101 protein-coding genes (1 of these 101 running past the window's edge) are annotated in these 105,214 nt (G+C 49.6%); 54 read left to right on the top strand and 47 right to left on the bottom strand.

All coding sequences use genetic code 11. The annotated features are described in order from the left end of the window. The 3 genes from ACG2F4_RS08735 to ACG2F4_RS08725 form a co-directional block, all read left to right on the top strand. On the top strand, positions 1 to 304 hold a 304-nt coding region (locus ACG2F4_RS08735; RefSeq protein ID WP_395259845.1), incomplete at its 5' end, for a hypothetical protein. Positions 305 to 437: 133 nt separating this feature from the next. Continuing rightward, entirely contained in the window at positions 438 to 935 is a 498-nt protein-coding gene (locus ACG2F4_RS08730; RefSeq protein ID WP_395259843.1) for a hypothetical protein, read from the top strand. 1 nt (position 936) lies between these two features. Then, on the top strand, positions 937 to 2,199 hold the full coding sequence (locus ACG2F4_RS08725; protein ID WP_395259842.1) for a hypothetical protein: 1,263 nt from the start codon (positions 937 to 939) through the stop codon (positions 2,197 to 2,199). A 67-nt stretch (positions 2,200 to 2,266) separates the two neighbouring features. On the opposite strand, the gene ACG2F4_RS08720 is transcribed toward ACG2F4_RS08725, so the two are convergent. Next, positions 2,267 to 2,674 (bottom strand): DUF5362 family protein, encoded by a 408-nt coding sequence (locus ACG2F4_RS08720; RefSeq protein WP_395259841.1) that lies wholly within the window; start codon positions 2,672 to 2,674, stop codon positions 2,267 to 2,269. Between the two features lie 240 nt (positions 2,675 to 2,914). Between ACG2F4_RS08720 and ACG2F4_RS08715 the strand changes: the two genes are divergently transcribed. From ACG2F4_RS08715 to ACG2F4_RS08700, 4 genes are read left to right on the top strand one after another with little or no spacing between them, the layout of a single operon-like run. Beyond that, positions 2,915 to 3,370 (top strand): ATP-dependent zinc protease, encoded by a 456-nt coding sequence (locus ACG2F4_RS08715; protein ID WP_395259840.1) that lies wholly within the window; start codon positions 2,915 to 2,917, stop codon positions 3,368 to 3,370. Between the two features lie 4 nt (positions 3,371 to 3,374). Continuing rightward, entirely contained in the window at positions 3,375 to 4,298 is a 924-nt protein-coding gene (gene rimK / locus ACG2F4_RS08710) for a 30S ribosomal protein S6--L-glutamate ligase (RefSeq protein ID WP_395259839.1), read from the top strand. Continuing rightward, entirely contained in the window at positions 4,291 to 5,250 is a 960-nt protein-coding gene (locus ACG2F4_RS08705; protein ID WP_395259838.1) for a succinylglutamate desuccinylase/aspartoacylase family protein, read from the top strand. The genes rimK and ACG2F4_RS08705 overlap by 8 nt, the downstream gene beginning before the upstream one ends. A 1-nt stretch (position 5,251) precedes the next feature. Beyond that, a complete protein-coding gene (locus ACG2F4_RS08700; RefSeq protein ID WP_395259837.1) occupies positions 5,252 to 5,605 on the top strand; it encodes a DUF952 domain-containing protein in 354 nt (117 codons plus the stop codon). Positions 5,606 to 5,655: 50 nt separating this feature from the next. Here the strand turns inward: ACG2F4_RS08700 and ACG2F4_RS08695 are convergent, their stop codons facing one another. The 4 genes from ACG2F4_RS08695 to ACG2F4_RS08680 form a co-directional block, all read right to left on the bottom strand. Further along, on the bottom strand, positions 5,656 to 6,144 hold the full coding sequence (locus ACG2F4_RS08695) for a fasciclin domain-containing protein (RefSeq protein WP_395259836.1): 489 nt from the start codon (positions 6,142 to 6,144) through the stop codon (positions 5,656 to 5,658). 186 nt (positions 6,145 to 6,330) lie between these two features. Continuing rightward, positions 6,331 to 6,693: a response regulator gene (locus ACG2F4_RS08690; RefSeq protein ID WP_395259835.1), complete on the bottom strand. Its 363-nt coding sequence runs from the start codon at positions 6,691 to 6,693 to the stop codon at positions 6,331 to 6,333. Positions 6,694 to 6,932: 239 nt separating this feature from the next. Further along, entirely contained in the window at positions 6,933 to 7,571 is a 639-nt protein-coding gene (locus tag ACG2F4_RS08685; RefSeq protein WP_395259834.1) for a class I SAM-dependent methyltransferase, read from the bottom strand. Between the two features lie 12 nt (positions 7,572 to 7,583). Then, entirely contained in the window at positions 7,584 to 8,753 is a 1,170-nt protein-coding gene (locus ACG2F4_RS08680; RefSeq protein ID WP_395259833.1) for a DUF3419 family protein, read from the bottom strand. Positions 8,754 to 8,909: 156 nt separating this feature from the next. On the opposite strand from ACG2F4_RS08680, the gene ACG2F4_RS08675 reads away from it, so the two are divergent. The 7 genes from ACG2F4_RS08675 to eno all read left to right on the top strand — a co-directional run bounded on the left by ACG2F4_RS08675 (position 8,910) and on the right by eno (position 15,563). After that, complete coding sequence (locus ACG2F4_RS08675) at positions 8,910 to 9,158, top strand: hypothetical protein (RefSeq protein WP_395259832.1); 249 nt, start codon at positions 8,910 to 8,912, stop codon at positions 9,156 to 9,158. A 101-nt stretch (positions 9,159 to 9,259) separates the two neighbouring features. Then, positions 9,260 to 10,385, top strand: a protein-coding gene (gene prfB, locus ACG2F4_RS08670; RefSeq protein WP_395259831.1) for a peptide chain release factor 2 whose coding sequence is annotated in 2 segments (ribosomal slippage) — positions 9,260 to 9,337 and positions 9,339 to 10,385 — 1,125 coding nt in all. Because the reading frame shifts where the segments join, the coding sequence is not laid out codon by codon here. After that, positions 10,372 to 11,961 carry an L-aspartate oxidase gene (gene nadB / locus ACG2F4_RS08665; RefSeq protein WP_395259830.1) on the top strand — a complete coding sequence of 530 codons (1,590 nt, stop codon included), beginning with the start codon at positions 10,372 to 10,374 and terminating at the stop codon, positions 11,959 to 11,961. Before prfB ends, nadB begins: the two co-directional genes overlap by 14 nt. A gap of 6 nt (positions 11,962 to 11,967) precedes the next feature. Further along, positions 11,968 to 12,582 (top strand): dephospho-CoA kinase, encoded by a 615-nt coding sequence (gene coaE, locus ACG2F4_RS08660; protein WP_395259829.1) that lies wholly within the window; start codon positions 11,968 to 11,970, stop codon positions 12,580 to 12,582. Positions 12,583 to 12,792: 210 nt separating this feature from the next. Then, complete coding sequence (locus ACG2F4_RS08655; protein ID WP_395259828.1) at positions 12,793 to 13,245, top strand: nuclear transport factor 2 family protein; 453 nt, start codon at positions 12,793 to 12,795, stop codon at positions 13,243 to 13,245. A gap of 60 nt (positions 13,246 to 13,305) precedes the next feature. Then, positions 13,306 to 14,304 (top strand): phosphotransferase family protein, encoded by a 999-nt coding sequence (locus ACG2F4_RS08650; protein ID WP_395259827.1) that lies wholly within the window; start codon positions 13,306 to 13,308, stop codon positions 14,302 to 14,304. After that, positions 14,301 to 15,563, top strand: a complete 1,263-nt coding sequence (eno, locus tag ACG2F4_RS08645; RefSeq protein ID WP_395259826.1) for a phosphopyruvate hydratase — start codon at positions 14,301 to 14,303, stop codon at positions 15,561 to 15,563. Before ACG2F4_RS08650 ends, eno begins: the two co-directional genes overlap by 4 nt. 304 nt (positions 15,564 to 15,867) lie before the next feature. Here the strand turns inward: eno and ACG2F4_RS08640 are convergent, their stop codons facing one another. The 8 genes from ACG2F4_RS08640 to ACG2F4_RS08605 all read right to left on the bottom strand — a co-directional run bounded on the left by ACG2F4_RS08640 (position 15,868) and on the right by ACG2F4_RS08605 (position 24,910). Next, positions 15,868 to 17,589 (bottom strand): IlvD/Edd family dehydratase, encoded by a 1,722-nt coding sequence (locus ACG2F4_RS08640; protein ID WP_395259825.1) that lies wholly within the window; start codon positions 17,587 to 17,589, stop codon positions 15,868 to 15,870. A 197-nt stretch (positions 17,590 to 17,786) separates the two neighbouring features. Further along, positions 17,787 to 18,674, bottom strand: a complete 888-nt coding sequence (locus ACG2F4_RS08635) for an SMP-30/gluconolactonase/LRE family protein (protein WP_395259824.1) — start codon at positions 18,672 to 18,674, stop codon at positions 17,787 to 17,789. Between the two features lie 7 nt (positions 18,675 to 18,681). Beyond that, the gene (locus ACG2F4_RS08630; RefSeq protein WP_395259823.1) at positions 18,682 to 19,452 is read right to left on the bottom strand and encodes an SDR family NAD(P)-dependent oxidoreductase; all 771 of its coding nucleotides are present in this window, start codon (positions 19,450 to 19,452) and stop codon (positions 18,682 to 18,684) included. 13 nt (positions 19,453 to 19,465) lie between these two features. After that, positions 19,466 to 20,323 (bottom strand): fumarylacetoacetate hydrolase family protein, encoded by an 858-nt coding sequence (locus ACG2F4_RS08625; protein ID WP_395259822.1) that lies wholly within the window; start codon positions 20,321 to 20,323, stop codon positions 19,466 to 19,468. 23 nt (positions 20,324 to 20,346) lie between these two features. After that, on the bottom strand, positions 20,347 to 21,123 hold the full coding sequence (locus tag ACG2F4_RS08620) for an SDR family NAD(P)-dependent oxidoreductase (protein WP_395259821.1): 777 nt from the start codon (positions 21,121 to 21,123) through the stop codon (positions 20,347 to 20,349). Between the two features lie 428 nt (positions 21,124 to 21,551). Then, positions 21,552 to 22,100, bottom strand: a complete 549-nt coding sequence (msrB, locus tag ACG2F4_RS08615; RefSeq protein WP_395259820.1) for a peptide-methionine (R)-S-oxide reductase MsrB — start codon at positions 22,098 to 22,100, stop codon at positions 21,552 to 21,554. Between the two features lie 146 nt (positions 22,101 to 22,246). Continuing rightward, entirely contained in the window at positions 22,247 to 22,879 is a 633-nt protein-coding gene (locus ACG2F4_RS08610; protein ID WP_395259819.1) for an acyloxyacyl hydrolase, read from the bottom strand. Between the two features lie 711 nt (positions 22,880 to 23,590). Beyond that, on the bottom strand, positions 23,591 to 24,910 hold the full coding sequence (locus ACG2F4_RS08605) for a PQQ-dependent sugar dehydrogenase (protein ID WP_395259818.1): 1,320 nt from the start codon (positions 24,908 to 24,910) through the stop codon (positions 23,591 to 23,593). Positions 24,911 to 25,264: 354 nt separating this feature from the next. Here ACG2F4_RS08605 and ACG2F4_RS08600 point away from each other — a divergent pair, with 354 nt between their 5' ends. Further along, complete coding sequence (locus tag ACG2F4_RS08600; protein ID WP_395259817.1) at positions 25,265 to 26,140, top strand: SMP-30/gluconolactonase/LRE family protein; 876 nt, start codon at positions 25,265 to 25,267, stop codon at positions 26,138 to 26,140. Between the two features lie 90 nt (positions 26,141 to 26,230). Here ACG2F4_RS08600 and ACG2F4_RS08595 read toward each other — a convergent pair whose 3' ends face one another. Both ACG2F4_RS08595 and ACG2F4_RS08590 read right to left on the bottom strand, forming a co-directional pair. Next, positions 26,231 to 26,569 carry a hypothetical protein gene (locus tag ACG2F4_RS08595; RefSeq protein ID WP_395259816.1) on the bottom strand — a complete coding sequence of 113 codons (339 nt, stop codon included), beginning with the start codon at positions 26,567 to 26,569 and terminating at the stop codon, positions 26,231 to 26,233. A gap of 555 nt (positions 26,570 to 27,124) precedes the next feature. Beyond that, positions 27,125 to 27,661, bottom strand: a complete 537-nt coding sequence (locus ACG2F4_RS08590) for a hypothetical protein (protein ID WP_395259815.1) — start codon at positions 27,659 to 27,661, stop codon at positions 27,125 to 27,127. A 350-nt stretch (positions 27,662 to 28,011) separates the two neighbouring features. On the opposite strand from ACG2F4_RS08590, the gene ACG2F4_RS08585 reads away from it, so the two are divergent. Continuing rightward, positions 28,012 to 28,701 (top strand): orotidine 5'-phosphate decarboxylase / HUMPS family protein, encoded by a 690-nt coding sequence (locus tag ACG2F4_RS08585; protein ID WP_395259814.1) that lies wholly within the window; start codon positions 28,012 to 28,014, stop codon positions 28,699 to 28,701. 63 nt (positions 28,702 to 28,764) lie between these two features. Here ACG2F4_RS08585 and ACG2F4_RS08580 read toward each other — a convergent pair whose 3' ends face one another. Next, the gene (locus ACG2F4_RS08580) at positions 28,765 to 30,840 is read right to left on the bottom strand and encodes a TonB-dependent receptor family protein (RefSeq protein ID WP_395259813.1); all 2,076 of its coding nucleotides are present in this window, start codon (positions 30,838 to 30,840) and stop codon (positions 28,765 to 28,767) included. Between the two features lie 281 nt (positions 30,841 to 31,121). Here ACG2F4_RS08580 and ACG2F4_RS08575 point away from each other — a divergent pair, with 281 nt between their 5' ends. The 5 genes from ACG2F4_RS08575 (at position 31,122) to ACG2F4_RS08555 (ending at position 36,190) form a co-directional block, all read left to right on the top strand. Next, a complete protein-coding gene (locus ACG2F4_RS08575; protein WP_395259812.1) occupies positions 31,122 to 32,270 on the top strand; it encodes a response regulator in 1,149 nt (382 codons plus the stop codon). Between the two features lie 27 nt (positions 32,271 to 32,297). Then, positions 32,298 to 33,227 carry a PleD family two-component system response regulator gene (locus ACG2F4_RS08570; RefSeq protein ID WP_395259811.1) on the top strand — a complete coding sequence of 310 codons (930 nt, stop codon included), beginning with the start codon at positions 32,298 to 32,300 and terminating at the stop codon, positions 33,225 to 33,227. A gap of 347 nt (positions 33,228 to 33,574) precedes the next feature. Next, positions 33,575 to 35,119, top strand: a complete 1,545-nt coding sequence (locus ACG2F4_RS08565; RefSeq protein ID WP_395259810.1) for an HD-GYP domain-containing protein — start codon at positions 33,575 to 33,577, stop codon at positions 35,117 to 35,119. 411 nt (positions 35,120 to 35,530) lie between these two features. Further along, on the top strand, positions 35,531 to 35,842 hold the full coding sequence (locus tag ACG2F4_RS08560; protein WP_395259809.1) for a DUF2752 domain-containing protein: 312 nt from the start codon (positions 35,531 to 35,533) through the stop codon (positions 35,840 to 35,842). A gap of 3 nt (positions 35,843 to 35,845) precedes the next feature. After that, entirely contained in the window at positions 35,846 to 36,190 is a 345-nt protein-coding gene (locus ACG2F4_RS08555; protein ID WP_395259808.1) for a TM2 domain-containing protein, read from the top strand. 89 nt (positions 36,191 to 36,279) lie between these two features. Here ACG2F4_RS08555 and ACG2F4_RS08550 read toward each other — a convergent pair whose 3' ends face one another. From ACG2F4_RS08550 to ACG2F4_RS08525, 6 genes are all read right to left on the bottom strand, one after another. Continuing rightward, complete coding sequence (locus tag ACG2F4_RS08550) at positions 36,280 to 37,074, bottom strand: DUF5777 family beta-barrel protein (RefSeq protein ID WP_395259807.1); 795 nt, start codon at positions 37,072 to 37,074, stop codon at positions 36,280 to 36,282. Positions 37,075 to 37,141: 67 nt separating this feature from the next. Next, positions 37,142 to 37,696, bottom strand: a complete 555-nt coding sequence (locus ACG2F4_RS08545) for a YceI family protein (RefSeq protein WP_395259806.1) — start codon at positions 37,694 to 37,696, stop codon at positions 37,142 to 37,144. A gap of 210 nt (positions 37,697 to 37,906) precedes the next feature. Next, complete coding sequence (locus ACG2F4_RS08540; protein WP_395259805.1) at positions 37,907 to 38,446, bottom strand: hypothetical protein; 540 nt, start codon at positions 38,444 to 38,446, stop codon at positions 37,907 to 37,909. Between the two features lie 105 nt (positions 38,447 to 38,551). Continuing rightward, on the bottom strand, positions 38,552 to 39,430 hold the full coding sequence (locus ACG2F4_RS08535; RefSeq protein WP_395259804.1) for a hypothetical protein: 879 nt from the start codon (positions 39,428 to 39,430) through the stop codon (positions 38,552 to 38,554). 72 nt (positions 39,431 to 39,502) lie between these two features. Further along, positions 39,503 to 40,804, bottom strand: coding sequence for an outer membrane beta-barrel protein (locus ACG2F4_RS08530; protein WP_395259803.1), 1,302 nt, complete (start codon positions 40,802 to 40,804; stop codon positions 39,503 to 39,505). A gap of 9 nt (positions 40,805 to 40,813) precedes the next feature. Then, entirely contained in the window at positions 40,814 to 41,341 is a 528-nt protein-coding gene (locus tag ACG2F4_RS08525; RefSeq protein WP_395259802.1) for an RNA polymerase sigma factor, read from the bottom strand. A gap of 368 nt (positions 41,342 to 41,709) precedes the next feature. On the opposite strand from ACG2F4_RS08525, the gene ACG2F4_RS08520 reads away from it, so the two are divergent. The 4 genes from ACG2F4_RS08520 (at position 41,710) to mltG (ending at position 47,785) form a co-directional block, all read left to right on the top strand. Further along, positions 41,710 to 42,624 carry a DUF4097 family beta strand repeat-containing protein gene (locus ACG2F4_RS08520; protein ID WP_395259801.1) on the top strand — a complete coding sequence of 305 codons (915 nt, stop codon included), beginning with the start codon at positions 41,710 to 41,712 and terminating at the stop codon, positions 42,622 to 42,624. 33 nt (positions 42,625 to 42,657) lie between these two features. Further along, positions 42,658 to 44,754 carry a SpoIIE family protein phosphatase gene (locus tag ACG2F4_RS08515; RefSeq protein WP_395259800.1) on the top strand — a complete coding sequence of 699 codons (2,097 nt, stop codon included), beginning with the start codon at positions 42,658 to 42,660 and terminating at the stop codon, positions 44,752 to 44,754. A 27-nt stretch (positions 44,755 to 44,781) separates the two neighbouring features. After that, positions 44,782 to 46,212 (top strand): hypothetical protein, encoded by a 1,431-nt coding sequence (locus ACG2F4_RS08510; protein WP_395259799.1) that lies wholly within the window; start codon positions 44,782 to 44,784, stop codon positions 46,210 to 46,212. Positions 46,213 to 46,699: 487 nt separating this feature from the next. After that, on the top strand, positions 46,700 to 47,785 hold the full coding sequence (gene mltG / locus ACG2F4_RS08505) for an endolytic transglycosylase MltG (RefSeq protein ID WP_395259798.1): 1,086 nt from the start codon (positions 46,700 to 46,702) through the stop codon (positions 47,783 to 47,785). Between the two features lie 242 nt (positions 47,786 to 48,027). On the opposite strand, the gene ACG2F4_RS08500 is transcribed toward mltG, so the two are convergent. The 9 genes from ACG2F4_RS08500 to ACG2F4_RS08460 all read right to left on the bottom strand — a co-directional run bounded on the left by ACG2F4_RS08500 (position 48,028) and on the right by ACG2F4_RS08460 (position 59,067). Beyond that, a complete protein-coding gene (locus ACG2F4_RS08500; protein ID WP_395259797.1) occupies positions 48,028 to 49,761 on the bottom strand; it encodes an ABC transporter substrate-binding protein in 1,734 nt (577 codons plus the stop codon). A gap of 135 nt (positions 49,762 to 49,896) precedes the next feature. Then, complete coding sequence (gene guaA / locus ACG2F4_RS08495; RefSeq protein WP_395259796.1) at positions 49,897 to 51,447, bottom strand: glutamine-hydrolyzing GMP synthase; 1,551 nt, start codon at positions 51,445 to 51,447, stop codon at positions 49,897 to 49,899. A gap of 346 nt (positions 51,448 to 51,793) precedes the next feature. Next, positions 51,794 to 52,174 (bottom strand): glycine cleavage system protein GcvH, encoded by a 381-nt coding sequence (gene gcvH, locus ACG2F4_RS08490; RefSeq protein WP_395259795.1) that lies wholly within the window; start codon positions 52,172 to 52,174, stop codon positions 51,794 to 51,796. An 11-nt stretch (positions 52,175 to 52,185) separates the two neighbouring features. Further along, positions 52,186 to 53,535: an acetyl-CoA carboxylase biotin carboxylase subunit gene (gene accC, locus ACG2F4_RS08485; protein WP_395259794.1), complete on the bottom strand. Its 1,350-nt coding sequence runs from the start codon at positions 53,533 to 53,535 to the stop codon at positions 52,186 to 52,188. Between the two features lie 17 nt (positions 53,536 to 53,552). Continuing rightward, the gene (gene accB, locus ACG2F4_RS08480; RefSeq protein ID WP_395259793.1) at positions 53,553 to 54,038 is read right to left on the bottom strand and encodes an acetyl-CoA carboxylase biotin carboxyl carrier protein; all 486 of its coding nucleotides are present in this window, start codon (positions 54,036 to 54,038) and stop codon (positions 53,553 to 53,555) included. Positions 54,039 to 54,047: 9 nt separating this feature from the next. Next, positions 54,048 to 54,623, bottom strand: a complete 576-nt coding sequence (efp, locus tag ACG2F4_RS08475; RefSeq protein ID WP_395259792.1) for an elongation factor P — start codon at positions 54,621 to 54,623, stop codon at positions 54,048 to 54,050. A gap of 137 nt (positions 54,624 to 54,760) precedes the next feature. Further along, positions 54,761 to 56,125 carry a sodium-dependent transporter gene (locus tag ACG2F4_RS08470; protein ID WP_395259791.1) on the bottom strand — a complete coding sequence of 455 codons (1,365 nt, stop codon included), beginning with the start codon at positions 56,123 to 56,125 and terminating at the stop codon, positions 54,761 to 54,763. A gap of 202 nt (positions 56,126 to 56,327) precedes the next feature. Next, on the bottom strand, positions 56,328 to 58,364 hold the full coding sequence (metG, locus tag ACG2F4_RS08465; RefSeq protein WP_395259790.1) for a methionine--tRNA ligase: 2,037 nt from the start codon (positions 58,362 to 58,364) through the stop codon (positions 56,328 to 56,330). Positions 58,365 to 58,530: 166 nt separating this feature from the next. Next, positions 58,531 to 59,067: an RNA methyltransferase gene (locus ACG2F4_RS08460; protein WP_395259789.1), complete on the bottom strand. Its 537-nt coding sequence runs from the start codon at positions 59,065 to 59,067 to the stop codon at positions 58,531 to 58,533. Positions 59,068 to 59,214: 147 nt separating this feature from the next. On the opposite strand from ACG2F4_RS08460, the gene greA reads away from it, so the two are divergent. From greA to ACG2F4_RS08430, 6 genes are all read left to right on the top strand, one after another. Then, positions 59,215 to 59,712, top strand: a complete 498-nt coding sequence (gene greA, locus ACG2F4_RS08455; RefSeq protein WP_395259788.1) for a transcription elongation factor GreA — start codon at positions 59,215 to 59,217, stop codon at positions 59,710 to 59,712. Positions 59,713 to 59,715: 3 nt separating this feature from the next. Further along, complete coding sequence (locus ACG2F4_RS08450; RefSeq protein WP_395259787.1) at positions 59,716 to 61,068, top strand: UDP-glucose dehydrogenase family protein; 1,353 nt, start codon at positions 59,716 to 59,718, stop codon at positions 61,066 to 61,068. 12 nt (positions 61,069 to 61,080) lie between these two features. Next, complete coding sequence (locus ACG2F4_RS08445) at positions 61,081 to 61,533, top strand: NUDIX domain-containing protein (protein WP_395259786.1); 453 nt, start codon at positions 61,081 to 61,083, stop codon at positions 61,531 to 61,533. 68 nt (positions 61,534 to 61,601) lie between these two features. After that, positions 61,602 to 62,756, top strand: a complete 1,155-nt coding sequence (locus ACG2F4_RS08440) for a hypothetical protein (protein WP_395259785.1) — start codon at positions 61,602 to 61,604, stop codon at positions 62,754 to 62,756. A 9-nt stretch (positions 62,757 to 62,765) separates the two neighbouring features. Beyond that, on the top strand, positions 62,766 to 64,541 hold the full coding sequence (locus ACG2F4_RS08435; protein ID WP_395259784.1) for a caspase family protein: 1,776 nt from the start codon (positions 62,766 to 62,768) through the stop codon (positions 64,539 to 64,541). Further along, positions 64,538 to 65,395, top strand: a complete 858-nt coding sequence (locus ACG2F4_RS08430) for a hypothetical protein (RefSeq protein WP_395259783.1) — start codon at positions 64,538 to 64,540, stop codon at positions 65,393 to 65,395. The genes ACG2F4_RS08435 and ACG2F4_RS08430 overlap by 4 nt, the downstream gene beginning before the upstream one ends. Before the next feature lie 47 nt (positions 65,396 to 65,442). On the opposite strand, the gene ACG2F4_RS08425 is transcribed toward ACG2F4_RS08430, so the two are convergent. Then, on the bottom strand, positions 65,443 to 65,727 hold the full coding sequence (locus ACG2F4_RS08425; RefSeq protein ID WP_395259782.1) for an RNA recognition motif domain-containing protein: 285 nt from the start codon (positions 65,725 to 65,727) through the stop codon (positions 65,443 to 65,445). Positions 65,728 to 65,928: 201 nt separating this feature from the next. Further along, positions 65,929 to 66,858, bottom strand: coding sequence for a hypothetical protein (locus tag ACG2F4_RS08420; RefSeq protein WP_395259781.1), 930 nt, complete (start codon positions 66,856 to 66,858; stop codon positions 65,929 to 65,931). Positions 66,859 to 67,268: 410 nt separating this feature from the next. Between ACG2F4_RS08420 and sufB the strand changes: the two genes are divergently transcribed. From sufB to ACG2F4_RS08380, 8 genes are all read left to right on the top strand, one after another. Continuing rightward, positions 67,269 to 68,720, top strand: a complete 1,452-nt coding sequence (gene sufB / locus ACG2F4_RS08415; protein ID WP_395259780.1) for a Fe-S cluster assembly protein SufB — start codon at positions 67,269 to 67,271, stop codon at positions 68,718 to 68,720. A gap of 106 nt (positions 68,721 to 68,826) precedes the next feature. Then, a complete protein-coding gene (sufC, locus tag ACG2F4_RS08410) occupies positions 68,827 to 69,603 on the top strand; it encodes a Fe-S cluster assembly ATPase SufC (protein ID WP_395259779.1) in 777 nt (258 codons plus the stop codon). A gap of 7 nt (positions 69,604 to 69,610) precedes the next feature. After that, entirely contained in the window at positions 69,611 to 70,957 is a 1,347-nt protein-coding gene (sufD, locus tag ACG2F4_RS08405) for a Fe-S cluster assembly protein SufD (protein WP_395259778.1), read from the top strand. A 7-nt stretch (positions 70,958 to 70,964) separates the two neighbouring features. Beyond that, a complete protein-coding gene (locus tag ACG2F4_RS08400; protein WP_395259777.1) occupies positions 70,965 to 72,215 on the top strand; it encodes a cysteine desulfurase in 1,251 nt (416 codons plus the stop codon). 86 nt (positions 72,216 to 72,301) lie between these two features. Continuing rightward, positions 72,302 to 72,853, top strand: a complete 552-nt coding sequence (locus ACG2F4_RS08395; RefSeq protein WP_395259776.1) for a NifU family protein — start codon at positions 72,302 to 72,304, stop codon at positions 72,851 to 72,853. A 62-nt stretch (positions 72,854 to 72,915) separates the two neighbouring features. Further along, entirely contained in the window at positions 72,916 to 73,254 is a 339-nt protein-coding gene (locus ACG2F4_RS08390; protein ID WP_395259775.1) for a HesB/IscA family protein, read from the top strand. An 18-nt stretch (positions 73,255 to 73,272) separates the two neighbouring features. Further along, positions 73,273 to 73,791, top strand: a complete 519-nt coding sequence (locus tag ACG2F4_RS08385; RefSeq protein ID WP_395259774.1) for a DUF2480 family protein — start codon at positions 73,273 to 73,275, stop codon at positions 73,789 to 73,791. A 213-nt stretch (positions 73,792 to 74,004) separates the two neighbouring features. After that, positions 74,005 to 74,763: a DUF1499 domain-containing protein gene (locus ACG2F4_RS08380; protein ID WP_395259773.1), complete on the top strand. Its 759-nt coding sequence runs from the start codon at positions 74,005 to 74,007 to the stop codon at positions 74,761 to 74,763. A 357-nt stretch (positions 74,764 to 75,120) separates the two neighbouring features. Here the strand turns inward: ACG2F4_RS08380 and ACG2F4_RS08375 are convergent, their stop codons facing one another. Further along, positions 75,121 to 76,482 carry a TrpB-like pyridoxal phosphate-dependent enzyme gene (locus ACG2F4_RS08375; protein WP_395259772.1) on the bottom strand — a complete coding sequence of 454 codons (1,362 nt, stop codon included), beginning with the start codon at positions 76,480 to 76,482 and terminating at the stop codon, positions 75,121 to 75,123. 302 nt (positions 76,483 to 76,784) lie between these two features. Here ACG2F4_RS08375 and ACG2F4_RS08370 point away from each other — a divergent pair, with 302 nt between their 5' ends. Then, on the top strand, positions 76,785 to 77,642 hold the full coding sequence (locus ACG2F4_RS08370) for a RimK family alpha-L-glutamate ligase (RefSeq protein WP_395259771.1): 858 nt from the start codon (positions 76,785 to 76,787) through the stop codon (positions 77,640 to 77,642). On the opposite strand, the gene ACG2F4_RS08365 is transcribed toward ACG2F4_RS08370, so the two are convergent. The 4 genes from ACG2F4_RS08365 to ACG2F4_RS08350 form a co-directional block, all read right to left on the bottom strand. Further along, positions 77,639 to 80,347, bottom strand: a complete 2,709-nt coding sequence (locus ACG2F4_RS08365; protein WP_395259770.1) for a UPF0182 family protein — start codon at positions 80,345 to 80,347, stop codon at positions 77,639 to 77,641. The genes ACG2F4_RS08370 and ACG2F4_RS08365 overlap by 4 nt on opposite strands. Positions 80,348 to 80,437: 90 nt before the next feature. Beyond that, positions 80,438 to 81,091: a hypothetical protein gene (locus ACG2F4_RS08360; RefSeq protein WP_395259769.1), complete on the bottom strand. Its 654-nt coding sequence runs from the start codon at positions 81,089 to 81,091 to the stop codon at positions 80,438 to 80,440. 33 nt (positions 81,092 to 81,124) lie between these two features. After that, positions 81,125 to 81,583: a dCTP deaminase gene (locus ACG2F4_RS08355; protein WP_395259768.1), complete on the bottom strand. Its 459-nt coding sequence runs from the start codon at positions 81,581 to 81,583 to the stop codon at positions 81,125 to 81,127. A gap of 227 nt (positions 81,584 to 81,810) precedes the next feature. Continuing rightward, on the bottom strand, positions 81,811 to 82,752 hold the full coding sequence (locus tag ACG2F4_RS08350; protein ID WP_395259767.1) for an SMP-30/gluconolactonase/LRE family protein: 942 nt from the start codon (positions 82,750 to 82,752) through the stop codon (positions 81,811 to 81,813). 177 nt (positions 82,753 to 82,929) lie between these two features. Between ACG2F4_RS08350 and ACG2F4_RS08345 the strand changes: the two genes are divergently transcribed. Beyond that, positions 82,930 to 83,163, top strand: coding sequence for a hypothetical protein (locus ACG2F4_RS08345; protein ID WP_395259766.1), 234 nt, complete (start codon positions 82,930 to 82,932; stop codon positions 83,161 to 83,163). Between the two features lie 2 nt (positions 83,164 to 83,165). Here ACG2F4_RS08345 and ACG2F4_RS08340 read toward each other — a convergent pair whose 3' ends face one another. The 3 genes from ACG2F4_RS08340 to ACG2F4_RS08330 form a co-directional block, all read right to left on the bottom strand. Then, positions 83,166 to 84,005: an HAD-IIA family hydrolase gene (locus tag ACG2F4_RS08340; protein WP_395259765.1), complete on the bottom strand. Its 840-nt coding sequence runs from the start codon at positions 84,003 to 84,005 to the stop codon at positions 83,166 to 83,168. A gap of 9 nt (positions 84,006 to 84,014) precedes the next feature. After that, entirely contained in the window at positions 84,015 to 85,061 is a 1,047-nt protein-coding gene (locus tag ACG2F4_RS08335) for a hypothetical protein (protein WP_395259764.1), read from the bottom strand. A gap of 290 nt (positions 85,062 to 85,351) precedes the next feature. Beyond that, positions 85,352 to 87,250: an ABC-F family ATP-binding cassette domain-containing protein gene (locus ACG2F4_RS08330; protein ID WP_395259763.1), complete on the bottom strand. Its 1,899-nt coding sequence runs from the start codon at positions 87,248 to 87,250 to the stop codon at positions 85,352 to 85,354. 404 nt (positions 87,251 to 87,654) lie between these two features. Between ACG2F4_RS08330 and ACG2F4_RS08325 the strand changes: the two genes are divergently transcribed. Further along, positions 87,655 to 89,013 carry an enolase C-terminal domain-like protein gene (locus ACG2F4_RS08325; protein ID WP_395259762.1) on the top strand — a complete coding sequence of 453 codons (1,359 nt, stop codon included), beginning with the start codon at positions 87,655 to 87,657 and terminating at the stop codon, positions 89,011 to 89,013. Positions 89,014 to 89,162: 149 nt separating this feature from the next. Here the strand turns inward: ACG2F4_RS08325 and ACG2F4_RS08320 are convergent, their stop codons facing one another. Then, positions 89,163 to 89,534: a hypothetical protein gene (locus ACG2F4_RS08320; RefSeq protein ID WP_395259761.1), complete on the bottom strand. Its 372-nt coding sequence runs from the start codon at positions 89,532 to 89,534 to the stop codon at positions 89,163 to 89,165. A gap of 275 nt (positions 89,535 to 89,809) precedes the next feature. After that, complete coding sequence (locus ACG2F4_RS08315) at positions 89,810 to 90,040, bottom strand: hypothetical protein (protein ID WP_395259760.1); 231 nt, start codon at positions 90,038 to 90,040, stop codon at positions 89,810 to 89,812. Between the two features lie 81 nt (positions 90,041 to 90,121). On the opposite strand from ACG2F4_RS08315, the gene der reads away from it, so the two are divergent. The 5 genes from der to ACG2F4_RS08290 all read left to right on the top strand — a co-directional run bounded on the left by der (position 90,122) and on the right by ACG2F4_RS08290 (position 93,975). After that, on the top strand, positions 90,122 to 91,429 hold the full coding sequence (gene der / locus ACG2F4_RS08310; protein ID WP_395259759.1) for a ribosome biogenesis GTPase Der: 1,308 nt from the start codon (positions 90,122 to 90,124) through the stop codon (positions 91,427 to 91,429). A gap of 76 nt (positions 91,430 to 91,505) precedes the next feature. Then, complete coding sequence (locus tag ACG2F4_RS08305; protein ID WP_395259758.1) at positions 91,506 to 92,204, top strand: NuoI/complex I 23 kDa subunit family protein; 699 nt, start codon at positions 91,506 to 91,508, stop codon at positions 92,202 to 92,204. A gap of 23 nt (positions 92,205 to 92,227) precedes the next feature. Continuing rightward, positions 92,228 to 92,812, top strand: a complete 585-nt coding sequence (locus ACG2F4_RS08300) for a hypothetical protein (protein WP_395259757.1) — start codon at positions 92,228 to 92,230, stop codon at positions 92,810 to 92,812. A 6-nt stretch (positions 92,813 to 92,818) separates the two neighbouring features. Next, positions 92,819 to 93,463 carry a hypothetical protein gene (locus ACG2F4_RS08295; RefSeq protein WP_395259756.1) on the top strand — a complete coding sequence of 215 codons (645 nt, stop codon included), beginning with the start codon at positions 92,819 to 92,821 and terminating at the stop codon, positions 93,461 to 93,463. A 41-nt stretch (positions 93,464 to 93,504) separates the two neighbouring features. Continuing rightward, positions 93,505 to 93,975: a redoxin domain-containing protein gene (locus ACG2F4_RS08290; RefSeq protein WP_395259755.1), complete on the top strand. Its 471-nt coding sequence runs from the start codon at positions 93,505 to 93,507 to the stop codon at positions 93,973 to 93,975. Between the two features lie 272 nt (positions 93,976 to 94,247). Here the strand turns inward: ACG2F4_RS08290 and ACG2F4_RS08285 are convergent, their stop codons facing one another. Then, positions 94,248 to 94,886, bottom strand: a complete 639-nt coding sequence (locus ACG2F4_RS08285; protein WP_395259754.1) for a hypothetical protein — start codon at positions 94,884 to 94,886, stop codon at positions 94,248 to 94,250. 437 nt (positions 94,887 to 95,323) lie between these two features. On the opposite strand from ACG2F4_RS08285, the gene ACG2F4_RS08280 reads away from it, so the two are divergent. Continuing rightward, complete coding sequence (locus ACG2F4_RS08280) at positions 95,324 to 95,764, top strand: low molecular weight phosphatase family protein (protein WP_395259753.1); 441 nt, start codon at positions 95,324 to 95,326, stop codon at positions 95,762 to 95,764. Between the two features lie 61 nt (positions 95,765 to 95,825). Here ACG2F4_RS08280 and ACG2F4_RS08275 read toward each other — a convergent pair whose 3' ends face one another. From ACG2F4_RS08275 to ACG2F4_RS08265, 3 genes are all read right to left on the bottom strand, one after another. Continuing rightward, complete coding sequence (locus ACG2F4_RS08275) at positions 95,826 to 96,638, bottom strand: carbon-nitrogen hydrolase family protein (protein WP_395259752.1); 813 nt, start codon at positions 96,636 to 96,638, stop codon at positions 95,826 to 95,828. A 60-nt stretch (positions 96,639 to 96,698) separates the two neighbouring features. Continuing rightward, positions 96,699 to 97,727, bottom strand: coding sequence for a hypothetical protein (locus tag ACG2F4_RS08270; protein WP_395259751.1), 1,029 nt, complete (start codon positions 97,725 to 97,727; stop codon positions 96,699 to 96,701). Positions 97,728 to 97,903: 176 nt separating this feature from the next. Continuing rightward, positions 97,904 to 99,535 carry an acyl-CoA carboxylase subunit beta gene (locus ACG2F4_RS08265; RefSeq protein ID WP_395259750.1) on the bottom strand — a complete coding sequence of 544 codons (1,632 nt, stop codon included), beginning with the start codon at positions 99,533 to 99,535 and terminating at the stop codon, positions 97,904 to 97,906. A 128-nt stretch (positions 99,536 to 99,663) separates the two neighbouring features. Between ACG2F4_RS08265 and ACG2F4_RS08260 the strand changes: the two genes are divergently transcribed. From ACG2F4_RS08260 to ACG2F4_RS08235, 6 genes are all read left to right on the top strand, one after another. Continuing rightward, positions 99,664 to 101,082, top strand: a complete 1,419-nt coding sequence (locus ACG2F4_RS08260) for a GWxTD domain-containing protein (RefSeq protein ID WP_395259749.1) — start codon at positions 99,664 to 99,666, stop codon at positions 101,080 to 101,082. Positions 101,083 to 101,324: 242 nt separating this feature from the next. Further along, positions 101,325 to 102,323 carry a 4-hydroxythreonine-4-phosphate dehydrogenase PdxA gene (gene pdxA, locus ACG2F4_RS08255; protein WP_395259748.1) on the top strand — a complete coding sequence of 333 codons (999 nt, stop codon included), beginning with the start codon at positions 101,325 to 101,327 and terminating at the stop codon, positions 102,321 to 102,323. Then, entirely contained in the window at positions 102,320 to 103,108 is a 789-nt protein-coding gene (locus ACG2F4_RS08250; RefSeq protein ID WP_395259747.1) for a class I SAM-dependent DNA methyltransferase, read from the top strand. The genes pdxA and ACG2F4_RS08250 overlap by 4 nt, the downstream gene beginning before the upstream one ends. Then, entirely contained in the window at positions 103,090 to 103,773 is a 684-nt protein-coding gene (ftsE, locus tag ACG2F4_RS08245) for a cell division ATP-binding protein FtsE (RefSeq protein WP_395259746.1), read from the top strand. The genes ACG2F4_RS08250 and ftsE overlap by 19 nt, the downstream gene beginning before the upstream one ends. Before the next feature lie 225 nt (positions 103,774 to 103,998). Beyond that, on the top strand, positions 103,999 to 104,943 hold the full coding sequence (queG, locus tag ACG2F4_RS08240; RefSeq protein ID WP_395259745.1) for a tRNA epoxyqueuosine(34) reductase QueG: 945 nt from the start codon (positions 103,999 to 104,001) through the stop codon (positions 104,941 to 104,943). A 1-nt stretch (position 104,944) separates the two neighbouring features. After that, positions 104,945 to 105,214, top strand: partial view of a glycosyltransferase family 2 protein gene (locus ACG2F4_RS08235; protein WP_395259744.1) — the 5' portion only. Its footprint extends 651 nt past the window's final position; 270 of the gene's 921 nt are visible here — the first part of the coding sequence; its start codon is at positions 104,945 to 104,947; its stop codon lies off the right edge, out of view.

Here is a 105,214-nt window from a genome sequence, read left to right as displayed (position 1 = left end):
ATCATTACAGTCTGTAACAGGCTGCGAAATGGGCCTTTCAGCTGCGTTGAAGGACAAATCACCTGCTCAACGTACCAACGTACGTCTGCGCGGCCCTTTGCCCTTCGCCTTGCTGAAAAACCAATTTCTTGGCGAGAAATCCGGACTAATTATCGTGGATACTGTTTTGCTGAAGAAAGTCGCCTCTTTTAGAGCAGCAGGATACAGCTCGATACCTGGATCGCCACTTCGTATCTCTTCGCTATTCTGCCTGACCTTGTGCGCCCGGGTTACAACTTTTCCCGGAGGAACAGGCAGCGGATAATTCTGAACAGATAAATATTGCAATTGCATCTCATACCGATTCTGGTCGGCAATGCCGGAACATTTTGTCGAAAAGTTGTCTATAAGTGATTGAAATCGATTCATTTTAACCCATTCACACGAAAGACGGAAATATGAAATACTCGTTACACGCTCTTCCTGTATGGTTAACTGGTTTGCTGCTGTTGGTTGCGGGATGCAAACAGTCCCTGGTGATTAGCGACGTAAATTACGCGCAGCCGATCGAATCTGTGCTGACACCTGATGAAGAGGGTACAGTGGTTGATGTACAGCATGGACTCAGCTTTAATATTCTGCCCCTGCAATTTGCTGAGACCGGGGACAGCAGCGCTGTCGCCACCCGGCAGGTACGACTTATTCGAGGGAAGCAGGGGTTTTACTACATCACCGCCCCCGGCTACTCCAATGTATACGTGATGGCGCCGGAAAAGCATAAATTGACGTTGAAAAGAGAGATTAATATTGATGAGGAGGGGATCGAAGAGCCCGCCTTTAATCAACGGGAGGCCTATGTACAGTTGCTGGACAGGAAAACCAGCGAGAGTTACAGGCTGACTGAGCAGGGGATACTGGAAAATGACAACGAACTTGCAAGCAGGGAGGAAAACTGATATGAAGATAAAAGCATTCAGAGCTGAAGGTATCGGTACGATATTGGCCTCATGGATCATGGTATTTACTGTCTCGGGAGTGCTTTGCGCCCAGGAAATACAGTCGGACTACCAGATACAGCAGGAGTACCGGGCGGCAGTCCAGTCAGTAAAAGCAGAACTTGACGAGGTAAGCAGTCAGGCAGAAGCCAGGGAAACAGGTGGACGCATAGACTCGCTGGAGAGTTTTTATGCCGAACATGCGGCGTTAATCAATAAAGCGATCTATCCGGCCACCTTCGAAGAGCAGATTACCGAACTTAAAAACAGGGCACGTATCGCGTACAATAACCTGGCCAGGATTGCACGCCAGGAGGCAAAACTGAACCAGCTTGACGAGCAATTGGACCGTTATGGAGACAGGCTTGCCCGGCTGAATGCCCGTGCAGATTCCCTGCAAGCCGCCGTCCAAAACTCTGTGGCCAGCGAAAAAGAACTCTCCGGTCAGCTGCGAAATTACCGGGAAAGCCTGGAACGCCGGGATGCACTGATCCTCTCGTTTATCGATTCCGTCATAGTAACCTATCAGAACATGGAGATCGCTTCAATCGGAGATTTGGAGCAGATCCGCTCCGAAAATCGCCTGAAAACCGATCGGAGTCCATTGACTATGATTCGAACCATTCCTTCTGAAAGCATGCAGCTGCTGGAATCAAATTCGGAACTGGGTACGGGAGACTATCTCAGGATGAAGAAAGTGCAGGAAGAGTTTGCGCAGATGTGGGAGACCGTGGGAAGCAAATTTTCCGAAGCGTACAGCGTAAATCCGCGGCAGACTGAATCGGAGATACAGCAGGCTGCCCTGCGTTGGGAGCAAGCCCTCAACGAACGGCTGTGGACCTCCCTGAACCAGTCGTTTAAAGAAGCGGATATAGAACTGAAAAAATTTGATGATCCCAACTCACTGTATGAGGCATTGAATACATATGTTGAGCAGGGCTTTACCCAGAGCAAGCAGGACTCGGGTGAGAAAACCTACCAGGATTTTTCCCGTTTTTCCGACTTTTGGAACCATCGCGTGAAGGGGCAGTGGACCCCCGGCATTATACAGGCGGAGATTTTGACCAGCGCCCAGATCGCAACAATTGACCAGAAAACAAACCAGTGGGCGACAGTTGCAAAACCGGAATCCAATCTGCTGGCCTACCTGCTGGGGGTTAGCGTGTTAGCCGTTGCCGTGCTTGGATTTATGCTGTTTAGAGAAAAAACGGCTGAAAAAAAATAACGGTTCAATATTCAGAAGTATTGAAGAGTGCCGAATACCACGCGGCGCTCTTCACTTCAGGTTCATTTCAGGCAAAATCCTGCGGCATCGACATCATTCCAAGAGACAGCAGGTAAATCATGGCAATTATGTACAGGAGGAACAGCACTATCATCACGATGATTAAAACCTTGTAGAAAAAGAAAAACTTCCGCTGGTCTTCAAAAGCCCGGGCCAGGTGAAAAAAATCGGTGGATTTTGCGAATTTGCGAAAGGAATCTGCTGAATCACGGAGCTTCAGGTGGTAAATGATCATCGGTATTCCGATGATTGCTCCCACAATCGTAAGGCATAACAAGGCTCCCTGAATGATGTATACTATGGAAAAGAATTTCATATCCCTGGCCATCCTGTCCACATGATCCTCGATCTGGCCATTGGTTAAAAAAGAGACGTTTTGGAGCGTAATTTCCGGGGTGTCGTTATCGGTATTCATGTTGATGGTTTTTATTTTATCCAGTTTACCTCAATAGATAGGCCTATTCGTCAACTATTGCAATCTGGACCGGGCAACCGGTACCCAAAATTTTGCTTATCGCCGAAACGAAAGAATCAGCTTATCTAATGCTTATAAATATGCTCCGGATGGATGAATGATAGCAGAATAAACAGTATACTTACCCACCGATTTTAACTGTTTGGATGCCAGGAAGGTTATGATCTACAGCAGAGGGTTATGTCAAAATCCAAAAAAACTACTAAAATAATTGGCCGGGTAGAGCAGGTTAGTTTCCCGGAGTGGGATCTCATCGATCTGGATGCCAAAATTGACACCGGGGCGTACACCTCAAGCCTGCACTGCCATCACATTGAAAAAACCGGGGAGGACCGTATCCGGTTTAACTTGCTGGATCCTTCGCACGACACGTACAATGAAAAGCTGTTTGAACTGCCGATACACCGGGAGAAAACCGTGCGGAGCTCGAACGGAATCACCGAACAGCGGTTTGTCGTCAAGACAAAGATCGAGCTGATGAACGAGATATATGACATTGAGCTTTCGCTGACGGATCGGTCTGAGATGAATTACCCGGTTCTGCTGGGGAGAAAATTGTTGAAACGGGGGTTCCTGGTGGATGTCTCCCGGAAATACCTGTCCAACAAGAATTTGAAAGAAGAAAACCGAGATTAATTACATGCATATTGTTGTACTTTCCCGGAATGCAGAACTGTATTCCACAAGTCGCCTGGTTGAGGCGATTGAACAGGCTGGCCACCAGGCAACTGTCCTGGATCACCTGAAGTGTGATATTGTCAGTGAGAAAGATAACCCCTGCATATATTACCGCGGCACAAAAGTGACCGATGTTGATGCAATTATTCCCCGGATCGGGGCTTCGGTGACTTTTTACGGGTCCGCGGTGGTCCGCCAGTTTGAGATGATGAAGGTGTTTGCGGCCGTTGAATCGCAGGCGCTTGTCCGGTCTCGCGACAAGTTGAGAAGCCTGCAGATTTTGGCACGGGCAGGCGTGGGAATGCCCAAGACCGTATTTACCAACTATTCCACCGAGGTAAAAAAAATTATCGACAGTGTGGGGGGAGCGCCACTGATTATCAAGCTGCTGGAGGGGACCCAGGGCGTGGGTGTTGTACTTGCTCCCACACAGAAGGCCGCTGAATCGATGATCCAGGCCTTTCACAGCATGAAGGCCCGCGTCATCGTCCAGGAGTTCGTGGAAGAGGCCAAGGGCGAAGATATCAGGGCTTTTGTGGTCGACGGCAAAGTGGTTGGGGCAATGAAACGTAAGGGAAAAGAGGGGGAGTTTCGGTCAAATATTCATCGCGGCGGTTCTACGGAGCTTATCAAGTTGACGAAAGAACAGCGACGTGCCGCCCTCGTTGCCACCCGGTCCATGGGGCTTTCGGTGGCGGGAGTCGATATGCTGGAATCTGCACGGGGTCCGCTGGTCCTCGAGGTCAACTCCTCTCCCGGACTGGAAGGTATTGAAAAAGCCACCAAAAAGGATATTGCAGGTAAAATCGTGTCCTACGTTGAGCGAAAAGTAAAACAGATAAATGCGCGAACCAGTAAACAACGCAGGTTAAAAAGCGATGCCTGAGTTCATATCCATTAACAAGTACAAAATCGGGGTGGGCGAACAGCAGAAGATTCAACTCAATATCGCGCGGCTCCCGACCTATACCAGTATTGATCTGCCGGTGCATGTATATCGCGGCAGCCAGGATGGGCCGGTGTTGCTGCTTACCGGGGGACTCCACGGAGATGAAATTAACGGTATTGAAATTATCCGGCGCATGATTGTAAAGGAGACAATTATTCCGGAGAAGGGCTCTGTGATTGCCATTCCACTTGTTAACATCTACGGATTTATACAAAATGCGCGCGGGGTGCCCGACGGCAAAGATATCAACCGCAGTTTTCCCGGTGTGAAAACGGGCTCGCTCGCCAAGCTGCTCGCTTACACATTGATGAACAAGATTATTCCACAGATCGACTACGGCATTGATTTTCATACGGGAGGCGCCTCGCGTGCCAACTTCCCGCAAATCCGATGCACCCTGGATATCGACAAAAACACAGAACTGGCCCGCGCCTTCCATCCCCCGGTGGTTTTGCATTCAAGCCTGATTGACAAATCATTCAGAAAAGCGGCCTACCGAAAAGGAAAACACATTTTGGTATATGAAACAGGGGAGGCACAGCGTTTTGACGAGTTTGGGATACAGCTGGCCATGAACGGAACCCTGCGCCTGATGGAACACCTGGGCATGCGCTCCTCTGCGCCACAGGCCGACTACGAGACAGAAGTCTATCCCAAATCAACCTGGATCCGGGCAAAGTATGCAGGACTGTTTAGTCCGCGTATTGCCCTGGGAGATCATATAAACAAGCGACAGGTGCTGGGACGCATAACCGACCCGTTCGGTAACGAAACATTTAATGCCGTTTGCCCTCACCACGGCCGTGTCATCGGTATCAACAATACGCCGGTGGTACACAAAGGGGACGCTCTGGTACACCTTGCTTACAATAAAAACAAAAAAGATTAGCATGACCGACGATATCATATTTCACCTGGTACCGCTTTCTGAGTGGAAGGCCCATCAGGATGCGGGACTTTATAAACCTGATTCACTGGAGGAGGAAGGGTTTATTCACTGTTCCAACGGAAAACAGGTGCAGGAGGTGGCCAACCGCCGCTTCAAGGGCGAAAAGGAGCTGATGCTTATTGTCATTGACGTGGCCAGCCTGGAACCACCGGTAAAACTGGAAAAGCCGGAAGGGCGGGACCAGAAATACCCACACGTAAAAGGTCCGCTGAACATCGATGCCATTATTGACAAAATTAAGCTGGCTCCCGAAGAAGATGGTACCTTTTACATCCAGTTTGAAATGAATGAGTAAAAGCGGATGAATAACAGAGCCGGCACGTGGGTGCCACTGGTCGTCTAAAATTACTCCTCCAAAACGCCGTCAACCAGGTGGATAACCCCGTTTTGGGCCCGGATGTTCGGTTTCACGATGGTGACGTTATTTGTCACTTCATTGATTTTAACGGTATTTTCGTTGTCAACACTTATGGTAAGGACGAGACCGCCCATGGTAGGAACCTTGGACATCGCAATGATTTGTCGCTGGGTAGCCATCCCGGTTAACAGGTGATTCATGACAAAACGTTCGGCCCAGGAGCTGTTTGCACGGTTCAGGCGATCCTGCATTTCTTCAAGGGCAGTATTGGTGGGAGCGAAAATAGTATAGGGACCACCGGAATTGAGTGTCGAATTAAGGCCCGCTTTTTCAATAGTGTTGACAAAGATGCTTGCCTCATCCTGCTCACTGAGTACGTCAAATACATTTTGAGCAGGCAGCAACAGGGGCACCAGTGCAAGTATGCAGGTGAGGGCTCCTGACCTCAGGAAGCCTCTCTTGTGACAATATCCCATATCCATTTCCTTTATTAGTGTAAAAAGAGCCTTGGAAAGCAGTATTTGCAAAGGCCCTCGCAAATTTTATTAAAATCGTCTGTTAATGAGCGATATTTCCCTGGTATCAATTAATTCAGATTATGAATAAGTAGCAAATTTCAAAAATGCCATTCCTCGTTTTTAACCTTTGTACGCGCCATTGTCTCATCCCGAATTATTCATCTCTGCAATTGATTTCTTTAGCTGGTCAAATGCGATCGGTTTAACCAGATATGCTACAAAATTGGTCTGTTCAGCCCGTTCTATTGTAGAATAGTCGGAATTCCCCGTAACATAGATGACAGGTACATCAGAATGGGTGCGAATCTTTTCCATCGTTTCGATGCCATCAATCTGCCCCTCGAGCATGATATCCATCAGTATGAGGTCAACGCTGTTGTTCTCTACAATATCAATTGCTGACTCTCCCATTGTAACGCTATCAACGACACGGTGACCTATCCGCTGAACCATACGGCTCAACATCAGTGAAAGCACACGGTCATCCTCGACAATGAGTATCTTCATATAATGCTATAAATACAGCTTAAATTATTTTTAAAAACATGATACATATTTTTTTAAGAATAACAAGTCTTAAAACTTTTTAATTAAATGGCCTGCAGTTGTTTACATGGTATCTCAAGTTCAATGCCATTATAAAATAGAGAATTTGAGCCTGTTGAAGACAGGCAGCAGGCTTTCATAAAGGACCGTTTCAGGAGAAGGGAGGTTAAAAGCCTTTTGTGCAGGCAAATTTAACAATTCTATATGTCTGCCGACGGTCTGCGCCGACCAATAAAAAGCAGGTATCTCCACAGTCCGAGGTAGGCTTTTTTGTGTTGTGTTAGTCTCGGTATAAATAGCCTGTTAAGCAGGGAAGTAAGTTGTCCGTCTATTGCTACGTGATTGAGCTTCATCCAGCGTTGGAACCAGCTGAACCGGGTATCAGAAAAGTCAACAACTGCAACATAGCCGTCGCTGGTGAGATCCCGGTGGACCTGTTTCATAATTTGTTCGGCCTGGCTGCCCAGCATCGAGAGGGAGTAGGAAAGCAGAATAAGGTTGAAAGGCTCAAAATTGAATTTGTTATCACCATAGGCGCCGTTAACAAGGGTGATTTGCCGGCTTTTGTCAACCTTGGTGCGCGCCTGACGGATCATGTCGCCGGAAAGATCCATGCCGTAAATCAGGGCATCGGGAAAAAGGTATTCCAGGTTAGTGAGATTGGTACCGGTTCCGCAACCGATCTCCAGGATACGCGGATTTGGAGGAAGTTCGGGAATGCGATTCAGGAGCTCTTCACGTCCGAAAAGAAAGCTCCACCGGGTCCAGTCATATATTGACGAATGAAGGCGGTAGTAGCGTTCAATTTTTTTGTTGCGCAGTTCAATATCCGGTTCCACTGCATTAATTTTTTAGGATTCGACAATTCCAAGGTGTGTACTCCCGTAGGTCCCGACCCGGTCCTGCTTGTGGAGAGAGGAGGTTCGTTCGGGATAGAAGGTCACATTCTCCCGGACGAAACCAGGCAGGAAGTCCACTTTGTGGCAGGCCGACCGAAACAGGATGCGGGCGCCCGGGGCTGCATTGTTTAATATTAGCTCCCATTCTTGCTCCAGTTCGCCCGGATGCGCATTCGCCAGCCAGTCTTGGTGGTCGAGCAGCACAAAATGGGTGTAGCGGTCCGGATGATGCTCAAGGAAGTCGGACAAGGTACCGGAGTGGAGTTGAATGCGATTCACCCGCTGCTGCAGTAGCTTAAAATTGGACTCTCTGAGGTAGTTGGGACAGCACCCCGGAGTGTAGGAGCCCGTAATGTACACCCTCCAAAAATAGTTTTGGCGGATCGGCAGCTCGGTAAACACGTGTTCCATCGAGCTGCGGATGAACGAAAGCATCCCCCCGTCGTACTCTTGCTCAATAAGGTTACGCTGGGACCGGGGCACACCGAGCAGGGCCATGGTTGAGTTTCGGCTGAGTAGCCAGCGAGAAAAGCCGTTCCACAACTCAGGCTCAATTTCCCGGTAGTAATACCGCTGTTCCTGCAGAGAGCTGGCATCCAGCAGGTTCAGGGCATTGGCATACAACCCCTTCCGCTTGATTTGGCGATGCACCATATGCGCAATTTTGCCGGAAGTTCCACAAAAATAAAAGGATGGTCGGACCGGAGTGCGGCTGAAATAATTGATCTTTTTGTCCCAGAACCGGCACGCCTGTTGTGGCATATGTTGTCGCAGATTTTGTCGGTAGACCATTTCTGCTGCCGGATGTGAGCCCCGACCCAAGAAGTCAAAAAGGAGCTTGTAATCACCATGCCTGAAAAACGCGTTCTTTAACGCCATCAATGCATTTTGACGGGGATTGGCGTCAACCGAGTGAATAATTCGGGGATTATCCAGCAAATAGTCAAGCACATTGCAGCCGGCGCTGGTCAGCATAACCACCTTGCTTTTGCTGTTTAAATTCAGCAATGATCGGTCTATTTTCGGGTCCTCCCAGCACGTGTTGTACACCAGGTGGTTGGTGACGATGGAATCAAAGAACCGGTTTTGTATATTCCTGACGAGATCTTTTAAAGCAGACATAAAAACCCTTTAATTAGTGAAAGGTAGTATAACTGCTTTATATTTACAGAGTATGAATACAGCATTATCACTCTGTTAAGAAGAATAAAATTGAGGGGTGAGATTCAGTCAGTAATTCTTATCTTTTAAACAGATTATAACCTAAATAATTTTATTATGGCCGAGAATAAAAATTCATCCGAAAACGAAGTGAACGAACAGCAAGCCGAACTGGAGGAAAAGATATCTTCCTATGAAAAATTGCTGGACAGGCTGAGGGAAGAACGTCGACATGTGGAAGAAGAGATCAGCCGGGACTACCGAAATGCCCGCAGGTATGTACGCTCCCATCCTGAAGAGGGTATTTTGTTCTCTTTTGTAGGGGGAGTTGCCCTCGGATTTTTAATTGGAAAATTAACGAAGTAGCAGTGAGTGGGGAGTCTTGTGCCACGAGCACCACATCGCTCAACCAGCCAAACGAATCCAAGACTCACAACTCACGCCCCAAGACCCAAGACCAGAAAAATATGAGCAACACAACCACTGTTAACCTTGATGAACTCGGTGAATTATTTGAGCGCGTGGATGCGCTAAGGGGGTATCTTTGACTATGATCAGCGAAAAGTAAATATCATAGAACTGCAGGAACAAACCCAGGCGCCCGGCTTTTGGGACGATCCCGACCAGGCCCGCCAGGTGATGAAAAAGCTGGATCACGAGAAAGGGCTGGTAAACAGTTGGGATGAGCTCAACGAGCTGCGGGAAAGCATCCAGGTATACCAGCAGTTCCTCGAAGAGGGAGAAGATGTAACAGCCGAGCTGCAGGAAGAGGTAAAAAAGCTCAAGGTGAAGCTGGAGGAACTGGAGTTTAAGAATATGCTAAGCGGCGAAGATGACCACCGCGATGCTATCCTGACGTTTAATCCCGGTGCCGGCGGTACCGAAAGCCAGGACTGGGCCGAGATGCTTTACCGGATGTATACCCGCTGGGCCAAGAAAGAGGGCTACGATATCTCCGTTATTGAGTACCAGCAGGGCGAAGTGGCGGGAATCAAAAGTGCGACAATTCAGGTGGAAGGGGACTATGCCTACGGATTTCTCAAATCCGAAAGCGGGGTTCACCGGCTGGTTCGCATTTCTCCTTTTGACAGCAACTCCCGCCGGCATACGTCATTCTGCTCGGTCTTTGTTTCCCCTCTCGTAGACGATTCTATTGAAGTGGATATCAATGAAGGGGATGTCGAGCTGCAGCGGTTTCACGCCAGCGGGGCCGGCGGACAAAATGTTAACAAGGTGGAGACCGGGGTACGCCTGATCTGGGAGGGCGAGCTCTCCGACGGATCGAAAGAACGGGTGGTGGCGGAATGCCAGCAGGAACGCTCCCAGATGCAGAACCGGGAGAAGGCGATGGTACTGCTGAAATCCAAAATTTATGAGCTGGAAAAACAGATTAAAGAGCGGGAGAAAGCCCGGCTCGAAGCCTCCAAAAAAGATATTGAATGGGGATCACAGATTCGTTCCTATGTATTTCATCCCTACAACATGGTCAAGGATCACCGAACGGAACATGAAACTTCCAGTGTCGATGCGGTGATGGATGGCGAACTTGATGAATTTATTAAAGCTTACCTGATGCAGGATGCAACCTCGTAAATTTGATTTTCTCGTAATAGGAAGTGGCATTGCCGGATTGACGTTTGCCCTGAAAGCGGCTGACAGGGGTACGGTCGGGGTGGTCACAAAAAAAGAGATCATGGAGGCCAACACGGCCTACGCCCAGGGCGGCATTGCCGGGGTATTCAATACCGAGCAGGACTCTTTTGAAAAGCATATTGACGATACACTGGAGGCCGGGGCTGGCCTGTGTAACCGTGAGGCGGTCGAGTGTATCGTGCGAAATGCCCCGAGGCTGATCGAGGAACTTATGAAGATGGGGGCCGAATTCACCCGCAAGGAGGGGGAGCTTCACCTGGGAAGAGAGGGAGGCCACTCCGAAAACCGTATCGTCCATGCCGCCGATGCCACTGGCTGGGAAATTGAGCGAGCACTGGTGAACCGCGTTCGCACTCATCCCAATATTGAGATATTTGAACATCATTTTGCGCTCGATATCCTGACGGAGCACCATCTCGGCCAGGAAGTCTCATTTGACGATACTATCCACTGTTTTGGAGCGTACGTGCTGGATGAGGAGAGTTCTGCTGTGCATCGGATGCTTGCCAAAATTACGGTACTGGCTGCCGGCGGCGCGGGACAGGTGTACCTGCACTCCACCAACCCGGAGGTGGCCACCGGCGATGGCATTGCGATGGCCTACCGGGCCAAGGCGCGGATCGAAAATATGGAGTTTGTCCAGTTTCATCCCACCTCGCTTGCGATACCGGAGGCCGATTCCTTCCTGATTTCTGAAGCTGTCCGGGGATACGGGGGCATACTCATAAATGCAGAGGGGGAGGCGTTCATGAAAAAGTACGATGAGCGGGAAGAGCTGGCTCCGCGTGATATCGTAGCACGCGCCATCGACGATCAGCTCAAGAAAAGCGGGGCCAAAAGTGTGTTCCTGGATATCACCCACAAAGATGCGGAAAAAACCAAAGAGGCGTTTCCCACGATTTATGAGACCTGCCTTTCATACGGCCTCGATATCACCCAGAAACCGATCCCGGTGGTCCCGGCGGCGCATTACACCTGTGGAGGCGTGGCTACCGACCTTGACGGGACCAGCAGTATCGACCGGCTTTTTGTCTGCGGCGAAAATGCCTGTACCGGGGTTCACGGCGCAAACCGGCTGGCGTCCAACAGTTTGCTGGAATCTCTCGTTTTTGCCGATCGCGCAGCCCAAAAGGCCGTTCAACTGGTGGATAAAATAGAAATTAACACGGACATTCCAGCCTGGGATGCCAGCGGAACGGTTAATACGGAGGAATGGATTCTCGTCTCGCATAACAAGCAGGAGGTGCAACAGGTGATGTGGGATTATGTGGGAATAGTGCGCAGCAACCTGCGGCTGGAGCGGGCGATGCGGCGCATCAAAATGCTTCATGAAGAGGTCGAGGATTTTTATCAGCGCACCCGGGTCAGCGTACCACTGTGCGAGCTCCGGAACTTGGTAAGCGTGGCCCATATTATTGTGCAGTCGGCGATGCAGCGAAAGGAGAGCAGGGGACTTCATTACACGACGGACTATCCCGAACCGGCCGACCAAAAAATTACCACTACAATAGAGTAGGATCGCATGATTTCTGTTGGCATCACCGGGGGCATTGGAAGTGGAAAAACAACCGTTTGCAATATCTGGGAGAAGCTTGGAGCGTTTGTGCTCAACGCAGATGATCTGGCAAAAAAGATCATGATCGAAAATGAGGAGGTCATCTCAGAGATCCGCACCAGTTTTGGGGATAAGGCGTATCACCCAGACGGGCGGTTGAACCGGTCATATTTGGCTGTAGAAGCATTTCAGAAAGACCGGGTCAGCGAATTGAATGCCATAGTCCATCCCAGGATACCGGCTGAAAGTCGTAAAATTATGGAGACCGCACGCCGCAGGGGATACAAGCTTTTTGTCTACGAAGCCGCCCTGCTTTTTGAAAATCTGAAACCGGGATTCCTCGACTATATCGTATTAGTGCTTGCTGACCAACAAAAACGTACGGAACGTGTTAAAAAAAGGGATCGCACGTCAGCAAAGAACGTCAGGCAGCGAATGGAAAAGCAACAGGATTTTGGAAAATATGTAAATCTGGCAGATTTCGTCATTTATAATAACGACTCGCTGGAAGAACTGGAAACACGGGCAAGGGAACTGTATCATACGTTGCTGAACAGCCAAAAGGGGAATACTCGCAATTGATTTTGCCTGTCTGGCGGTTGATCGATGATAAAACGGCGATTTGGGCTCAGGTAGAATCTGGGGATTAAGCGGGCGTAAAATTCCAAAAATTAAACCTATAATCTCATACAAACGATTGCAAAATTACTCAGTAACGACACCACAGGCGTTCGGGAACCCAGGTTTTACATACTTCTATATCAACAAATCAAAAATAAATAAGGAACGGGAATGACTACATACACCAACATTATACTGGCAGCCTCAATATTATTGTTTACACTCTCAAGCTGTACTCAGGAAAATAGCAGTGAAGTTCCCTCTGTCGATCCGGCAGTTACGCAACAAGTGCTGGATCACCATTGGAAAACATTTGTCGAAAATGACCTGGAGGGCGTAATGGCCGACTATACGGAGGAATCGATCCTGATTACACCAGACACCACGTATCGCGGACTTGATGCCATCAGGGATAATTTTATATCGGCATTTGAGGCTTTTCCGGCTGGTGAAAGCACCTTGACCCTCAAAAAAAGCGTGGTGGAACAGGAGGTCGGCTATATTCTCTGGGAGGCCTCAACCGAAAATTTTGACCTTATCTTTGCCACAGACACCTTTATAATCCGGGATGGTAAAATTGTACGTCAAACGTATGGCGGCATAACGGCTCAAGAGGCAGAGTAGCCATTTCGTATCTGAAACGTGAATCCATCGACGGCAATCGTTCATTACCTGCTTTTGTGAATGAATAGGAAAAAAATCGTATACCTGCTGAAAGACCAGGGGCTCCTGTCGGGTTCTTCCGTTGAGCTTAAACCGCTCGAGGGAGGTGTATCTTCTGATATTTACCTGGCTACCGACGGCCGGCATAAGTATGTGATTAAACAGGCCCTCCAAAAATTACAGGTTGAGGATGACTGGTACGCCGACATCTCGAGGAATGACATTGAACAGGATTTTATACGGTACCTGGGAAAATACCGGCCTGGAGCGATCCCGAAGCTGATTTACAGCAACAAGGAAGAACATTTTTATGTGATGGAGTTCCTTGGTAAGGATTTCCGGAACTGGAAACAGGAGATGCTCGGGGGAGTGTTTAACCGGGAAACGGCTGTAAAAGCGGCCGGGTTACTGGCTGATATCCATCTTCATTCTCAGGATGACGATGATTTGAGACAACAATTTAACAATCTTGAGAATTTTTACAGCCTGCGTATAGAACCCTACCTCATCACGACCGGCAGGCGACACCCGCGGCTGCAATCCCATTTTGATGAGGAAGCGGAACGGTTGCAACAGCACCGGCAGGCACTGGTGCATGGAGATTTCAGCCCCAAAAACATCATGGTAAAAGGGGACCGGGTAGTGATACTGGATCACGAAGTGGCCTGGTACGGGGATCCCGCGTTTGATGCAGCATTTTTCCTGAATCACCTGTACCTGAAAATGCTGTATCACTACACCCGGCAGGGAGAGATCGCGGACCTGGCAACGGCTGCCTGGGACACATATTTCAGCCAGCTGGACAAGCCGTTGCGTGAAGGCCTCGAAAAGCGGGTCGGCCGGCTGCTGCTCATGATGATGCTGGCACGCGTGGATGGGAAATCTCCCGTAGAATACCTGGAGGAACGTCAACAGAAATTTATAAGAGATTTCGTCCACCACCAGCTTCCCGGCCGTGTGCTTTTCCTTTCTGATATTAACGAAAACTGGAAATCCAAAATGGAGAATACCAACGTTTGAAAATTGCAGATATAGACGCATACCAGGTGTTCGATTCAAGGGGGAATCCAACCCTCGAAGCCGAAGTTAAACTGGAAAACGGGGAAAAGGCAACGGCCATGGTTCCCTCGGGAGCCTCAACCGGGCAATATGAGGTCCTGGAACTGCGGGACGAAAACCCGGAAAAGTTTATGGGCCGATCCGTAACAAAGGCTATTCAAAACATTCGGGCAGAGATTCGGCCGGAAATTACAGGCAGGGAGGTACACAGACAGGCCCGCCTAGACGAGTTGATGATAGCCCTGGATGGCACCGACAATAAAAGACGGCTGGGCGCCAATGCCATACTCGGGGTTTCAATGGCTGTAGCCAGGGCATCTGCCAAAGCACAGCAGCGATCCTTGTTTGAAACACTGGATCAGGAAGGAACCCTGCTTCCACTTCCTGAAATCCAGATAATCGGGGGGGGAGCGCATGCCGGTGGAAGGATTGACATACAGGATTTCATGATTATTTGCACCGGTGCAGAGAGTTATCACCAGTGCCTGGAGATGACATTCAACGTATTTCATCACTGTGGTGCACTGTTACGTGAACATGGAAAGTTGGCTGGAGTGGCGGATGAAGGGGGATACTGGCCGGAATTTGACTCCAATGAAGAGGTCTTCGACATATTGCTCGAGGCGATACAACGGGCCGGGTATCAGCCGGGTTCCGATATTCACCTGTCGCTGGATATCGCCGCCGCCGAACTGTTCCGTGACGGGAAATACCACCTGACACTGGAAGACCGGTCGTTGACACCCAGTGAGTTTTACGATGTGATTGCCGGCTGGATTGAACAGTATCCGGTCATCTCAATTGAAGACCCGTTTGCCGAAGAAGATGAGACGAATTGGAATAAGCTTACCGCAGCATACGGGGACCGCGTCCAGGTTATCGGGGACGACCTGTTTACCACCGACATCAACCGCGTGCGTGCCGGAAAAGACAAGGGATTGGCCAACAGCGTACTGATCAAACTCAACCAGATTGGCACGGTGACGGAGACGATCAACTGCATACGGCAGGCGCAATCATTTGGCTGGACACCCGTAGTGTCGGCCCGCTCTGGAGAAACAGAGGACCCGTTTATCTCACATCTTGCTGTAGCCACTGAAGCCGGCCAGCTGAAAGTGGGTTCATTCAGCCGCTCTGAACGGATGGCGAAGTGGAACGAGGTAATCCGTATTGAGCGCGAACTTGGGGAGAGAGCCCGGTTTACCGGATTACTCAGATGAGGGGGGACTAGAAACTCAACCACACCCGCCGCAGAGGATATATTTTTCCCGACTTTCTCTCCCGTGCAGTAAATACGCATCCTCAAAAAGTCACGAAAGCTTTTTGCTGGAAAGGAGTGTTTTTTATGTGAACCCGGGAATTATGGAATTTTGAATTTCGTAGGGCCTCCGCAAGGAGATAATTTCTTCTTGATTATTGAGTCCCTCTTGGATCAAGCCAAAAGGGACTCCGCTGTCGGCAAATCAATCCTTTTCCTTTTGGGCTTCCTGACGCCTGTCTGAGGAGCCCCTGAAAACGGGCTTGTCAATGCGATTCCCGCTTCACTTCACTTCCTGATTTTCCGACCAGAAAGTCGAGGTCAGCTCCGAGATGTGCCTGCTCTACATGTTCGATATAGAGATTGACATATCCCCGATCGTAGTTTTCATGTTCGGGGGGAGACCAGTTGTTGCGGCGTTCCTCCAGCTCCTCCTCCGGGACATCCAGATGTAGTCGCTTGTTCTCCACTTCGACTTCAATGATATCGCCATTTTCGACCAGCGCCAGGTTGCTGCCGGTGTATGATTCTGGAGAAACATGCAGAAAGGCCGTGCCAAATGCGGTACCGCTCATGCGTCCGTCGGAGATGCGTACCATATCATCCACACCCTGGTCGAGCATCTTTTTAGGTAATGCCATATTCCCGACCTCCGGCATTCCGGGATATCCTTTTGGACCCACATACTTCAGCACCATAATTGAATCTTTATCAATCTCCAGGTCCGGATCGTCCACCCGCTCCTTGTAGTCCTCAATATTTTCGAAAACAACCGCTTTGCCCCGGTGCTTCAGGAGTTCAGGGGTAGCCGCCGAGGTTTTGATGACTGCGCCCTCGGGACAGAGATTGCCCCGCACTACCGTAATGCCCGCCTCTTCCTGGAACGGTTCTTCTATAGTCGCAATAACATCCCGGTCGAAGCATTCGGCGGCCGCATTGTTTTCGTACAGGCTTTTGCCGTTGGCCGTGATTGCATCCCCGTTCAGATGATCTTTAAGCTCTTTGATAACCACGGGAAGTCCCCCGGCATAGTAGAAATCTTCCATGAAATGATCACCGGAAGGCTGCAGGTTGACCAGCAGGGGAATGTCGCTCCCATATTTATCGAAATCCTCCAGCTCTAGGTCAATGCCGATGCGGCGGGCAATCGCCGTCAGATGCACAATAAAGTTTGTAGAACCGCCGATTGCGGCATTTACTTTGATGGCGTTGACAAATGCCTCCTTCGTCAGAATATCGGAAGGACAGAGATCCTCTTCCACCATATCCACAATGCGGCGCCCCGAACGGTGGGCCATTACCTTGCGGCGGGAGTCGGCGGCCGGAATAGCGGCATTGCCGGGCAAACTCAGTCCCAGGGATTCGACCATCGAGGCCATTGTCGAGGCGGTACCCATGACGGCACAGTGTCCCTGGCTGCGGCACATGGCCCCTTCGGCCGCCCGCAGTTTTTCATCATCCATCTCGCCCTTTTTCTGGTCGGCTGCAAATCTCCAAACATCAGAAGTGGCAATATCTTTACCGCGGAATTTGCCCGTGAGCATCGGTCCGCCGGAAATTACCAGCGAGGGGATATCCACGCTGCAGGCCCCCATAACCAGGGAAGGGGTCGTCTTGTCACAGCCGCACATAAGAACCACGCCGTCAAGCGGATTGGCACGAATCGACTCCTCCACATCCATGCTGGCCAGGTTTCGGTAGAGCATGGCCGTGGGTCGAATCAGGGTTTCGCCCAGCGACATCACCGGGAACTCGAGCGGGAATCCGCCCGCCTCCCAGATTCCCCGCTTTACCGATTCCGCCAGCTCGCGAAAGTGGGCGTTGCAGGGTGTTAACTCGGACCACGTGTTGCAAATACCGATGACCGGTTTCCCTTCAAACTCATCCGAAGGGAATCCCTGGTTTTTCATCCAGCTCCGGTAGATGAAACCATCTTTGCCTTTTTTGCCAAACCAGTCACTGCTGCGCAGTTTTTTATCAGAACTCATATCTATTTATTGGTCTAAAATGTGATTATTACGATTTTAAATCTGTATAAGAAGGCTTTGCAAACCCTTTAGTTTCTCGTTCTGAGGAAGTTGTCCTCCCGTTTAAAAGGGCAATAATGCCGGTGGTACAACCATCCCCAACAAATAGCATGTTCTGCAAAGGCTCCTATGAATTTTCGTTGAATATTCATGAATTTTTAGCCGGCAAAGCGTCTAGCGGGAGTACCGTTAAAAGGTACTTTTGCTCTGAAAATTGACCCTGATAGGGGATACTTTTCAACTTGTTCCTCTTTCATATGCTCCCTGGCGGTAGTTATGTAAAGTTCGTCAAGCTGATCTCCCCCGAATGTACAGGAGGTAACCTGGGGAACCGGCAACTCCACTTCATACAAAGTGTTGCCGTTACCCGGATCGATGCAAATTACTTTGAAGCCGTTGTACAATGCAACCCAGAGGTTGCCTTCGGTATCGATCGTCATGCCGTCGGGGAGTGCATCCGGGTGATCCAGCTCGAGTACCACTGAACGATTGTCAATTTCGGCTGTATGTTCATCAAAATCGAATGAATAGATCGTGCGGTCGGGGGAATCGATAAAATAAAACGCTTCAAGCCCGGTATCCCAGGCCATGCCGTTCGGTATCGTCAGCCTGCGCAACTTTAGATCGATGCTGAGGTTGGAATTCAGCATGTAGAGGCTCCCCGCCCCCTGCTGCTGATCGTAGGAAAGCGTTCCTGCCCAAAAGCGTCCCCGCGGATCGCATTTCCCGTCATTGAACCGGTGATTGGGCAGATGTGCCTCCGGATCGGAAAGATGGGTTGTTTTCCGGGTTTCAAAATCGTAGAACGCAAATCCCGATTTCAATGCCAGCACTGCTCCCCGATCTTCTCGCATCGCAAAGGACCCTACGTGTTCACCAATTTCGAAGCTGGTATTTTGTTTGCGGCGGGCGTCATACCTGTACAGAATCCCTGAAAGGATATCCACCCAGTACAGCTGGTTTTCCCGCTCATCCCATACCGGGCACTCCGCTAGGGTGGCATCATACTCAAGTTCAAGTTCCGCTTTTTGGGAGGGTATACTCATCTTTGGTCTAATCTTTTTTACTGCCTTCCACTTTAAGTCCGATACCGCCGTCAATTCGTATTGGCTGGCCCGTAATAAAGGAGCCTTTGTCACTGGCAACAAAAGCAACAAGCTCGCCAATCTCCTCCTGCCGGGCCATCCGTTTGAGCAGATGAATATCGATGGTTTCCTGGCGGACCGCCTCGGGGTCTGGCGACTGCTGGAACGCCTGCCGGTTCAGGGGCGTATCGACACCGCCGGGACACACCGCCACACTGCGGATATCCGGGGCATAATCTACGGCGATACTCCGTGTCAAACCGATCAACGCAGCCTTTGAGGTCGCATAAGCGGCCACCTTTTCCTGGGTTACAAACGCCTGTACGCTTGACATGTTGACGACTACGCCACTGCCGTTTTCCTGCATATAGGGGATGGCGTGCCTGGAGCAGAGATAAGCCCCCTTCAGGTTGACATTCATCAAAGAATCCCACTGATCTTCGGTGGTTTCCGTGACGGTGGCGTAGTGCAGGATGCCGGCATTATTCACCAGCACGTCGATGCCGCCGAAATGGGAGGCGGCCTGTTCCATCGCATCCGCCACCTGCTGTTCCCTGGAGATATCGCACTGGATAAACAGGGCCCGCTGACCGAGCTGTTCGCTGCGCTCAATCCCGGCTTTTTCATCAATATCGAGCAGTACAACCTGTGCCTCCTCGCGGTAAAAGACCTCCGCACAACCGGCACCGATACCTTTTGCGGCACCGGTAATGACTACCGTCTTGTTTTTAAATGACATGATTGCCCCCCGTTTATGAGTGATATGCTTTTGCACGCTGTCGTGAAGATCCGAGTCCTTCAATACCGAGCTCCACCTCGTCACCGGGCTTCAGGTATTCGGGCGGGTTAAAGCCAAGTCCCACGCCGGCGGGTGTTCCGGTAGAGATGATATCGCCGGCCCGAAGCGTCATAAACTGTGAGATGTAGCTGACCAGATAGGGAATCCCGAATATGAGCTTGCTGGTGCTGCCGTCCTGTTTGAGTTCCCCGTTAACCTTCAGCCAGAGCCGGAGATTATCGATATCCTCAATTTCATCCTTGGTGGCCAGGTATGGTCCCAGCGGCGCAAATGTATCGCAGCTCTTTCCTTTCACCCACTGGCCGCCCCGTTCCAGCTGAAACTCGCGCTCGCTGTAGTCGTTGTGAACACAGTAACCGGCCACGTATTCCAATGCCTCCTCTTCAGAGACGTATGAAGCCTTTTTGCCGATGACTACGGCGAGCTCAACTTCCCAGTCGGTTTTCTGGCTGTTTTTGGGGATTACAAGATCATCGTTCGGGCCAACGATGGATGAAGTGGCCTTGAAAAACAGTATCGGTTCGTCGGGAATATCCATGCCGCCTTCTTTGGCGTGATCTTCGTAATTCAAGCCGATGCACACCATCTTACCCGGCCGGGCCACCGGTGGAGCCAGCCGCTCGGATTCGCCGATTCCAGGGGCGGAAGTGCCATTTTCGGCCACCCACTCCGAGAGACGGCGAAGTCCATCGTTTTCAAAAAAAGATTCGGTATAGTCTTCACCAAAAGCGCTGACATCAATTTTAGAGCCGTCAGGGCGTATCAGGCCCGGTTTTTCTTGTCCTTGTTCACCAAAACGAATTAACTTCATGTAGTTTCAAGTCGGTTTTTAGATTATGTGTTCAATGTGGTAAAGCCACCGTCGATCGTATAGTTGGAACCGGTAATAAATGCCGATTCATCGGAGCAGAGATATAGAGCAAGTCCTGCGATCTCCTCCGGTTTACCCATCCGGCCAATCGGCTGGGTCTTTGAAAGTTTTTCAAACATCTCATCCTCCTGGCCGGGGTAGTTTTCCTCCAGGTAACCATCCACAAAAGGGGTGTGTACCCGTGCGGGTGAGATCGCATTGCATCGTATGCCGTCACCTATATAATCTTTTGCGATTGAATAGGTCATCGTCAATACGGCGCCCTTTGTAGTGGAATAGGCGAACCGTTCAGGGATGCCCAGCGTAGCCGCTATGGAGGCCATGTTGACGATGGCGCCTCCCCCGGATTCTTTCATCTTTTTTACCCCGGCCAGGGAACAGTTATATACCCCCTTCACATTGACGGAAAGCAGCCGGTCCATATCCTCTTCGGTGGTATTTTCGAGAGTCCCGATATGGGCGATACCGGCATTATTGACCAGGATATTAAGACGGTTGTGGGTATCATATACCTGATCAAAAGCATCCAGCACCGCTTGCTGATCAGCCACATTCACGCAGTAGTAGTGGGCGTCCCCGCCTGCATCATTGATTTCGGCGGCTGCCTGCTGGCCGGACTCTTCATCAAGATCCAGAATGTGAACATCCGCGCCCTGCCGGGCAAACAGCTGGGCGATACTCTTGCCGATACCTTTGCCGGCTCCTGTGATGACGGCTGTCTTCTGTGACAATGTGAACATTGATTTATAACAGTTTTGTGTTCGAATTTTACTTAACGCCTAAATCCTTCAAATAAGTTGAGCGAGCCTGGTGGCGAGGGGATGGCAGCCCGCCCGAAACTTCAACAGGTTATCGCAGGCTGGAGATATCACTGCCCGTAACAAACGGTGATATCGAAGCACTATGAGCATGTTGCTCCACCCACCGGCACGAAAATGTCATGAGCTATATACCGATAAATTTTCATGAATTCTATTGACAATTCCCGCAGAATAATCAACAGGTAAATCATCCCGTATTTATATTCAAAGAGTAGACCGATTCAGTACATCCCCTCAGGTCCATTCGATTATACATAAAGTTATTTCAATATTCACATTTTGAGCGGGGATATTTGTATGCCGGTGACAACGTGCCGTGGCAAAGGTAAAGAGGTGGAATGTTGGAATTAGTCGACCGCCTGCTCCTTAAAGTCGAGTGCCGCTGAATTCATGCAGTAGCGCAGTCCCGTGGGTTCGGGACCATCGTTGAAAACATGACCAATATGAGAACCGCATCGCGAACACACGATCTCTGTTCGCGTCATAAAAAAGCTGTTGTCCTCTCTTTCTTCTACCGCAGAAGGGGTGATCGGTTTCCAGAAGCTGGGCCAGCCGGTTCCCGATCGGTATTTATGCCTGGAACTATACAGCGGCTGCCCGCAGGCCCCGCAGTAGTAAATACCTTCTTTTTTGTTATCCCAGTACTCATTGACAAACGGTATTTCAGTACCGCGCTCGCGAAGAATCCTGAACTCTTTGGCGGTTAACAGTTTACGCCATTCTTCTTCTGTTTTTTCAATTTTACCGCCGTTTTGTGCCGGCATTGTATCCTGGGTGTGGGTTGCGAGTGAATGAAAAGAGGCCTTTCGGGACTGCTTTTCGTGCTTCTGGTTCATATTGCAAGCCGCCATGAAAGCAACGGCAACAGTAACCAATAATAATATTCGGATATCCATGACAATTCTCCCGTTTATGATACATGCTAAGTTAACATATATATAGTACGTTTAGTTTGTTGGAGCGGATTTACTTTTACATGCGAACCCTGGGATTCCATTGAAGAGGGCAAGCGCGGGTGGACAGGGAACGGCATAGAGAATACTCAAAAAATAGTGATGCCGGCATAAAATATATTCGAATCGACCCCCGGATTAATTTGGCCAAACTGTCCATTCGACATATGGTGGTACTTATATCCGAGCGTAAAAAATGAGTTGGCGGTCAGCATGATTTCCATCCCGGTTCCGATTTCGAGCGTAAAATTAAAGTTTGTACCCTGGTCGTTCGGGAATGGGTCGGAGAGGTACATAAATCCAGCGGATGATTTGAAGAAGGGCTGCACGCTTTGGTTTCGCAACGCGTTCAGCTGAAAACCCAGTGGCGTTATCCCGAAACCGGAAAGGGAGGAGGGGGTGGCCTCAACACTGATACCAGATAACTGGTACTGCACGTGCACGTTCATCTCCAGCACATATTTCAGGAGGTAGTGGCGGGGAAATGTGAGAACCTTTCGGTTGTACCGGAATCCCAGGACCCTGAGTTCAGCTCCTGATGTTTTCCCCCAAACCCCGTTTGAAGAGTGGAAGGAGTATCCACCCCACAGTGAATATTCGTCAAGACCGGATTTTTCGGGTGATATTCTGTATTGATTATAAAATTCCGAAAAGGAATCAACCGAGCTGCTGTCCTGATGTTCGGCGGGTTGGGCGCGGGAGGGGGACGCTGTTCCCAGCACGATGACCAAAAGAAGGAATATCGCCCCCGTGCATCCGCAATTTGAATGCCTGTTTTTTCTCAATAGATGTCTGAAAGCCGCCACGTGAGATAAACTCGTATTTTGTTTGTCAGTTGAATATATGAAGGGACGTGAAAACCCGCCTCATAAATAAAACAAAATGGATTTAAAGATTCCCAGTTCATTTATCGATTAAAAAAACAGCGGTCCGAGAGTACCAAAAATCGTTTTAAACTTTATTGTCTTGCCATTCCCCGAAGATTCAGGATTTTTAGACCAGCCATAAGCCCCATAACGGCAGATGCAATTCCGTCAAAAGAGTAGGACTCCTGGTATAAAGGTGGAGCTCAATTCCAAAAAGGCCGAGATCAAACCGGCATGCCTCCAATCTTTAGACAGCACTACAAGCAACATGGGATTATTCCTTTGCGGAGCACCTTCCTCAACCCGCGTTCTTGTTGCGCACGGTATTGGACGGTCCCGAGTCAAGGACCATAAATCTCGAACCCGACCGCCGTCAAAGCACAATATAATTAATATCGAATAATATTAGGGATTTTCAACTGGGGAACTCGATCAGGTTGTTGTTTTTTCAGGCGCAGATAGGGTGTAGGGGAAGGTGATTTCGGGCAGGGGAAAATTCTCCGTTAAGAAAGCCGGCCTCTTTTGCAAAGACCGGCTTGTTGAATCAAGAATTCAGGTGAATGAAGATTACATTTCCCCGGTGTATACCACCCGCCAGACTTTTCCCTGCTGGGAATCGGTAATGTAGAGGGTTCCGTCCGATCCTTCGGCAAGTCCCATGGGGCGGTATACTGCGTCATTGGGAGATTGCAGCGTGTCGGTGCCCTTGAAACCATCGGCAAATGTTTCATACTGGTCGCCTGCCGGCATATCACCATCGAACGGAACAAATGTTACACGATATCCTTCCTGGGGAAGAGGCGCCCGGTTCCAGGAGCCGTGAAATGCGATAAAAGCTCCGCCGGTATATTTTTCAGGAAATTGATTCCCGCTGTAGAATATCAGGTCGTTCGGGGCCCAGTGGCCGGGGAAGGCGATAATCGGGTCTTCATATTTTCCCTCCTCAACAGGAGTTTCACCATCGCCGCCGTATTCCGGGCTCAGCATTTTTTGTCCCTTGATTTGGTCGTAGTAGGCGAAAGGCCATCCAAAGTTATCCCCGTCATCGACCTTGAAGAACTCCTCGGCGGGAAGCACGGCATTTTGTTCGGCGGTAAAATGTTCAGGCCAGAGCTGATTCAGCTGATCCCGGCCGTGCTGCACCATGTAGAGGTTGTCGACCATTGAATTCCACTCCAGTGCCACGGCGTTGCGGTGACCGGTGCTGTAGCGATAGCCATCTTCCCGCTGGGTTTGATTGAGTTCATTGGCACTGAACTGCCATACGCTGCCCTGCCATTCGAGCTGCGGGCAGGGATCCTGGCCGGGAGATTCCGGCGTTCTGCTCTCTTCCTGGCAGGCGTTGGAGGGCGCGCCTACATTGACATACATGTTACCCTCCCCGTCAAATGTAATAGGCTTGGCTGCGTGCGAGTTTTGTATCGGAAGCTGGCTCACTACCATTTCCGGCTCGGATGTTGGCACCAGGTCAACGCCCTCCATGGGGTACCGGAGTACCAGTGAGTCCGGCGCAAAGTAGAGATACCCGTCATGCAGGGCGATGCCCGTGCCGGTATAATTGCCAAAGTATTCTTTTCGGTCGGCCACTCCATCTCCATCCTCATCCCGCAAGGCCACAATGCCATTTCCGTTGTGGGGCTCGTCGAGGGCTACATATATATCCCCATCGTCATCAACGGCAACCTGGCGGGCACTTCCAACAGAATCGGCTACGACCACCGCGCTGAAGCCCGAAGGCAGGGTGATACCGCCATTATCCGGGGCAAATGCAAAGTTCTCGGTATTTAATGACGGTTGCTGCTGTTGATTTTGATTTTGATCGCTGCTGCAGGCTGCAAAGAGCGCTGTACAAGTGATAAATAGTATGGAGGCTATTTTTCTAATCATGATGTGTGGTTTATTGTTAAAATTAACTGGAAGTTGACGCCCCGGGATCCCGTTTCCCGGACGCCGATAAAATGTTGATAGCAGTGCACTTTAATCTCAACCTTTACTATTCTTCTGAATCTATAAAACGATTTGCCTGCAAAACATTCCACCGGAGTGTACTGAACATCGTTCTCACAGACCCTGATATATAAGCATTTTTCGGGGTAATAAAGAACAAAAAATGGCGGGATAAGTTTATGATAAAGTTAGGTTTGTTATGATTATTTCTTATTTAGTTTCTTTAGATGACATGACCGTTTAACTTAACTTTCAAAAAGGAGTACAGAGATGCGAAAAATATCGATAACATGTATGACAATTTTATTTGTTTTGATTGGCAATATGGTTGTTTCCGCTCAGCCTGTAGTGGCTGAAGGAGCCGAACCAGAAATCGTCACCGAGGGATATCAGTTTACCGAGGGACCGCTGTGGCACCCGGACGGATACCTGTTGTTTAGTGATATACCGGCTAATACAATCTACAGGTGGATTCCGGGAGAGGGGGCAGAGGTTTTTGTCAAACCTTCCGATAATTCCAATGGACTGGCATTGGATGTAAGTGGAAATATCGTGATGGTGCAGCACGCCGGAAAACTGTCGAGGCTCACGTACAATGGTAATACCATGGAGACCGTCGTGGACAGCTACAATGGGATGCGCTTGAACAGCCCGAACGACCTGGCCGTCCATTCCAATGGGACAATCTTTTTCACCGATCCTCCCTTCGGTGTAAGTGAAGAGGAGAAAGAGCTCGATTTTAACGGAGTCTACATGCTGAAACCCGACGGTACCCTGACCGTTTTCTATAAAGAGTTCAGCCATCCCAACGGTGTGGTACTTTCTCCCGATGAGCAGAAACTGTATGTAAATAACTCCAGCAGCGGTGAAATCGTCGTATTTGATATCAATAACAGTGGAAAACCGGTAAACCCAAGATCGTTTGCCAGTGTCGGGGAGAGAAATAACGAAGGTGCCGCTGACGGCATGAAAGTGGACGCCGACGGACGTGTGTACTCAACAGGTCCCGGCGGCGTATATGTATTTGACAGCGAGGGAAATCAAATACAAAAGATCGAGACGGAAAGCCGGATTACCAACCTGGCATGGGGAGAGGCTGGCAACTCAACCCTGTTTATGACCGCGCCATCGGCGGTGTATCGCCTCGAGATGGCGGTATCCGGGAGATAGCAAGAAACATAGCACTAACAAGCAATTTCGCGCCCGGTTGGTTCTGCTGGCCGGGCGCTCTGGCTACCGGACTTTTTGTTTCGGGAATATCTATGCTTTTCCCTGGGCTTCTTTAAGTTTCCGTTGAGCAAGGTAGGACAAGATCCATATCACAAGCCATCCCGTCGCCGTGTACCACCAGCTTCCGTACAGAAGTACGCCCGTGTTAACGGCATAGAGCAGGTTGAAAAGCCAGCCTGGCGCCTCCGTTTTTGTTTTGCGGATGAGCTGCAGAGAACGGTCTCCGGCAAGCACTACGCTCTTGACAAGCACCATCAGGGCTGTATAACCGATGATAATCCATCGCATCCATGAGGTATCCAGGAAAACAGCGGCAAAAATAAAGAGGGTTACAGTTATATCTACAAGTACATCCTTAAGCCAGGGCATGCTTTTGTCATATTTTATTTCTGCTGATTTTGAACTCCCAAGAGGGCTTTGAAAAACCAGGAGTTTTAGTCAATATAAACCCCTGAGCGGATTCGAAACCTCAGTTTATTTCTCAAAAATGAAGATTTTGAATCCGCGAAAATGACGATATGGGCCAAAACAACGGTTTTGCAAAGACCTCTCCCAAGTTTATCCACTTTGGGTTGCAGTTCCAAATCCGGTGCAATGCAGCGGCAACACTGTTCAGACCAGTTGACGTAATTCTTTTGTGTGGATGGCAGGCCGGAACTCATTTTAGAGAAACCACCCGAACATTTTCTCCCCAGCGATATACACCCTAAACTTTCTCTTGATTGAGAACAAATTAACTGGAAACAATCCAATCGGGGGCTTGGCCTGAACTCCTATAATTATTTTGAAAAATAACTGTAATATATTGGAGAGCAAATGCTTACAGAATATTTTTTGGTTAGGTAATCATGATAGAGTGTAAAACGCTGTGAAATCCGGGTTATAATCAGAGCTGCAATCGAAACAGGCGGCCGTGATACTCCGTTATGGTTTAAGTTGCAGCTCGTTTACCCATACCAGTTCCGATGCCTCTTTGCCGAAGTCGTCTCGCCTCATTGAGCTCTTATGAGACCAACCGTCGGGCGTGCGGGCTTCCACCAGGTATCCTTTTACGGTGACGATGTGACCTCTGCGGATCTCAAGTATTTTACTTCGTATCTCAGGGGACGACGGGATCAGGTGGACATTGGCGGTATGTCGTACCATTTGATGCAGCGGAATAGGGGGATCGCTCATCTGCCATTCAAAATAACGTTCCGACTGCGTGATAAGAATTTCATCCAGATGTTTTTCATCTGACATCGCTCCCCAGCCGAGCATAACATCCAGCGGGGAGAGATCAGACAGCTTGTCGGAGGAATATCTTTTTTTTGAGAGAACGCGGGCTTCAGCGGTAAATTTGGCAAGGGGTGTTATGCTGTACGCTCCCTTCTGCAGGTCTTTGATACCGAAGGCAGGGGTCTGCGTCGGTTCAGACGGAGCTACCACGCCGGGGCCGTGCGTAATGGTTCGTTCGGTCATGTAGAGGTATCCGCTTACCAACAGGACACCGAAAAATAGAATATGTTTAAACATGATGGTCCTCCGGGCATTTGCTTTTCCTGTAGATGATAATATAGGAGTGCCACGAGTGGGTTTCTGTTACAAACTTTTAATAAACAATCTTTTAGCATTAAATTTTTCATAACTCTATATATTTGAATGATTTAATGAGGGGTTTGTCCCTGTGGACTGCATACCGCTGACCGGCAGGAGACATTTTTTTGCGTTCCCCGGGTATTGATTACATTGATTTTAGCAGCCCCGGGTTAGATCACCCTGAAGAGCAGCCGGCATAAATTCCAAATAAAAAAATAAACAGCACTGTTTTGATGAAACCGATAGTACAAATATCACTCGATTTAACCAGTATTGATGAAGCCCTGGATACGGCTGAGACCGCATTAAAAGCGGGCGTTGACTGGCTGGAGGCCGGCACCCCGCTGATACTGGCCGAGGGGCTGCACGGTGTTCGTAAATTGCGGCAGGCATTCCCCGATGTTCCGATTGTTGCCGATCTTAAGACCATGGATGGCGGATACCTGGAGGCTGAGATGATGGCAAAGGCCGGCGCTACGCACGTGGTGGTGATGGCCCGGGCCCATGAAGAGACGATTAAGGCGGTTGTACGGGCGGGAAAAGAATACGACGTCAAAGTGATGGGAGACAACCTGGCCTGTACCGATATGGTGGCCGGAGCCCGGCGGCTGGAATCACTGGGATGCGATTATGTCATTCATCATATCGGGTATGATGAACGCCGGGGAATTGAAGCTTCGGGAAAACTGAAACCGAGTCCACTGGATCAACTCCGGGATGTGGTGCAGGCGGTAGACGTGCCGGTACAGGCCGTCGGGGGACTTTCACTTGATGAGGCGGTCCGTTGCCCGGAGTATGGGGCTCCGCTTGTTGTGCTCGGTGCACCACTCACCATCGACGCCGATGCTTTTAAAACGGCCAAGGGCGACCTCGAGGGGACCCTGCGCCTGATTTGTGATAAGGTACACGCATACGGTGCGTAACTGCCGCACCTGAAGAGCACATATACCCTGTTGCCGCCCTCCATGGTTGGTTGAGTGCCAGAATCAAAACTGCAGGCTGATCCCGGTTCTCCAGTTGATCCCGGCGGCCGGCTCGTAATAATTGCCTCCCGCGTTGACCACCACCGAACCGTTGTAACGGGCGTCAAAGATATTGTTGACCGCAACAAAGGGGCTCAGCCTCACATCGGCTCCCAGCTGAAGCTCGTTATAACTGGCCCGTCCATTGACGACCCAGTATTCCTCGTTGAACGCGGTATTCAGGTTGTCCACGGCAAATTCACTGACATGTTGAAGGTCGGTGGTTATCCACAGTTGACCGGGTCGCCAGTGCAGGGCGCCCGAAAACCGGTGCTCAGGGACTCCCGGAACGGCATTCCCGTCCAGGGAAACACTGTCGCGGGTAGAGGCCCGGTTGAAATAGGCGTCGGTAAAGTTGTAGGTGAGCTCGGCCTGCAGGCTGTGCGAAAACCGGTAGTTCAGGTTGGCCTCAATGCCCCGGTGGATTGTTTCGCCCTGGTTGCGGTAATAGTCGGGACCGTTAACTTCCAGCCGGTAGGGAAACAAAAGGTCGGTGATCCACAGGTTATAACCCGCAATATCAAATGAGAGCCGGGACGACCACAGCTGCCCGCGCCCGCCGAGTTCCAGCCCCACGGTCTTTTCAGGGCCCAGGTTGGGATTAAATCCGTTACCGCCTTCGGGCCGGTTGCTCAGCTCGTTGGCCGTCGGCGCTTCAAACCCGGTGCTGAGGTTGCTGTAAATGTCGACGGAGCCGAGCGAGTAATTCAGGCCAATTCCCGGACTGAGCGCTTGGAAGTTACGTTTGCCGGCAAGGGCAATTGAATCGGAGTCGGCCTCGAAACGGATCCAGTCATACCGGAGCGAACCGAGCAGTTTCAGATTTCCCACATCATAGGAAGCGGTCAAGAATCCGGCATGGTTGTTGACCTTTTCCACCTGGTCCAGGTCCACCGGTCCGCGCTTGTCGGGTTGATCGGCATCGGCGTTGTACTCAGTGCGGTCGTCGTGCTGGAGTTTGCTTTCCACCCCGATATTAACCGAAAGGTTCCCCATCTGCTGCTGAAGTGTGGCGCGTGCTCCGCCGGCTTTTCGCTGAAGGTCGATAACCCCGAACGGCAGCGGATTGTCAAGATCCCGGAAGGTGCCGTAGGCGGTGGCCTTGAAGAAACCGAGCGAGCTGGTATTTGAGAAGCTGATGCCTCCCTGTCCCTGGCTGATCTGCTTGCCGGCCCCGAAATTCTGGAAAAATCCGTTGGCCTGGGTGGGGTCCTCCCGGACCTGCTGTCGGGTGAGACTGCTGGGATGTTCGGCTTCCGGCATGTTGGCATATGCCCCGAAGTACTCGAGCCGGTTATCGGCATCCAGGTCGATCGCCCCGGTAACGCCCGCCCGGCCGATGCGGACTTCACTATGATCGCGGTATCCGGCTTGATTTAAGTATGAGGCATACCCGCTAACTCCATGATTGCCAAATTTTTGTGTAAACTGGACATCGGTCTTTTTGAGCCCGTACGATCCGACAGTCCCCCGAACCATGAATGGGGACTGGGTATTGGCTGGTGGGCTGGTATTCAGGTAGAGCACCCCGCCGCTGCTGTTGCCCCAGAACATCGAGGAGGGTCCCCGCACGAGCTCAGCCCGCTGAATAAAGGCCGGATCCACCACCGTGAGCATTGCCTGCCCGTCGGCCATCGTCAGGGGGATGCCATCCATTACCACCTGGATGCCCCGGACCCCGAACTGGGCGCGCCATCCTACGCCCCGAACAGTAATCCGTTCTCCCAGGGCGTAGTTTTCACGGTCATTGATCCATATGCCCGGCACCTGGGTGAACAGGTCGTCCATGGTAATCGGGGCCTTGTGGGTAAGCTGTCGGCTGGAGTTGGTCAGCATGCTCAGCGAAAAGGGAGGCTGTTCAGAACTGATCGCCGAATGGGCCGCCCGCACCTCGATGGCCTCGAGGGAGGCCCGCAGGGTATCGGACGGGGCCGGGGATTGATCCTGCGCGATTGATATTCCGCAGCTACAGAGGAACAATGCGAGGTACAGGAAAAATGAGCGCAAAGACTGCCTGAGACTAAAAAAGATATTCAACATGGATTGTATGATTCTAACTCTGTTTGTTGGTTAAGGTAAATACTGAAACGGCTTTGCAAACCGTACTTTGACCCGTTGATGACGTGTTCAGGTGCCCGAAATCATCAGCTGACAGCTTATAAATTGCGGTTTTGAATTTATAAGCCAGTTTATACCGGTGATTCCCGGGTTTGTCATAGCTTCTACCGAATATATCTATATCCCAATTTGAGAACACTCATTAGTATGTTACATTTGGGCTATCCAAGATATTTCGAATCAAATCAGTATAACATAAAATAATGGCAGAAAATTCTGAGAATACGACCATTCTCATAGTCGATGACTCGGAGCAAAATGTATGGCTATTATCACACGTTTTAAAGCGGGAAGGGTATAATATTCTCGACGCCTCAAACGGAAAGGAGGCGCTGCAGATTGTTGAACTGACTCCGCCGGATATCATGCTCCTGGATATCGTGATGCCCGGTATGGACGGCTATGAGGTTTGTAAAAAAATGAAAGCGCAGGAATCCACCGAAGATGTTCCCATCATTTTTTTGAGCGCGCTCTCCGAGACCGATTCGAAAGTGAAAGGATTCAAGGTGGGAGGAGTGGATTATATCACCAAGCCGTTTCAGCGCGAGGAGGTATTGGCCCGTATTGAACTGCATGTAAGGCTGAAGCAGCTGCAGGACGAGCTGGAAGAAAAAATTGACGAGCTACGCGTGCGCGAGCAGCGGTTGAATGCCTTGAACAATCGAAAAGATGAATTGATGCGAATTTTGAGCCACGACATTCGGAATCCGGTAACGGGTATCATCGGGGTGGCCCAGATACTCTCGCAGTCGGCCAGCGCCCTTTCAACTGAGGATCAGCTGAAAATGTACAACTCTATTGAAGAGAGCGGGAGAAAAATTCAGCAGTTGGTGGTAGATATGTTAAATAAGGACAAGGCGAAAAAAAGTATTTCCGAGTTGGCAACGGAAGAAGTGAATTTGAAACAGGTGATCAAAGATGCGGTGGAGCTGCATCAGCCCACGGCACTGACCAAAAATATCAAATTCAAGCTAAATGCAGAGCAACCGGTGGATATGAAACTGGATCGCCAAAAAATGAGCCAGGTTGTTGGAAACCTGGTCTCCAATGCCCTGAAGTTTACTCCCGAAGGGGGAACAGTCTCGATCGAACTTTCGGAAAAGCGGGATGAAAATGAGGTGGAAATTTTGGTGTCCGATACAGGGATGGGTATCCCAAAAGAAGAGATAAAAAAACTGCTGGGCAACAACGGGCAAAAAACCGTTCGTTTGGGCACAAGGGGAGAGACAGGATCGGGAATCGGGCTTGATATTATTCAACAGTTTACGGAATTACACGGGGGTAAAGTGTTGATTGAATCGGATGAAGGGGAGGGTACAACCTTTATTATCCGCCTCCCTAAAATAAATTAGATAAATAATATAAAGTATTGCTGTTCAATGGATTACAATATACTAGTAATCGATGATGATGAGCCGATGCACATTATGGCCAAAAACCTGCTGGGAGAGGAGTTTACCCTGATCCACGCCAGGGATGCCCAAGAGGGAATCGACATTCTGTCTGAAAAGGTGGTGAATCTTATCATGTCGGATATACACATGCCCGGGATCAGCGGTCTTGAATTCCTGGAATCGCTGATGGAGGATGCTGAAAAAAGGGCGATTCCCGTACTGGTGATCACCAATTTGCCCACGGTTGATAAAGAGAAAAAGGCCCTGGAGCTGGGGGCGGCCGACTTTATTGAAAAGCCAATGTTTGTCGACCAACAGGAGGAGGTCCTGAACCGGGTCCGGATGAAGCTGGTAACCAATATCGATCTGCCGGATATTTCGAACAAGCTGGTGATCAATAAAAAGCGCCTGGTTTCCGCCTTGATGTCTGAAGCGATCGGAGGCGATTTCGTATCCACGGCCCGAACATTGTGCCAGCAGTTCCAGCGTATATTTAATATCGATTCGATCTCGTTTTGGACTATTTCCGGGGGAAAGCCAAATATGATCTCCTCTTCAGGAAAAAGCTTGCCGCCGGATTATGGGGGTACAGAGCTGAAAAAGGAGCAGACGTTCCAGCAGCTGCTGGCTGATAAAGAGCCCTATATGACCAATCACGTGTTTAACGAGGAGAGGGGAGTACTGGCCGATTTTTCGAAAGAACACAATTTTCCGGCTGAAATCGGGATCCCGATGTTTGCGATTGACGAACGCAAGCTTTTGAGGAATAAAATGAGTATTCCTGAAGATACCGACCTGTTTGCCTACGTTATTCTCAAACGGAACAAACTGTTTTCAACGAAGGAGTTCAAGGTAATATCAAAGCTGCTCACCCAGATAGGGTCCATTTTCTGGAGGCTTTATAAAGATATATAGATAAATTTTGCAACGTACTGCTGTGCAAATGTTTACCATGTATATCCATGTGTCACACAACCAAGGTGAACAGCCGAAATATTATCGCATTCATACTACTGCTGCTTGTGGTGTTGATCAGCTGGTCCCGGCTATCTCTCTTTATTAGATTATTCTATTGGCATTGCTATCATTATGCATTTATAATTAAGAGACTGATAACTATTGAGTTGCGGGATAGCATTAGCCGTAAACGACCAGAAAAGACAGAGAGACTACATCGCCGGGGATAAGATACAAACACTATGATCAGAGAAATCAAGCATAATTTACAGACGGTATTGCAACAAAGATCCAACTCACCAGTCATGGAAGAATTCGATACAGAGAGGGAACTTGAGTTTTGGTCGCTGGCCGCAGAACATTTTTCAAGGAAAGAGCCTCCCCGGTTTACCGATATTGCGAGATGGGTTGACCTGATCTACAGAGCCCCTGTCCATTTCGTATATAAGAAGACCGGAGAAGATACGCTCCAACTCACCAGATTCCATACGCTTGACGGAAACATCGAGCGCCTCCTGGAGCAGCAGAACCGGGAACCGAACGAAGCCCTGGTACAAAAATTTGAGGAGAAGCTGGAACATATTGAGGATGTAATCCGGTGGGATGACCAGTTCTTGAGCCCGGGTATTTCATCCCATTCGGTGGGCAACTGTGAGCATATTCCGCTGTACAAGAACAAAAACCCGTGGGGCATTTACTGCGTTGGACCCCAGGTAAAAAGCCCGAACCATTTAAAAGCAAAACTCCCGATAGTTGCACGCATACTTTCCAACTGGATGGTGGAAAGGGATTCCGGGCAGACATCTGAAAACGGGGTGTACGGTGCCGGGGTACGTCAATTTACAAGGCGGGAGGGACTTGGAACCCTAGATATTGAACGGGTGGCCGGGCTGATGCTTTCCTACCTGGCCAATATTAAATCTGCAGCTCTGGGAGCAATCGTGGAGTTGAAAAGTGACGAGATCCAGTTTCTGGCCAGATATAACGTTGATTCGTCTCTAAGCCACTGGTTCCGGTCTGTCGTTTCAGACGGAGACACCCTGGACGAAATTAAAGCCAAATATGAAAACCAATCGCCGGTTTCCGCTGATTTGCACATAGCTGAAACGGTATTCAAGGAGTTGAATACCGAATACAGGCGGGCGATCCTTTTCCTGGGACTTTCGGGACCCTCTGGAATGAACCGAAGCACCGAATCCCGGATCTTTGGCATGCTGGAGGAGCTGCTGGGCCACCGGCACCAAAAGCTGGAAATCACAAACAAACTGCTCGAAACCTATTATACCATGCTTCGGACGGTGGAAAAACGAAGCGAGCAGACCTGTCACCATACCCCCAGGATGGTGGCTCTTGCAAAACATTTTGGGACATTATTCGGGTTGGAAGAGGAGGAGCAGCAGCAACTGCAGCTCACCGCCCGCCTGCATGACATAGGGTACATCGTTACGGAGCAGCTGGCTCAACAAATGACTATGGAGACCGAGCTTGAACACCCGTTAATCGGTGGGATAATCATCGATCCGCTCCCGCTGCACGAAGACGTAAAGGAGGGGGTCAAAACCCACCATGAGTGGATCGATGGTACCGGTACACCTGCCGGCTTGCAGGGAGAAGAGATTCCGTGGACCGGTAAAATTATCGGACTTCTTGAATTCGTAAATGAGTTTATCGAAGCCCACCAGTCGGATGAAAGAAGGACCGGCGAGGAATGGACCGAAACTCTTGCCCGGAAAATTATCGAACGGGCCGAAAACCAATTTGATATGCTCCTAGTCCCAACGGCTACGGAACTGGTTCGGTCGCTGGGGTGGGATGCCTGCTGCAATCTTGGATCTGATGAAAGGGAGTAGCTTTTAAGGTGTAAAGGGATGGGGAATGTCGGGTGAACGGCGCCCCTCTGGATAGCCTGCTTCTTTCGCAAATTTAAATGTGCTCTCCATAGAGGACGTATCCCTCGTTTATATGCGGGCAGGTGTGCTCAAAACTGCTTTTCATTGAATAAAACCGGGGATGAAATTAGCAAGATCATCTTGGGATGAGAGCCTGCCTTGTGCTGTTAGCTTATTACAGGAGGGATTACAAGTGTTGCCTTCTCGCAACAAGATGAAGGTGAGTAATTTCAGATCATTCCTCGAACGGCACCAGCAGTCACCTGCAACTATTACAAAGGCCTCAATAGTGAAGTTTCCCAACGTTTTTTGTTGTAACAAGCGAAGAGGACAGATTTGGAAATAAGGTGGAATCCACATTACTTGGCATGTATGGATAAACATTTTTTCAGAGATCACTTTGAGTGGGTTGCCCTGCTGACCGGCCTGGTGCTGTTGGGACTGATGAATCCATATGCCGATGATGGATTCTCATTTTGTTTTTTTGAAATGGCCAACCTCAAGTTTTGTCCCGGTCAGGGATTGGGGCATTCGATCGCCTATTTTTTCAGGGGAGAATGGAGGGCAGCTTTGCAGGCCCATCCTTTTGGACCAGCGGCCGTCCTGATTTTAGCCGGCAGAATCTGCTGCTTGTGGAGAAAGTTGATGTTTGGAACGAATCCAGTTAACTCAATGGAAGTATAGCTTATGGCAAGGATGATAGATCACCTACCTGAAATTGAAGGGGATGAAGCGGTATACGTCTCCAAAATCATGCAGAAGATGGATGATGAGACCGCCGAACGGTTTACCACGGTTTACCGTGCGCGGCGGAAGGATCCCCAGACAATTTTGCTAACGGCAGTTATTGGATTTTTTGGGGCCGCGGGCATACACCGGTTTATCATCGGGCAGGTGGGGATGGGGATCCTGTACCTTCTCACCGGGGGATTGTGCGTTATTGGTACCATTGTGGACTTGATCAATTATAAAAACCTAGCCTTTGAATACAATCGTGAAATAGCCGCCGAGGTGGCCTCACTTGTCAGTTGAAAGCGCATCGCGTTAATCATTTGTTAAGCCCGTTCCTGGCAACGCGAAGCGGCATTGTCAGCCCTTGTTTTTAAAGAGGTATGAACGGTTTATTCTCTTTTTTCTCCTGTCCAGAATATCCGGTTGACATTGAATCCAAAACGAATATCCCCGGCCCAAAAATCATCATTATTTTGTGCAATAATATGCTGTTCGGTATGCCAGTTTGAGGACTTCAGGAAGAGCTGAAAGACATGCCCGCCAGTCTCGATATTAAGTCCCAGGGCGAAGGCGTCTGTCGTCCCCGCCGAGCGATTACCCAGCACGGGAAAATATTCTGCCATTATCGCCCACCGATCAGAGAGATGATACTCGGCACCAACCCCGATAGCGAAATGTCCCTTTTCCTCGCCTGCAAATACCCGGTTAAAATGAGTGTAGAGCGGGGCAACCTGGAGACTGAACTGGTCACTGAATTTTCGGGCTACCATAAGGGAGGAAAAGTAGTTCAGTCGATCAGAGAATTTGTATCCGTTTTTATTGGTGTCGATTCCGATATCTCCCTTTATGGCGATACTCACCGGGATCTCATCTGTCTTTGTTTGTTCAAGAAGTCGATATGTTGACCTGAAGTCGTACTGTTTATGAGGCGATGTTCGTCCTGCGCCAACCGACCACCGGCTTGTAAGCCCGTAATCCAACCCCAGGCGGACCGTAGCCCCGAAGTCCATCCCCAAAAAATGGTGGAACGGTTCATTATTGATCAAGCCAAAATTGTGCATAATGGTAACATTGATATTCTGAGCCGCCAATGTTTCAACGGTACTCAGCCCAATTAACGACGGTGCCCAGAAGGTCTCTTCTACCGGACCCTGCAGTGTCTGGGCAGCTCTTTCCCGTTTCATCTGCCCTTGAACGGAGATTGATAAGAGGAGAAGAAAAACAAGTAACAAATTTATTTTTTTAGCCATATCAATTGCGTTCGTTTGGGGTTAATGTTGCTTCAATTTTTATATCCTGGTTTTCATCGACCCTGTAAAAGAGGATACCCGGGGGCTCAATATTATAATCCTCAATATTGAGCGTCCATGAGGCCGCCACGTGAAGTCCCTTAACGGTTTTTTGAAGGGTCCCGGTAATTTCAACATCTCGAGTCACCCCGTGGATGCCGAACTCCCCGCGAACTGTCACTTCCTGAGGGGCAGTTGAGGCCGTATCGAAGCCGGATATCAGCTTGCCATAAAATTCTGCAAATGGATATTTGTCGGTCTCAAGGGTTCGCCTCATATCCTTGTCTCGCTTGCCGATGCCTGTTTCAAACGTGTTCATATCGATGTAAAAATCAACGGTGGAATCGGCCAGGTTGATCAAGCCCACCAGGTGATCGGAGGTGCCGGTGAAAGTATGGAGGGGGACCTCCGACTGGAATTCGGCATGGCCTGTTTCTGTTTTGAAAACCTGGGCCTCTGCATCCGGAATGTAAAGGCACAGGGTGACCGGTAGTAGCAAGGTGAGTAGCCGTTTCATAACAGGGTGATAAGGTGTAATTGTTACTCTGAGTATTATGATGTACAGGGATCTTTGCAGAACCTGCTATTTTGTTGGGAGATGACGATCTTGTTCACCTTTTAAACGGGAGTACAACTCCCTCAGAACAAGCAATCGAGGATTTAGCAAAGCCCCCTGTACAGTAAATTCATTCATTTAGTTCACAAGTGATGACCTATTATTTATCCATTAGTAACTTCCTCCGTCATTACCGTCATCACTGTCATCGTTGTCGCTCTGGTCATTATTGGCACCGTTGTTTATCCAGGTCCTGATCTGATTGATGCGTTCATCTGAGAGATAGGGGCCGCCTTGCGGCATGCGAACACCGTGATCGGGATTGGGTTCAATTTTATCCACCAGCGGGCTGCCGGCGGCATCATTTGCCTGGACAACCAGTTCCCCGTACTGGTCGCCCTCGCTGCCGGTGACATTCTGATAACTATCCAGCTGCACGCCGCTCTGCTGCCCCCCGATATGGCAGTTTGAGTCCCCGCAACTTTGGCTAAATATTTGTTGGATATTGTCAAATGTGGGCTCTGTTCCTATTTCGCTGCTCCCGTTTCCATTTCCGTTTCCTCCATTTCCGTTGCCGTTACCACCGCCGTTAACACCGGTACTGCTGTCGCCACACCCGGCCAGCAGCAGGGAGATGGTACATATTAGCGTAAGAAACCACCCGGCCTGTTGTTGCCTCCATCCTGGACGATCTGTTGAAAGATTTTTCATAACGGTATCCTTGTCTAGTTTTTTTCCTGCACCTGGATCGCGTTTGTCGCATCATTCAGGTACAACTTTATTCCTGTGAAATGCATCCAATAAAATGCCGTACAATTACTCCGATGACGGGGCGGGTGCCGGTTCCGTATCGCTGTTTACAATCGGCCACACGCCCGGCTGCGGTACGCTCACTCCCTTGGTTTCTCCGCGGGCGGCATCTTGCCCGAAATAGTAGAGAGGCCAGCCTTTATACGTCAGCTGCTGCTCCTGCCCGTGAACCTCAATCACGTCAAAATCATCCTCATTCATTGCGCTGGGCAAGGCTTCGATATCCACATAAAAAATCGGCCAGACGTTGTCATTGCTGAAATCCTCATTGGTAAAGTTGTTCGTGTTAAATTCATCATTGTTAAAAGCGTACAGCGTTCGACCGTTGGCATCGGTAAAGAAGGTGGTAATTTCATCCCCTTCAGTATAATCGCTTCGGTAGTTATTGCCATCTGCTCCAACCAGCTGTTCGTCTGCAATCATAAGGGAATAGTCGGGCTTGGCAACATACCAGACTCCATTCACCCCGTCCCCGTTGACCTCCCCGGGCTGCTGGTCTCCCGAAAAGTAGTAGAGCGGCCATCCTTTGAACGTTGTTTGCCTGCTTCCGTCCGATCGCTGAATATTGTCGAAGTCATCGGGATTAAGTCCCGTGCCCGAGTTCAGCAGGTCCGCGGCCACAACTGGCCAGTTTTGAAGGCAGTCTTCGCTGCAGTTGCTTTCACCTTTGACATCGCGCGTAAACAGGTAGAGCACATTCCCCATATCATCGGAGATTACCGTGCCGTGTGCTTCCGTGGTGGACGTGGTAATGACGGTCTGCTGCTCCTGGGGATCGTCATCATTACTCCCCCCGAGGTTGCAACCGGTTGTAAGAATAGCGGCTACGACAACTGCCAGCAGTGATTTTGCTCTGTAAGGGTATATACTGAGTGAATAAGTCATGGTGTTGTTCCTTGTTATTGAGACTTCTTATTTGTGATGTTTACCAGCAGTTCTGCTGTAACAGTCTGGTTGCTACAGGTTGAGATTAAGTGAAATTGAGGTTCCTACCGAATACAGCTTGACGTTTCCCCATCCCACCTCCTTCAGGGGAAGTTTTACAAAAGGTTCCGCACGCACGCTCCAGTTTCCGGGCATATCCAGTTCATATCCCGCAGAAAGCGTAATATTGCTCAGCCAATGGCGACTGCCGGTTTTACCCTTCCAGCTTTGTACGAGCCCGGTGTCATCCCGCTCGTAGTTGAATCGGTACTCCTCGTTGAGCATGATGTAGGAGGCGACGCCGGCTGACGTGTACACGCGGGATTTTTCAAATTGAAGAAGATCGTATTTCAGATTAACCGGTATTTCCAGGATGGCACATTCGGCCACTGTCTGGTCCGCAACGATACCGTTCGACCAATATCCGTAGGGCGGCTTGTACTCCCGGCCACGGGCGGTATATTGTACGTTGGCCTGGCCAATGCCGCTGTTGATCGACAAGCGTGGGGCAAGCCGGTATTCCACGGCGAGCCCGATCTTGTAACCGGGATCAGAAAAATTGGAAAATCCCCCGACCGTACTCAGGTCAGGCCCCGCAACAAAACCTACAGACAGGGGCGAAGAGGATCGGGCTGAGACGTTATCGGCACCCACCGGAGGACGGCCCGTTAAATGAGATTCCGTCTTCTCTTGTGGGTCTCCCTGGACAACAGGCGGGAGTGCGCTGGACTCAGCCAGCAGAAATGGGGCCGGTTCCAGTAGCTTTTGTAATCGACCGAAGATCCTGCAGTCGGGACAGCGGTACCGGGGTATAAACAGGTCGCGGCCCATCTCTTCACTAATGGCAAAATGATGAGGCCGGGTCGTCTCCTGGTCCGTTTGTTCTACAGCCGGAGTCCCGGGACCACCGGGATCTGTTGCCCCGTTGGGGACTTCCCGGGGAGAGGCGGCCTGCCCGGAGCCATCGCTCATTTCCCCTGAACTCAATTCTGATCCTGCTGCAGGCGGTTCCTGAGAGGGTTCGTCAGCCATTTCTTCCGGCCGGCGGTCAACAGGTGCCTCTTGCCGGGCCGGGGCCTGCTCGCTCAGCTGCTTGTTAATCTGGCTGATCGCCTGGTAGTTTTCGTAGGTAAAGTAGCCCAGCAAGGAAATGAGCAGAATACTTGCCGCTGCAATCCAGCGCCATCTGCGGTTTTGGGCCTGCCGGGCTTCGACCTTGTCGAGCTGATCCTCCAGTTTTCGCCAGTCCCCTTCCCGGAACTCGATCTCATACTCTTCAGCCTTCTTGCGGAAGAGTTCTTCAATAGGATCGTTATGATTCTTCTTATCGGGCATGGAAAATATTTAAATTAGGTTTTTCTCCAGCATGGATTTCAGATTCTGTTTTGCCTTTGACAAGTTGGACTTCGAGGTACCCACCGATATATCCAGCATCTCTGCGATTTCCCTGTGTTTGAATCCTTCAATCACATAGAGATTGAAAACCGTGCGGTAGGCGGGAGAGAGCTGCTGCACCAGGTCGATAATTTCCTGGTAAGAAATACCACTGGTAATGGTCTCTTCTCTGCTCACAGCTTCAGTTGCGGGGTCGAGGGTATCCCAGTTCTCGGTTTCATCATGTTTTCGATAGTGGTTTATTGCGGTATTTACGATCACCTGCCGCAACCACGGTTTAAACGGTCGATCCATGTCAAATTTTTTGATATTGGTGAACACTTTCATAAAAGCGTCATTCAGGATACCCGCCGCCTGATTCCGGGAGTCGGCATACCGAAGCGTGATACTCATGCCGTAGGCATAGAACGTTTTATATAGTTCACGCTGGCTTTCGCGCTTTTGTTTACGGCATCCTTTTATGAGTTCTTTAACCAAGGGTTCCTTCTTTTCAACTATCCGGTTATCTTCAACTTCCCTTTCGAGCTCCCGCTTTCTACTAGTCCATACAACTTTAACGGGGAAAGGGTTGCCTCAGGGGATCAAATTTTTCAAAAGACTTATCCCTGCTTGATGGTACGAGTGGTGGAGACAACTTGTATCCCAATGTATAGTATAAACAATTGTTTAGGTCGTCTTCTAAACAAGATGGGCAAATAACGACAGATTCATGGAATATTCCCATGTAACTATCAGGGGCAACTTGACGTAAATTCTCAGTGATTAATACCATCAGTTAAATTTTACAGACATTGCTAAACCGAAACGTATTACACGGGCAGGGTATATGGTTCAGAGGCTTCAGCTTGCTGTTTCTTCTCTGTTGGGGGATACCGTTGCATCTCCTGGCCGGCCCTCCTGATGATGGCAAACAGAATCCTTACCTCGTCCGCGAGTTTACGCTGGATGGCCCGGGGGTACTCAAAACCTCGACGCTGGCGGGCAATATTGATGTCGAGAAGGTGGTCGATTCCAATGAGGTGCGGGTTGAACTGTATGTAGAACGGGGATTCGCGCTGTGGTCGGGCAGCCGAAACCTGGATAACTACCGGATCAATGTGCTGAAACGGGGTAACGAGATCATTGCTTCGGTAGAGGAGAAAAAGAGAAGCGGACGGCTGTTTGGTGATGCAGTAAATTTCAACTTCAAGGTATATGTCCCGGAACGCATGTCGACCGAGCTGCAAACAAGAGGGGGCAACATAAGCCTGAGTGGAGTGAAGGGGGATCAGCTTGCCAAAACCAGTGGAGGAAACATCCGGCTGCACCGTTTGACGGGCAAAGTCGGGGCATATACCACCGGGGGAGACATCGGGATAAGCTATTGCAAGGGTACCATTTTTGCACAAACAGAAGGCGGTCAGATAAACGCGCGTCATTCCGAGGGTGAGTTGCGATTACGAACAGGAGGGGGCGACATCACTTCGCAGCAGATAACCGGCTCGTTTATTGCCAGGGCGGGAGCAGGTAATATCAGGAGCCATTTCGCTGACGTGGGGCAGGGCATAAGTATTGAGACTTCGGCGGGCAATATCACGGTTGAGCTGCCCGTGGGGGCAGGACTGGACATATTCGCTTCGGGCTCATATATCGATTCCCAAAGCCTTGAAAATTTCAGCGGCACCCAAAGCAGCCGCTTGCTCGAGGGGAGATTGAATGGGGGAAGTATCCCGGTGCGACTTCAAACCTCATCGGGAAATGTAACTATAACTATGAACTAGAAACTGGTGAATATCCTGTTTACAACAGTTTTTATGGATAAATGGAATATTGCAGCTGTGCTGATCACTGTGCTGGTTGCACTACCGGCATCGGGCCGCGCATTGCAAGTTTCGGAGGCGGAGGGTATCGCCTCTTTTTCACGGTCAGACCTGTCGGCGGAGGACCGCACTATTTACATCAGTGATTCCTGGAAATTCAGTGCCGGTGACGACATGCGCTGGGCCGAGCCCGGCTTCGACGATTCCGATTGGCTGAACGTAAGTACCTACCTGGGGCCGTCTGAGCTTCCGTTTATTGAGTGGAAGGGCATCGGCTGGTTTCGTCTGCACCTTAAAGTGGACTCAACGCTTGTAGACTACCCGCTGGCCCTGCTAATTGAGCAGCACAACGGGGCATCACAGATTTTCCTTGACGGCGAGCTGTTGTACAGTCTGGGAGAGGTCTCGGTATTTGAAGAAGATTTTGTTCCACACCGCGACACCAGCCCGCGGCCAATCCGGTTCGCGGATACGACCGAGCACATGCTGGCGGTTCGGTACGCCAATCATAACGCTGCCCAATTCAATGAGTACGGCTTTACCGCAGGATTCCGGTTCCTGTTAGGCGACCTGAACTACCATATCAACAGTCAGCTTGAGGAGGTGGAAACCACTCCCCTGAATCTGATGTTTTTTGGAGGCAGCCTGCTGGCATTTACGATTATCCACTTCCTGCTGTTCCTGTTTTATCCAGCAGAAAAAAGAAATCTCTATTTTGCACTGTTTACCGGTTTATTCACCATTATCAGTTACTCCGAGCTTCAGACCGCGTTCTCCGATTCTCCGATGCTGGCCATCTCTTTTTATCGATTTAGCATGATTGCCTGGATCTTGAGCATTATCAGTGCATTGCGTTTTACCTACAGCCTGTATCACGAGAAGGCCCCGATTCAGTTTTGGATTTTTGCGGCAGCGGGAGTATCAGTGGCAGTGGGAACGTGGTTTAATGCCGATGGCTCTACACTTTATCGAGAGCTGTTTCTGCTTGTTTCTATTCTTGAAATTTTGCGGGTCCTCATCCTCTCGTTTAATCAAAACAGGGAAGGGGTCTGGATTATCGGAACCGGCCTGGTACTGTTCGTTTTGGGTATTTTTTATACCATTTTGGCAAACATGGAAATGATACCCCACGGCAGTTTCAATGGTAACCTGGCGGGATCTATCGCCCTCATTTTCTCGATGTCGGTATATCTCTCCCGTGATTTTGCTCATACCCAAAAGCGACTTGAGCACAAGCTTGTGGAGGTGAAGGAGCTCTCCGAGCGGGCCCTGGAGCAGGAACGCATCAGTAAGCAGAAGGAACTGGAACGAAAACTGCTGGCCGCCGAAAATGAGCGGAAGACCAAAGAGCTTGAAGAGGCGCGGGCCCTTCAGCTCTCCATGCTGCCAAAACAACTGCCCAAATCTGACTACTGGGATATCGCCGTATTTATGGAAACAGCCCAGGAGGTGGGTGGAGACTATTATGATTTCAGTCTCTCCAAAAACGGGACCATGACGGTGGCGCTGGGCGACGCCACCGGCCATGGCATGAAGGCGGGCATCATGGTGGCAACAGCAAAAAGCTACTTTCATACCCTGGCTGACGAGTATGACAACCTGGGAATTATCCGGCGGATGTCGTCGGGTATAAAAAATATGGATCTCAAACTTCTGTACATGGGGCTGCTGCTGTTGAAATGTGATCTCCATAACGTGAAAATCGCCTCAGCCGGGATGCCCCCGGTGTTACTCTATCACCGGAAAGAAGACCGGGTGGACCAGGTCATATTGAAGGGGATGCCCCTGGGGAGCAAGCTGGATTATCCCTATCGTGAAAGGGAACTGTCTCTCTCTCACGGCGATACCCTGCTGTTGATGAGTGACGGGCTTATGGAACTGTTCAACGAGGAGCGAGAACTGCTCGGACTGGAGAGGCTTCAGGCCGTATTCAGAGAAGCGGCCCGGTCCTCCGCCTCCGATATCCTCTCGCAGATAACGCGGTTCGCCGACCAGTGGACCGGCAGCAGCACGCAGGAGGATGACATGACCATTTTAGTGATGAAAGCAAAACAGCCCCAGCACCGTAACATCAACAGGGGCGGTACGTAAAGCCAAAAACAGACGAATACCATGACGATGCGCACTATCTTATCCATACCGATTTTTCTATTGTGTTTTACCGCGAGCGTATTCTCCCAAAGCTCCGGGGATGAGGAAAGTGAAGATCCGTTTAAGAATGACCCGTTCTTTTCAAAACCGCTCCAGGAGTTTTTTCAGCAGTCCAGCTCTTCGGACAGAGACTCCGACAGGGATTCGGCCAATACCGAAGTAAAACGTCGCCTGCACTATTTACATGAAAAGGGGATCGATTATGATGATTTCCTGGAGGCGGGACCCTATAACTCAAACATGCTGTACAGCCAGCATCCCAACCTGCCGATGATCCACTATAATCGCGTCAGCGGGCTGTTTTTGGGCATAGAAAAGGAACGCATGCAGTGGTATGGCGATGACTGGCTCTTGGGGATTCCCTCAGTACAGACCCACGGACTTATCGGTTATTCTTTTGGCCAAAAAGAATGGAATTATTCCATTGGACTTGAAAAGCTGCTGGGCCGGAAAAAATATGTGATGATTGGGGGAGAATATTATAATGCCATGTCAACCGATGACCACTGGCGGGTGGGGCTTACCGAGACCACCCTTACCTCCATGATCGGGGGGTATGACTTTTTGGATTACTACAAGCAGAGAGGATATGGAACCTATCTCATTGTGCGTTCGCAGCGCCTGTTTGAAGGCGGCCTCTCTTTTAACGATGCCAGGTACAGCAGCCTGACGCGCCAAACGAACTGGGCCTTGTTCGGGTCGGGAGATCGTTACCGGGTAAATCCCCCGGTAGAACACCTTGGTGATCAACCGGTGGACACCCTGAATATCAGTACGCTCTCCATAGCAGCCTCCTTTAATCCCAAGCGACTTCTCCTTTCAAAACACTTCACTTTCAGCCTGTCCGGGATGGTTGAAATCGCTGATCCCGGTATTTCCGGGTCTGATTATGCTTACAACAAGTATATAGGAGAGCTGACGACATTCATCAACTTTGAACCCGGTGGCGTCTTAAGGTACCGGTTCAGGATCGGCAGCATTACGGGAGACGCTCCCAATTTCAAGGAATTTCAGTTTGGGGGCGTGGGTACGCTGCGCGCACTGCCGTATAAATCGCTGGGAGGCAGCCTGCCCAACATAAACCATCATGCCAATCAAATGATGCTGAGCAATGCAGAAATTCAGTTTGGCTCTCCCTCGTTTAACCCGGAAAACTGGGTTGACGCCGACGACTTTTATATCAGTCTGTTCCTGGATTCCGGATGGACAAATTACAGTGAGGATTTAGCCTCCTCCCCAAATCCGTTTACCGGTTTTGATCAATTTGATTTCGGAGATCTGAAGCACAACGGCGGAATCGGGGTGGGATCCAGCCTTATCCGCTGCGAGCTGGCTTGGGACCTGAACGAGATGTCGCGCGCGCCTGTCTTTTGGATCAGGTTTAACCCGACGTTCTAATGAGAGAATCGTCATTCTGGTCCCGTGCAATTTACTTGTAATGTCCGTCCCACAAAGTGTACTTTCTGCGTTCAATAGAAAAAGCTTCCCACCGGTCAAGGAGGGAAGCTTTTCTTTAGGGCATTTGGTGCTTTGTGAAGCATCCAAATAGTAAATTCAATTCTCATTCGAAAAGTACGAGATCGAAGAGCGAAAGTTGCACTTCTCCTGCGATTTAGTTCTGCCCCAGCTTGAGGAATACAGCAGAAACCAGGGCACAGTCAACAAACAGTATCCGTTTTCAGTAGAAGAGCTCCATTACTTTTTTAGTTCAAAAACCGATATATTGCTACTGGCAAATTACCCCATTTGTCATTTCTCAAGCACATGGCATCCTCGCTGGAAGTTGGTCGGACGGAGGGAATTGTAACGAGAATCAGCCCAGTTTGGATGGTTTGCAGTAGATTATGCCAGATCCGGCACCAGGAACCCATAATAATCTCATTCATTGACAAATATCAAAAAAGTCATACCGGTCACTGCCGCAGAGCTTCTTACCGCTGCGATAGTATTTGGTCTTTGTCTTGTTGCGATAGTGGGGTCGCGCTTATCCCGCCTGTCTGATACCAGCGCTATTGAATCGGACAGGCCGGTGCATATCTACCTCCATGAGAAGACCGATTTGCAGACTCTGAGCCAGATGCTGGCCGACTCGGGTGTGGTTCGCAGCAAAGAGGAGATGGTTTGGGCGGGACGTCTGTTGGGGTGGAATAACTTTAACACCGGGCATTACCTTATTGATGGCGGCTATTCTTACGACGTGCTTCTCTCGAGGATGTCCCGTGGCATCCAGGATCCAGTTGAAATTACGATTGTACCCGGTTTGGACAAAGACAGGCTCATTTCCAGCCTCTCTTCCCATTTCACCTTTGATTCGACACAACTGGCGGCGACCCTGGAAGACAGCAGCTTTTTAGCCGGGCATGGAGTGACTCCAGATACCTGGATCGGGAGAATGCTCCCTGAGACCTATTCGATGTACTGGAATACCCCGCCGGAAACCGTGGTCAGGCGTATATTTAGTGAATTTGAGTCGCTGGTTGCGGATAAATACAGCGGGCGACTGGATGAGCTCGACAAAACCATGGACGAGATCATTACGCTTGCCTCAATCATTGAGTGGGAGGTGCGACACAGAGAAGAAAAACCCGAAGTTAGCGGGCTGTATTGGAATCGACTGGAACAGGGCATGCGGCTGCAGGCCGATCCCACCGTAAACTACGCGGTTGGAGAGCGCCGCAGATTGCTCTACGAGGATTACAAAACCGATCACCCATATAACACCTACCTGTATCGGGGATTGCCTCCCGGCCCCATAACCAATCCAAGCCTGCACTCTATTGAAGCGGCCCTGTATCCGGCTGATCACGATTATTTGTATATGGTTGCTACTCCCGAAGGGTATCACCTGTTTTCAGAAACGTTCGAGGAACACAAAGAAAAAAGCGAAAAGTGGAGAGAGTGGCTCCGCGAGCAATACCGCATCAAACGCGAACGAGAGCGACAGCAACAGCAAACCAGCGATGTGCGGTAGTTTACAGTCTAAAATTACCACATTATTGTTCATGTCAAGACTAAAATGTCGGTTAAAGTCCTGGCAGCTTCTATTGTAGCTTGCCTTACCGACTCTTTAATTGGCAGGGGGTAAAGCGCTGGGAGATTTACCCTTCAGCTGTGTTAAAGGGAACATCACCGGCTTGACGTACAACGGTACGTCTGCGCGGCCATTTTCCCTTTGCCTTGCTGAAGAACAAATTTCTTGGTGAAAAATCCAGGCTAATTGGCTACGGGCTGTATTCCTTGCGGAGTGATAGTAAATATTTTCACTTCCTGGTTAACGTGGGTACCTTCGAAATGGATATTACTGATCAATCCTTCGTAGAGAGGTTCTGTTTTTATTGCCTCCTTCAGAAGAGCCGGATTTCCCACCCGTTCCAATGTACGCAGTATAAAATCGGCAGAGTCATACCCAATGAGGGCATATCGTGAGGCTTCCGTGCCAAAACGCTGGCTAAAATCTTCACGGAACTGCCGGACCCGTTCATTTTGCGAATCGATATGAAAACTTTCTGAAAAATAGATTGAACGGTTTTGCAGATGCTCTTCAGGAATCTCGGTTGCACCCCATTCCTGGGATCCGAGTACGGTGAGCCGGCTGTTCATTACCTGAAGATCCACCATTAGAAGCTCAATAAGTGTGGGAGCCGCCTGACCGGTAAACGGGGCATAAATCCCGTCAAGTGGCTGGTGTAATCTGCCGCTGGATGTACTGGCCGTTTTATTAAAACCGGCGCTTGAGGCTTGAACAGTATCGGGCGCAAACCGTGCGGTAAAATCGCTGATATCATAGCCGCGCTCCTCCAGGTCTTCGATCATGAAATGTTCAATGTGGGCACCCAGCCGCTCTGCTTCTGTTCGGAAGGCATAAGCTGAGGCGGCCCCGAGCGAGTTGCGTTCAGCAAACACGGCGAGGGTATCCATATTCAGGTTGTTGACTGCATACCGAGCCATTCTTTTTCCGTGAATTGAAAAGGTGGGATTGGCCTGGAAAACGTAGGGATTGTCGATATTTAGGCTGTCCGCATTGGCCAGGGGAGCCATTACCGGTATGTGGTATTGCTCCGCCAGCGCCGCGACCTGCACGGCAGGTTCAGAGTAGAGGGGCCCCAGTACCAGATCCACATTGGAACTCCAGGCCAAACGGTTCATGGCGTAGCCGGCAGAATCCATATCGGCCCCGGTATTTTGATACCGGATAAACGCTTTCTTATCGGCATTCCGCTGGTTAAACTCTTCGGCTGCCAGGAGATATCCCTGGTAAAGACCTTGTGAGGCGCTAAATTCCGGCGAACCGGCAATGGAGCGGGGCAAGGTGGCCCCGATATCATACACCATTCCCCGCGGGGCCGAAAGACGGCGGGCATATGAGTCGCGGTACGTGTAGTTCAGAGAATCGGAAAGCATCTGTTCCAGGGGTTCAAATGAGATCTCTCCGGAGGGGGAAGCGGAACGTTTGAGCTCATCAAGCAGCATTCTTGCAGTTTTATAATCTACCTTGCCAAAGGCCGACCTGATCAGATCTGATTGTATCTCCGGGAAACGTACCGATTGAAAGGCCTGCCGGCGCTGTGCCAGCGTCAGGTAATCCAGGATATCATTATAAAGGGATCTTGACTGGTTGACGAGTGACGTTCGCGGGGTGATCTCTTTCAGCCGGTAGAGCCTGTTCAGGGCCAGGCCAAACTGGCTAAGTTGAAACTCGACCAGGGCCAACGTGAAACGGGCTTCATTGATAACCTGGGGCGATGCGTTATCTGGAAGACTGTTTAACAGTGACTTGGCCTTCAGGTACTCCCCGAGGCTGTAATAACTTTTCCCGGTGAAGAGAACTCCTTCCGGTGAGTTCAGGTTTTGGAAAGCTGAAGCCGCCTTTTCATACTGCTCATTTTCATACAGTTCCAGCGCATCTTCAAATGTCTGGGCAAAAAGGGGAGTATTGCTTCCTAGCAACAGAAAAAATATCGTTGAAATGAGAACAAAAAAATTATTTAAACGGGTAAGAAAATTCACGGACGTCGGTATTATAAATTAATGTTAGGCGCTTGTTCTGCTTCTTATACAGTAACCATGTCCAAATGTTCTTTATTATTCCCACTCAATAGTTGATGGGGGCTTCGAGCTCACATCGTAGACCACGCGATTGATGCCACGCACTTCATTAATAATCCGGTTGGAGACATGGGCCAGGAACGGGTGCGGCAGCTTGGCCCAGTCTGCGGTCATCCCGTCAACACTGGTAACCGCACGCAGGGCGATCGTAAATTCATAGGTCCGTTCGTCCCCCATGACACCGACACTTTGTACCGGCAAAAGTACCGCCAGTGCCTGCCAAACCTCGTCATACAGATCGTGTTTTCGCAGTTCACTGATGAAGATATCATCCGCCACGCGGAGCAGGTCCAGCTTGTCCCTGGTCACATCCGAGATGATGCGGATTCCCAGGCCGGGGCCCGGGAACGGGTGGCGCTTGATAAAATGATCCGGGATTCCAAGTTTACGCCCCACATTTCGAACTTCGTCCTTAAAAAGCTCCCGTACCGGTTCCACCAGGTCAAGGTTCATCTCTTCCGGGAGCCCGCCCACGTTGTGGTGCGACTTGATCGTGGCTGATGGTCCCTTGAATGAGACGCTCTCAATTACATCGGGATAGAGCGTACCCTGAGCCAGGAACTTGAATGAATTGTCGTCGCTGATCGCCTCGTCAAAGACCTCAATAAAGGTGTTGCCGATGATTTTCCGTTTTTTTTCCGGGTCGAAAACTCCTTCCAGTCGATCAAGGAATTTATCAGAGGCGTCGATCCCCTTAACCGGGAGATGGAGCTTGTCTTCATAAATATCGAGCACATCCTGGAACTCGTTCTTGCGAAGGAGCCCGTTATCGACAAAAATACACTGCAGTTGATCACCGATGGCTTTGTGAACGAGCGTTGCGACCACGGTCGAGTCTACCCCGCCCGAGAGTCCACACAAGACCCGAGCGTCACCCACCTGTTCCCGGATTTCACGAATGGTCGCCTCGATAAACGATTCGGCAGTCCAGCTTCCATGCAGCTGGCAGATCTCAAAGGAAAAATTCTTTAGAATTTTCTTCCCGTAAACCGTGTGTACGACCTCCGGGTGAAACTGGACTCCGTAAATCGGTTTACGGGTGTGCCGAACGGCCGCCACCCTGGCGTTGTCGGTATGGGCGATAATTTCGTAGGCATCCGGCAGTTTTATGATATGGTCGCCGTGACTCATCCACACGATCGACTCTTCCGGGATCTCTTTGAGCAGGTCAGTGTCATCATCCACGATAAGCTCAGAACGTCCAAACTCCCTGCGGTCCGCCTGTTCTACGCTGCCGGGGATCTCATTGTGGGCCAGGATCTGCAGACCATAACAGATCCCGAGAATCGGAACCTCCCATTCGAAAATATGTGTATTAAGGGGAGGGGCATTCTCATCATTCACACTCATCGGCCCGCCGGAAAGGACGATGCCGGAAGGCACGAATTCGTCAAACAGGGTGAGATCCGCATTACAGGGATGGATTTCGCAGTATACGTTCAGCTCTCGCAGGCGCCGAGCGATAAGCTGGGTGTACTGCGATCCAAAATCGAGAATTAAAATCCATTCTTCAGGTCTATGGTGCATCGGTGGGTATTCGGTATGTTCGTTAGTTGTTACCGGTTATGTTGTTGGATTGGACTCTGTTTGCCGGGTTGCTTTTTCAGTTTCTACCACTTCAAAGACGACCACGATAATGATAAAACATTGTGGCCGAATGAGCATTCTACGGAGCCCGGTGTTAAATGCCTAGAGTGTTTTTTCGCTTTAAAAATTCCAACGAACCAATAACGGGTTTCAAATGATTACCAACAGGACTTTGCAAAACATTCGAATCACCGTTCGGAGGAAGTCGTACTCCTGCTTTATGTGCGATACAAGGTCGGTGTACAACCACCTCCCAACCAGGCATCAGGTTTGGCAAAGGCCTCTGCTAAATAATGATTTTCCTGTATTCATCCGCAGACATCAGTGCATCCAGTTGGGAGGCATCCGCCAGCTCAATTTTGAGCATCCAGCCTTTGCCATAGGGGTCGTCATTGACCTGCTCCGGCTCCGCTTCCAGTGACGCATTGATCTCGGCAATGGTCCCGTCGACAGGGGCAAAAAGTTCGGAAACCGTCTTTACAGCCTCCACCGTTCCGATGACCTCTTCCTGCTCAAACTCGAATCCTTCAGGTTCCAGCTCAACAAAAACAATGTCGCCGAGCTCACTTTGGGCGAAATCGGTGATTCCAATCGTGGCGGTTCCGTCGCCGTTGTCACGAATCCATTCGTGCTCTCGGGTATATTTTAGCTCCTCGGGAAAGTCCATGTCAGTAAAGGTTAATTTTCCGGGTTAAATTTAAATTCCTTCTCCAGGTAATGGGTATTGAATGTGCCCGCCTGGAAGTTGGGGTCATCCATCAGTTGCAGGTGATAGGGGATGGTGGTTTTAACGCCCTCCACGACAAATTCTGACAGCGCGCGGCGCATCTTGTTGATGGCGTCCCGGCGTGTGGGTGCACTGACAATCAGTTTGGCGATCATCGAGTCGTAATGCGGCGGGATGCGGTAGCCGGCGTAAGCGTGGGTGTCAAGCCGCACATTGTGCCCTCCCGGAGGATGAAATACGCTGATGGTGCCGGCGGTTGGACGGAAATTGTGAGCCGGATCCTCGGCATTTATGCGGCATTCAATGGCGTGTCCCCGCATGGTCAGCGAGCGCTCTTCCAGCTTTTCACCGGCCGCTACCTTTATTTGCTCTTCCACCAGATCGTAGTCTGTAATCTCTTCCGTCACCGGGTGTTCTACCTGAATCCGGGTATTCATCTCCATAAAGTAGAAGTTGAGGTCTTTGTCGACCAAAAACTCGACCGTTCCCGCTCCTTCATAGCTTACCGAATGGGCGGCATTGACGGCCGCTTCTCCCATTTCTTCCCGAAGTTCCGGTGTCATGAGCGGAGAAGGGGACTCCTCCAGTATCTTTTGATGACGCCGTTGCAGCGAACAGTCTCGTTCGCCCAGGTGGATCGCGTTTCCGTGCTGATCACCCAGAATCTGTATCTCCACATGGTGGGGATCCTGTACAAATTTTTCAATATATACGGCCGGATTTCCAAAAGCGGCTTCCGCTTCGTTACGACAGGTGTCAAACGCCTGTTGCAGCTTGGACTCCTCCGTAACAATGCGCATGCCGCGCCCGCCGCCGCCGGCCACCGCTTTGAGGATAACCGGGTAGCCGACCTCTTTGCAGATCGGCCGGGCTTCCTCAAGCGTTTCTACGATTCCCTCGCTGCCGGGAACCACCGGCACCCCGTTGCTGATCATTTTCTCCTTGGCCTTGGCCTTGTCTCCCATGGTGGCGATCATCTCTGGAGAAGGACCGATAAATTTAAGATCGTGTTCGGAGCAGATCCTTGAAAATTCGGCATTTTCAGACAGGAAGCCATAGCCGGGATGGATCGCCTCGGCATTGGTAATTTCTGCCGCTGCCAGGATACTTGGAATTTTCAGATAGCTGTCTTTACTGGGCGGGGGACCTATACAGACGGCCTCATCAGCAAATTTTACGTGAAGGCTGTCTTGGTCGGCCGTTGAATACACCGCAACTGTGTTAATGCCCATCTCTTTGCAGGTGCGGATAATACGAAGTGCAATTTCGCCACGATTGGCGATCAAAATTTTGTTAAACATGGATAACTATTTTGCTGTTAGCCTATGACAAATAGTGGTTGGTCGTATTCTACCGGTTCGCCGTCTTCAACGAGTATCTTTTTGACTTCCCCGGAATATTCCGACTCAATTTCGTTCATGATTTTCATCGCTTCCACGATACAGAGGGTCTGCCCCTTGTCAACGGAGCTGCCAACTTGAACAAAGGGGTCGGAGTCGGGAGATGGTGACCGGTAAAAGGTACCGACGATGGGTGATTTTACCACTTCGCCCTCGGCTTCTTTTTCGGAGTCCTGTTCCGCCGCCGCATCAGGCTGGCCGGGCTGGGGCTGGCCGGAGGATTGAGCAGACTGTGCCTGGACGGCCGCCTGTACCTGGGGCAATACTTGTTGCGGGACCGAAACCTGTTGCACGTCGCCTTTCTTTTTAACTTTTATTTTAAAATCACCTTCTTCAATAGCCACTTCGTTAACTTCACTTTCGGCTATTAAATCGAGAAGTTTTCTTATTTGATCTAAATCCATGATTAATAATTAGTTAGACTTTGCTCGTTCAATATACTCGGAAGTGCGGGTATCAACTTTGATTTCATCGCCCTCATTGATAAACAGCGGAACCTTGACGGTTGCTCCCGATTCCAGCGTGGCCGGCTTACTGCCGCCCTGGGCTGTATCGCCCCGAACACCGGGGGTTGTTTCCACCACTTTACTGACCAGATGATCCGGGGGTTCAGCGTAGAGTACATTTTCGTTGTCGGTGTCGATGACCAGCGTGCATTCCTGCCCGTCGGCAAAAAATTCCGGTTTTTTCACATTTTCTCTATTTACCGGGATCTGTTCATACGTTTCCTGGTGCATAAAATGAAACAGGGGGCCATCAGAATAGAGGAACTGGTAGGGTTGACGTTCCACACGTATTTCAAGAAGCTTTTCCCCAGAACGAAAAGTCTTTTCAATGGTTTTGTCATTGACAACACCTTTCAGCTTTGTACGAATAAACGCACCGCCTTTGCCCGGTTTCACATGCTGGTAATCAACAATGGAGTAGAGTTCGTTTTCCACTTCGATGACCATTCCGGTTCTGAATTGAGATGTATCTATCTTAGCCATAAATATCTGGTTGTCAATCTTCTGTCGTGAGCCTCGGAGCAATGGTTATCGACCGCAAAATGATTTACAGCGAGGGAACCACGACTTTTTAAAGTTGGTCAAAAATAGCATGAGCGGTTAAGGATAACAAGCGTGGATTAAAACATATTTGGGAAGAGGGCACGCAGCAGGTTAAAGAGGATAACGATTGGGCAGATAATCATCACAAAAAACTTCCAGGCTTTACCCAGCAGGGTGTCTGAGAACCCCTTGTAGCCGGAGTTCAACTCTTTGAAGGCATTTTCCGTTTTCCAGACATATCCCAGGAACAGGCATATCATGATACCGCCGAGGGGGAGGCCAATCTGGCTGAATACAAGGTCCAGAAAATCGATCAGCGGCAGGTAAAACCCGATGATCAGCGAGATAAAAAGAATTCCGAGACCAATGTAGACGGCCGCAGTCTTCCGCTTTACATCGTATTCATCAATGGCGAAGGAGACCGGTACCTCCAGCAGCGAAATAGTGGAGGTCAGGGCCGCCACACTCAGCAGCAGGAAAAAAGTGCCGCCGAAAACAAGTCCGAGCAGCCCCCCCAGTTCATGAAAGAGAGCCGGCAGTACCTGGAAAATAAGTGCCGGGCCGGCCAGCAGGCTGCCGTCATCGGCAAAAATGGAGATCCCCGCGGTCTGGGCCATGTACATGGCGGGAAGGATGAGAAGCCCGGCCAGGAAGGCGATCCCGACATCGGTTATCGTTACGAGTGCCGCGGCTTCGGGAATATTTTCCTTTTTGCTGAGGTAGGAACCGTAAGTGATTAGCGCACCCATTCCCAGGGACAGGGAAAAGAATGCCTGCCCCATGGCCGCGAATATAAGTTCCGGGGTAATCATCGAAAAGTCGGGCTGCAGGTATACGGCCAGCCCCTCCGTGCTGCCAGGCTGGGTGATGGTGTACCCGATCATGATGATCAGGATCCCGATCAACAGCGGCATCATGGTTTTCGTGGCCCGCTCGATACCGTCACTGACCCCTCCCACAATGATGGAAATGGTGGCACCCATAAACAGGGTTGAAAAGATCGCGTTCAGGAGCCCGTTATTGGTATCGGCAACCCAGGTGGCCCAGTCGACAAGCCCCAGGAAAAAGAAAATCTCCTCGAAGACGTAGCTCACCGTCCATCCGGCGATCACGGTGTAGAACGAAAGTATCATGATGCCGCAAAGCACTCCCCACAGGCCAATGAGGGGATAAAATTTGTTGCTGCCCCCCAGTGCTTTAAACGCACCCACGGGATTTTTCTGGGTATGACGGCCGATAGAAAGTTCGGCCATCATAACCGGGAACCCAATGAGAAAACAGCAGATCAGGTAGATTATCAGGAACGCCCCGCCACCATTCGAGGCCGCTTCGGTCGGGAATCGCCATATGTTGCCCAAACCGACAGCCGATCCCGCAGCGGCAAGGATAAAACCGATTTTCGAATTCCAACTCCCCCTGGTACTTGCATCTGAAATAGCCAAATGAAAATCTCCTTATTTTTGGTCGCAGTTAAAATAGTGTCTTAACATTTATGAACGCATCCGGGCACTACCGGCAAATCCAAATGCATTTATAAAGTGACTAAAGAAAGAATTAAACTCGAACATTTTTGAAACCCGATACTCCCAATTGTCCCTTCCGGTACCCCGTCGTATTAATAACGGCGTCTGGATGTTGAATGTGTCAGGTAATCGGGCTGCCGGGTTCGGCATCCGTTTCTACGAAACGGAGCCTCCCGTCGGCCGTTTCGGCCATTAAAATCATCCCGTTGCTTTCAACCCCCATCAGGGCTTTGGGTGCCAGGTTGGCCACCACGCAGACCTTTTGTCCCACGATCTCTTCCGGGTCGAAATCGGGAGCAATGCCTGAGACGATTGTTCGCGTCTCGAAGCCGAGGTCTACCGTCAGCCTAAGCAGCTTGTCTGCTTTTTCGATAGGCCGGGCCTCGACAATCTTGCCCGCCCGTATATCGATGGCCGTAAAGTCGTCGAACTCAATTTCATCCTTAAGCGGTTCGTAGTCCGCCGTTTGCCCGTCTTCCGACATCTCTGCAGCGCGATCCTTCAATTTCTGCAGCTGCTGCTCGATCTGTTCATCCTCAATTTTCTGGAACAGGATTTCGCCCTGCTCCACTGCTTTACCCACTTCCATCAACTGGTCGTTCACCGCATCCCAGCCGATATCCTCCGGCAGTCCGAGCTGGTTTCTGAGTTGTGCCATCTTGCCGGGCAGAACCGGGTGGAAAAGCACCGAAAGGGCCGCGGATATCTGAAGACAGACGTGTAACGTATTAGCACAAGCCCGGGGATCCTCTTTACGGGTTTTCCACGGTTCCATCTCCGTAAAATATTTATTCCCCACGCGCGCCAGGTTCAGGGTTTCGGCAATCGCTTCACGGATTTTATAATGCTCATACTTTTCTGCAATGCTCTTTTTGTGCTGTTCAATCTGGTCCAGGGCTTCCCTGTCTTTGGGAGAGGGATCTGTCAGTGCGGGAACTGTACCGTCAAAATATTTGGAGGTAAAGGATGTCGTTCGGAAGATAAAGTTTCCGAGAACATCGGCAAGCTCACTGTTGACCTTCGTTTGGAAATCGCTCCAGGAAAAGTCGGAATCTTTGGTTTCAGGAAGGATGGTACCCAGAACATACCGCAGGAGGTCGGCCTCGAACTCTTCGAGGTACTCGTTCAGCCAAACCGCCCACCCGCGGGAGGTGGAGAGCTTCTTGCCCTCCAGGTTCAGGAACTCGTTGGCCGGTACATTTTCAGGCAGCACATAATCGCCGTGTTGCATCAGCAGCATGGGAAAAATGATGCAATGAAATACGATGTTGTCTTTCCCGATAAAGTGAACCAGTTCAACCTCCTCATCCTGCCAGTACGCTTTCCAGCGTTCCGGATCGCCCTGCTGCCGGGCCCATTCTTTTGTGGCGGATATATAGCCGATGGGAGCGTCGAACCATACGTAGAGCACTTTGTCCTCGAATCCTTCCACCGGAACCGGAACGCCCCAGGTCAGGTCACGCGTCATGGCCCGGTCGCTGAGCCCGTCGTTCAGCCAGCTTTTGACCTGTCCCATTACGTTGGGTTTCCAGTTTTTACGGGTGTCGAGCCATTCCTCCAGCTCCTGCTGGTAGTCTCCCATCGGCAGGTACAGGTGTTCGGTTTTCTTGGTAATCGGCTTGTTGCCGGTCAATGCACTTCTCGGGTCGATCAGTTCAGTGGGAGAGAGGGAGGTGCCGCACTGTTCGCACTGGTCGCCGTAGGCTTCTTCGTAGCCACAACTGGGGCAGGTGCCTTTCACATACCGGTCGGGTAGGAACATGTCTGCTTCCTCGTCATAGAGCTGTTCCTCCACCTTTTTCGTGAAGATGCCCTTCTCATACAACTTCTTGAAAATCTCCTGGGATGTCTCCCGGTGCACATCCGAGCTGGTTCGGCCGTAGTAGTCGAACGAAATCTTGAATTCCTCGAACACCCGCTTGTTCATCTCATGAAATTTGTCCACAATATCCTGCGGGGCAACGCCTTCTTTTTCTGCGGCAATGGTAATAGGCACTCCATGCTCATCGGAGCCGCAAATATAGACTACATCGGCGTTTTTAAGGCGCTTGTATCTCACAAAAAGATCGGCGGGAAGATAAGCACCTGCAATATGTCCGAGGTGAATAGGACCGTTGGCGTAGGGCAGGGCAGAGGTTACAAGAAGCTTTTTCGACATTCGCGTCAACTGTTGGATTAATAATTCGGTAGTTCAGATTGAGAGCGAAAATAACAGCTTAAATTTAAAAATCCGAAATTCGCGCCGCTTAAATCGGGTCGGGCTCAGACCGGCCGGACTCCCGGTGTTGATTCCGTCCTTTTTTAAGAGGGGGTGCAACATCTCATTATGACCACGATTTTTGCAGGAACCCGTACAGCGTTACCCCCACTGCCACGGAGACGTTCAGGGAGTGCTTGTTCCCGTACTGGGGTATATCTACAAATTGATCGATATGGGGCATAATCGTCTCATCAATGCCCGTTACCTCATTGCCGAAAACGAGGCACAGCTTTTTCTGCTCCGGCGGCTGGTAATCGGGCAGGTGGATGCTGTTGTCGGTCTGTTCGATCCCCACCAGGTGAAAACCGGCTTCCCGAAGCTGGTTAAAAAGGAATTCCGCATCCTCGAATTGCTTCCAGTCCACAAACTGTTCAGCCCCGATCGCCGTTTTGGATATTTCCGGCCGGGGCGGGGCAGGCGTAAAACCGGAAATCAGGATCTCTGAAATGCCGAACGCATCGGCACTGCGGAAAGCCGCTCCCACGTTGTGCATACTGCGCAGGTTATGCAGCAAAATTTTCAGATGTTGCATCGGCTCCGGGACCGACCGGGAGCGATTGTTCTTCAAAATCTGTTTCGTAGTAAGCTTTTTAATACTCATACAGCTGGACTTTCTTGAAAGTAACGAAGGTAAAATCGTTAGCATTAATACAAATATCATAGTATTTTTAGCGCCTAACAAACTGGAAAGTACGTAAAATATTTATGTCAGCTTCGGCTGGCATTCTTTTTTTGAAGTACATTTTGAATGAAAAAGCAGAACCTCGACACCATGAGTGATAAGAATTATCTGTCCAGAGAAGGTTTCGAAAGACTGGAAGCAGAACTTAAAGATTTAAAGACCCGTGGGCGGAAAGAGATCGCCGAAGAGATTGCCGAGGCACGTGCGAAGGGTGACTTAAGCGAGAATGCCGAGTATGATGCCGCCAAAGAGGCACAGGGGATGCTTGAGAAGCGGATCTCTGAGCTTGAAAATGCACTGGCAAATGCTCGGATACTGGATGAAGATGAAATAAAAACCGACAAGGCTTATCTCCTTTCCACGGTAACAATCCACAACCACAAGACCGATAAAGAGGTTAAGTACACGCTTGTCTCCAAAGACGAGGCCAATTTCAAGGAAAACAAGATTTCGGTTGACTCTCCCATCGGCCAGGCGATTCTGGGATGCGAGATAGGCGAGGTCGTTGAGGTGGATGTGCCCGCAGGAACACTGAAATTGGAAATAAAAAACATAGAACGATAACAGATGGATATTGCCGTAATAGGTACCGGTTATGTAGGACTTGTCTCGGGCACCTGCTTTGCTGACTCGGGAAATAACGTTACATGCGTTGATATCGATGAAGAGAAGATCCAAACCCTGAAGCAGGGGGAAATACCTATTTATGAACCCGGACTGCATCGGTTATTCAGCCGCTCGATAAAAGAGGATCGCCTGCATTTTACAACTAACTTGGAGCATTCTGTCAAACAGGCGGAACTCATTTTCCTGTGTCTTCCAACACCGCCGGGCGCCGACGGACAGGCCGACCTGAGTGCCGTCCTTAAGGTGGCGGAACAGCTCGGAAACCTGATTGATGAATACAAGGTCATTGTCAACAAAAGCACGGTGCCGGTTGGCACTGCCGAGCAGGTACGCCGGCGAATTGCGGCCAACGCGACCACCGATTTTGACGTTGTCTCCAACCCCGAATTTTTGCGTGAAGGAGCCGCGGTTGAGGATTTTTTGAAGCCTGAACGAGTCGTTATCGGGACTTCCAGCAAGCGGGCAGCGGAAAAGATGGAGCTCCTGTATGAACCGTTCGTGCGCAGCGGCAACCCGATCATCGTTATGGATGAACGGAGTTCGGAACTCACGAAATATGCTGCCAACTCTTTCCTGGCCACTAAAATTACGTTTATGAACGAGATTGCCAATATCTGTGAGCGGGTAGGGGCCAATGTCGATCACGTGCGGCGGGGTATCGGCACGGATTCCCGTATCGGCAAGCGATTCCTTTTTGCCGGCATCGGGTACGGGGGCAGCTGCTTCCCCAAAGATGTGCAGGCGATTCATCAGACCGCTTCCCAGTTCGGCTATGATTTCAAAATTCTCGATTCCGTAATGAAGATCAACGATGCACAAAAGATCTCCCTGCTCCCCAAAATGGAGAAGTTTTTCGGAACGGATGATTTTACCGGCAAAACATTTGGTATCTGGGGACTCTCTTTCAAGCCTGAAACCGATGATATCAGGGAAGCTCCGGCCCTGTATGTCACCAAGGAGCTGGTACAACGGGGGGCAAAACTAAAAGCCTATGACCCCGAGGCGATCGCTACTTTCAGGGCGGCTGCAGATGAAGAGGTGCTGGAGAACACCGATTTTGTACACGATCAAAAAGACGCGCTGCGGGGAGTGGACGCTCTCGTGATCTGCACCGAATGGAATGAGTTCCGGCGACCTTCGTTTGATAATTTCCCGAAACTGATGAAGGAAGCGGTTATCTTTGATGGTCGTAACCTTTACGATCTCAAGCGGATAGAGGATATGGATATCAAATACTTTAGCATCGGTCGCCCAACGGTTAACGTCCCTGAAATGCAACCCGACAACGCCTGATCCTTCAAAAATATGCCGCGGCTGGTAGATCTGTATCCCTACCGTTTTATAGAGGATACTCCTCAATTTTTTGTAGCAAAACGCGCGAAAAACAAAATGTATGCCGGGCAGTGGCGGATGGTCGGCGGCAAAGTAAAACCGGGAGAGACCGCCTGGCAAGCGGCTCTTCGAGAGCTTAACGAAGAGCTGAGTGTAGATCCCGAACGGTTTTGGTCACCTCCAACGTTAAATCAATTTTATGAGCCCTCGACCGATATGATACACCAGATCCCTGTTTTTGCAGCAGAATTAAACCGGGCGCCGGACATCCGGCTTAACGAGGAGCACACCCGCTATAAATGGATTACGATTGATAAAGCAGAACATTATATTTACTGGCCAGAACAGCGGAGAATATTACGGTTTATTCATGATATATTGTTGTCAAAAGCTATAATAGAAGACTGGGAAATCCCGATTCATTGATGAAAATTCCGCCTCTCGCAACGTGTTGTGCCGCCATATTTATAGGTCTATTTCTTGCCACTCCGGGCATGGCGCAAGAGACGAAAAGCTATGAGCTGCTGCCTTACCCGGATGTCTGGTACAATGACGTGGACGGTATTCGCGCAGGAGTGCGTGTGACAGGCCAGGTCCCCGGCACATTTCAGGATGGCCCCCACCGGTTGAATGCAGGGATCTGGCTCGGAACGTGGTGGCCAGAAGACCCCATATCCTACAATGTTGAATTTACCGAACCGATTCCTTCCATCTCGGGGTTCAACAGCGAGGGGAATATACGGCTTGCCAGTTCCATCAGGGCCGGATTTTCGCGTCACGGCATCCAATTTAATAAACGGTGGCAGCCGGGTTTTGACGAGCGTCAGTTTGTAACGTTTTCTGCCGGAATTACTGCACAAAAGCGCTTTGACGATTCCTATCTACTTTTCCCGCATACGTGGCAGCAGGAATGGCTGTGGCTTGGAACACTGGGATTTGAACTGAACAATGCAAACGTCCTGGGCCGCTATCAAGTCAAGGCCGATGTTAAGGCAAATATTGCGGGAGAGACTTCTCCATTTGTTTACGCGGCCGTGGAACTGAAGCAGCAGTTTTTGCTGGGGTCCGGGTTTGGACTCCATACACGCCTTTTTTCAGGGCTGGCTTCCGAAAAGACCGCACCGGAGTTTCTGTTTAGCCGCAGCTTCCGGCCGATCGTTCAGTGGAACCAGAACAGCCTGGTTCGTGCCAAAGGCACCATTCCCACCTCGTGGATGTCAACGGGTCTCTTCCAGGTAGCGGGCGGGGCGAACTTGAGAGGATACAGCGAGCAGGATATTTCTGCACTTGAAAACGGGCTGAGTCCTCTGCTGACCTCCGTGGGAGCACTCAATATCGAACTGGACTATCCCAACCCGCTCGACCGGGCAATCCGCAATATTCCGGTGATCGGTAATTTTATGAGGCTGCGTTCGTATATCTTTAATGATACCGGTACTTCACTGGGACTGACAAGCCTTGAAGAGTCTCACGTGCTTTCGGATGCAGGTCTCGGCTTTACGTTTTCCTTCAATATTCCTGATTATCTTGGCAACCCGCGGGGCCTGGTGCTTCGGTACGATCTCCCGTTGTGGGTTTCGCATCCGCAGGAAAATTCGCACTTTTCGTTTCGTCATGTCATAGGAATCGGAGCTGTTTTTACATTCTAATACCACTGCTTGAACCGTTTATTTCAATATAACCTCTTTTTCCTGGTCCTGGTCCTGGTACTGGGAGCCTGCACCAATCCGCGGTGGATGGTTAAAGATACACAGACGATCGATCCGGAGGATTACACGCTGCTTTCCTCCCGGGAGTTTCCTGCGGTATCCCAGCCGCCAACTGCAGAAGATCCTGTTCTGCACCTGCAGCTGATGTCCCAACAGCGGTATGAATTTGCACAAAAAGTTCTCATGGAGCGGTATGTACAGGACTACAAAATTCGTCCTTTTTTCTTTTCGCTGGGCGTAATGGGGGCGGCTACCGCTTTTTACCTGGCCAATTCCAATGCCGTTAACGGCATTGAGGGGCGCCTGGAAACGGTGACGCTCAATACTGTCGGTGGACTGCTGGTGCTGAGTTCGACTCTGAATTTCAAACCCGATGGGGAACCCCGCCCCACGGGAGAGGAGCGTTTTCTGCGGACATCGGGCTGGCAGATCAAAACCGATACTGCGCGGGTATCCAGCGCCGAACATGATTCGGCCACCATCAATATTTATTACAACGGGGATGCGATCACCGAACAGCAGCGTTATGGGCTCAGCAATGGCCAGATAAATGTTGATCTCGGTTCGGTGTTAAGTGCAGCAGAAATTACGGATCCGGATCCCGGCCCCGTAAATATCGAAGTCGGATACAGCGACAGCACCTACCTTTTTTCATACCCGCTGGATTCCATCCTCCGGCCGTTTGCCAGGGTGGAGACACCGGTGACAGAACTAAGAAATGCCCCCGATGAATCCATTGAAAATGTGTTGGCTGAACTCATTGAGGGAAGTCAGCTTCAAATAGTGGAAGAGGCCGGCCGGGAATGGTACAAGGTTCTGTACGGCATTTCGGATAATTTCATTGCTAGGGGAGATGTGTCTCTTGTCTGGAGAACTTCCGATTTTGCCAAAAAGAACCAGGTCGTGGCCGTTCCCACGGTTCCGTTTGGTAGAATTGATGTGGAAACGAATATCCCGATATTAAACGCATCGAATAAGCACGGTATAGGTATGCTCGTTGGTAATGAAGAATACCGGGGAAACTATACGCCCAGAAAGTATACGGGACGAGACCTGCAACTCATCGAAACCTACCTGCAGAATGCTCTGGGATATCCCTCCGACAGCATTTACCGGATGGAAGATCTGACGACCCGGCAGCCGGTAGATTCTGTCATGGCACTCATGCGTTATACAGCCACCGACAGCTCCAACATCTTTGTCTACCTGAGTGGGTATGGCGTGTTGCAGGACACACAGGGAGACTATCAACCCGCGCTGCTGCTGACTTCTGAAGACAGTACGGCACAAACGGCGATCAACCTGATTTCCCTGTATAAAACCATTGCCAGCATTCCTTCACAATCAACTGTTATCATCAACAATATCGATTTCCGCCAGTCGGCAGAAGCAATCGGTGAAGGGAGCAGCTCACTGCCGCGATTCCGGCAACCGCTTCAAAATGCGGCGATCTCCCTGGTCAATGAGAACGAAAGGCTGGCGATACTGTTTTCTTCAGAGCTGGATCAGTCGACCCACCTGTATCTGGGGAATGGGCAGGAGGATAAAAAGCACCATATCTTCCCGTATTACTTTGCAAAGGGACTTCAGCAGCGCAGGACCAACATTTCAGATCTATTTGAGTACCTGCAGCGCAATGTTTCTTACACAGCCCGCAAACTGCACGACGAGCCTGAAGATCCCATTTTTTTTGGTGATGAATCGATCAACCTTGACGGAGAATGAGTTACCTGTACCTGCTGTTAAGTGCCGGCTGCTCGCTGCTGCTCGTCCACCTGATGAAAGCCGGGGAGAGCAGAGACCAACGGATGCTCAACACATTTGCCGTCAATTACCTGGTTGCGGCACTTGTCGCTTTCAGTATCGGCGGGCTGCCCTCGCTGGAGGCAAATCTGGAACTGTTGACCAATCCGGGCTTCCTGTTTGTCGTGGCGACCGGCAGTATTTTTATTGTCAACTTCCTGGTGTACAGTAAATCGATACACCTGAACGGCATCGGAATCTCGGTTACCGCGATGCGACTATCCCTTCTGGTACCGGTACTGGTTTCGGTGTTGCTGTACAGGGAGTCGGTTACCGCGGCAACGGTTCTGGGCCTGATCCTGGTATTTGTAGCCCTGGGATTGCTGATCCCCCGGAAACGAACCATCCGGTTTAAGAAAATTGACGCCGCCTGGCTGCTGATCGTCATATTCCTGCTGACGGGCCTGGCCGACGCCTCCCTAAAAGTGTATGAAGAGGACTTCAGTCTGCAATTCAACGAATTGACATTTATGGGGATGGTCTTTTCCGTGGCATTTTTGGTGGGGTTGATCCTGATGTTTGTCCAAAAAGGACCTGCATTAAAAAAGGGAGAGGTTGTCACCGGTGTGCTGATAGGGATTCCAAACCTTTATTCAACGGTTTTTTTGATCTATGCGCTACACCAGATAGACGGTGCGATCGCATATCCCGTAGTGAATATCCTTAACGTGGCGGGAGGTACGCTGCTGGGATTTTGGATCTGGGATGACACCGTCACAAAGCTTCAGTGGTGGGGTATAGCGGCAGCCCTCGCCGCAATACTACTTTTGATTTAACCGTAAATAACGGGCATATCCCATTTTACGGGATATGCCCGTAGAAACTACTTCCGCCTGAACGCTCCCTTGCGCTGGTTGCGTTCTTCCCGGGGGCGGGCAACATTTACTTTAAGCATGCGTCCTTCGTATTCAGCACCATCGAGCTCTTGAATAGCCGTTTGTGCTTCCTCATCCGATTCCATCTCTACAAAACCGAACCCTTTTGAACGTCTGGTATCGCGATCGGTTATTACTTTGGCGGAGGCGACAGAACCAAACTCGTCAAACAGTTCCTGCAAGTCTTCGCTGGAAACTCCATAGTCCAGATTTCCAACATATATAGTGGTCATTTTTCGAAATATTAAATTAGCAAATATTAGACATTAGACATAGGATACGGCCGGGAGAACCGTCGCTGCAGTAATAAGTGAAACAACTTGGCAACCATCCGGCGAGAACCTAATCCTTTCAGGATTATGCTACGACTTTTTATAACAGGAACCTAATTAAAAATAGAGCGTCGGCCCATAAAATAAGAGTTTATATCATTGTCAATACCAGCCGAGTTTGAATCCCCAACGGCCAATATCAAAAATAAATGCGAGACCCCAGTAATAGATAAAATAGGTGCCGCCTGTGATCAGCGCGAGCCCGCTGATCAGGCGGAACCGATACGGCTTTTGAACCGCTGCTTTTCCAAGGCGATCCCCGCCGAGCCAGAGGATAATAAAGAACAAGAGGGCCATCACCGCAATTTGCCCGAGCCCCTGTACCATCATGACGCCCGCTCCATATATTGGGTTCTGAGCGCTGGCGGCATACGTGAGAAATTCCCTGAACACCGGGAAAGGCCGCCCAACGGCAAATAAACCGACAAGTGTACCAAGAAGCAGTGCCTTTGTTGTGGTCTGATTAAAAAAAGCGCGGGTTGTTGCCGAGAAACGCTGTTTTATCCGGTCCAAATAACCGAGTTCCAGCCCGCCCCATACCAGCATGATTAGACCCAGCATGGAAAATACGGCCTGTGCCTGCCCCAGGCGTACGGACCGCTGGTTTAGCACCTCGACTCCCTCGGCACCGAGGAATCCTGCAAAAATGCCGTATCCCCCGGTAATAACCAGCACGCCCGCGGTAAAGGCGCCAAATGCTTTCATTGCAGATGTTGTGCCGCTCCCGTCGGTCGAACACGCAAGTCCCGGAATCATCGCAAAGACAACACAGTTACAGGCGGTAAACGTGGCAGCCAGCCCGGCGATTGCCGCAAAGATGAACCCAAAACCACTGCCATGCTGTTCATAGCCTCCTGCCAACCGGCTGGTATCGCCGATCGTATTTCCGGCGATAACCTCTTTGCCAAAGCCATCGACAAGATGATAGTTCCAGAAACCGGCCAGTAATACGGCAAAGACGACCGCACCAAGTGTATAAGCTACCCGCTTGCTTTTCGGATAGGCGGCATGAAAATTTTGATAATTTGTCATTGTAATCCGATCATTTGTTTCGATTCAGGAACAAGTTAATATCTCAAAACCCTTATAATCTAAACAATATATATTTTTGCACAACTACCGCCGACCTGTTTTTACAGTTTGGAACCTGAATTTTTGCCTCGCAAGACAGTAGATCTCTCTTTTCATAACAATCATTTATCTCTGGTATAGACCCTTTCAATTGGTACGGACTGATCAAATTTATCATATTTGGATTGGAACAAGGAAGTTCATAAACAAAGCAGAAACAGTAGTCGTCTAAAGTTTTTGTTGCCCAACATTTTATGTATCTTTAAGCGTTTATATAGACTTAATTCAAATACGGTTTGAACGGATCGCATGAACCGTTTGTTTGCCAAACTGAATACAGAAACCAAGGAAAATCAGTAACCGACAAATTTATGAGTGAAACAGAAGCACTTGAGTCCATGGTTGGTGGTGAGTATAAATATGGCTTTACCACTGATGTGGAATATGAAGATTTCCCCACGGGCATCAATGAAGAAATTATCCGTGAGATTTCACGCCGAAAAGATGAGCCGGAATGGGTGCTTGAATTCCGTCTTGAAGCGTTTGAGAAGTGGAAGCAGATGGAAGAGCCCGACTGGCCAAATGTGAAGTACAAAAAGCCGGATTTCGATAATATCCAGTATTACTCTTCAACGAAGAAGAAAGACGGAAAGAAAAAGCCGGAAAGCCTGGATGATGTTGATCCGCAAATCCTTGAAACGTATGAAAAGCTCGGTATTCCCCTTCAGGAGCAAAAGCAGCTGCAGGGTATTGCGGTCGACGCCGTCTTTGACAGCGAGTCGATCTTCACCACATTCAAGGAAAAACTGGCTGAAGCAGGAGTTATTTTCTGCTCCATCTCCGAGGCTATTCAGGATCATCCCGAGCTTGTAAAAAAATATATGGGTACCGTGGTTCCCAAAGGTGATAATTTCTATGCCGCGTTAAATTCAGCGGTGTTTTCGGATGGGTCTTTTGTGTATGTTCCGGAAGATACGGTGTGCCCGATGGAACTCTCTACTTATTTCCGCATAAACAACATGCAATCAGGCCAGTTTGAGCGGACGCTGATCATTTGCGAAGACAACAGCCACGTTAGCTACCTGGAAGGCTGCACCGCCCCGATGTACCAGGAAAATCAGTTGCACGCTGCCGTTGTTGAGCTGGTTGCTCTTGAGAATGCTGAAATCAAGTATTCGACAATTCAAAACTGGTATTCCGGCGACGACGAGGGTAAAGGTGGAATATTCAACTTTGTAACCAAACGCGGCCAGTGCCGCGGGGACAATTCGAAAATTTCCTGGACCCAGGTTGAGACCGGTTCTGCCATAACATGGAAGTATCCGAGTGTAATTCTGTCCGGAGACAACTCTGTTGGGGAATTTTTCTCAGTCGCCGTAACCAATAAGCGCCAGCAAGCCGATACCGGGACCAAGATGATCCATATCGGGAAGAATACCAAGAGCACGATTATCTCCAAAGGTATTTCTGCCGGAGAGTCTAATAACAGCTATCGCGGGCAGGTTAAAATTAGCCCCCGTGCTGAAAATGCCCGCAACTATTCGGTCTGTGATTCGATGCTGATCGGCCAGACCTGCGGGGCTCATACATTCCCGTATATTGAGTCGGCCAATCCCACTGCAAAGGTGGAACACGAGGCCTCGACCAGCCGCGTCGGTGAAGACCAGATCTTTTATCTTCAGCAGCGCGGAATGGATGAAGACGACGCGGTAAACCTCATTGTAAACGGCTTTTGTAAAGAAGTGCTGAAAGAGCTGCCGATGGAGTTCGCTGTTGAAGCTGACAAGCTGCTTGGTATTAAACTTGAGGGCAGCGTAGGATAAAATAGCCATATCTTTTTGCTGTTAACCTGTCATTGCCAGCCAGGGAAAATCATCAGACCGATTACGAAATTTTAAACTATAACAAACTTAAAAGGAAACATATAACGTGCTAGAGATCAAAGACTTACATGTCATCGCCGAAGAGGATGGAACAAAGATCCTCAAAGGGGTGAACCTGACAATTGGAAAAGGTGAAATTCACGCCATTATGGGTCCGAACGGAAGCGGGAAGAGTACGCTTTCAAAAGTGGTAGCAGGACATGAGGCTTATGAAGTAACCCAGGGTGATATCTTTTTCGAAGGTGAAAGTATTTTAGAAATGGAAGCTGACGAACGGGCTCACCTGGGACTCTTCCTCGCATTTCAATACCCCGTGGAAGTTCCCGGGGTCACAAATTCCAACCTGCTCCGCGAGGCGTACAACACCATGGCCGAACACCGCGGGTGGGAGGAGCTGGATCCCCTGCAGTTTGAGGATTATGCTAAAGAGAAGCTGGATCTGATTGAAATGAGTCCGGAATTCCTGGAACGAAGCGTTAACGCGGGATTCTCCGGGGGAGAGAAAAAACGAAATGAAATTTTCCAGATGGCGGTGTTGAATCCCAAACTGGCGCTGCTGGATGAAACAGATTCCGGTCTTGACATAGACGCCCTGAAAATCGTAGCCAACGGCATTAATGAACTTTCAGGAGAAGAAAATTCTTTTGTGCTCGTGACCCACTATCAGCGTATACTGAATTATGTAGTCCCGGACCGGGTACACATCATGATGGATGGCAAGATTATCAAGTCCGGCGATAAAGAGCTTGCAATGAAGCTCGAAGAAGAGGGCTATGACTGGGTTGCCGAACATTCACCTGTAGCAGTAAATGGAGAATCGTAACGAGACTATGGCTAATATTACCAAAAGTAAAGATAAAGATACGTTCCTTTCTGACCTGCTGGAGTTCCAGGGGTCGCTGAATGGCAAGTCTGACTTGCTGGATGAACTGCGCCTCAAAGGGGCTGATGAGGTCCGTAATGGCCGGTTCCCGCAACCAAAAGATGAGGACTGGAGATTTATAAGCCTGAAGGAGCTCTACCAGGACAGCTACAAGGCTGCTGCCGCGCTCAAGGATCAAATTGAGCCGGTTGACTTCAGTAATTTTTTCCTCCCGGAAGCAGAAGGGTCCCGACTGGTCTTCGTAAATGGGACGTTCTCTGCTGAACATTCGAATACGGACGCACTGCCGAAAGGGGTAAAAGCCGGTAACCTGACACAGTTTGCCGCTGACGAGGACGGGCTCATCAAAAAGCACCTGAACAAGTATGCCGATTTTGAAGGAGATATCTTCACCTCTTTCAACAACGCTTTCCTGGAGGATGGCGCTTTTGTCTATATTCCGGAAAATGTGGAGGTCGATGCCCCTGTACATCTGCTCTTTGTTCAGACCGACGCGCCTGAAAACTATTTTGTAACTCCACGCTGCCTGGTTGTGGCGGAGGAAAATTCGAAACTGAATCTGGTCGAGGATTACGTGGGGCTGGGCGACAACAAATATTTTAACTGCCCGGCTATTGAGGTAAACCTGGAAGAGGATGCTCATGTAATTCACACCCGCATTCAGCGAGACAGTGAAAAAGCGATCCACATCGGTAGAGTGGGAGCACACGTAAATCACCACTCCAACTATGAGTCTTACACCATCAATATCGGGGCCAAACTTTCCCGAAATGAGCCGCGCGTTACACAGCTGGCCGAAGAGGTTGAGTTTACCCTCGATGGTCTCGTGCTTATCGATGGAGAGCAGGTGTCTGACACCCACTCGGTCATGGATCACCGCCATGCGCATGCCGAGAGTCACCAGCTGCATAAATGTGTAATCAATGACAAGGCGCACTCTGTCTTCAACGGCAAAATTTTCGTACGCCAGCACGCGCAGAAGATCGACTCGTTCCAGGAAAACAGAAATCTGCTGCTCTCAAGAGGAGGTACGGTGAATACCAAACCTCAGCTTGAAATTTTTGCAGACGATGTCGTATGTACCCACGGCGCAACCGTTGGACAACTGGAAGAGGATGAAGTCTTTTACCTGAAAAGCCGGGGTCTGACCGAAGAAAAAGCGCGTGAACTGCTGGTATACGCTTTTGCACTTGAAACGATTGAAAATATCCCGATCGATTCCGTGCAGAAGCTCCTGGTTGATGAAGTACACAACTTCACCAATCGCCAACTCGATTCCGAACTCGTAGTATAATTCCAACATGGCTGAAGCTGTAAAGACCAAAACAGATAATACGGTCGATTTCGACAAGATCCGGAAGGATTTCCCCGTCCTGCGACAGGAGATACGGGGAAATCCCCTGGTATATCTTGACAACGCGGCTTCCAGTCAGATGCCGCAACCGGTGATTGATCGGATCAACCGGTATCACTCGGCCGAACATGCCAATGTTCACAGGGGCATCCATTCGCTGAGCCAACAGGCTACCGACGAGTTTGAGGTAACCCGGAAAAAGGTGCAGAAACTGATCAATGCCAGGCATGAGCACGAGATCGTCTACACCACCGGAACAACCGATTCTATCAACCTGGTAGCCAACAGCTTTGGTCGCCGTTTCTTTTCCGAAGGGGACCAGATCCTGGTTTCAGAAATTGAGCATCACGCGAATATCGTCTCCTGGCAACTTATAGCCGAGCAGACGGGGACTACTCTCGAGGTGGTACCGGTCAATGACGACGGCGAGCTGATCTGGGAGGAATACCTCGGGAAACTCAATGAGAAAACGGCGATTGTTGCAATCACTCACGTCTCGAACGCGCTGGGTACCATAAACCCGGTAAAAAAGATCGTGGCGGAAGCCCACAAGCGCGATATTCCGGTTCTGCTGGACGGGGCACAGGCCGCTCCACACAGCACAATCGATGTCCAGGAGATCGACTGCGATTTTTATGCTTTCTCTGCCCATAAAATGTGCGGTCCCACCGGCTTTGGCATCCTGTACGGCAAGGAGAAATGGCTGGAGGAGATCCCACCTTTCAGGGGCGGAGGGGAGATGATCGACAAGGTGACGTTTGAGAAAACGACGTGGAATCGCCTGCCCTACAAGTTTGAGACGGGGACCCCGCCTATTGCGGCCGGTATCGGGTTCAGCTCCGCTATCGATTATCTAAACAATATTGGCATGGAACAGATCGCCGCACGTGAGCAGGAATTGCTGGAGTACGGTACTGAACAGCTGTTGAATATTGAAGGACTCAGAATTATCGGCACGGCCACAGAAAAGGCTTCTGTGCTCTCTTTTGTTTTCGAGGATATCCATGCCACTGATATCGGCACTATACTGGACCAGCAGGGAATTGCCATTCGAACCGGTCATCACTGTGCCCAGCCCACCATGCGACGATTCAATGTACCGGCTACGGCCCGAGCTTCTCTCAGTTTCTACAACAACGAGGAGGATATCGACCGGCTGGTACAGGGGATCAAAAAAGCGAAAGAATTGTTTGCCTGACCGAATATTCCGTTTTTAAGGAAATGTTTTTCTATTTATATTCGTTCTAAATAAACGAGCGAAAGACTAACTAACCAACTTCAGTTATGCCAAAGATCAAAGAAATAGAGCGTACACCCAATCCGGATGCGATGCGTTTCGTATTGGACGAACCGCTTACCAACGGGGTCACAAAATCGTTTGAAAATGCCGATGAGGCAAAAGAGGACGAACTGGCTGATGCGCTTTTTGCCATCGATCATGTGCTTAACGTCTATTACGTAGATAAATATGTGACCGTAACACAGGATGGCAAAGCGGTTTGGTCGGAACTTCTACGCAAGTTGGCGCCCCCGATCCGCGAGGCCAATACCCAGCTGGATGCGACCGAGGATGAAGAGGTGCACGCCACCAAAGAGGTCCAGGAAAGTGACGATCCCCGCCTGGTTCAGATTAATGAAATGCTGGATGACCAGGTGCGACCGTATCTTCTGGCTGATGGCGGTGGACTCAAAATTCTGGGGCTCGACGGAAACCGCCTCAAAGTTCACTACCAAGGGGCCTGCGGTACGTGCCCGACGGCTACTTCCGGTACCTTATATGCCATCGAAAGCATGGTAAAGCGTATTGATCCGGAAATTGAAGTGGTTTCGGTCTAGCCATTATTTGTTCCCCTGCCTGGCGATATGACTGGATAAATAAATGACGAGGTGTAAACATTATGTCTATCTCTGTTAGTGAACGCGCTGCGAATCGCATTAATGAAATACGCGAAGAGCAGAACATCGCCAACGATGCACTGTTGCGTGTTGGCGTGGTAAGCGGCGGCTGTTCAGGACTTACTTATGAGCTGGATTTTGATACCAGTCCTTCTGAAGAGGATGAGAAGGAGAAATTCTTTGAAGACAAGGGAATCCGGCTTGTTGTTGACATGCGCAGTTTCCTCTACCTCTCCGGTACCACCCTCGACTTCACGGAAGGCCTGAACGGGGAGGGCTTTCACTTTCACAACCCAAACGCATCTCGCACCTGCTCCTGCGGTGAATCCTTTTCAATATAAAAACGGAGTCATCAATTTATGGCGACTGCTGAAGGCGAAATTGTCAACAAGGTCAAGAAATCAAAAAAGCTTGTTACCATAGATCTGCAAAAATATTATGATGACACCCCGGTTGTCGAGCTTGATCTCAAAGACTTTTTATTTAAGGGACTGATCCTGAAAGAAGACTATTTCAGAGAAAAGCTGGAAGTGCACGAATGGACACAATATAAAGGGCAGTACCTGGCCGTCTACTGCTCTGAAGATGCTATCATTACCCGTTGGGCCTATATGCTCATCGCTGTATACGCAGCTCCCCACGCCAAAGATATTTTTGAAGGCCGGGAAGCGGACCTCCTTTTTGAACTCTACCGCAGGAGACTCGATGAGGTAGAGTGGTCAAAATATGAAGACAAGTTTGTTCTTCTCAAAGGATGCAGTGATAAGCCGGTGCCGGAAAGCGTGTACCTTCATGCCACCAAAAAACTCCTTCCTCACGTGGCCAAACTGATGTATGGCGAAGCCTGCTCCAACGTTCCTGTATACCGAAAACAGTAGCCTTTCTCGCTATTTTCTTAAAATACATACAGTAGCCAATTCCAAGCAACGATTACCCATAAAATTATGTTAAAAGGAATGGCAAGTCCGGATACCGGCATATTAATGAAACGCTCAAGACTGTTTCTCCGGCTGTTCACTGCCTGAGAAAGAATATCAGGCAAATCGGAGCAAACCGTTTAACTATCTTTCCAACAGTGATAAACAGGGATTATGGAGACTGCCAATGAACAACTTCCGCTGTCAAAAACGGCCATAGCAGCTTTAATCTTTTCAACCGTGGGAGCGCTGGCCTTTCTTATGTCCGGTTATGGATATCAGTGGGGATGGTGGGGACTGTTCACCTCATTCCGTATTTTACTGCCGGGAGGTGCTATCCTCGGGTTATTGGGACTGATCCTGGCTTTCGCATATCCTTTTACCAACAGGGGAGACAAACCCGGTACACGGGGCAAGGGCCTGGCCTATTCTGCCGCTTTTTTAGGCCTTCTGGTCGTCGCGAATTTTGGATATTGGTTTTACCAGGCCCAGCAGTATCCTCCGATTCATGACATATCCACCGATATACAAAATCCCCCTGAATTTAAGGCGGTGGTACCATTGCGGGCAGACGCCCCGAATGATATCGAATACGGGGGAGAAGAGGTGGCCAAGCTTCAAAAAGAGCACTACCCGGATATCGAGACGCTGATTTTACAGGTTCCATACCCCGGGGCGTTTGAACGCGCGCTGCAGGTCGCCCGGTCTACTTCGTGGGAAATCGTGGGGTACTCTGAGCAGGAGGGACGGATTGAAGCAACTCACACACTACCGTGGTATGGCTTCAAGGATGATGTGGTTATCCGGGTGGATACGGCAGATTCGGATTCCACGGCCAGTAAAATTGATGTTCGATCGGTTTCTCGTATCGGCCGGGGAGATATTGGTGTGAATGCGCACAGGATTCGGGATTACCTGCAGCGGTTGCAGTAGTGTTCAACCGATCACCGATAATTTCGTGCGCAGTTTATGTTCAGTCGTTTGGGGTAGCCTGCATTTATCACGATAATTTTTGATGAAATTATGTACCCTAATGGCAGGCAGTATCTTGCATCATATTTTACAGACATTGTATGTAACAGGGTGTAACGTGCCGCGATATTTGCCCTCCAGCTGCGTTAAAGGGAAAATCGCCTGCTCAACGTACGAAAGTACGTCTGCGCGGCCATTTTCCCTTCGCCTTGCTGAAGAACAAATTTCTTGGTGAGAAATGCCGGCTAGAAAAAAGCCTTCGAGGTACTGGAAACCCCGAAGGCTGTTAAATATAATATAGTGATATACTGCCAGACTCTATTCCGGCTGTATGGCGGCAATCTCTTTGATTCCCTCCTGGAGTTCATCCTCGGTAAAGGTGTGATCATGCAGTTTCCCGGCAAAATAATCCTCGTAGGCCTGCATATCTACGAATCCGTGGCCACAGAGATTAAACAGAATCGTTTTGGAAACGCCTTCTTTTTTGGCCTGTTCCGCCTCACGGATTACCTGGGCGACCGCGTGCGTAGCTTCTGGTGCTGCGATAAATCCTTCTGATTTGGCAAGTTTGATTCCGGCTTCAAAACATTCCAGTTGTTGAATTGCCACCGCTTCAATCAGCTCATCTTTTAACAGCTGGCTGCAAAGCACACTGGCCCCGTGATATCGAAGTCCGCCGGCATGAATGGCCGCGGGAGTAAAGTTATGTCCTAGGGTGTACATCGGCAACAGGGGCGTATAGCCGGCAGTATCCCCGTAATCATACAGAAACTCTCCCTTGGTCAGCTTTGGGCACGAGGCGGGTTCAACGGCTACAAAGCGGGTATCTTTCCCTTCCTTAAGATTGTTGCGCAGAAAGGGAAATGAGATTCCGGCAAAGTTGGATCCCCCGCCAAGCGGAGCAATAATTACATCCGGGTAATCGCCGGCGTACTCCATCTGTTTTATCGCCTCCTGTCCGATAATTGTCTGATGTAGCAGCACGTGGTTGAGAACCGACCCCAATGAGTATTTTGTCGATTCATCCTGTACAGCCCGTTCAATCGCCTCCGAAATAGCGATGCCCAAACTGCCGCTGGTATCGGGATCTTTCGCTAGGATATCCCGACCCGCCTGGGTTCGATCGCTGGGAGAGGGGTACACGTCGGCGCCAAACGTGTTCATCATCACTTTACGGTACGGCTTTTGGTCATAACTGATCCTTACCATGTACACTTCACAGTTGACATCGAACTGGGAGCAGGCAAACGCAAGAGCCGTACCCCACTGACCGGCTCCGGTTTCAGTCGTGATATTTTTGACGCCGGCCTGCTTGTTGAAATATACCTGGGGCACAGCGGTATTGGGCTTGTGAGACCCACTGGGACTGCCCCCTTCATATTTGTAGTAAATTTTGGCGGGGGTATCCAGCATCTTTTCCAGTCCCCGTGCGCGGTACATGGGAGAGGGACGCCAGATTCGGTAGATCTCGCGAACTTCGTCCGGTATTTCAATCTTCCGTTCCGCGGATACCTCTTGCTCGATAAGCGACATCGGGAAAATAGGGGCCAGATCATCCGGACCTGCCGGTTCTTTGGTTTGAGGGTTGAGCGGGGGGAGCGGCTTGTTGGGCATATCCGCTACAATATTATACCAATGAGTGGGAATGTCGGCCTCGTCCAGAATAATCTTTCTATCCATAATTGATTCCTGTAATGCAGATTAAGGTTATCGTATTTTTCGCACAATAAAGAGGAATATGATAATAATTCATTGGTTAGGATGCACCCCGCCTGGACTTTTTTTGGAAGCCTGTTGGCTGGGCCGGATCGGATACAGAAAAATAGCAGCAGTAACTGCCGTCTCAAAGGATCCTGGTCAAATTACTTTACACGCAGACTATCTCTTTACCGCTATCAGCTCTATATTTACCGCCTTTCAAAACAGAATATATAATAACTGCACACTGAATATTTCCTATGAAAGAATGTGCCTTTTTGACGATGGACAATCTCGATGATTTCGTCCACTACGACTATCTTTTGAAAGACCCGTTGGCCTCGCTTGGATGGAATGTGAGCGATATTTCCTGGCGAACCCGGGAAGTTGACTGGAGCCGGTTTGATGTAGTAATTATTCGCTCTCCGTGGGATTACCAGCAGGATCCCGACCGGTTTATGAACGTGCTCAAAGAGATCGATCATTCAACCGCCCGACTTGAAAATGCACTGGAACTGGTACAGTGGAATATAGACAAAACCTACCTCCGGGATCTCGAACAAAGAGGGGTGAACATTGTGCCGACCCGATGGGGGAGGAAATCTGACAAACTGGACCAGCAGAAACTGCTTTCCTGGTTTGATTATTTTGATGCTGAAGAGATCGTTCTTAAGCCCACCATCAGTGCGGGAGCTGATGATACCTACCGGCTGACGATCACCAAAGCAAAGCAACGGGTGGACGAATTGGCAGAGGTATTCGCCGACCGGGCGTTTATGGTGCAGCCCATGATGCAGAATATTGTGGATGAAGGCGAATTCTCCCTGATCTACTTTGGAGAAGAATACAGCCACACGCTGCTTAAAACACCCAAACCGCACGATTTTCGCGTCCAGGAGGAGCACGGCGGTAGGCTGAAAACAGTTGAACCTGAAAAGGAGCTCCGCCGAGTTTCTGATCAGTTGATGGCGAAGATTGAACCTACTCCATTGTACAGCCGGGTAGATATGGTCAGAGAAGGAGACAGTTTCTCCCTGATGGAGCTGGAGCTGATCGAACCTTCCCTGTATTTTAACATGGATCCCGGCTCACCCGAACGGTTCGCAAACTTCCTGGATCGCTGGATGCGAATTGGGTCCTAATTTTCATCGAGCAGGTCTTTTATCTGGTCCATTTTTTCGCCCCACTGCTGCCAGTTTTCATCATTGAGGGCTTGCTGGGCCTCCTCCCAAAGCTGCTGAACCTCCTGGAACTCTTTTGTGGTGGATGCGGCAAGGGCAGTTTGTGGAGCTACGGCACCCATACCGGCCGTGTCTGCATCCATAGAGATGGGGAGGGGTGAGGGTTGCTCGGGGGCTTTGCCAAACAGCTGCTGCAGGGCCATATCCAGTGTCGGTTCCATGACTACATTTGTGCCGGTTGTGGCAATTACCCGCTGCAGCTGTGGAATATCAACTCCTTCAGCTATCAAAAAGACCGGTTCGACATAAATAAACGCGTCTTCAATCGGAATGATCATCAGGTTGCCCCGGATCACCCTGGAACCCCGTTGATCCCACAGGGCAAGCTGGCGCGATATTTCCGTATCCTGGTCAATTTTCGCCTCAATTTGGGCGGGACCCAAAAACAGGCTTTCCTTCGGTAGTTTAAACACCTCGATTTCGCCGTAGTCGGGGAAGTCGGAACGGGCAGCCATCCAGGCGATCATATTATCGCGGTTGTTGGGCGTAAGGGGACTGATGAGAAAATACTGTAGCGAATCTTCGCCCGGGAGTTTCATCAGAATTTGGTACGGCTCCATTTTGAGCTGCTGCCCGCCATATTTTTCGTTGGGACGCGTCCACAGGTCTTCGTTATTGTAGAAAACCTGCGGTCCCGTCATGTGATAGGTGTTGAACATCTCCATCTGGATTTCAAACAGGGTTTCAGGGTACCGCAGGTGCCGCTTTAGATCCTCAGGCATCTGGTCCAGAGGCTTGAACATGTCGGGAAAAATATCACGGTATACATTTAGCACGGGATCTTTATCATCGATGGCAAAGAAGTCCACCGAGCCGTTATAGGCATCCACAATCACTTTTACGGAGTTGCGAATGTAATTAATATTGCTTATTGACGGCTCGGAGTAGGGATACTCCCGGGAAGTGGTGTAGGCGTCAAGAATCCAGTATAGTTTTCCCTCGCTCAGTACCAGGTAGGGATCCTCTTCCAGATGCAGGAACGGGGCAATTTTCTGTACCCGGTCCCGGATTCCTCTCCAGAACTGAATTTTACTGCCTTCCCTAATATAATCGGTCAGCAGGAGGTTAATATCCCCAAACTGGTACGCAAAAAGCAGCTTAGTGAAAAAATTGTCGATGGCAACACCACCCTCTCCCTCATAATTGGTGTAGACATTTGCGTCGCCGCTCGGATAATCGAGCTCCTCCACATCGGTGTTTACCACCTTAAAGCCCGGGTCGTTTTCGCCGTAGTATATGGCAGGCTGAGTCACCTCCAGGCCAATTTCGGAGACCGGTGGCAGATCTTTGATTACCAGCCGCGGATCTCCCTGATTCCCTTCCTGGGCAACCGGACTCATGACCAGCCCGTAGCCGTGTGTATACTGCAGGTGGCGATTTACCCACGTATCTGCCTGCTCCGGCAATTCATCAGAGAGCTCGCGGGCTGAAAGCATCATCTGTTGGTATCCCTCTCTGGTGTGATAGCGGTCTACATCCACATTGTAAAACTGATAGTAGAGGCGAATTTCCTGCAACTGCCGGTAGGTTTGAATGAGAAGGCGGGGGTCCCACAACCGGATATTGTCAAGCGTTTCCTGGTTGTCCTGGAGCGTTGCCCAGGTAAGCGTATCCCGGGCACTGTAATTTCGCTCATTGATGGCGTCGAGCTTGTACGCCTGGCGCGTCTCCTCGATGTTGTTTTCCAAATACGGGGTTTCGAGTTCAAGCTCATTGGGTTCCACCATAAACTTTTGAACCATCGTCGGGAGCACCCCCAGGCCAATGACGCCAATTCCCACTGTTGCGATGCCCCCGATCATCAACAACCTGAATTTCTCCTTGTAAAAATGATAAAATGCCAACAGTGCCAGCAGGAACGTGGCAATACAGAGTATCCAGAGGACCGGGAGCTGAACATGGACATCGGTATAACTGGCCCCGTAAACAACGCCGCTTTCGCTGTACAGAATACGGTATCGCTGCAGGAAATAACCCCACGAAAGCAAAAGGAGCCACAGCCCTACATTAACACTCAGGTGCTTTATGATACCGGATCTGGCAGTAATGCCGGATCCTTTCTGGATATTGAATGAGCCGGAGTAAATATATACGATCAGCAGCAGGAATGTGACAAAAAAGACCAGGACAATCAGGCTGTTTTGCAGGATTTCGATGAATGGAAGCCGAAACAGGTAGAATCCCAGGTCGTTACCAAAGATGGGATCAACCTGGTTAAAGGTCTCATTCCAGTGAAAACGGAAGTAGGTGTCCCAGCGCATAAAAAAGGCAAAGGCAAAAAAGAAGCTGATAACCGTTCCCAGTGCATATAAAACCTTTCGGAACTGGCTTTCGCTGAACCGGTTCAGGTTGAGTTGCCCCAGGGGGGAGTTGCCAAATGCAAACCCGGGAAAATGACGGGCCAGAACATGCATATTGGGCAAAACATAAAGAAGCGCTACTGCCAGGGCGCCCAGCAAGAGAAGAACCTGCGTAGTTTTAATAGTTACAAATACCTGTTCATATCCAAGGTTGTCAAGCCAGAGCCACTCCATTATCCAGTCGGAAAATGAAAGTAGAATAAGAATGAGCAGGATAATTCCGCCGATGCCCAATTGTTTCTTCATGGTGCTGTTAAACTGCTTTGCCATAATGTAATAAAAGAAGTAAGAGTTTTATGAGGTTTGTCCCCGCCCGTAAGGTAGTAAACTGAGCACTTAAATTTTATTTTCTTCAGCCCACTGTTTTACCGCGTCGAGGTAGTTCATCGGCTGCATCGACTCCTGCGGAAGATCCAGGGTGGCGTGGGCCTGTTTAATTAATTGCAGGGCCTGCCCATTGGCCATGTCGGTGTCTTGGTCCGACCATGTCTCCAGCCCGATGGAGTTGACCGATTGCGGCTCCATGATGGCGGTCCACTCCACCAGCACGGTACCCTCCGTCATTTCGAGTTTCCGGGTTTCCCGCTGTTTCTTCATTGTAACAATTTTACATCCCGCTTCCTGCAGCATTTGTGCGGTTGTTTCACGGTCGGGGGGGAGGTCGGGATAAGCCGGAATCCGGATGTCAACACCGCCAAGCAGCCGGCCAAGCGATTCCCACGCCTCCTTCTCGAGGGGGAACTCGTACAGTTCATCCTCATCCTCCAGCCAGATTTCGAAATCACCTTTTTTCTGTTTCAGGCGCTTGAACTTGAGCCCGCTTTCTATCCCTTTCCGGAATTTGGCATTCACTTCCATACCGGGGATCCAGAGGTAATGATCTGTAATTTGGTGGGTATCGTAAAAGTCTGGGAGTAGCAAGAACGACCGCGCAAAACGCGAACTAATGCTTCCAAAACCGCGCCATTCCCAATGCATTCCGTAAGCCATAGCTGGTGGTTGAGTTTGAATTAATAAATGGACTTAGTCAGCCAGTATATGCAGTGTGGCAATTCGGGCATTTTCTTTGATGTGGCAACCAACGGCCGGTACCCGGAAAATATATGAAACCGGTTCTGCTTTACGTTCGGGAGGAATCAGGACTGTTTCGGCCAGAATTCCTGCCTCGCTTGCATGCTGGTGTGGAGCAATGACAGCCAGGGTATCTTCCCGGTTTTTCAGCTGCTCATTGAATATCGCTTTATAGATGCCGGACCCGAGAGTCCACCAGCCGTAGTCATCTTCCTCCTTTTTCTTTTCCGGATCAACCGGTTCGGCAGGGGCGGGCTGGAACTCACTTCCACCGAAGTCAAGTGAGCCGGCACCTGAAAAAGTGTAAATTTCTGCCACCGTCAGGTCAACACTGAATGCGTGCTGCTGGGTCTTTTCATGGATAATATTTGTCGTATGATCCAATAGTTCATTTGACTGAAGAAGAAACATGGTTTTAGGATCTATTTTTGGATTTGCCTTGGCAGATTTTGGCTCCACTGGCGACAGACCGGGCGCAGGGTCATTATGTTTTGCTGCTCATTTCATCAACAGTAAATACAGATCATTTCATTCATGTAAGGTACGCAAAGGCGCTTTTAAGGGCGTCGAATACTACACAGGGAATGTCGCTTGATTCGACAACATTCCCTGTTATTATTTTACCCTGCGATGGACTTCTATTCAATTGGCAATGCCCATATCTCCACTTTATTAAGTGCAATATAGGGTACTGCTACACGCATGCGCTGGGTATCTATCCCGATGTCAGCGGGATCGCCCGGGGTGCGAATGATGGTCTGCCCGTCAACCTTGATCGTAGAATCGACCTGGCTGGAAACCACCCAGCTGCCGTTCACAAGCTCGATACCGTCAAAGTCGCCCCCTGAATCGAGCTCTCGTACCTCTTCCAGGGTGGTAGTGGCGGGGTTCCACCCGTAAAACGTCCGGGCGCCGCCCCAGGGGCACAGCAGGAGCAAGCCCGAAGACTCATCAACGGTGATTCCGTTTGGAGCGTGGGGGAGATCATCCTGTACGACAGAAGCCTCACCATTTTCAATTTTATACAGCCTGGACTGGCCCGTGTCAGTAACATACAAGGCTCCATCGGGCCCTTCCGCGACATCATTCAGGAAGCCGGGCTCCAGGGAAGTAAAGTCAACAAACGTCACATGTTCACCCGTTGTTCGGTTAAAACCGTGAACTCCGTCCGCATCAGCCACCCAGAGCGTGTCTCCCGTGATGTACATCCCGCGCGGGGCGTGCATGGGCGCGGATTCCGTTCCAGTCATAAACTCCAGGTCCTGGACAGCACCGTCAGGTCCCACCTTGCTGATAAATCCGTTGGCATCGCGTTCGCCGCCGGGACCGTTAAAATTTGCTACAAAATAGACATCCTGGCCTGGATCATACCGAACAGACTCAGGGCCCGAAAGACCGGTTGCACGGGCTACTACATCAGTGGTATCCTGGATATTCTCAAAATTAAATGTTGATGTAGCCTGGGACTCAGTTTCCGCTTCAGCCGGCTGCTCCTGCTCACCGGCGCACGAAATCAGCAACAACGCCACAAAAGCTGTTGCCAGCATTGGGATTACAGAAGAGATTCTGTTAATTGGCATAAGTCAAATAGTTTTTGTTAAGGTTTACTAGCACCATTCCAACTGCGATAAGCAAAATTACAGCAATAGTTTAATGAACCAAAAATATTATTTGACCGGAATGTTTAACCAGTTGAAGCACTGGAGAAACTAGCCCAACCTTATTCTGTCATCCAAAATTTTCTGGGAAACAATATTTTGGGTGGAGATTATGTTTCGATTGCCGGGAATGCCGAAGCCCATACCAGGGCTTTTTATGCTCCCAACGCCGAAGTGGAGCTGAAGGGTTCTGCTACGGTTCGCGGGGCCATTGTAGCCCGCCAATTTTCAGCTGTCGGCAATTCACGGGTATATTTTTCAAAAGCCTTTGATTCAGAACTTCCGGAGCTGGAATCGCAGCAGAATGAGCATAAAATCAGCTACTGGAAGTGAGGCTATTCTACAATAGAGCTGCATATATAATCGGGAATGATGCCTGTGGAACTGATCTGCAGCTCGGCATTCTCCTTGCGGGTGTTACCCGAAAACACAAGCAGCGTTTTGACTCCGAACTTGTTTCCCCCCAGGATGTCGGTGTGCAGGGTATCGCCCACCATCAGGATATCGGACCGGTTTATCGGCCCTTCTTCCAGGAGGTGCTCATATGCGTGCATAAACATCTGGGAGTCCGGTTTCCCAAATTGGATAAATTTTTTGCTCAGCATATTTTGAACGAGCTTGGCGATGCCCCCCGTGGCAACCGCTACATCATTTTTTGAGACGGGATAAAACTTGTCGGTGTTGGCCACAATGGCCGGCACATTGCGCCTGCGGAGCAGGTTTACCGTTTTGTTGATATCGTAATTCCAGTCAAAACCTTCGTCATCCAGAAAAACAAATGCCGTGATGTCTTCGGCGTCATCCAGGTCAACCTCGCGTACCGGTATTTTCTCAATGTTTGAGTGAAGGATATACTCCGCCGAGCTTTCGGTGCCCAGGTAGGCCACTTTTCCTTCCTGTATTTTGTATTCCAAAAATTGACGCGCCAGCATGGCCGAGGTTATGATCTCTTCCTCTTTCAGGTTGGTCAGTCCCAGTTTTGAAAAGGCCTCGATTTGTTGAGATGGACTCTTGGAAGCATCATTGGTAAGTACCCTAAGTTTTATGCCCTCCGTACGCAGGTAGTTGATCGTCTCCGGTACGCCCTCTATCAGGCCTTTATGATTTTTCAGGACCCCATAGGAATCGAGAAAAACAGCTTCATAGTTTTTGGCTATCGAGTAAAAATGTTGCATGGTTGATCACTAAAGGTTTAATGTCTTAAGCAGGGGATCGGGATCGAATTTTTCATCGATCTGGGGCAGGTAGCTTTCATAGGCTTCTTTCTGGAGCTTCGTGGCAAACAGGTCGTGAAAAAAATATTTGCCGTATTTGACCACGTAATTGAGTATAAAAAAGCGGTAGACTTCCTTTAAAAATCGAATCTCCAGTTCGGTAAGCGGATATTCCTGGTGGTAACTTTTTAGAAATATCAGGAATCGGTCTTCCATGAGGGGGTCGATGTCGTAGCTGAAAATAGTTCTGTCCCCGATATCCGATACAATTCGGGCGAAAAAGTAAAAATCCATCATCCGTGAACTTATGCGGAACCAGTCATAATCCCAGCGCGAAAACAGCTCCAGGTCGGAGGTCACGGAAAAATTCCCGATATTCCAGTCCACAAAAACGGGAATTGTATCAAGCTCATCATTGGCGCCCATTTGCTCGATATTATCCAGGAAGAGGTGACTGTGCTTGCGAATCTGATCCTCGTGCATCCGATACTCATATTGCCCCTCTTCGGTCTCCAGCGTTTCAAGCAGATGCTCAATATCCACTTCCATCGTCTTTGAGGAGGGGGGGAGGGTGTTTCGTATGGTATGGCACGCCTTGTGGAATTTGGCAAACTGTACGGCCAGCTTTTTGATCTGTTTTTTATTGAGCCTTCGCGGGAGCTTTTCCCGGATCTGGATCGGGCGGTAGAAAACCACCCATGCATCCACCAGTGTATTTTTGTGACGGTGAACGAACAGGGAGTTCTCCTTCATCAGGGAGCGAGACAGAAAATGATCGAACGGCACCGGCAGGTTATTGGACAGGGCGTTGATAATGGTGTGGTCTTCTACAAAATGCTCATATTTGCCGAAATAGGAGAGCTTCCCGATAATGATATTGTCATCATCAAACCGGATCTGGTACACGTGGTTGGTTGAGACCTTGGCGCTGATATCGGTGATATCCTTGATCTCCCGGGTATCGTCGTAGTGTTGCCACGCCTCTCGTATAATGTCATCTAGATCGATAAATTTCATAAATGCCTGGTTAGATAATTCTACATGTCGTTTCAGTTTCCAGCCCGGAACAGCATTGGGAATCTGCCCACTCTACTCTTCTCGACTCTTAATAAAATGATCTGTGCAGGTATCCCCAAATAATTTTTAGAGAGCTTAGCAAACCCACGGTTTTTCCAAGCTCTCTTTCACAAGCCGCGGATCATTATGGATGCAGGTTGAAAGTTCAAAGCCGGAAGTGCTAAGGACCAACTCTTCAACCTTTTAACTTTTAACCTTTAACCTTCAACATCCAACATCCAACCCAAACACTACGCCCGTTCGGCCAGTTCAAACCAACGTTCGGTGCGCTCCTCGATCTGTTTCATCAGCGTATCGTAGCGAGTTGATTTTTCCTGGAGTTCCTCATGTCCCAGCTCCCCGCTGCTAATCTGGTTTTCCAGCTCCTTCTTTTCCTCTTCAAGTCGCGCAATTTCTTCCTCCAGCTGTTGGTACTCTCGCCGTTCGTTGTAGCTTAATTTCTGATTATCGGAAGGCGAGCGGGATGACTTCTGTGCCGGCGCTACCTCCTCCCGCTTTTCTTCCCGTTCTGCTTTCTTTTGATCCAGCTCCTCGCGGCGCCGCTGCTCGCGGTACTCTTCATACGTGCCGTGGTGATCACTGATCTTTCCGTCCCCTTCAAAAACGAGATAGTGATCGACGAGTTTGTCCATAAAGAAACGGTCGTGGGAAACCAGGATCAGGCAGCCATCAAATCCCAGCAGAAACTCCTCCAGCTTGTTCAGGGTTAGCAGGTCCAGGTCGTTGGTGGGCTCATCAAGGATCAGGAAGTTGGGATTCTGGATGAGCACCAGCATCAGTGCCAGTCGCCGTTTTTCGCCCCCGCTGAGCTTCCTGACGGGGGTGTACTGCATTTCCGAAGTAAACATAAAGTGCTCCAGGAATTGGGAAGCCGATATTTTCTTTCCATTCGAGAGCTCTATTATCTTGCGTTCCTCTTCAATGATGTCGATGACCCGCTGGCTGTCGTCAAAATCGAGCCCTTCCTGCCGGTAGTGGCCAAAGGCGATCGTTTCGCCCACGCGCCTTTTGCCGGAGTCAAGGGGCTCTTCACCGGTCAATATTTTAAGGAATGTGCTTTTTCCCACGCCGTTCGGACCGATGATGCCGATACGTTCGCCGCGGTCAAAATCGTAGTCGTAATGATCCAGAATCACTTCCTCACCATAGCTTTTGGAGACGTTGATCAGTTCCAGGATTTTGCCCCCCATTCGCTGCATATCCATTTGGAGGCGCAGCTCAGGATCGGCAGGGCCACTTCTCGCTTGCTCTTTAAGCTCCTTGAAATCATCAATTCGGGATTTTGACTTGCTGGTCCTTGCCTTGGGAGAACGCCGTATCCACTCCAGCTCCTGCTTGTACATCTGTTTGGTTTTGTGAGCCTTCTTCCGTTCAATTTCCCGGCGCTCAGCCCGCTTCTCCAGGAAGTACTGGTAATTGCCGTTGTGGTGGTACATCTTGCCGCCTTCCAGCTCCAGGATATGATCACAAACCCGATCCAGAAAATATCGGTCGTGGGTCACCATTAACAGGGTCATGCTGCTTTTGATGAGAAACTCCTCCAGCCATTCAATCATTTCGAGATCGAGGTGGTTGGTGGGTTCATCCAGGATTAACATGTCAGGATCGCCCAGCAGCGCAAACGCCAGCGCCACCCGTTTACGCTGGCCGCCCGAAAGGGTGGAGATGGACTGGTCGAGATCGTGGATGTTGAGCTTGCCCAGAATCTGCTCCATCCGCTGCTCATAGTCCCACGCTCCGGCGGACTCCATCTTTGCTGCCGCTTTTTCAAAGGCTTTCTTGTTCTCTTCGTTGAAGTTTTCTGCCTGTTTCTCTGCCGCATTGTGGTATCTCTGGATCAGCCGAACCATCTCATTGTCGTTATCGGCTATAAACGAACGGATGGTTTTGTCATCGTCGAGCCGGGGTTCCTGTTCCAGGTACCCGATACGGATGTCATTCTGGATCATCACCTTGCCGTCGTCGGGAGTCTCTTCGCCCGCCAAAATTTTCAGGAGGGTAGATTTGCCGGTACCATTTTCGGCTATCAGGGCCGTCTTGTCTCCTTTGGAGATGCCGAAGGAGAGTCCTTCAAACAGCAGGTTGTCCGCATAGTGTTTGGAAATATTTTCAGTGGAAAGGTACGTCATAGATGATAAAAATACGCTGATGCTGACTCAATTTTGTATCGGAAGCATGGAAGGTATTCAAATACCAGAAGAAAGTCACAGAAAGATGAACTGCATGTTTATACAAAAATAACGATAGGATTAGAACAATATTCGTTAAAGATTGAAATACAGATATGCAGGTCAAGCCTCCAGCAAACTGGTAATTGAAAAGTTTACTGCCTGAGACCCTTTTTATCATTTCTGCACGCCACCTGGTGCACGCGATAGAAGCCCAAAAGCAGGCAGAACTTCCAGGTGCGACTTCCCCGAATTCATATTCAACACCGAGCAAAAATATCATTATACTACTTTTCTTAATTTTGTCGGCAGCTTAATATAACCGTCATAATCGGATCACAACTGTTAAAGAAAAAGGTATAATTATGGATAGACGCGATGCACTCAAAAATATGGGAATGGGATTGTCAGCCGGGGCTTTTGGCGGATTTTCGCTGGGTGACGATCCATGGCAAAAAACCAGGCGAGAGCAGCGGGAAGCCTACGCCGGTGCCACTAATGGACTGCCGCCGCTGGAGATCACCAATGTAAAAGCGATTGCCACGGCCCCTCACGGCATTGAACTGATTGTCGTCAAGGTTGAAACGAGTGAACCGGGGCTGTACGGGGTGGGGTGCGCCACCTTTCGCCAGCGAGCCAAACCGGTACTCTCGGCTGTGAATGATTACCTGGCCGATTTCTGTATAGGGATGAATGTCAATAATATTGAGGATATATGGCAGATGACCTATCAAAATTCATACTGGAGGAATGGTCCTGTCCTCAACAACGCACTCAGTGGACTCGACCAGGCCCTCTGGGATATCAAGGGCAAGCGGGCCAACATGCCTGTCTATGAACTGCTTGGCGGTAAAACCCGCTTTGCCGTGGATACATACACGCACTGCGGAGATGAGTCGATCGAGGCGGTGATTGAAAACGTACAGCAGGCGATGGAGGAGGGGTTCCGGCACTGCCGCATCCAGCTGGGCGGATATGGGTCCACGGCCATAACCGGTCAACCTGATTTTAAAAAAGCCGGATTCGGCATGGAGCGCGACCGCTTTATGGATACTCACACCTACCTTGCCGGGACGCGCGAGCTCTTTGAAAAAGTGCGCGCGGCCTGTGGAGACCGGATTGAACTTTGTCACGATATCCATGAGCGTGTACAGCCCCGCGATGCCATTCAGCTTTGTGAGGACCTGGAGCAGTATCGTCCCTTTTTCATTGAAGATCCGCTTTCGCCGGAGAATAACGACTGGTTTGAGCTGCTGCGTCAAAAAACATCGGTTCCCATAGCGATGGGAGAACTCTATAATAATCCCCATGAGTGGACCGAACCGATGACTAACCGCTGGATCGATTTTATTCGGATCCACATCTCGCAAATAGGAGGGATCACGCCTGCCATGAAAGTGGCGAGGCTGGGAGAATGGTTTAACGTGCGGACGGCCTGGCACGGGCCGGGAGATGTGTCGCCCGTGGGACATGCCGCCAATGCGCATATCGACCTTGCGGTGTGGAATTTCGGGATCCAGGAGGCCCCCAGTATGACGGATCGTCTCCGGGAGATTTTTCCGGGTGCACCCCGTGTAGAAGATGGCTATGTCAAAATTAATGAAGCGCCGGGGCTGGGCGTCGACATCAACGAAGAGGAGGCCGCCAAATACCCGATCCCGGACAAACAGCTCAACACATGGACCCAGGTTCGTGCACTGGATGGAACCCCGATTCGTCCCTGATCTGCATTTCAGATAAGAAATAATTTAATGCAAGTCCGGCTTTATAGCGGTGCACTTCAGTCTCTCCCGGAGGGGCAGGCGGAGATCTCCGGGAGCGTCCCGGAGATCTTTCTTCATGTAGCACGTACTCTTGAACTCGACAGTGAGCCCTACTCACTCAGCCTCCTGACAAACTGCCGGGCCGAGCTCCGGGAATAAAATGTGGAATTTCGACCATTGTCCATAATCCGGCCCGGTATATATCGCTGTCTGCCGTTGGGAAGTATCACCAGCAGCTCTATTTGACCAACTCTGCCATACCTTCTCTCTATCTCCATATTTTTACGTATAAGGACGCGCGTTCCCATCACCAGAAATTCATCATCTGGCAATTCCAACACCGCGTAATAGGTTGTTCCCTTTTTCTTGATGTAGTCAAATTTGACGGGTTCTTGAGCTTTCAGGGATGAAGTGGCAAATACAGCAAGAGCCAACAGCATGAGAAGGGACGAAAACATCCTGATATTAAAGTAAAAACTCATAAGAGCCTCCAATCTATGTAGCGCTGACACCAATTAAGACTATTAGCAGGGACCAGGGAATGCGGGGACAGGAATAAACCCTGTTCCCGCCGAAATCTTGGTACTTATGTATTCCGAACTTCTTGCATGCGCGCGGGCCAAAAAGTTCCGTCATGCTTCGAGCAAAACAGCCGAATATTATTAATGTAGTGTAGTTAGCAGTGAAACACAGGCTAACACCGGAAATTTACAGGATAATTGACCGTGAAAACCTTACACTCCGGCAAGCTGCTATTTTACGACTCTTTCATTTGCTGCCGCTGTGCATACATGTCAAATAAAATCCAGAAAAAGGGATAGGGTGGGAAAACCACCGAGAGTATCATCTTCGCCGTCTTAAACCTGGTGGTTTCTGAATCACAGATCCCGGCTATTCCCGATACCCAAAAAATAATAAACAGGAACCCACCGAAAGCAATACCCAGCGATCCGAGGAATCCAAAGTTGTTGTAAAAAGTTTGCAGCATAAATTAAGCTCTGTTTTAAGCAGTTTAATCGTTATTTTCTTCGGTCTTCATTTTATCGAAAATAACTGTAAAAAACAGATTATGCTTCCCGTAGTTTCTATAGTGGGTCGACCCAACGTGGGGAAATCCACTCTTTTTAACCGGCTAATCGGTGCCCGCAAGGCGATTGTGAGCGATGAGTACGGTGTGACGCGTGATCGCCACTATGGCCAGAGCGACTGGAACGGCCGTGATTTCACCCTTATTGATACCGGTGGCTACCTGCCCGAAGAATCAGATAAGATTGTGCAAGGTGTGCGCGAACAGGTACACATCGCCATGTCGGAGTCGGATCTTATTCTTTTTGTGGTCGATGTGGAGGCGGGAATCACCAGTCTGGATCAGTCGGTGGCACAGTTGCTCCGTCAACAGGAAAAACCGGTACTCTTGGTCGCCAACAAGGCGGATAACGAGGAACGAAAGCTTAATGCCACTGAATTCTACACCCTGGGATTTGATGAACTCTTCTCGGTGTCTTCCGTGAACGGGATGGGGACCGGAGAGCTGCTGGATCGGCTGGTGGAGATGCTTCCGGAACCGGATGAGGAAGTTGAAACCGATACACCCAAACTGGCCATTATTGGTCGCCCGAATGTCGGGAAAAGCAGCTTTGTAAACGCGCTGCTCAATGATGAGCGTAGCATCGTAACAGATATTCCGGGAACTACGCGCGATTCAATCAACAGCGAGCTGATTTATAATGACAAGAAATATATCCTGGTAGACACCGCCGGTCTCCGTAAAAAGAAAAACGTGAAAGAGAATATCGAGTTTTACAGTACCGTACGCACCGAGCGGGCGATTCGAGAGTGCGATGTAGCGATACTGCTGATCGACGCCATGCAGGGATTTGAGTCCCAGGACAAGCATATACTGCACATGGCGGATGAGTTGAACAAGGGCATTGTGCTGGTGTTAAACAAATGGGACCTGGTGCCCGAAAAAACGACCAACTTGTTAAAAGAGTTTGAGGAATATATCTATGACCGGATTCCAACCAAGCGGTGGATACCAATTGTATCCATGTCGGCCCTGAACCGAAAACGGATACACCGTGTTATCGACATTGCGGACAGGGTGCTTGAAGAACGGAAACGTTCGGTCCCGACTCCCGTATTCAACGACTTCCTGCAGCGAATTCTCAAGCAGCGACCGCTGCCTATAAAAAGGGGGGTGCGACTCAAAATTAAGTACGCCACACAGGTTAAGGCAAATCCACCGGTCTTTAAATTTTTCATGAATCTTCCATCGGAACTTCCGGCCAACTACCGGCGGTTTATAGAAAACAAGATCCGTGAAGAATATGGCTTTACAGGCGTGCCTATTACGCTTACATTCAAGCAAAAATGACAGATTCAGATTGAACAGAACAGGTGAATAGGTTATTTTAAATCGTTCAAAATCGTAATTCTATATTAAATAGTCGATGGCTCAACCACAGAATTTAGAACAACCGGTAGCAAACGCCCTGAACGAGGATTTTGATCGGGAGCGCGAGTTTTCATTTCTCGAAAATTTATATCTCCCTGAAATTTTTAAAGCGTTGTGGTATTCCCTGAAACAGATGTTTCAGCCTACGGTAACTCTCGATTATCCCGAAGAAAAGTGGGATCCTCCGGCAATTTTCCGCGGACGCCCGGTGCTGGTGGAAGACAACGGCAAGGAACGATGTGTGGCCTGTGGTTTATGTGCACGGGCCTGCCCGCCGCTGGCGATCAGTATGCAGGCTAATGAAGACAGCGACGACCCCAAAGAGCGGTATCCAGATTTTTTTGAAATCAATATGCTGCGCTGCATATACTGTGGATATTGCGAGGAGGTCTGCCCGGAAGAGGCCATCGTTATGAGCAAGGACTACGATATTGTGTTTGAATCGCGCGAGGAGGCTATTTACGACAAAGAGCGCCTGCTGGTACCCAAAGAGGATCTGGAAGAACGGCTGGATTTTCTCCGGGAATACAAAAATCGACAGTTCGGCAAATTTTGGGATTTCCAGGAAGAAAACAACATTCACTCCGTAAGAGACCGGGATCGTGAATTTAACGCAGGCCTGTCGCTGGTTGAAATGCTGGAGCAACAGCAGGAAAATGACAATGTAACCGCTTCGTCTGATTGGGTTCGGTAGAAAAGATAGTTCACTCCTAGGATATGTCAGAAAACAGCAGGGAAGAGGTCACCCAGGAACAATTGGATGAATTGGTGGAGGATGCGGCCTACCTGCAGGATGAAGCCGAAGCCCTGAAATATGTTATTGACGAGGTTCCCTACACCGAGACCCCGCCCGGTGGAGAGTCGATTGCTGAAATGTTACTGCTGATTGATCATGCACAGCTCTCCTATTATCGTCCCGTTATTGAAGATGCCTACCAGAATTCACGCCCCACACGGTTGGATAACTACGATCACTTTGAATCGACCTTTCAACTGGACGAAGAAAAAGCAAAAGATATACAAAAGACACTCAGCAAAATTGTCAAACATCGTGCAGGACTGGTAAATCTTTTAAAGAAAATTCCTTTAATTGATTGGGAAACAATAATTTATAAAAATAAACAAGAATTATTATTGTATGAATTTGCCCGAAACATGATCCATTTTGAAAGGGGAAAACTAAAAGATATCGCAGACCTTGTTATGGTATTTAACCAGGAAAAGCAGGCGCAGCGGGAGATCCGGCAGCGGGCTGGGCAACGTCCATCGCCTAATAATAATCCGCCCTCAACTGACAATTAGCAGTTTATGATGGACTGGGATGCATTTCTACTACTTGTTGTGGGTCTTTATGCGGCCGTCAAAACATCTCAATTGGCTTACCGAACCCAGAATTTTAAACACTTGAGCTATGCCTCGGCCATCCTGTTTTTTTCAATGGGGCAGGGGGGGATTCTGCTCAATACCATACTTTCCGGCTATGACATGACCATTGAGATGCCCCTTTTTATTGAGTTTACCTCCGTTATTGCAGTTTCGCTGGCACTGTGCGGACTGGCCGTATTTATACGCGAATCCAAACCGGTTTTTGCTCAATTTCCACTTATTTACGCTGCAGTACCACTGCTGCTCATTCTATCCTACTGGTTTGTGAGAGATTCCTTTGCCATAAAAGCATGGCTGTTAAGCATTTATGAGGGAGGAGCACTACTAGTAGCCCTCATGATGTACGGTACACGAAGCTATCGAAGTGCAGAAATTGTACACTTTAAATATATGCTTGCTGCAACACTGTTATTTTTGGTTACATATATCCTGTATTGGTTCGTGCCGGGTATGAGCAGTGATTACAGTTGGGTATGGCAGCTGGTGCTGGGGGCCGGAGTAATGACAACCGCACTGGCCAGTCGGTTCAATATCAAGCACATTGCGACTCCCGAAATGGAGTATTAGGTAACTTAAACTGTCACAAAATCGCTCAATCTACACACTCTATGGCATTGAAGGAAGGGAATAAAGCACCTAATTTCGTTTTGCAGGACACCGAAGGAAATGAGGTTCAACTCTCAGATTTCATGGGGAATCCGGTTGTCCTGTTGTTTTTCCCGTTGGCATTTTCAGAAGTCTGTACCAGGGAGCTGTGTACAGCCAGGGATAACATGAAGCTTTTTGAGTCACTCAACGCAAAAATACTGGCAATAAGCGTGGACAGCTTTTTTACCCTAAAGGAGTTCAAGAGGTCGCACAATATCAATTTTACGCTTTTAAGCGACTTTAACAGAGAAGTTTCTCAAAAATACGAGACGTTATATCATGATTACTATGGTATGAAAGGAGTTGCCAAACGCTCCGCTCATATCGTTGACAGCAAAGGGATTATCCAGTATCGCGAGGTGCTGGATAATTCCAGTGAGCTTCCAGATTTCGATGCCATTCAAACAAAACTACAGGAGCTCCTCTCTTAGAGAAGTGCTTCTTCTATACAACCATACTATCTGTAGCAATATGGTAACTAGTCATAACTTTACATAATATATATTATACGACAAATGGTTTGCTATTGGTCTTGAGAAAAATTAGCGATTCTGCGCAGTTGATGGTTGTAAATATTGGTTTTAAGTGGTTAAAATCATGAGTATCTGGGATTTTACCTGCTGATATGCCCCGTTCTGCAACTGTAACAAGTATAGCAAGTAGAATTACGTGCAGCGATTATTGTTCTCCACTCTTTTATAAATCAATCATCCATTTCATTTATCAATTCAGGCAGCAGTACCTCCTTAACCCAATAATAATCTGGATCGACTTGAAGAGAAGTCTGGTAAGCCTCTCTGGCATCCGCCAACCTGTCTTGCTCAATATAGGCCTGCGCCATCCAGGCGTAATTTTCAGCTTTTCCCCACTCGGGGTACAGACTGTTTTGCGGGCTCCATTCCTCAAAGTATCTGCCCGCTTTCTTAAATGTGTCAACCGCTTTTTTAACACTTCCCCCAAACATGCCGGGTTTATACAAAAGACTGATCCCATAAATCATGGCAACCCGCGGATTATCCGGGGCCAGTTCCCGCGCTCGATCAATCGTACGCTCTGACTTGGGACCATATCGCATTCCAGAGATCATTCCCTTGGCTTTCATGCCGTAGCAGTTGCCCAGCAGCGCCCAGCCCTCGGCAAACTCGGGAGCTTCTTCTGTAACTTGTTCCAGCTGCTCTATGCTGGTATTCAGGTAGTCTTCCTGCTGTTCTTTTTCCATATCTTCAAAAATACTGCTTAACCGATAATTGGCATACGCAGTATAGTAGCTGGCCAATACCGAAAGCTCCTTGTCTGCTACCTGCGGAACAAGCTGCTGAATTTGGGCTTTCGTTTCCAGCAAAAGCTGCTTGTTGCCGTGTGTTACGGCTGAATCAAGACGAATTTTAGATTCGATCAGAGATTCTTTTAAAGGGTTTGTTACGGGTGATTTCCAATGATTTGCTGCTGAGAAAAACCAAGATACTATAACAATAGTTAGAAGGCGAAGAACATTAGCTGACATAAATAAAACGCTGCATTTCGGTTTATAGTTATAATTTCAATCGCAGGAAAAACCTCTTACTGTTGGTGATAGTCTAACTGCATACCTGACATAGTTATTTGTCTTTCATGCAGAACAGTAACGACAAATGTAACGTAATTTGAACGTTGTTTTATTGTTCCGTTTAAATAGTCTGATTTGTTACCGGTGTACTCAAATATCAGATGATTTGCTAAAGTTTTTTTCATAAACTTGCCTTGTTGTAACTAAAATCTTGTCGTCGTTCATTTCGTGTTATGAATTCCGTTCTGTTTGTTTGTACCGGCAATTATTATCGCAGTCGCATGGCAGAAGAACTCTTCAACTTTTGGGCTCCGGTTACGGATTTATCCTGGGAAGCTCACTCCGCCGGCCTACGGGAAGATATGTCAAAATCGCCGAATGAAGGCCCCATCTCCAAACATGCGGTACGTATGCTCGCCCAAAACGGGTTTCCGGTCTCCTCTTCAAAACGCTATCCCAGAAGTATAGAAAAAGAAGAGCTTGAAGTCCACAATGTAGTTATCTGCCTGCACCGGACCGAGCATGAACCGATGATCCAAAAGCGGTTTCCAAAGAATAACAGTGAAATTTTATTTTGGGAAGTTCCAGATATCCAGTACATGGAACCGGAAGAGGCATTCAGCCGCATAAAGCGTCAGGTGCATCAGCTTATCTCTCTGCTGAGTTCGGTTTAAAAATGATCGATTTAGCTCCTTAATTAAGTTTGAAGATCCGATAAAGCCGATAACACGGATTCTAAAAAATTTTGCGATGATCCAGGGAGGGAATTCGTCTGCGAACCTCCTTCAGGCGGGAAGGGTCAATAACAGCGGTGGCTATTCCGACCTCTTTGCCGGCATCGGCCAGTACCTCTCCCCAGGGATCCACAATCAGGCTGTGCCCGTGTGTTGTTCGTTTTTTTCCGTGTGTTCCGGTCTGTGCAGGTGCCAGCACGTAGGCGGTATTTTCAATGGCACGGGCCCGTAAAAGTGGCTTCCAGTGATCTCTGCCCGTAGTTGCCGTAAAGGCCGAAGGCACGCACAACACATCTGCCTGTCGCTCGGTTAGCGAGCGATAAAGCTCGGGAAAACGCAGGTCGTAGCAGATACTCATGCCAATATTGCCAATCTCTCCGGCCCGACTTACCACCGGACGATTTTTCCCGGATTCCACGTAGTCAGACTCCCGGTAACTCTCTCCTTCCGGCAGTTCCACGTCAAACAGGTGGATCTTATTATATCGTGCCAGTGTCTTTCCCTCCGGATCGACCAGCAGGGAGCAGTTATATACTTTGCCGTTACCCGCCGGAGTCGGATAGCTTCCTCCCAGAAGATAGATGCCAAACTCTTGAGCCGTGTCTTTTAAAAAATCGGGAGTGCGTTTTCCGATCTCCTCCGCCTGCTCCATCCTGGCTTCCAGACTTCCCAGGAAAACAAAATTTTCCGGGAGTGCCACAAGCCGGGCTCCCCCCTTCGCGGCTTTGCGAACCTCTTCATATGCTTGTTCCAGGTTATAGTTGAAATCTGGCTGGCTGTTCATCTGGGCGACAGCTGCTCGGTAGGACTCCATGATACATTCAATTTTAAGATTTACAGTGGATTACCGCGTTGTTATAGACCTGAATAAACATCAACGCGTTAATCTTCGTTGACGGGTACCGTCAGCTCGAATTAAATAGAGCTCAGTTTTGCCTCCTTTTGTACTGAGATAGGCGATCTCCCGGCCGTCCGGAGACCACGAGCCATAATATTCGTTACTCTCCCCGGCTGTGATGCGGCGTACATTATTTCCCGCTTTATCCATAACAAACAGGTCGAAAATACCCGCTTCGCGATCCGAAGAAAAAAGGATTTGATATATCTCCGGTGACCATACCGGAGATATATCGTATGAAGGGGTATTCGTCAGTTTTCGCTTGTTATTGCCGTCTGAATTCATGATGTGTATGTCAAAGAAACCGGTTTCATTGGAGATATACGCAATCTGTTGGCCGTCCGGAGACCAAATGGGATCAAGCGTGTAAGCGGTGGAATGCGTGAGCCTGGTTTGGGATGAACCGTCGGCGTTCATTACATAGATTTCCGGCTGGCCGTCACGACCTGATACAAATACTATCTTCTCCCCGTCAGGAGAAAACCGCGGATGTACATCACTGGCCCGATTCCATGTCAGCGGCGTACGATTCCGGGCCCGTTTATCCATCGTATAAATTTCGTAGTTCCCCCTTTCACTCCGCAGGTGGGCTAAAATGGTATTGCCGTCGGGTGACCAGCTTGGCAGGTAGCCATCCCGTGCATAGGTTTTGTACAGTCCCCTGATCTTATATACCACCGTGTCTGGCGGGTGCGGGGGGACGGTGCTTTCACGGTCCGAATAAAAGGCGATATCACGTCCACTCGGCGACCAAGCCGGGTATAGATCATTGGCCGGATGATCGGTTACCTGCTCCCTGTTTAAATTCCTGAGATCAATTACATAGATATCAAAATTGCCACTGTACGAGGCTGAAAATGCCAGTTTTTGACCGTCGGGCGACCAGTATGGACCAGTGGCTATCATACCGGTTGGTGAAAAGGCTTGCCCATGCGCATGCTGAGCCGATGTGCCGGTTAAAACGACAATCAACAAGAGGGGTATATAGCGTGGAACTGCTTCCATAATAGTCCCTTCCAAACTTGGGGATAAAGTCAGCCCGGACTCCCGGCATTTTTTTGAACTGAACTGTTCGGTGGTATTTATTAATCTACATTCAACATTCAAGCCAGGCTTTTTTAAAATATGCGATACGTCGGGACTAAATTCAACGCATATTGCAACAATACAACAGGGCGAACTTACACCTGAAGCACGCCCGTCTTGAACTCCTCGATATGCGGGTTATGATCAGCGCATTGAATGGCATGCGATATTTTTCGGCGGGTTTGGGCCGGATCAATAATTTCATCCACCCACATGCGGGCCGCTGCATAACGTACATCGGTTTGCTTTTCATACTGCCGGCTGATCTCTCTCATGATCTCCTGCTCCTCCTCCGACGTAATCTCCTCCCCTTTTTTTTCCAGGGTTCGAACCTTGATCTGGGTCATCACCTTGGCCGCCTGGCTGCCCCCCATAACGGCGATCTGTGCCGATGGCCAGGCGTATATAAAGCGTGGATCGTAGGCCCGGCCACACATGGCATAATTCCCGGCTCCGTAGCTGTTGCCTGCTACAATCGTAATTTTGGGAACCGTGCTGTTGGCCACCGCATTCACCATCTTGGCTCCATCCTTGATGATGCCTCCGTGTTCGGCCCTTTTCCCGATCATAAATCCGGTGACATCCTGGAAAAAAATAATCGGTATTTTCTTTTGGTTGCAGTTCATGATGAACCGGGCGGCCTTGTCGGCACTGTCTGAATAGATAACGCCCCCGATCTGCATCTCACCCTGCTTGTTTTTGACAACTTTCCGCTGATTGGCAACGATGCCCACGCTCCAGCCATCGATGCGGGCATATCCCGTAATCAGGGTTTGTCCGTATCCCTTTTTGAAAGCGGTAAAGGAATCCGCATCCACGATACATTCAAGTACCTTGTTCATGTCATAGGCCTTTGAACGATCATCCGGGAACAGATCATAAATTTCTTCCGGGCCTCGGGAGGGCAGTTTGGCCGCCCGCCGGTTAAATCCCGCTTTTTCAAACGGCCCCAGTTTATCTACCAGGTCGCGAATGGTACGCAGGCACTCCTCGTCATTTTCCATCTTATAGTCGGTAACCCCGCTGATTTCGGTATGCGTGGTTGCCCCGCCAAGGGTCTCATTATCCACATTTTCCCCGATAGCTGCCTTCACCAGGTAGCTGCCCGCCAGGAATACGCTGCCGGTTCCCTCCACAATAAGTGCTTCATCACTCATAATCGGCAAGTAGGCTCCTCCGGCCACGCAGCTCCCCATGATAGCTGCAATCTGGGGAATTCCCCTGGCGCTGATCACGGCATTGTTCCTGAAGATCCGGCCAAAATGTTCTTTATCGGGAAAAATTTGATCCTGCATTGGCAGGTAAACACCGGCAGAGTCGACCAGGTAGATAATCGGCAGGTGGTTCTCAAGGGCGATCTCCTGGGCACGCAAGTTTTTTTTGGCGGTGATCGGAAACCAGGAACCCGCCTTTACAGTGGCGTCGTTGGCTACCACTACACACTGCCGGCCGGAGATCTCGCCTATTCCCATCAGCACTCCTCCAGCGGGACATCCGCCCTCCTCCTCATACATCTGGTAGCCAGCCCAAAGGCCCAGTTCATTGAATTCACTATCCGGGTCGAGCAGCTGGTCAATCCGCTCCCGGGCAGTAAGCTTGCCTTTTTTGTGTTGCTTATCAATCCGTTTGCGGCCTCCGCCCTGTTTAATTTCCGAAGCGGTATGGCGAATCTCTTCCAAAAGGGATCGAAGGGAGTGGGAGGCAGAAGTTTCTTTTGAGGAACTCATGGGAGACGGATCTATTTATTCAATACTAGGATCAGGCTTGAAGCGTTTTCAAAATAAAGAAATTTTAGAATCGTAAAAGGTAATATTACATTGAGCCTTTAACAGCGTAATTCACAAATACAATTGCCGTGGCTTTCTCAAAAAAACTGTCTCTTTTTCTACTATTCTCAATATTGACGAGCCTGCTTAATATCCCGGCCAATGCGCAACGCGGTATCACCTACCAGCAACTGGCCAACCAGCAGCGTGAGCAAAATATTTTTATCGATAATTTTACCCTCCCGGGGTCGCAGCCGGAGACCGTTCGGTTTGTGACAACCTTTCGTATCGACTACAACCTCCTCCCTTTCCGCAAATATGACAGCCCCGATGAACAGAAAAACTTTTTTAGTCCTGTCGGAATGAGCATAGAGATATTCCGGGATCCAAACCCGGAAGCTGACAACAGACGCCGCAGGGATGATTTTTCAGTCGAGGGACTTGAGCCGGTGGAGCGCTCGTTCTGGAGAGATACGGCATTTGCAGAAAATTATGAGCAAACGAAATCCAAAAATAAGTTTATCACCGGTCGGCTGGATACAGAACTGAAACCGGGCGGTTACAGCTATATCCTGCAGTTTACCCGGGGTGAAGAAGTGGATGGCAGGACCTCACGCAAACGGTATGTCAAGGTGTTGCCGTACGGGGAAAAGAAAAAAGGAAATATTGTGCTGGCTGAAACCTACCGCAGGGATGAAGGCAATAGTTCCTATGGCACCATCGACCTGCTGAACTTTGGGGAGAATGTGTATTACGGGCAAGACTTCTTTACCCTGATTCACCTGCCGGGCTATAAAGCCTCGGACTCTTACAGCCTTGAGGTCAACAGGGTGGAAGTCAACGACCGGGATACTACGCAGGTTGCCACGGTGCATTCCGCCAGCATCCAGCAGACCGATATCCTGGAAGGCAGCCGGCCGGAGTTGACAAGCTCAGACGGCGATCAGCAACTGGTGCTGCAAAATGCCCCGGAAGGTCACACCTATGCCGTTGTCAAAATTCCCAACAGCCAATTTATGAACGCGGTCTACCAGATACGGGTAACAAAAGAGGAGGAAACATCGCCCGTAGCCGAAACCATATTCCGTTCGCGGTGGATTGAGATGCCGACCAGCCTGCTGAATGTGGATGTGGCCATAGATATGCTGCGTTTTATTGTGGATGACCAAACGATACGTGAAATGAAGTCGGGATCCAATGCGGAGAAGGAGAAGAAGTTCAGAGCGTTTTGGGAAAAGCGGGATCCCACTCCAAATACAGAATACAACGAGCTGATGGCCGAATATTACCGCAGGATTGATCACGCTTATGAGCAATTTTCAACGATAAACGTCAACGGGTACAACACCGATCAGGGGAACATCTATATCAAATTTGGTCCGCCCGAAAATGTAAACCGAAAATTCCCCCCGGGAGAGCCCGCCGTGGAGGTCTGGGAATATCCCAACCGACAATTTGTTTTCAGGGCTGTGAGTGGTTTCGGGGAGTTTAAACTGGTCTCAGATTAATTTTGAGAGGTTTTTGCAAAACGTTGTTTTGGCCAATATCGTCATTTATATAAAATAACACCTCCCTTAACTGACGAGAGTAGACAACACAACCGCCCCGGCTACTTCTCTATTGCAACTCGGTAATCCAGCCGGGAATGGTCCATTTTAGCGCTGCTCCTGTATCCATGTTCAATTCTCAGAACATTATTGTATCTTTGCCGTTTACTAACACAAATACAGGAAAAAAAGGTTATCAGGGAATGTCCGTTCGTATAGCTATCAGTATCGGAGATTATAACGGTATTGGTCCCGAGGTGGTTTTAAAGACATTGCAAAATCGAGATCTGGGCGATTGTACACCTGTCATTCTCGGGGATACCAAAATTATAGATTATTACCTCGACCGGCTGAATATCTCGTTGGAATATCACGCGGCAGACTCCATACAATCGGTTTCGGACGGCCGCATAAATATTCTTAATCTATTAAGCAGCAACGATATAGTAATAGAACCTGGTAAGCTTTCAAAGAACGCCGGCTCCTGCGCAATGCAGGCGGTCGAAACAGGTATCCAGCTCTGTCTTTCAGGAGAAACAGCCGCCCTGGTAACGGCATCCATCTCAAAAGAGGCAGTGAACAGAGCGGGATACCACATCCCGGGACATACCGAATTCCTGGCCGAAAAAACCCGGACAAAAGATTTTATCATGATGATGGTCAATGAGGGGCTCCGAATCGGGTTGATTTCCACCCACGTTCCGCTGAAAGAGGCTGCCGGCTGGATTTCAAAAGAGAGGGTGACGCGGTTTATTCGAATCATCAGCAAGAGCCTGACCCGTGATTTTGGAATCGAGCGCCCCCGTGTTGCGGTGCTGGGACTTAATCCCCATGCCGGGGATGGCGGCATGATCGGTCGCGAAGAGATCGAGGTTATACAACCGGCGATCGAGCAATATGCATCAGGTGGAATCAACGTTGAGGGCCCCTTCCCTGCCGACGGCTTTTTTGGAAGTCGCAACTATAGGCAGTTTGATGGTATCCTGGCGATGTATCATGACCAGGGACTGATTCCGTTTAAAACGCTCTCGTTTGGGGCGGGTGTCAACTTTACGGCGGGCCTCCCTTTCATCCGTACATCACCCGACCACGGAACGGCGTTTGACATAGCGGGCCAAGGCAGCGCCAATCCCGCCTCTTTCCGGCAAGCCTTTGACTTAGCGGTATCACTTGCCAAAAAACGAAGGGGACAATCGGCATGAAAGGATCCAGGAGTCCGGAATACAGCAAGCTCGCCTATATCTACGACACCATTATGGAGGATGTTGATTACGAGGTTTGGGCCGACTTTATCGACGAGATTATCCAGACCAATCATCCCGACCCGGTATCGATCCTTGAGCTGGCCTGCGGCACCGGTTCCATGGCCCTCTCGCTTGATGAACTGATGTGCTACGATATTGTCGCCACGGATAAATCACCCCATATGATTAAAATTGCCCGGTGCAAAAAGCGTGACAACAGGTGGTCAGATGTGGACTTTGAAGTGATGGATTTTTTGGATATTGCTCTCGACAGGCGTTTTGACGCGGTAATTTCCACTTTTGACAGCGTGAATTACCTGCATAAGCCGCGCGATATTGTCCGCCTCCTAAAAGAGATAAAAAAGGTGCTGAAACCGGACAGCATCTTCGTTTTTGATTTTACAACACCCAAAAATTCGATCCGTTCCATTAAATACCTGAACAACGAAGAGGGGTATGCGCCGGGGAATTACCGTTTTTTTCGAAAAAGCAGTTACAATCCCAGCAGTCGCATCCATTACAATGTATTCGATATTGAAAAGCTGGACAACGACATGGAAACAGTGTTGGAGAAATACCACGAAGTTCACAAACAAAAAATTTATACTTTGCCGGAAATGCTTGATATTATCGATGAAACCGAGTTTACCCTGCTCGCCAAATATGACGGGTTTGACCTTGTGGAAGCGGATGAGTCAAGTTTAAGAATAACGATGGTGTTGCAATGCCCTACGATTCAGTAATTGAGTTTAACAACGTGTCTGTAACGTACGATTACCGGAAGGTACTCGATAACATCTCCTACTCGCTCGAAAACGGGGAGTTCAACTACCTGATCGGTCAAACCGGGGCTGGCAAAAGCTCCTTTTTGAAGCTTATCTACCGGGACATAACACCGGACAGCGGTACCGTGCGGGTGGCCGATATGGAGGTCAACTCCCTTGATGAAAACAAGGTTCCCTACCTGCGCCGCCGGCTGGGTATCGTGTTCCAGGATTTTCAGCTGCTGCCCGACCGTACTGTCTATGAAAACGTGGCTTTTGCCCTGGAGGTAACCGGTCAAAAACCCAGCTTCATCAAACAGCGGGCACTCGAGGTTTTGGGGATGGTGGGACTCAGCCACAAGCGCAAAAATATGCCGGGTGACCTTTCGGGCGGAGAGCAGCAGCGGGTCGTGATTGCCCGAGCACTGGCCAATGAACCCCGCATTATGCTGGCGGATGAGCCGACCGGGAACCTCGACCCGGAGGCCTCCGCATCCATTATGGAGCTCCTGGAACAGATCAACAACCGGGGCATGTCGGTACTGATGGTTACCCACGATTATGACACTGTGAAGCAGTATCCCTATCGAACCCTGAAACTGCAAGATGGACAAATAAAGGAAATTGACGTCAAAAGTCTTTAATCTGCTTTGGTAGAACAGGGCTCCCGACCTGTATACGTAGTACCCGGCCATGTCCGACCGCGACCTTTGCTACAGGGTATTCCCTGTTAGCGTTGGAGAAACGCGGTTTTCTTTACGAAAAACCTCTTCATTATACAGTAGATGAGGCAGGAGTTTTTATACTTGAAGCCAACGGCAGGCAGGAGTTATCTTGTTCTCGTTCTGTTAATCACTATTTATCGTAAAATGAATCTAACCAAACGCACGCAACGGGTCCGTGAAGAAGCCTTTCGGCTGGGGTTCGATGCTTGTGGCTTTGCCAGGGCACGTCGGCTTGAACGGGAGGAGCGCCGTCTTGAAGAGTGGTTACAACAGGGGCGGCACGGTAATATGGACTGGATGGAAAACTATTTTGACAAGCGGGTCGATCCCACGAAGCTGGTTCCCGGGGCCAAGTCGGTCGTTTCAGTGATAGGCAGCTATTATCACCCCGGTCATGAGCGTCAGAAAGAGCAGCAGGATATGCCCAAGTTTGCAAAATATGCCCAGGGACGCGACTATCACAAAGTGTATAAAAAGAAGCTGAAAAAACTGTTCCAGTTCACCAGCCAGCTTCTCGGCGGACTGGACGGCCGCGTATTTGTAGATTCCGCCCCGGTGCTGGACAAGGCATGGGCGGCTCGTGCCGGCATCGGATGGATCGGCAAGAATTCAAACCTGCTTAACAAAGAGATTGGTTCTTTCACTTTTATCGGGGAGATGATCGTGGATGCAGAATTTGTCTACAGCGCCACAGCCTCCGACCACTGCGGATCCTGCACCCGCTGTATCGACGCCTGCCCCACCAATGCGATCTATGAACCCTACCGGGTGGATGGATCCAAGTGTATCTCCTATTTCACCATCGAGCTGAAGGAGCAGATTCCGGATGACTACCAGGAGGGCATCGGCGAATGGCTCTTCGGGTGCGATATCTGCCAGGATGTGTGTCCCTGGAACCGCGAGCCCCGATACTCCCGGATGGAAGATCTCGCTCCAAGAGACGACATCCTGGATCACGATATCGATTTTTGGGAAGAACTGGACCTGGAACAATACGATGCCCTCTTTGAGGGAAGTGCCATACGACGTGCCAAGTTTGAGAAATTCAAGATGAATATCGCTACTGTATCCCAAAACCTGGACCGGTAGCATGACGGATCAGCTGCCCGATCCCCATATTGCAGCATTAATTTTAAACTGGAGGGATAGTGAAGCGACTATTGAGTGCATTCAATCAGTATCAGAGTCGGTAGCTGTCAATGTCGAAATTTACCTGCTGGACAATCAGTCAACGGCATCCTCCCGTAGAAAACTTTTGCGAGGGCTCGAACAGGTTGAATGTCCGATTCACTTCTTTGAAAGCGATCAAAACCTGGGCTTTGCAGGGGGCATAAATTACCTTGTCGAAGCGGTCGACTCT

Source organism: Halalkalibaculum sp. DA3122, assembly GCF_043951865.1.
Lineage (GTDB): Bacteria > Bacteroidota > Rhodothermia > Balneolales > Balneolaceae > JAMQKA01.
The sequence above is the reverse complement of the archived record's forward strand: the minus strand, read 5'-3'. Positions and strand labels throughout refer to the sequence as shown.

What these genes read in the sequence shown, in the direction of transcription:
- ACG2F4_RS08730 (WP_395259843.1), top strand. Translation starts at nt 438, where the DNA reads ATGAAATACTCGTTACACGCTCTTCCTGTATGGTTAACTGGTTTGCTG.
- ACG2F4_RS08725 (WP_395259842.1), top strand. Translation starts at nt 937, where the DNA reads ATGAAGATAAAAGCATTCAGAGCTGAAGGTATCGGTACGATATTGGCC.
- ACG2F4_RS08720 (WP_395259841.1), bottom strand. Translation starts at nt 2,674, where the DNA reads ATGAATACCGATAACGACACCCCGGAAATTACGCTCCAAAACGTCTCT.
- ACG2F4_RS08715 (WP_395259840.1), top strand. Translation starts at nt 2,915, where the DNA reads ATGTCAAAATCCAAAAAAACTACTAAAATAATTGGCCGGGTAGAGCAG.
- rimK (WP_395259839.1), top strand. Translation starts at nt 3,375, where the DNA reads ATGCATATTGTTGTACTTTCCCGGAATGCAGAACTGTATTCCACAAGT.
- ACG2F4_RS08705 (WP_395259838.1), top strand. Translation starts at nt 4,291, where the DNA reads ATGCCTGAGTTCATATCCATTAACAAGTACAAAATCGGGGTGGGCGAA.
- ACG2F4_RS08700 (WP_395259837.1), top strand. Translation starts at nt 5,252, where the DNA reads ATGACCGACGATATCATATTTCACCTGGTACCGCTTTCTGAGTGGAAG.
- ACG2F4_RS08695 (WP_395259836.1), bottom strand. Translation starts at nt 6,144, where the DNA reads ATGGGATATTGTCACAAGAGAGGCTTCCTGAGGTCAGGAGCCCTCACC.
- ACG2F4_RS08690 (WP_395259835.1), bottom strand. Translation starts at nt 6,693, where the DNA reads ATGAAGATACTCATTGTCGAGGATGACCGTGTGCTTTCACTGATGTTG.
- ACG2F4_RS08680 (WP_395259833.1), bottom strand. Translation starts at nt 8,753, where the DNA reads ATGTCTGCTTTAAAAGATCTCGTCAGGAATATACAAAACCGGTTCTTT.
- ACG2F4_RS08675 (WP_395259832.1), top strand. Translation starts at nt 8,910, where the DNA reads ATGGCCGAGAATAAAAATTCATCCGAAAACGAAGTGAACGAACAGCAA.
- nadB (WP_395259830.1), top strand. Translation starts at nt 10,372, where the DNA reads ATGCAACCTCGTAAATTTGATTTTCTCGTAATAGGAAGTGGCATTGCC.
- coaE (WP_395259829.1), top strand. Translation starts at nt 11,968, where the DNA reads ATGATTTCTGTTGGCATCACCGGGGGCATTGGAAGTGGAAAAACAACC.
- ACG2F4_RS08655 (WP_395259828.1), top strand. Translation starts at nt 12,793, where the DNA reads ATGACTACATACACCAACATTATACTGGCAGCCTCAATATTATTGTTT.
- ACG2F4_RS08650 (WP_395259827.1), top strand. Translation starts at nt 13,306, where the DNA reads ATGAATAGGAAAAAAATCGTATACCTGCTGAAAGACCAGGGGCTCCTG.
- ACG2F4_RS08640 (WP_395259825.1), bottom strand. Translation starts at nt 17,589, where the DNA reads ATGAGTTCTGATAAAAAACTGCGCAGCAGTGACTGGTTTGGCAAAAAA.
- ACG2F4_RS08635 (WP_395259824.1), bottom strand. Translation starts at nt 18,674, where the DNA reads ATGAGTATACCCTCCCAAAAAGCGGAACTTGAACTTGAGTATGATGCC.
- ACG2F4_RS08630 (WP_395259823.1), bottom strand. Translation starts at nt 19,452, where the DNA reads ATGTCATTTAAAAACAAGACGGTAGTCATTACCGGTGCCGCAAAAGGT.
- ACG2F4_RS08625 (WP_395259822.1), bottom strand. Translation starts at nt 20,323, where the DNA reads ATGAAGTTAATTCGTTTTGGTGAACAAGGACAAGAAAAACCGGGCCTG.
- ACG2F4_RS08620 (WP_395259821.1), bottom strand. Translation starts at nt 21,123, where the DNA reads ATGTTCACATTGTCACAGAAGACAGCCGTCATCACAGGAGCCGGCAAA.
- msrB (WP_395259820.1), bottom strand. Translation starts at nt 22,100, where the DNA reads ATGGATATCCGAATATTATTATTGGTTACTGTTGCCGTTGCTTTCATG.
- ACG2F4_RS08605 (WP_395259818.1), bottom strand. Translation starts at nt 24,910, where the DNA reads ATGATTAGAAAAATAGCCTCCATACTATTTATCACTTGTACAGCGCTC.
- ACG2F4_RS08600 (WP_395259817.1), top strand. Translation starts at nt 25,265, where the DNA reads ATGACAATTTTATTTGTTTTGATTGGCAATATGGTTGTTTCCGCTCAG.
- ACG2F4_RS08595 (WP_395259816.1), bottom strand. Translation starts at nt 26,569, where the DNA reads ATGCCCTGGCTTAAGGATGTACTTGTAGATATAACTGTAACCCTCTTT.
- ACG2F4_RS08590 (WP_395259815.1), bottom strand. Translation starts at nt 27,661, where the DNA reads ATGACCGAACGAACCATTACGCACGGCCCCGGCGTGGTAGCTCCGTCT.
- ACG2F4_RS08585 (WP_395259814.1), top strand. Translation starts at nt 28,012, where the DNA reads ATGAAACCGATAGTACAAATATCACTCGATTTAACCAGTATTGATGAA.
- ACG2F4_RS08580 (WP_395259813.1), bottom strand. Translation starts at nt 30,840, where the DNA reads ATGTTGAATATCTTTTTTAGTCTCAGGCAGTCTTTGCGCTCATTTTTC.
- ACG2F4_RS08575 (WP_395259812.1), top strand. Translation starts at nt 31,122, where the DNA reads ATGGCAGAAAATTCTGAGAATACGACCATTCTCATAGTCGATGACTCG.
- ACG2F4_RS08570 (WP_395259811.1), top strand. Translation starts at nt 32,298, where the DNA reads ATGGATTACAATATACTAGTAATCGATGATGATGAGCCGATGCACATT.
- ACG2F4_RS08565 (WP_395259810.1), top strand. Translation starts at nt 33,575, where the DNA reads ATGGAAGAATTCGATACAGAGAGGGAACTTGAGTTTTGGTCGCTGGCC.
- ACG2F4_RS08560 (WP_395259809.1), top strand. Translation starts at nt 35,531, where the DNA reads ATGGATAAACATTTTTTCAGAGATCACTTTGAGTGGGTTGCCCTGCTG.
- ACG2F4_RS08555 (WP_395259808.1), top strand. Translation starts at nt 35,846, where the DNA reads ATGGCAAGGATGATAGATCACCTACCTGAAATTGAAGGGGATGAAGCG.
- ACG2F4_RS08550 (WP_395259807.1), bottom strand. Translation starts at nt 37,074, where the DNA reads ATGAAACGGGAAAGAGCTGCCCAGACACTGCAGGGTCCGGTAGAAGAG.
- ACG2F4_RS08545 (WP_395259806.1), bottom strand. Translation starts at nt 37,696, where the DNA reads ATGAAACGGCTACTCACCTTGCTACTACCGGTCACCCTGTGCCTTTAC.
- ACG2F4_RS08540 (WP_395259805.1), bottom strand. Translation starts at nt 38,446, where the DNA reads ATGAAAAATCTTTCAACAGATCGTCCAGGATGGAGGCAACAACAGGCC.
- ACG2F4_RS08535 (WP_395259804.1), bottom strand. Translation starts at nt 39,430, where the DNA reads ATGACTTATTCACTCAGTATATACCCTTACAGAGCAAAATCACTGCTG.
- ACG2F4_RS08530 (WP_395259803.1), bottom strand. Translation starts at nt 40,804, where the DNA reads ATGCCCGATAAGAAGAATCATAACGATCCTATTGAAGAACTCTTCCGC.
- ACG2F4_RS08515 (WP_395259800.1), top strand. Translation starts at nt 42,658, where the DNA reads ATGGATAAATGGAATATTGCAGCTGTGCTGATCACTGTGCTGGTTGCA.
- ACG2F4_RS08510 (WP_395259799.1), top strand. Translation starts at nt 44,782, where the DNA reads ATGCGCACTATCTTATCCATACCGATTTTTCTATTGTGTTTTACCGCG.
- guaA (WP_395259796.1), bottom strand. Translation starts at nt 51,447, where the DNA reads ATGCACCATAGACCTGAAGAATGGATTTTAATTCTCGATTTTGGATCG.
- gcvH (WP_395259795.1), bottom strand. Translation starts at nt 52,174, where the DNA reads ATGGACTTTCCCGAGGAGCTAAAATATACCCGAGAGCACGAATGGATT.
- accC (WP_395259794.1), bottom strand. Translation starts at nt 53,535, where the DNA reads ATGTTTAACAAAATTTTGATCGCCAATCGTGGCGAAATTGCACTTCGT.
- accB (WP_395259793.1), bottom strand. Translation starts at nt 54,038, where the DNA reads ATGGATTTAGATCAAATAAGAAAACTTCTCGATTTAATAGCCGAAAGT.
- efp (WP_395259792.1), bottom strand. Translation starts at nt 54,623, where the DNA reads ATGGCTAAGATAGATACATCTCAATTCAGAACCGGAATGGTCATCGAA.
- metG (WP_395259790.1), bottom strand. Translation starts at nt 58,364, where the DNA reads ATGTCGAAAAAGCTTCTTGTAACCTCTGCCCTGCCCTACGCCAACGGT.
- ACG2F4_RS08460 (WP_395259789.1), bottom strand. Translation starts at nt 59,067, where the DNA reads ATGAGTATTAAAAAGCTTACTACGAAACAGATTTTGAAGAACAATCGC.
- greA (WP_395259788.1), top strand. Translation starts at nt 59,215, where the DNA reads ATGAAAAAGCAGAACCTCGACACCATGAGTGATAAGAATTATCTGTCC.
- ACG2F4_RS08450 (WP_395259787.1), top strand. Translation starts at nt 59,716, where the DNA reads ATGGATATTGCCGTAATAGGTACCGGTTATGTAGGACTTGTCTCGGGC.
- ACG2F4_RS08445 (WP_395259786.1), top strand. Translation starts at nt 61,081, where the DNA reads ATGCCGCGGCTGGTAGATCTGTATCCCTACCGTTTTATAGAGGATACT.
- ACG2F4_RS08440 (WP_395259785.1), top strand. Translation starts at nt 61,602, where the DNA reads ATGGCGCAAGAGACGAAAAGCTATGAGCTGCTGCCTTACCCGGATGTC.
- ACG2F4_RS08430 (WP_395259783.1), top strand. Translation starts at nt 64,538, where the DNA reads ATGAGTTACCTGTACCTGCTGTTAAGTGCCGGCTGCTCGCTGCTGCTC.
- ACG2F4_RS08425 (WP_395259782.1), bottom strand. Translation starts at nt 65,727, where the DNA reads ATGACCACTATATATGTTGGAAATCTGGACTATGGAGTTTCCAGCGAA.
- ACG2F4_RS08420 (WP_395259781.1), bottom strand. Translation starts at nt 66,858, where the DNA reads ATGACAAATTATCAAAATTTTCATGCCGCCTATCCGAAAAGCAAGCGG.
- sufB (WP_395259780.1), top strand. Translation starts at nt 67,269, where the DNA reads ATGAGTGAAACAGAAGCACTTGAGTCCATGGTTGGTGGTGAGTATAAA.
- sufD (WP_395259778.1), top strand. Translation starts at nt 69,611, where the DNA reads ATGGCTAATATTACCAAAAGTAAAGATAAAGATACGTTCCTTTCTGAC.
- ACG2F4_RS08400 (WP_395259777.1), top strand. Translation starts at nt 70,965, where the DNA reads ATGGCTGAAGCTGTAAAGACCAAAACAGATAATACGGTCGATTTCGAC.
- ACG2F4_RS08395 (WP_395259776.1), top strand. Translation starts at nt 72,302, where the DNA reads ATGCCAAAGATCAAAGAAATAGAGCGTACACCCAATCCGGATGCGATG.
- ACG2F4_RS08390 (WP_395259775.1), top strand. Translation starts at nt 72,916, where the DNA reads ATGTCTATCTCTGTTAGTGAACGCGCTGCGAATCGCATTAATGAAATA.
- ACG2F4_RS08385 (WP_395259774.1), top strand. Translation starts at nt 73,273, where the DNA reads ATGGCGACTGCTGAAGGCGAAATTGTCAACAAGGTCAAGAAATCAAAA.
- ACG2F4_RS08380 (WP_395259773.1), top strand. Translation starts at nt 74,005, where the DNA reads ATGGAGACTGCCAATGAACAACTTCCGCTGTCAAAAACGGCCATAGCA.
- ACG2F4_RS08375 (WP_395259772.1), bottom strand. Translation starts at nt 76,482, where the DNA reads ATGGATAGAAAGATTATTCTGGACGAGGCCGACATTCCCACTCATTGG.
- ACG2F4_RS08370 (WP_395259771.1), top strand. Translation starts at nt 76,785, where the DNA reads ATGGACAATCTCGATGATTTCGTCCACTACGACTATCTTTTGAAAGAC.
- ACG2F4_RS08365 (WP_395259770.1), bottom strand. Translation starts at nt 80,347, where the DNA reads ATGAAGAAACAATTGGGCATCGGCGGAATTATCCTGCTCATTCTTATT.
- ACG2F4_RS08360 (WP_395259769.1), bottom strand. Translation starts at nt 81,091, where the DNA reads ATGGCTTACGGAATGCATTGGGAATGGCGCGGTTTTGGAAGCATTAGT.
- ACG2F4_RS08355 (WP_395259768.1), bottom strand. Translation starts at nt 81,583, where the DNA reads ATGTTTCTTCTTCAGTCAAATGAACTATTGGATCATACGACAAATATT.
- ACG2F4_RS08350 (WP_395259767.1), bottom strand. Translation starts at nt 82,752, where the DNA reads ATGCCAATTAACAGAATCTCTTCTGTAATCCCAATGCTGGCAACAGCT.
- ACG2F4_RS08340 (WP_395259765.1), bottom strand. Translation starts at nt 84,005, where the DNA reads ATGCAACATTTTTACTCGATAGCCAAAAACTATGAAGCTGTTTTTCTC.
- ACG2F4_RS08335 (WP_395259764.1), bottom strand. Translation starts at nt 85,061, where the DNA reads ATGAAATTTATCGATCTAGATGACATTATACGAGAGGCGTGGCAACAC.
- ACG2F4_RS08330 (WP_395259763.1), bottom strand. Translation starts at nt 87,250, where the DNA reads ATGACGTACCTTTCCACTGAAAATATTTCCAAACACTATGCGGACAAC.
- ACG2F4_RS08325 (WP_395259762.1), top strand. Translation starts at nt 87,655, where the DNA reads ATGGATAGACGCGATGCACTCAAAAATATGGGAATGGGATTGTCAGCC.
- ACG2F4_RS08320 (WP_395259761.1), bottom strand. Translation starts at nt 89,534, where the DNA reads ATGAGTTTTTACTTTAATATCAGGATGTTTTCGTCCCTTCTCATGCTG.
- ACG2F4_RS08315 (WP_395259760.1), bottom strand. Translation starts at nt 90,040, where the DNA reads ATGCTGCAAACTTTTTACAACAACTTTGGATTCCTCGGATCGCTGGGT.
- der (WP_395259759.1), top strand. Translation starts at nt 90,122, where the DNA reads ATGCTTCCCGTAGTTTCTATAGTGGGTCGACCCAACGTGGGGAAATCC.
- ACG2F4_RS08305 (WP_395259758.1), top strand. Translation starts at nt 91,506, where the DNA reads ATGGCTCAACCACAGAATTTAGAACAACCGGTAGCAAACGCCCTGAAC.
- ACG2F4_RS08300 (WP_395259757.1), top strand. Translation starts at nt 92,228, where the DNA reads ATGTCAGAAAACAGCAGGGAAGAGGTCACCCAGGAACAATTGGATGAA.
- ACG2F4_RS08295 (WP_395259756.1), top strand. Translation starts at nt 92,819, where the DNA reads ATGATGGACTGGGATGCATTTCTACTACTTGTTGTGGGTCTTTATGCG.
- ACG2F4_RS08290 (WP_395259755.1), top strand. Translation starts at nt 93,505, where the DNA reads ATGGCATTGAAGGAAGGGAATAAAGCACCTAATTTCGTTTTGCAGGAC.
- ACG2F4_RS08280 (WP_395259753.1), top strand. Translation starts at nt 95,324, where the DNA reads ATGAATTCCGTTCTGTTTGTTTGTACCGGCAATTATTATCGCAGTCGC.
- ACG2F4_RS08275 (WP_395259752.1), bottom strand. Translation starts at nt 96,638, where the DNA reads ATGGAGTCCTACCGAGCAGCTGTCGCCCAGATGAACAGCCAGCCAGAT.
- ACG2F4_RS08270 (WP_395259751.1), bottom strand. Translation starts at nt 97,727, where the DNA reads ATGGAAGCAGTTCCACGCTATATACCCCTCTTGTTGATTGTCGTTTTA.
- ACG2F4_RS08265 (WP_395259750.1), bottom strand. Translation starts at nt 99,535, where the DNA reads ATGAGTTCCTCAAAAGAAACTTCTGCCTCCCACTCCCTTCGATCCCTT.
- pdxA (WP_395259748.1), top strand. Translation starts at nt 101,325, where the DNA reads ATGTCCGTTCGTATAGCTATCAGTATCGGAGATTATAACGGTATTGGT.
- ACG2F4_RS08250 (WP_395259747.1), top strand. Translation starts at nt 102,320, where the DNA reads ATGAAAGGATCCAGGAGTCCGGAATACAGCAAGCTCGCCTATATCTAC.
- ftsE (WP_395259746.1), top strand. Translation starts at nt 103,090, where the DNA reads ATGCCCTACGATTCAGTAATTGAGTTTAACAACGTGTCTGTAACGTAC.
- queG (WP_395259745.1), top strand. Translation starts at nt 103,999, where the DNA reads ATGAATCTAACCAAACGCACGCAACGGGTCCGTGAAGAAGCCTTTCGG.